Annotated in this window: 89 protein-coding genes, 2 tRNA genes, 1 other RNA gene and 1 pseudogene (2 of these 93 running past the window's edge); 47 read left to right on the top strand and 46 right to left on the bottom strand. The window is 63.3% G+C overall.

The window, feature by feature from the left end:
• From ACT6QG_RS06245 to ACT6QG_RS06230, 4 genes are all read right to left on the bottom strand, one after another.
• Positions 1-160, bottom strand: partial view of a TorF family putative porin gene (locus tag ACT6QG_RS06245; RefSeq protein ID WP_444976894.1) — the beginning only. The gene continues 650 nt to the left of window position 1, outside the view; only the first 160 of its 810 coding nucleotides appear in the window; the start codon lies at positions 158-160; its stop codon lies off the left edge, out of view.
• Between the two features lie 346 nt (positions 161-506).
• The gene (locus ACT6QG_RS06240; protein ID WP_444976707.1) at positions 507-1475 is read right to left on the bottom strand and encodes a 2-hydroxyacid dehydrogenase; all 969 of its coding nucleotides are present in this window, start codon (positions 1473-1475) and stop codon (positions 507-509) included.
• Positions 1476-1643: 168 nt separating this feature from the next.
• Positions 1644-3143, bottom strand: a complete 1500-nt coding sequence (locus tag ACT6QG_RS06235; RefSeq protein ID WP_444976706.1) for a mannose-1-phosphate guanylyltransferase/mannose-6-phosphate isomerase — start codon at positions 3141-3143, stop codon at positions 1644-1646.
• 8 nt (positions 3144-3151) lie between these two features.
• Positions 3152-4399, bottom strand: coding sequence for a glycosyltransferase family 4 protein (locus ACT6QG_RS06230; RefSeq protein WP_444976705.1), 1248 nt, complete (start codon positions 4397-4399; stop codon positions 3152-3154).
• Positions 4400-4813: 414 nt separating this feature from the next.
• On the opposite strand from ACT6QG_RS06230, the gene ACT6QG_RS06225 reads away from it, so the two are divergent.
• The 7 genes from ACT6QG_RS06225 (at position 4814) to ACT6QG_RS06195 (ending at position 14085) form a co-directional block, all read left to right on the top strand.
• Positions 4814-6940 (top strand): DUF4214 domain-containing protein, encoded by a 2127-nt coding sequence (locus tag ACT6QG_RS06225; RefSeq protein ID WP_444976704.1) that lies wholly within the window; start codon positions 4814-4816, stop codon positions 6938-6940.
• 153 nt (positions 6941-7093) lie between these two features.
• Positions 7094-9058 (top strand): type I secretion system permease/ATPase, encoded by a 1965-nt coding sequence (locus ACT6QG_RS06220; protein WP_444976703.1) that lies wholly within the window; start codon positions 7094-7096, stop codon positions 9056-9058.
• Positions 9059-9061: 3 nt separating this feature from the next.
• A complete protein-coding gene (locus ACT6QG_RS06215) occupies positions 9062-10507 on the top strand; it encodes an HlyD family type I secretion periplasmic adaptor subunit (RefSeq protein ID WP_444976702.1) in 1446 nt (481 codons plus the stop codon).
• Between the two features lie 91 nt (positions 10508-10598).
• A complete protein-coding gene (locus ACT6QG_RS06210; RefSeq protein WP_444976701.1) occupies positions 10599-10931 on the top strand; it encodes a helix-turn-helix domain-containing protein in 333 nt (110 codons plus the stop codon).
• Positions 10932-10954: 23 nt separating this feature from the next.
• Positions 10955-12514, top strand: coding sequence for a hypothetical protein (locus ACT6QG_RS06205; RefSeq protein WP_444976700.1), 1560 nt, complete (start codon positions 10955-10957; stop codon positions 12512-12514).
• A gap of 30 nt (positions 12515-12544) precedes the next feature.
• Positions 12545-12907 (top strand): hypothetical protein, encoded by a 363-nt coding sequence (locus tag ACT6QG_RS06200; RefSeq protein WP_444976699.1) that lies wholly within the window; start codon positions 12545-12547, stop codon positions 12905-12907.
• Positions 12908-12915: 8 nt separating this feature from the next.
• The gene (locus ACT6QG_RS06195; RefSeq protein WP_444976698.1) at positions 12916-14085 is read left to right on the top strand and encodes a glycosyltransferase family 4 protein; all 1170 of its coding nucleotides are present in this window, start codon (positions 12916-12918) and stop codon (positions 14083-14085) included.
• A gap of 72 nt (positions 14086-14157) precedes the next feature.
• On the opposite strand, the gene ACT6QG_RS06190 is transcribed toward ACT6QG_RS06195, so the two are convergent.
• Positions 14158-16914: a glycosyltransferase gene (locus ACT6QG_RS06190; protein WP_444976697.1), complete on the bottom strand. Its 2757-nt coding sequence runs from the start codon at positions 16912-16914 to the stop codon at positions 14158-14160.
• Between the two features lie 50 nt (positions 16915-16964).
• The gene (locus ACT6QG_RS06185) at positions 16965-18113 is read right to left on the bottom strand and encodes a class I SAM-dependent methyltransferase (protein WP_444976696.1); all 1149 of its coding nucleotides are present in this window, start codon (positions 18111-18113) and stop codon (positions 16965-16967) included.
• Between the two features lie 367 nt (positions 18114-18480).
• Between ACT6QG_RS06185 and ACT6QG_RS06180 the strand changes: the two genes are divergently transcribed.
• The 10 genes from ACT6QG_RS06180 to ACT6QG_RS06135 all read left to right on the top strand — a co-directional run bounded on the left by ACT6QG_RS06180 (position 18481) and on the right by ACT6QG_RS06135 (position 32533).
• Entirely contained in the window at positions 18481-20091 is a 1611-nt protein-coding gene (locus ACT6QG_RS06180) for a hypothetical protein (protein ID WP_444976695.1), read from the top strand.
• Positions 20084-21157 carry a glycosyltransferase family 4 protein gene (locus ACT6QG_RS06175; RefSeq protein WP_444976694.1) on the top strand — a complete coding sequence of 358 codons (1074 nt, stop codon included), beginning with the start codon at positions 20084-20086 and terminating at the stop codon, positions 21155-21157. Before ACT6QG_RS06180 ends, ACT6QG_RS06175 begins: the two co-directional genes overlap by 8 nt.
• Positions 21158-21168: 11 nt before the next feature.
• Positions 21169-23220, top strand: a complete 2052-nt coding sequence (locus ACT6QG_RS06170; RefSeq protein ID WP_444976693.1) for a glycosyltransferase — start codon at positions 21169-21171, stop codon at positions 23218-23220.
• Between the two features lie 564 nt (positions 23221-23784).
• Entirely contained in the window at positions 23785-25179 is a 1395-nt protein-coding gene (locus ACT6QG_RS06165; protein WP_444976692.1) for a GntP family permease, read from the top strand.
• A gap of 165 nt (positions 25180-25344) precedes the next feature.
• Positions 25345-25974 (top strand): trimeric intracellular cation channel family protein, encoded by a 630-nt coding sequence (locus ACT6QG_RS06160; RefSeq protein WP_444976691.1) that lies wholly within the window; start codon positions 25345-25347, stop codon positions 25972-25974.
• 172 nt (positions 25975-26146) lie between these two features.
• Complete coding sequence (gene scpB, locus ACT6QG_RS06155) at positions 26147-26974, top strand: methylmalonyl-CoA decarboxylase (protein WP_444976690.1); 828 nt, start codon at positions 26147-26149, stop codon at positions 26972-26974.
• Positions 26975-27247: 273 nt separating this feature from the next.
• Positions 27248-28240, top strand: a complete 993-nt coding sequence (locus tag ACT6QG_RS06150; RefSeq protein WP_444976689.1) for an iron ABC transporter substrate-binding protein — start codon at positions 27248-27250, stop codon at positions 28238-28240.
• 189 nt (positions 28241-28429) lie between these two features.
• A complete protein-coding gene (locus tag ACT6QG_RS06145; protein WP_444976688.1) occupies positions 28430-30016 on the top strand; it encodes an ABC transporter permease in 1587 nt (528 codons plus the stop codon).
• 5 nt (positions 30017-30021) lie between these two features.
• Positions 30022-31050: an ABC transporter ATP-binding protein gene (locus ACT6QG_RS06140; protein ID WP_444976687.1), complete on the top strand. Its 1029-nt coding sequence runs from the start codon at positions 30022-30024 to the stop codon at positions 31048-31050.
• Positions 31051-31210: 160 nt separating this feature from the next.
• Positions 31211-32533 carry a UDP-glucose dehydrogenase family protein gene (locus tag ACT6QG_RS06135; protein ID WP_444976686.1) on the top strand — a complete coding sequence of 441 codons (1323 nt, stop codon included), beginning with the start codon at positions 31211-31213 and terminating at the stop codon, positions 32531-32533.
• Between the two features lie 91 nt (positions 32534-32624).
• Here the strand turns inward: ACT6QG_RS06135 and ACT6QG_RS06130 are convergent, their stop codons facing one another.
• Positions 32625-33638, bottom strand: coding sequence for an NAD-dependent epimerase/dehydratase family protein (locus ACT6QG_RS06130; RefSeq protein WP_444976685.1), 1014 nt, complete (start codon positions 33636-33638; stop codon positions 32625-32627).
• Positions 33639-33795: 157 nt separating this feature from the next.
• Positions 33796-34662 (bottom strand): alpha/beta fold hydrolase, encoded by an 867-nt coding sequence (locus ACT6QG_RS06125; RefSeq protein ID WP_444976684.1) that lies wholly within the window; start codon positions 34660-34662, stop codon positions 33796-33798.
• Between the two features lie 342 nt (positions 34663-35004).
• On the opposite strand from ACT6QG_RS06125, the gene ACT6QG_RS06120 reads away from it, so the two are divergent.
• Positions 35005-35292, top strand: a complete 288-nt coding sequence (locus tag ACT6QG_RS06120) for a hypothetical protein (protein WP_444976683.1) — start codon at positions 35005-35007, stop codon at positions 35290-35292.
• A 96-nt stretch (positions 35293-35388) separates the two neighbouring features.
• On the opposite strand, the gene ACT6QG_RS06115 is transcribed toward ACT6QG_RS06120, so the two are convergent.
• Complete coding sequence (locus ACT6QG_RS06115; RefSeq protein ID WP_444976682.1) at positions 35389-36927, bottom strand: ATP-binding protein; 1539 nt, start codon at positions 36925-36927, stop codon at positions 35389-35391.
• 217 nt (positions 36928-37144) lie between these two features.
• Between ACT6QG_RS06115 and ACT6QG_RS06110 the strand changes: the two genes are divergently transcribed.
• The 3 genes from ACT6QG_RS06110 (at position 37145) to ACT6QG_RS06100 (ending at position 41395) form a co-directional block, all read left to right on the top strand.
• A complete protein-coding gene (locus tag ACT6QG_RS06110; protein ID WP_444976681.1) occupies positions 37145-37852 on the top strand; it encodes an SH3 domain-containing protein in 708 nt (235 codons plus the stop codon).
• A gap of 177 nt (positions 37853-38029) precedes the next feature.
• On the top strand, positions 38030-40411 hold the full coding sequence (locus tag ACT6QG_RS06105; protein WP_444976680.1) for a TonB-dependent receptor: 2382 nt from the start codon (positions 38030-38032) through the stop codon (positions 40409-40411).
• A gap of 96 nt (positions 40412-40507) precedes the next feature.
• Positions 40508-41395, top strand: coding sequence for a LysR family transcriptional regulator (locus ACT6QG_RS06100; protein ID WP_444976679.1), 888 nt, complete (start codon positions 40508-40510; stop codon positions 41393-41395).
• A gap of 42 nt (positions 41396-41437) precedes the next feature.
• Here the strand turns inward: ACT6QG_RS06100 and ACT6QG_RS06095 are convergent, their stop codons facing one another.
• Positions 41438-41710, bottom strand: a complete 273-nt coding sequence (locus ACT6QG_RS06095) for an excalibur calcium-binding domain-containing protein (RefSeq protein WP_444976678.1) — start codon at positions 41708-41710, stop codon at positions 41438-41440.
• Between the two features lie 429 nt (positions 41711-42139).
• On the opposite strand from ACT6QG_RS06095, the gene ACT6QG_RS06090 reads away from it, so the two are divergent.
• Positions 42140-43300, top strand: a complete 1161-nt coding sequence (locus ACT6QG_RS06090; RefSeq protein WP_444976677.1) for a hypothetical protein — start codon at positions 42140-42142, stop codon at positions 43298-43300.
• Between the two features lie 74 nt (positions 43301-43374).
• Here ACT6QG_RS06090 and ACT6QG_RS06085 read toward each other — a convergent pair whose 3' ends face one another.
• Genes ACT6QG_RS06085 through ACT6QG_RS06075 form a run of 3 tightly spaced genes read right to left on the bottom strand, consistent with a single transcriptional unit; the run spans position 43375 to position 46284 of the window.
• Complete coding sequence (locus ACT6QG_RS06085; RefSeq protein WP_444976676.1) at positions 43375-44193, bottom strand: ABC transporter permease; 819 nt, start codon at positions 44191-44193, stop codon at positions 43375-43377.
• Positions 44190-45107, bottom strand: coding sequence for an ABC transporter permease (locus ACT6QG_RS06080; protein WP_444976675.1), 918 nt, complete (start codon positions 45105-45107; stop codon positions 44190-44192). Before ACT6QG_RS06080 ends, ACT6QG_RS06085 begins: the two co-directional genes overlap by 4 nt.
• A 10-nt stretch (positions 45108-45117) precedes the next feature.
• A complete protein-coding gene (locus ACT6QG_RS06075; protein WP_444976674.1) occupies positions 45118-46284 on the bottom strand; it encodes an ABC transporter ATP-binding protein in 1167 nt (388 codons plus the stop codon).
• Between the two features lie 249 nt (positions 46285-46533).
• Between ACT6QG_RS06075 and ACT6QG_RS06070 the strand changes: the two genes are divergently transcribed.
• The 5 genes and pseudogenes from ACT6QG_RS06070 to ACT6QG_RS06050 all read left to right on the top strand — a co-directional run bounded on the left by ACT6QG_RS06070 (position 46534) and on the right by ACT6QG_RS06050 (position 49890).
• Positions 46534-46608 (top strand) — tRNA-Thr (locus tag ACT6QG_RS06070).
• Between the two features lie 80 nt (positions 46609-46688).
• Positions 46689-46949: pseudogene (locus tag ACT6QG_RS06065) on the top strand (hypothetical protein); the annotation flags it as partial.
• A gap of 221 nt (positions 46950-47170) precedes the next feature.
• Positions 47171-47935, top strand: coding sequence for a site-specific integrase (locus ACT6QG_RS06060; RefSeq protein ID WP_444976907.1), 765 nt, complete (start codon positions 47171-47173; stop codon positions 47933-47935).
• A 153-nt stretch (positions 47936-48088) separates the two neighbouring features.
• On the top strand, positions 48089-48529 hold the full coding sequence (ssb, locus tag ACT6QG_RS06055) for a single-stranded DNA-binding protein (RefSeq protein WP_444976673.1): 441 nt from the start codon (positions 48089-48091) through the stop codon (positions 48527-48529).
• A gap of 260 nt (positions 48530-48789) precedes the next feature.
• A complete protein-coding gene (locus ACT6QG_RS06050; RefSeq protein WP_444976672.1) occupies positions 48790-49890 on the top strand; it encodes a tyrosine-type recombinase/integrase in 1101 nt (366 codons plus the stop codon).
• A 59-nt stretch (positions 49891-49949) separates the two neighbouring features.
• Here ACT6QG_RS06050 and ACT6QG_RS06045 read toward each other — a convergent pair.
• Together ACT6QG_RS06045 and ACT6QG_RS06040 are read right to left on the bottom strand one after the other, a co-directional pair.
• A tRNA-Gln gene (locus tag ACT6QG_RS06045) sits at positions 49950-50023 on the bottom strand.
• A gap of 384 nt (positions 50024-50407) precedes the next feature.
• Positions 50408-50992 (bottom strand): glycosyltransferase, encoded by a 585-nt coding sequence (locus tag ACT6QG_RS06040; RefSeq protein WP_444976671.1) that lies wholly within the window; start codon positions 50990-50992, stop codon positions 50408-50410.
• Between the two features lie 167 nt (positions 50993-51159).
• Here ACT6QG_RS06040 and ACT6QG_RS06035 point away from each other — a divergent pair, with 167 nt between their 5' ends.
• Both ACT6QG_RS06035 and ACT6QG_RS06030 read left to right on the top strand, forming a co-directional pair.
• Positions 51160-51720 carry an RBBP9/YdeN family alpha/beta hydrolase gene (locus tag ACT6QG_RS06035; RefSeq protein WP_444976670.1) on the top strand — a complete coding sequence of 187 codons (561 nt, stop codon included), beginning with the start codon at positions 51160-51162 and terminating at the stop codon, positions 51718-51720.
• Between the two features lie 143 nt (positions 51721-51863).
• The gene (locus ACT6QG_RS06030; protein WP_444976669.1) at positions 51864-52817 is read left to right on the top strand and encodes a ribose-phosphate pyrophosphokinase; all 954 of its coding nucleotides are present in this window, start codon (positions 51864-51866) and stop codon (positions 52815-52817) included.
• Between the two features lie 83 nt (positions 52818-52900).
• Here ACT6QG_RS06030 and ybaK read toward each other — a convergent pair whose 3' ends face one another.
• Entirely contained in the window at positions 52901-53380 is a 480-nt protein-coding gene (gene ybaK, locus ACT6QG_RS06025; protein WP_444976668.1) for a Cys-tRNA(Pro) deacylase, read from the bottom strand.
• Between the two features lie 70 nt (positions 53381-53450).
• A complete protein-coding gene (locus tag ACT6QG_RS06020; protein WP_444976667.1) occupies positions 53451-54266 on the bottom strand; it encodes a phosphatase PAP2 family protein in 816 nt (271 codons plus the stop codon).
• A 252-nt stretch (positions 54267-54518) separates the two neighbouring features.
• On the opposite strand from ACT6QG_RS06020, the gene ACT6QG_RS06015 reads away from it, so the two are divergent.
• The 4 genes from ACT6QG_RS06015 to ACT6QG_RS06000 all read left to right on the top strand — a co-directional run bounded on the left by ACT6QG_RS06015 (position 54519) and on the right by ACT6QG_RS06000 (position 57728).
• Positions 54519-55319 (top strand): tetratricopeptide repeat protein, encoded by an 801-nt coding sequence (locus tag ACT6QG_RS06015; protein ID WP_444976666.1) that lies wholly within the window; start codon positions 54519-54521, stop codon positions 55317-55319.
• Between the two features lie 11 nt (positions 55320-55330).
• On the top strand, positions 55331-55585 hold the full coding sequence (locus ACT6QG_RS06010) for a hypothetical protein (RefSeq protein ID WP_444976665.1): 255 nt from the start codon (positions 55331-55333) through the stop codon (positions 55583-55585).
• 142 nt (positions 55586-55727) lie between these two features.
• Entirely contained in the window at positions 55728-57107 is a 1380-nt protein-coding gene (der, locus tag ACT6QG_RS06005; protein ID WP_444976664.1) for a ribosome biogenesis GTPase Der, read from the top strand.
• Between the two features lie 231 nt (positions 57108-57338).
• On the top strand, positions 57339-57728 hold the full coding sequence (locus ACT6QG_RS06000; RefSeq protein ID WP_444976663.1) for a VOC family protein: 390 nt from the start codon (positions 57339-57341) through the stop codon (positions 57726-57728).
• A 314-nt stretch (positions 57729-58042) separates the two neighbouring features.
• Here the strand turns inward: ACT6QG_RS06000 and ACT6QG_RS05995 are convergent, their stop codons facing one another.
• From ACT6QG_RS05995 to ftsW, 10 genes are all read right to left on the bottom strand, one after another.
• Positions 58043-59020 carry an ATP-binding cassette domain-containing protein gene (locus tag ACT6QG_RS05995; RefSeq protein ID WP_444976662.1) on the bottom strand — a complete coding sequence of 326 codons (978 nt, stop codon included), beginning with the start codon at positions 59018-59020 and terminating at the stop codon, positions 58043-58045.
• Between the two features lie 11 nt (positions 59021-59031).
• The gene (gene ssuC / locus ACT6QG_RS05990) at positions 59032-59811 is read right to left on the bottom strand and encodes an aliphatic sulfonate ABC transporter permease SsuC (RefSeq protein ID WP_444976661.1); all 780 of its coding nucleotides are present in this window, start codon (positions 59809-59811) and stop codon (positions 59032-59034) included.
• Entirely contained in the window at positions 59808-60971 is a 1164-nt protein-coding gene (gene ssuD, locus ACT6QG_RS05985) for an FMNH2-dependent alkanesulfonate monooxygenase (RefSeq protein ID WP_444976660.1), read from the bottom strand. The genes ssuC and ssuD overlap by 4 nt, the downstream gene beginning before the upstream one ends.
• Before the next feature lie 84 nt (positions 60972-61055).
• On the bottom strand, positions 61056-62015 hold the full coding sequence (locus ACT6QG_RS05980) for a sulfonate ABC transporter substrate-binding protein (RefSeq protein WP_444976659.1): 960 nt from the start codon (positions 62013-62015) through the stop codon (positions 61056-61058).
• A gap of 24 nt (positions 62016-62039) precedes the next feature.
• Positions 62040-63002 carry an aliphatic sulfonate ABC transporter substrate-binding protein gene (locus ACT6QG_RS05975; protein ID WP_444976658.1) on the bottom strand — a complete coding sequence of 321 codons (963 nt, stop codon included), beginning with the start codon at positions 63000-63002 and terminating at the stop codon, positions 62040-62042.
• A 23-nt stretch (positions 63003-63025) separates the two neighbouring features.
• Positions 63026-63646 carry an FMN reductase gene (msuE, locus tag ACT6QG_RS05970; RefSeq protein ID WP_444976657.1) on the bottom strand — a complete coding sequence of 207 codons (621 nt, stop codon included), beginning with the start codon at positions 63644-63646 and terminating at the stop codon, positions 63026-63028.
• A 584-nt stretch (positions 63647-64230) separates the two neighbouring features.
• Positions 64231-64848 carry a glutathione S-transferase family protein gene (locus ACT6QG_RS05965; protein WP_444976656.1) on the bottom strand — a complete coding sequence of 206 codons (618 nt, stop codon included), beginning with the start codon at positions 64846-64848 and terminating at the stop codon, positions 64231-64233.
• Positions 64849-64917: 69 nt separating this feature from the next.
• Positions 64918-66327 (bottom strand): UDP-N-acetylmuramate--L-alanine ligase, encoded by a 1410-nt coding sequence (murC, locus tag ACT6QG_RS05960; protein WP_444976655.1) that lies wholly within the window; start codon positions 66325-66327, stop codon positions 64918-64920.
• Positions 66324-67460 (bottom strand): undecaprenyldiphospho-muramoylpentapeptide beta-N-acetylglucosaminyltransferase, encoded by a 1137-nt coding sequence (murG, locus tag ACT6QG_RS05955; RefSeq protein ID WP_444976654.1) that lies wholly within the window; start codon positions 67458-67460, stop codon positions 66324-66326. Before murG ends, murC begins: the two co-directional genes overlap by 4 nt.
• 89 nt (positions 67461-67549) lie before the next feature.
• Positions 67550-68770 (bottom strand): putative lipid II flippase FtsW, encoded by a 1221-nt coding sequence (gene ftsW, locus ACT6QG_RS05950; protein WP_444976653.1) that lies wholly within the window; start codon positions 68768-68770, stop codon positions 67550-67552.
• Between the two features lie 279 nt (positions 68771-69049).
• Between ftsW and ACT6QG_RS05945 the strand changes: the two genes are divergently transcribed.
• A complete protein-coding gene (locus ACT6QG_RS05945; protein ID WP_444976893.1) occupies positions 69050-71638 on the top strand; it encodes a ligase-associated DNA damage response DEXH box helicase in 2589 nt (862 codons plus the stop codon).
• Positions 71639-72056: 418 nt separating this feature from the next.
• On the opposite strand, the gene ACT6QG_RS05940 is transcribed toward ACT6QG_RS05945, so the two are convergent.
• Positions 72057-75497 carry an Rne/Rng family ribonuclease gene (locus ACT6QG_RS05940; RefSeq protein WP_444976652.1) on the bottom strand — a complete coding sequence of 1147 codons (3441 nt, stop codon included), beginning with the start codon at positions 75495-75497 and terminating at the stop codon, positions 72057-72059.
• Positions 75498-76236: 739 nt separating this feature from the next.
• On the opposite strand from ACT6QG_RS05940, the gene ACT6QG_RS05935 reads away from it, so the two are divergent.
• The 4 genes from ACT6QG_RS05935 (at position 76237) to ACT6QG_RS05920 (ending at position 83573) form a co-directional block, all read left to right on the top strand.
• On the top strand, positions 76237-77652 hold the full coding sequence (locus ACT6QG_RS05935) for an N-acetylmuramoyl-L-alanine amidase (RefSeq protein ID WP_444976651.1): 1416 nt from the start codon (positions 76237-76239) through the stop codon (positions 77650-77652).
• Positions 77653-77962: 310 nt separating this feature from the next.
• Positions 77963-80359, top strand: a complete 2397-nt coding sequence (locus tag ACT6QG_RS05930; protein ID WP_444976650.1) for a penicillin-binding protein 1A — start codon at positions 77963-77965, stop codon at positions 80357-80359.
• Between the two features lie 296 nt (positions 80360-80655).
• The gene (acs, locus tag ACT6QG_RS05925) at positions 80656-82599 is read left to right on the top strand and encodes an acetate--CoA ligase (protein WP_444976649.1); all 1944 of its coding nucleotides are present in this window, start codon (positions 80656-80658) and stop codon (positions 82597-82599) included.
• Positions 82600-82940: 341 nt separating this feature from the next.
• The gene (locus tag ACT6QG_RS05920; RefSeq protein WP_444976648.1) at positions 82941-83573 is read left to right on the top strand and encodes an META domain-containing protein; all 633 of its coding nucleotides are present in this window, start codon (positions 82941-82943) and stop codon (positions 83571-83573) included.
• Between the two features lie 484 nt (positions 83574-84057).
• Here the strand turns inward: ACT6QG_RS05920 and ACT6QG_RS05915 are convergent, their stop codons facing one another.
• Positions 84058-86472 (bottom strand): FAD-dependent oxidoreductase, encoded by a 2415-nt coding sequence (locus tag ACT6QG_RS05915; protein WP_444976647.1) that lies wholly within the window; start codon positions 86470-86472, stop codon positions 84058-84060.
• Between the two features lie 520 nt (positions 86473-86992).
• On the opposite strand from ACT6QG_RS05915, the gene ACT6QG_RS05910 reads away from it, so the two are divergent.
• Positions 86993-91897, top strand: coding sequence for an NAD-glutamate dehydrogenase (locus tag ACT6QG_RS05910; RefSeq protein ID WP_444976646.1), 4905 nt, complete (start codon positions 86993-86995; stop codon positions 91895-91897).
• A gap of 178 nt (positions 91898-92075) precedes the next feature.
• A complete protein-coding gene (locus ACT6QG_RS05905; protein ID WP_444976892.1) occupies positions 92076-92327 on the top strand; it encodes a GlsB/YeaQ/YmgE family stress response membrane protein in 252 nt (83 codons plus the stop codon).
• Positions 92328-92450: 123 nt separating this feature from the next.
• Here ACT6QG_RS05905 and proC read toward each other — a convergent pair whose 3' ends face one another.
• From proC to ffs, 7 genes are all read right to left on the bottom strand, one after another.
• Positions 92451-93278 carry a pyrroline-5-carboxylate reductase gene (gene proC / locus ACT6QG_RS05900; protein WP_444976645.1) on the bottom strand — a complete coding sequence of 276 codons (828 nt, stop codon included), beginning with the start codon at positions 93276-93278 and terminating at the stop codon, positions 92451-92453.
• A 246-nt stretch (positions 93279-93524) separates the two neighbouring features.
• Complete coding sequence (locus ACT6QG_RS05895) at positions 93525-94025, bottom strand: type III secretion system chaperone family protein (RefSeq protein WP_444976644.1); 501 nt, start codon at positions 94023-94025, stop codon at positions 93525-93527.
• 288 nt (positions 94026-94313) lie between these two features.
• Entirely contained in the window at positions 94314-94607 is a 294-nt protein-coding gene (locus tag ACT6QG_RS05890; RefSeq protein WP_444976643.1) for an accessory factor UbiK family protein, read from the bottom strand.
• A 130-nt stretch (positions 94608-94737) separates the two neighbouring features.
• Positions 94738-95061, bottom strand: coding sequence for a YbaB/EbfC family nucleoid-associated protein (locus ACT6QG_RS05885; protein ID WP_444976642.1), 324 nt, complete (start codon positions 95059-95061; stop codon positions 94738-94740).
• A 35-nt stretch (positions 95062-95096) separates the two neighbouring features.
• A complete protein-coding gene (locus ACT6QG_RS05880; RefSeq protein WP_444976641.1) occupies positions 95097-97058 on the bottom strand; it encodes a DNA polymerase III subunit gamma/tau in 1962 nt (653 codons plus the stop codon).
• A gap of 45 nt (positions 97059-97103) precedes the next feature.
• Positions 97104-97322 (bottom strand): hypothetical protein, encoded by a 219-nt coding sequence (locus ACT6QG_RS05875; RefSeq protein WP_444976640.1) that lies wholly within the window; start codon positions 97320-97322, stop codon positions 97104-97106.
• 97 nt (positions 97323-97419) lie between these two features.
• Positions 97420-97518, bottom strand: an RNA gene (gene ffs / locus ACT6QG_RS05870) — signal recognition particle sRNA small type.
• Between the two features lie 150 nt (positions 97519-97668).
• On the opposite strand from ffs, the gene ACT6QG_RS05865 reads away from it, so the two are divergent.
• From ACT6QG_RS05865 to ACT6QG_RS05855, 3 genes are all read left to right on the top strand, one after another.
• On the top strand, positions 97669-100044 hold the full coding sequence (locus ACT6QG_RS05865; protein WP_444976639.1) for a Tex family protein: 2376 nt from the start codon (positions 97669-97671) through the stop codon (positions 100042-100044).
• Positions 100045-100258: 214 nt separating this feature from the next.
• Positions 100259-100579: a quaternary ammonium compound efflux SMR transporter SugE gene (gene sugE / locus ACT6QG_RS05860; RefSeq protein ID WP_444976638.1), complete on the top strand. Its 321-nt coding sequence runs from the start codon at positions 100259-100261 to the stop codon at positions 100577-100579.
• A gap of 51 nt (positions 100580-100630) precedes the next feature.
• Positions 100631-101428 carry a class I SAM-dependent methyltransferase gene (locus tag ACT6QG_RS05855; protein ID WP_444976637.1) on the top strand — a complete coding sequence of 266 codons (798 nt, stop codon included), beginning with the start codon at positions 100631-100633 and terminating at the stop codon, positions 101426-101428.
• Positions 101429-101538: 110 nt separating this feature from the next.
• Here ACT6QG_RS05855 and ACT6QG_RS05850 read toward each other — a convergent pair whose 3' ends face one another.
• The 4 genes from ACT6QG_RS05850 to ACT6QG_RS05835 all read right to left on the bottom strand — a co-directional run bounded on the left by ACT6QG_RS05850 (position 101539) and on the right by ACT6QG_RS05835 (position 105241).
• Positions 101539-102420, bottom strand: a complete 882-nt coding sequence (locus tag ACT6QG_RS05850) for a 3-hydroxybutyryl-CoA dehydrogenase (RefSeq protein WP_444976636.1) — start codon at positions 102418-102420, stop codon at positions 101539-101541.
• Between the two features lie 93 nt (positions 102421-102513).
• Entirely contained in the window at positions 102514-103458 is a 945-nt protein-coding gene (locus tag ACT6QG_RS05845; protein ID WP_444976635.1) for an electron transfer flavoprotein subunit alpha/FixB family protein, read from the bottom strand.
• Complete coding sequence (locus ACT6QG_RS05840; protein WP_444976634.1) at positions 103458-104207, bottom strand: electron transfer flavoprotein subunit beta/FixA family protein; 750 nt, start codon at positions 104205-104207, stop codon at positions 103458-103460. Before ACT6QG_RS05840 ends, ACT6QG_RS05845 begins: the two co-directional genes overlap by 1 nt.
• A 455-nt stretch (positions 104208-104662) precedes the next feature.
• Positions 104663-105241: a cob(I)yrinic acid a,c-diamide adenosyltransferase gene (locus ACT6QG_RS05835; protein ID WP_444976633.1), complete on the bottom strand. Its 579-nt coding sequence runs from the start codon at positions 105239-105241 to the stop codon at positions 104663-104665.
• Between the two features lie 209 nt (positions 105242-105450).
• On the opposite strand from ACT6QG_RS05835, the gene ACT6QG_RS05830 reads away from it, so the two are divergent.
• Positions 105451-105753, top strand: a complete 303-nt coding sequence (locus ACT6QG_RS05830; protein WP_444976632.1) for a hypothetical protein — start codon at positions 105451-105453, stop codon at positions 105751-105753.
• Between the two features lie 161 nt (positions 105754-105914).
• Here ACT6QG_RS05830 and scpC read toward each other — a convergent pair whose 3' ends face one another.
• From scpC to ACT6QG_RS05810, 4 genes are all read right to left on the bottom strand, one after another.
• Positions 105915-107426 (bottom strand): succinyl-CoA:acetate CoA-transferase ScpC, encoded by a 1512-nt coding sequence (scpC, locus tag ACT6QG_RS05825; protein WP_444976631.1) that lies wholly within the window; start codon positions 107424-107426, stop codon positions 105915-105917.
• A 451-nt stretch (positions 107427-107877) separates the two neighbouring features.
• Positions 107878-108897, bottom strand: coding sequence for an extensin-like domain-containing protein (locus ACT6QG_RS05820; protein ID WP_444976630.1), 1020 nt, complete (start codon positions 108895-108897; stop codon positions 107878-107880).
• A gap of 246 nt (positions 108898-109143) precedes the next feature.
• Positions 109144-109383, bottom strand: coding sequence for a hypothetical protein (locus tag ACT6QG_RS05815; protein ID WP_444976629.1), 240 nt, complete (start codon positions 109381-109383; stop codon positions 109144-109146).
• 687 nt (positions 109384-110070) lie between these two features.
• The gene (locus tag ACT6QG_RS05810) at positions 110071-110340 is read right to left on the bottom strand and encodes a YMGG-like glycine zipper-containing protein (RefSeq protein WP_444976628.1); all 270 of its coding nucleotides are present in this window, start codon (positions 110338-110340) and stop codon (positions 110071-110073) included.
• Positions 110341-110776: 436 nt separating this feature from the next.
• Here ACT6QG_RS05810 and ACT6QG_RS05805 point away from each other — a divergent pair, with 436 nt between their 5' ends.
• From ACT6QG_RS05805 to ACT6QG_RS05795, 3 genes are all read left to right on the top strand, one after another.
• A complete protein-coding gene (locus ACT6QG_RS05805; protein WP_444976627.1) occupies positions 110777-111355 on the top strand; it encodes a hypothetical protein in 579 nt (192 codons plus the stop codon).
• Positions 111356-111656: 301 nt separating this feature from the next.
• A complete protein-coding gene (locus ACT6QG_RS05800; protein WP_444976626.1) occupies positions 111657-112496 on the top strand; it encodes a polyphosphate kinase 2 family protein in 840 nt (279 codons plus the stop codon).
• Between the two features lie 143 nt (positions 112497-112639).
• Positions 112640-113875, top strand: a complete 1236-nt coding sequence (locus tag ACT6QG_RS05795; protein ID WP_444976625.1) for an ArsB/NhaD family transporter — start codon at positions 112640-112642, stop codon at positions 113873-113875.
• 99 nt (positions 113876-113974) lie between these two features.
• Here ACT6QG_RS05795 and ACT6QG_RS05790 read toward each other — a convergent pair whose 3' ends face one another.
• Both ACT6QG_RS05790 and atzF read right to left on the bottom strand, forming a co-directional pair.
• Positions 113975-114454, bottom strand: coding sequence for an energy transducer TonB family protein (locus ACT6QG_RS05790; protein ID WP_444976624.1), 480 nt, complete (start codon positions 114452-114454; stop codon positions 113975-113977).
• A 275-nt stretch (positions 114455-114729) separates the two neighbouring features.
• On the bottom strand, positions 114730-115343 hold the end of the coding sequence (atzF, locus tag ACT6QG_RS05785; RefSeq protein ID WP_444976623.1) for an allophanate hydrolase. The gene runs 1213 nt beyond the window's last position; 614 of the gene's 1827 nt are visible here — the last part of the coding sequence; its start codon lies beyond the right edge, outside the window; its stop codon occupies positions 114730-114732.

The raw sequence follows: 115343 nt of genomic DNA, 5'->3' as shown, positions 1-115343 counted from the left end.
GAATGGCAGGATTGCCATTGGTCTGGCTGATACCGCGGAAGACATAGTCAGTTGTTCCGGTCACGCCGAAAGATACATCCCAGAAAGGCGCTGGTTCTGCAGGAGTAACGGCCTTTACCGGCGCGGCGACATCTGCCGCGAAAGCCGCACTGGTGCACATCAGGGACGCAACAGCCGCTACAGCAATTTTCTTCATCTCTACCCCCGGATATTCATCTGGGGCTAGAAAACACTAATTTCCCATAGTTCTGATGACAAAGTTTAGGCATCAATTGCCTGCGGTTTAAGCAATGGACGATGAATACTGGATTTTAATGTATCATAATTGCAACATCGAGAAGACAACACGAGAATGCCGGCCCGAAGCCCACATCTTGCCACTCCATGCAGGCATCCTATATTACCTTCCGGCAATTGCGACAGGCCCGTGCGGCGCCCGTGACAAGGCCGCGATTCAGGCCGCGCCCCCTTCAAGACGCAACGTCACAGCCCTGCGGAGGAGCGGTTCATCCCGCCCGGCGGGCGGCCAGTTGCGCACATTCGGGTACCGGAGTCAGCACCGGATGACCGGCAAACCAGGCATCCAGATTCTCCACCACAAGCCGTCCCATGGCGGCACGGGTGGCAAAGGTTCCAGAGCCGACATGGGGCAGAAGCACCACATTCTCCAGATCGCGCAGCGCCTGCGGCACATTCGGCTCCTGCTCGAAGACATCCAGCCCGGCCGCATGGATCACGCCGGCACGCAATGCCGCGATGAGTGCTGCCTCATCCACCACACTGCCACGGGCCACATTGATGAGTATGCCCTGCCCGCCAAGCGCCTCCAGCACCGGCGCATTCACCAGATGCCGGGTCTGTGCGCCGCCCGGCACGATGCACACCAGAATATCGGCCGCCCGCGCCATCTCCACCAGATCGGGATAATGGCGATAGGCCACATCACTGCGCGCATTTCGGCTGTGATAGAGAACGGGCGTGCCGAATGCCTCAAGCCGGCGGGCGATGGCAAGACCGATACGGCCAAGGCCAATCAGCCCCACCGTGCGCCCGCGCAGGGATGAAGTGAGGGGAAATGGACCCGATGGCCAGCGCCCCTCCCGCACATAGCGGTCTGCCTGCGGCAATTGCCGCACGGTGGCCAGCAGCAGGGCGAGAGTCAGGTCCGCGACCTCCTCATCCAGAACGCCGGGCGTATGGGTCACGATGACATTGCGCGCCACTGCGGCGGGCACATTCACGGAATCATAGCCCACACCGAAATTCGAGATGATTTCCAGTGCGGGAAGGCGCGCCAGAAGGGCCTCATCCACCTTGTGCCCGCCGCCACTGACGATGGCGCGCACATGCGCCGCATTTTCATCCGTGAGGCCATCCGGAAAAATCACCTCGAAGCGCTCGGCCAGTGCAGGGGCGAGGGCCGGGTCACTGATCTTTCCATTCTGCAGCAGCAATGGACGGCCTGCATCACTCATGACCCTACTCTCCCTCTCGCCGGAGCAGATGACGCACTGGCGCCGCCTCTTCCCGCTGGCTCACCTGCGGAAGAGCATACCTCCTGCATGCGATAAGGCCAGCCGGGCAGACTGTTTATCCCCGCCCGGCTGGCCCTGAAGAAAGATGGCCTGAAGAGATGTGGGGCGCTAGCTGTGCTTGCGCTCCCTCACCGGCAAGGCGGGTTCCGGCTCACGCTCGGGCCGGGCATAGATATCCTCCAGCCGCACGATGTCATCCTCCCCCAGATAGGGGCCGGACTGCACCTCGATGATGTTGAGCGAAACCTTGCCCGGATTCTCCAGCCGGTGCACGCACCCCAGCGGCAGGAAGACGGACTCGTTCTCCCGCAGGAGAATCTGCTCGTCATCGCGCGTCACCAGCGCGGTGCCATTCACCACCACCCAGTGTTCGGCGCGATGATAATGCTTCTGCAAGGAGAGCTTCTGCCCCGGCTGCACGGTGATGCGCTTGACCTGGAACCGGTCTCCGGTGTGAATCGACTGGTAGAAACCCCATGGCCGATGCACGCGCACGGTCTGGGTTGCGGCATTGTGGCCATCGCTCTTGAGGCGCTCCACCAGCTTTTTCACATCCTGATCGCGCTCGCGGGTGGTCACCATCACCACATCCGGCGTGGCCACGACCACCAGATCCTTCACCCCGACAGCCGCCACGAGCTGCCCTTCCCCGCGCATGTAACAGCCCGAAACATCCTCGGCCACGACATCCCCCAGCAGGGCATTGCCATCGCCATCCTTTTCGGTCACCTCCCAGAGGGAGGACCAGGAGCCCACATCCGTCCAGCCACAGTCCACGGGCACGACAACGGCGCGGTCCGTATGCTCCATCACCGCATAGTCGATCGAGATGGAGGGCTGGTCGGCGAAGGCATCGGGTGCAAGGCGGAGGAAATCCATATCCCGCGTGGCCTGCCTGATCGCCGCCCGGCAGGCCGAGAGAATCTGCGGCTGAAGGCGCTCCACCTCTTCCAGAAAAGCCCGGGCCGGCAACAGGAAGATGCCGCTGTTCCAGTAATATCCACCCTGTTCCAGATAGCCCTGCGCGGTTGCCTCATCCGGCTTTTCCACAAAGCGGTCCACCGGCAGAACCCCGCTCTCCTCCCCTGCGGCAGCGCGGATGTAGCCATAGCCTGTCGCCGGCCTGGAGGGGGTGATTCCGAACAGCACAAAGCGGCCATTGCGCGCCGCCTGTGCGCCCAGCTCGACAGCCCGGGTGAAGGCCGCGACATCGGAAATGCTGTGGTCTGCCGGCATCAGCAGAAACAGGGCATCCGGGTTGCGCTCGGCCTCCAGAATCGCGGCCACAGTGGCGGCGGCCGTGGTGTTGCGGCCCACCGGCTCCAGAATCAGATCCGCATTCTGGATCTTCATTTCACGCAACTGCTCGGCAATCACGAAGCGATGCTCGCCATTGGCGATGACGACCGGTGAGTCATACAGATCCCGATCCGCACACCGCCGCAGCGTTTCCTGCAACATGGTGAGGTGCGATGTGAGCGGCAGAAGCTGCTTGGGATAGGCCTCGCGCGAGAGCGGCCACAGGCGGGTGCCCGTGCCGCCGGACAGAATCACCGGCACGATCTTCGCAGGGGTCATGGAGGGGGCGCGCTCCTGATATGATGTCATCGGCTTTGTCATTTCAGAATCTGCGGGCGATGTGGCCCGGCCATATGGTCTTGTCCGGCACCCGTTCCGCTGCCGTGACGAGGCGCGGAAGCGCCCTGATCACCACGCAGACGCGCATTCAGCCGCGCCCAGACTCCGGCATTCACATGGGCGGGCAGTTCGCTGGCGCGCAGAAGCGCCATCATCTGCGCGGAGATGGCCTGCGGGCTGAACAGACGCGAGACATCCGCCCTGGCCTGCGCACCCAGCTTTCCGGCATCCTGCGGATGCTCCACGGCGAAGCGCATGGCGGCGCTGGCGTGAAACAGGTCCGGCTCCGCCCAGCTCTGGCCCTGCCAGCCGAAATAATCCCCCGGCCGCAGCTCCACGGGGCTCCAGTTCACCAGCAGGGCATTTCTTGATGTCGTGAAGTCCATATTCCCTGAATAGCCGGTGCAGATGACAGGCAATCCGGCGACCATGGCCTCGGCAATATTCAGCCCGAATCCTTCCGAGCGATGGAGCGACACGAAGCAGTTGGCGGCATCGAACAGGGCCTTCATGTCCGGCTCGGAAAACACGCCGGAGAGAAGGTGGATTCGCGGACAGGCGGCGGCAGCGGCGCGCAGGGTCACCTCATCTTCCAGAAACTGTTCGGCGCCGTGATATTTCATCACCAGCCGGGGGCCGTCCGGCCCATCCCCGAAAGCCTGCCGGAAAGCGGCGATGACGCCGAGCGGGTTCTTGCGCCGCAGGGTGGAGGCGAAATCGAACACGCTGAGAAAGATGAAATCCCCTTCCTCGCCCAGCCCCAGCCGGTGGCGGGCGGCGGAGCGCTCCATCTGCGGCCGGCCTTCCACCACATGGGGCAGAATGCTCACCTTCTTGTGGGTGGCGCCCTGAAAGGCCCGGGCGGCGAAGGACGAGCAGGTCCACACCTCGTCCACCAGATCGAATGCGGGCAGCCAGTCCTGCGGCATATGGGGCAGTTCCCAGGCCCAGTAGCCGATGACGGATGTGTTGCGCATCAGGTCCGTGGGAAAATAATAGTTCCGGTTCAGCAGTTCCGGCGGATTGAGCACCACGATATTGCGTCGCGCGCGCACACGGAACGGGTCTGTCTGGAAATCCACACCATCTCGCCCGGGCAGGGACAGGGCATGACATGTTGCTTCCGGCATGGCCTGCCTGAGCAGGCGGGCATAGCCCCGGGCGGATGAGCCGATACCGATCTGCGAGCGCAGGAACCCCCACAGCGCGATTGATTCTGCACTCACCGGCAACCGGCGCAAAACCTCGAACTGCGGTGGAATGTTCCGGGCGCGAGACTCGCGCCGATACAACCCAAGATGGTTAAAAATTGACATGCCGCCGTCCATCACCCCCGGCGCGCCACCAGAAGCGGCATTCAGGCCCCGGCTTCAACGCGTTACGCCCTTCCTGCGCGGAAAGGAAAAACCCGTGCACATTGTAAAATGAAGGACAGCGACGCACAACCTGTGATAACAAAATATGCGATGATCAATTTTGGGGTGTACAGCCCGGCGGACGTAGTGTAGTTACTGTACCCGTCCCGATGCGGCTCAGATCTCCCAGGCGAGACCGGGTGCGGCGGGGCATGGCTTCCAGCCAGATCCGGCACGCTTTGGGGGGCACCCGAGCGGGCGCATCAGGTTCACAAGAGGTTTACAATGGCACTTACTTCTGCGCAGCAGATTACCCAGCTCTATGTCGGTTACTTCAACCGCGCTCCCGATCCGGAAGGCCTGAACTACTGGATCGGCCGTCTGGACTCTGGCGAAATGAACGTCCAGCAGATTGCCCAGAGCTTCTCTGAGCAGCCTGAGACTCTGGCCACCTACCCCTTCCTGCGTTACCCGAACCTGCTCGAGAATGATGCCGAGGCATTCATCACCGAGATCTACCAGAACGCCTTCAACCGCGCCCCTGACGAGGAAGGTCTGGCCTACTGGACCGAGCAGCTGATCTCCGGCGCCGTTCCGGTCGGTGACTTCATCGCTTCCGTCATCTCCGGCGCGCAGAACACCGCTGCTGGCCAGGACCTGACCACCATCAACAACAAGACCACTGTTGGTCTGGACTATGCAACCCAGGTTGCTGCCGCCAATGTTGATTGGACCCAGGATAGCGCCCACGCTGCTCTGGAAGGCGTGACCGACGCGCAGTCCACGGTTGTGACTGCTCAGGCGAACATCGTGAAGTTCATCGAGACCGGCGCATGGCCGGGCAGCGTCGGTGAAACCTTCACGCTCACCACTGGCGTTGATAACGTGATTGGCACCGCTGCCAATGACACCATCAACGGCGTCGTGTCCAATGACCCTGCGCAGTCCCCCTCCACTCTCAATCCACTCGACAGCATTGATGGTGGCGCTGGCGTCAACACGCTCAATCTCGCCCTGGTTGGCGCGAATGGCACTAATGTCAATCTGCCGAACAAGGCGACTGTTTCCATCCAGAACATCCAGAACGTGAATCTGGTGTCTGCTGATGGTGCTGCTGCCACCAACACCACAACGACCGTTTACAATCTGCCCGACCCTGTGACGCAGAATGCGGCAGCTCCTGCCATCGACGCTCGTTACTTCGGCTCCGCTCTCGAAGTTCTGAACCAGATTGATGCCGCGAATACCGTCATTCATCTGCAGAATGGTCAGACTGCTGCCTTCACCGGCGACATTCTGAGCAGCGCCAACACCACTGCAACGGCCCCCGGCCCGCTTCGTGCTGAGTTTGACGGCACGGAAGCTGATGTCGTCCTGAATGTGGAAACACTCCGCAATGGTCGTGTGGCTCTCGAAGTCAACGGCGGCAAGGTTGAGACCCTGACCGTTTCCGGGAACCTCGGCGATGGCGAAGGTGACCTGTGGCTGAACACGGCAGCTTCTGATGCTCCGGCAGGTGCTCCGGCCACTCCGGTTGACGGCCTCACCACCTCCAAGCTGACGACCGTTAACCTGAACCTTGAGAGCGATGGCGAGATCTTCCTCGGCCGTGGAGCTCTGGGCGTTATTGCTGGCGTTGAGACCATTGATGCCTCCGGCTCCACCGGCGACCTTGAGCTCGACTTCGCAACCATTGCCACCTCCCTCCACGTTCCCGGCGTGACCCCTCTCACCCCTGTGGCTGAGCTGGCTCTCGAGTCCCTCTCTTTCGGCTCGGGCAATGACACAGCCTCTTTCGTGCTGGGCAGCCTGACGGCAGAGAGCGTTTCTGTTGATCTGGGTGCAGGCACCGATGTGTTTGCTGTTGCTCTGGGTTACGATCAGACCTACGGTTCTGCATCTCACCTGAGCATCACCACCGGCATCGGCAAGGATGTTCTCCAGTTTGGCGAACTTGATGTACTCGCTCGTGAAGTTACCGGTGTCAATGCTGTTGTCGGCGCTCGCATTGAGTTCTCTGGCAACGTGCAGCTCAATGCAGCCGGTAATGACTTTGTCGGTAGCGTGACCATCACCGATTTCGACTCGGCGAATGACACGCTGCAGATCGCCGGCTTCAACGGCTTCACTGCCCAGAACCTGGTCGACGCTGCTCTGGCCGCTGCTGACATCAACTCTCTGCTTGATGCTGTGTCGGCTGTGGCTGACGTTGTTGCAAACACTCAGCCGGGCAACAACATCACCCAGTTCGCCCAGTTCGTGTACGAGGGTAACACCTATGTGTACGGCGACGTTGACGCTGGCAATGCCGGCCTGAACGGCGACCTGCTGATCGCCCTGACGGGTGAAATCGACCTGAACGCGAACAACGTCACCGTTTTCGCCTGCTCTCTCCCATCCCTGATGGTTTGAGACCTCCGCCCCGCCGTGTTCGCACGGCGGGGTTTTTCATTCCAGCCCTGAAGACATGCGCTTCCCGGCCATCTGCGCCATTGAAAGTTGCATCTTAAAATAATACAATCGTGAGTGGCGGACACTCATGGTTCGCGATCAGCGCGGTATTTCATGTCCAAACAGCGTGCACAGGGGCAGGCCGGCCCACAAGCCAACGCGCCGACGGCGCTCGACATGGCTCTGAAGCTGACCAAGCCAGCCTTTTTCACGGCTATCGTCTTCTCCTTCTTCATCAACCTGCTGGGCCTCACCGGCCCGCTCTACATGATGCAGGTTTATGATCGGGTGCTTTCGAGCCGGAACATCACGACACTGGTCGTGCTCACCCTCATCATCGCCTTTCTCTATCTGGTCTGGGCCGCGCTCGAATCGCTGCGCTCCAAGGTGCTGGTGCGCGCGGGGGTGCGGTTTGACGAGGTGGCGAGCCCGCCCATGTTCAATGCCGTGCAGCGCATGTCGCTTCTCAATCCCACGGCAGGCAGCGTGCAGGCCTTGCGCGATACCGATACGGTGCGCGAATTCTATACCGGGCAGGGCCTCATCTCGATGTGTGACCTGCCCTGGGTGCCGATCTACATCATCGTTGCCACCATGCTGCATCCCTATTTCGGCATTCTGGCCGTGGTGAGCTGCATCTTTTCCGGCATTCTGGCTGTGGCGAACGACAGGGCCACCCGCGCCTCCCTGAACGAGGCCACCCGCGCCAACATCACCGCCCACAACAAGGCCACCACCACCTTCCGCAATGCGGAAGTGCTGCAGGCCATGGGCATGGTTTCCCGCCTTCAGGAAAAGTGGCGGGAGAGCCATTCCGGCGCGCTGGGCTGGCAGGCCCTGGCATCAGACCGGGCCGGCATTCTCATGGCCGCCACCAAGTTCAACCGCTCCTTCGTGCAGAGCCTCGTGCTGGGGCTGGGCGCGTATCTGGTGATTGTGGGGCAACTCTCCCCGGGCGTGATGATTGCCGCCTCCATCATTGTGGGGCGCTGCATCCAGCCGGTGGAAATGGCCATCGGCAACTGGAAGTCCGTGGTGAACATGCGCTCGGCCTATGACCGGGTGCAGTCTCTGCTCCACTCCCTGCCCCCTCTTGGCGAGCGCGTGCGCCTGCCGGACCCGAAGGGCAATCTGTCCGTCGAGGGTCTGGTGGCCCGGGCTCCGGGCCGCGAACAGCCAGTGCTGCGCGGCGTCTCCTTCCAGGTGCCGGCCGGTCAGGTGCTGGGCGTTATCGGCCCCAGCGCGGCGGGCAAGTCCAGCCTTGCGCGGGTACTGGTTGGGGTGTGGCCCGCCCTTGCCGGTTCGGTCCGGCTGGATGGCTCGGACCTCTCCCACTGGGACCCGGACCAGCTCGGCTCCAATCTTGGCTATCTGCCGCAGGATGTGGAACTGTTTGCCGGCACCATCGCCGAGAACATCGCCCGTTTCCGCACGGGAGATGATGAACTGATCATCCGCGCCGCGCAGATGGCGGGCGTCCATGAAATGATCCAGAACCTGCCGGGCGGCTACAACACGCAGATCGGCGAAGGCGGACAGGCCCTCTCGGGCGGGCAGCGCCAGCGTATCGGCCTTGCGCGGGCACTCTATGGCATGCCGGCCGTGATCGTTCTGGATGAGCCGAATGCCAGCCTGGATGCCGCGGGCGAGCAGGCCCTGATGGATGCCGTGCGGCGCCTGAAGGAAGCGAAGCGCACTGTCATTCTCATCACCCACAAGACCAACAGTCTGGCGCTGTGCGACCTCATTCTGCTGATGAAGGACGGTGCCGTGCAGGCCTTTGGCCCGCGTGATCAGGTGATCCAGCGCCTGATGAAGCCGCATGTGGTGCATTCCGCAGCATCCGGGGAGCAGCCGGGTCAGCAGGCTGCGGCGGCGGCCGTTGCTCCTGCCGCGGCAGCGCCTGTCGCCGCCGGGGGTGGTGGCGGGGCTGTTGCAGCCGCGCAAGCTTCTCCTGCTGCTGCATCCCCTGTTCAGGCGCAGTTTCAACCCAATGCACAATTCACAGCCCGCATGGGCCACGCCGCACCGGCAGCTACAGCTCCGGCCGCCCCGCGCGTGACGTCCAGTGAGGCATGAGTCATGTTTGAGACATTTGGCGAGAAAGCCCGGGGACTGGGCGCAAACCTGCTGAAAATGGGCGCAAGCCTTCTGGAAAAGGGCAAGGCACAGCTCACACGGCTGGATGAAGCCAATGAAAAGGGTGACATCTCGAAGGAGCATGGCGCGCCCCGCCCCAGCAGCGATTTCCGTTCTGTGGCCCTCACCGGCTATGCCGTCATCGCCTTTGCCTTTGTCGGTCTTGGCGGATGGGCAGCTCTGGCCTCTGTCGACAGTGCGGTGATCGCGTCCGGCGTCATCTCCGTGGAAAGCCGGCGGCAGGTGGTGCAGCATCTGGAAGGCGGCATCGTCCAGTCCATCCATGTGCAGGAGGGTGACACTGTGGATGAGGGGCAGGTTCTCTTCCGCCTCGACCCCACCTCCGCCCGCGCGAATTATGATGCGGTGCGCGCACAGCTTGATGCAGCCCTCGCCACAGAGGCCCGGCTCGTGGCTGAACGCAATCTGGCCGACAGCGTGACCTTTCCAGAAAGCCTGACGTCACGCATCAAGGAACACAATGTCAAGGAAGTGATCGAGGACCAGACAGCCCAGTTCCGCGACCGCAAGACCGCTCTTGACGGGCAGATGGAAATTCTGGAAAGCCGCATCGGCCAGTTGCGGACCGAGATCGAGGGCCTTGCGCAGGAAAAGATATCTGCCGAGCAGCAACTCCATTTCATTGATGATGAGCTGGAAGGCGCACGCACGCTGGAGGCCAAGGGGCTGGTGACCAAGGCCCGCGTTTCCGGCCTTGAGCGGGAAAAGGCCCGCCTGTTCGGCATTGTCGGCCGCAATATCGCCGACAGCGCCAAGTCCGAGGGCAGCATCGGCGAAATCCAGATGCAGATCCAGCAATTGCGCCAGCAGCGAGCAGAGGAAGTGGGCGAGCAGCTCGTCACCATTCGCCAGAAGCTGAGCGAACTGCGGGAGCGCATGAATGTGGCCCAGAATGCACTGGACCGCGTGAGCATTCGCGCACCGCGCGCCGGTACCGCGCAGAATATCAATTCGCGCATCTATACGGTCGGCGCCGTGGTGCGGCCCGGGGATACCATGCTGGAAATCGTGCCCAGGGATGAAGATCTGGTGGTGGACGGGCGCGTTGCGGTTCAGGATATTGATCGCCTTTCGGCCGGCGTTCATGTGGAGGTGAAATTTCCCAATTTCCACACCCGCACCACTCCGCTTATTCTGGGGCGCCTGATGTCTGTCTCAAGTGACCGGCTGGTGGATGAGACCACGCATGAGCCCTATTATCTCGCCCGGGTTTCCATTGCGGAGACGGACATTCCCCCGGACATGAAGAGCGCGCTGCGCCCCGGCATGCCCGCGGAAATCGTTTTCAATACGGGTGAACGCACCGTTCTGAATTATATGGTGCGCCCGCTGACCGACGCACTGGGCCGCTCGATGCGCGAGCGCTAGGTCAATTGTGACATATTTTTGGTTGAGACTATGTACAATTCTCTCATAGCGTGCATAGTTGACCGGAAGAAAAAAGAGGATCGAGGGTATCATGCTTGGAACCAGCCAGCGTCGCTTGTCTGATGACGCACTTGAACTGCGCCGGGAAGCTGGTCGCTGGCTGAAGCAGCGGCGGGAGGAGCTTGGCCTCTCCCAGCGCGAACTGGCCACACTGGTCGGGACGGAATATTATACCTTCATTTCCCAGCTTGAAAGCGGCCGCGGCCGTATCCCGCCCGAGCGCTACCGCGTGTGGGCGGATGCCCTGCAGATGGAGGCACGTTCCTTTGTCTGTACCATTTTGCGTTTCTATGACCCCCTGACCTACGAAATCCTGTTTGAGGCCGACCCCGCTGCCGCTCCTGTTGCTGCGGAGCTTGGGTGATCCTTTTCTGAAGGCAGGCTGGCATGGCTGTGAGCAATATCGTTTCCCTGTTTCGGGCGCGACCGGAAAATCGTGACTGGAGCAATCAGGAACTTGCGGAATTCTATCGTGTTGAAAGCGCGCTGATTTCGGTTGGCTTTCATGTGGATACGGAACGCGGCCTTTCCGATGAGGGTGAGCCCTGGTTCGTTTTCATTGACGGCCTGAGTGATGATGTCATCGTGCACTGCGCGCGTATTGACGGCGCCTATGTCATTGCCAGCGCCGCTTTTGACAGTGTTCTGCGCGGCCCGGACTTCCGCTCGCTGGTGGAAACGTTTCTGGAACGTCATCCGCTGGTTCTGCCGCCGGCCGACACTCCCGAAAAGAAGAGCAATATCCGCCTGCACCCGGCTGCCTTCCTTGTGGCGCTGGTCGCGACTGCCTTCTTCAAGCTCTCCACCAATGATGCCTCCGCTTCCGAACTGGATGATGATGGCGGACCGGATGGCACGCGGCTGCCGGAGACCGATACCACCAGCCTTCAGCTGAATTCCGAGCTCGACAAGCGCCAGACCATGGCCGTGCTCGCCGCCATCGCGGTTGTCACAACCCAGCTGCGTGGTGATGTGGACATTGCGGCGAGCGAGCAGCAGGACAGCCGCCTCCTCACCACCGCCGAGATGGACCAGAATGGCCGCGATCATGACAATGCGACCTTCTCCGCCTCCACCGCCGGACATGAGGGCCGCGGCAATGCGCTGACCGGTGAGGTCATTGTCAGCGGATTCCAGGATGGCATGCCCTCCACCTATAACGCGCTGCTGTCGAGCGGCGGCACGGTTTTCCCGGACCTGATGTCCGCACGCCAGACCCTCACGGAAATGGTGGGCGAGAACGAGTCTCTGTCTTCGTTCTTCTTCACCTCTGGCAAGGAGGTCAGCACGCCCGACAACTCGCAGGGCATTTCCCTCCATTTTCATCATGAGGGCATTGGCTCGGGTGACAGCGCGACAGGCGAGATACAGGCCCGGCTCACCCAGATCCATCTGGCTGCCAACCCCGCTGGGGAAGCCGGCGGATCTATGCCGCATGGCCAGAGCTATGGCAGCGAGGCTGGTGGGCGTCATGGCCTTGCCACCATCCCTCTGACGAATAACCACAACTCGTTCGAGGTGGACCCGAATTCGACTATCCGGGACAAGTTGCCGGGATTTCTCTCCCCGAACCAGCCTGCGGCGCCTATGCTGCCCGGGCCGCAGGAAGAGGAAGAACAAGCCGCAACCCCACCGGGTGAGAGCGGGCATGATATTGATGTCGCAAGCATATTGAGTTCCGTTGCGCCCTATCTGAAGGTCAGCACGAAGCGCATTCAGCATAGCGACGAAGCCTATGCCTATGACGACAATGCGCGGCAGACCATCAACAATTTCGTTCGCAACGATACCAACAGCACCACCATCACGCATGGGTCTGATGTCATTCTGATTGACAGCAACCTCGCCCGTTATGGCAACAGCGAAATCAGTTTCGTGACATGGTCGTTTGATGATGGCTCAACCATCAGCCTGATTGGCGTTTTCGACTACGACCATGCGGCATGATCGGCACCGCCGCAGTGACGGGAGAAACATGTGACTTCTGTTTTGCGGCGCTGTTCGAGCTGGCTGTTGCGTCCGGTCTGGCGGCCCATCGAGAAAATGATCGAACGCCGGGTTGCGCCCCTTGAGCTGGAGGCCCGCCAGAGGCTGGCCAAGCTCGATTCACAGGCCGACACAATCGAGCAGATTCTGTATCAGCGCGCCGGAGCCCTTGAAGGACGTGTGGATCAGCTTGAAGCTGCCATATCTCGCCTGGAAAAGGGCTGGCGCCACCACTGCCCGGCCGTGATGAGCGGCTTTTCCGCTCTTGTGCAGCTTGAGCAGGATGTCCGCACCCTCAGACAGGATGTGAAGGACTTGCGCGGTGCAGCCCAGCCGGGCGCGAGCGGGAATTGAGTGCAAGGATGACAGCTTCTTCCGCAGGCGCCGCAACGGATGCACGCAAGGCCATCATCATCGTGCCCTCTGTCACGCGTTATGATGCCATCTCCACCTCTGTTCAGGATACGTATCGCGCCCTCAGCGCTCTGCCCGGCATGCAGGTGAAGGTGCTCTCATGGCGGTGTGATCTGCCGGACATGGCGTGGAAAAGCGCCGGGGACCTTTCCGACCTGCTGCTGGATGATGATTTTCTGGATGCGGATCTGATTGTTTATCATTTCGGCATTCATGTGAATTTGTTTGATGCCATGCTGATTGGCAATGGCCATGGCAAGCAGGTGGTGTGCTTTCACAATGTCACCCCCGCCCGCTTTCTTCCCGAGAAAAGCCATGGCCTGATCGAGAAATCCCTGCGGCAGATCGAGAACTTCCGCCGTGCCGATGAAATCTGGCCTGTAAGCCAGATCAATGCACGGGATCTTCTGGATCGCGGCTTTGATCCTGAACACATTCACATCGTGCCACTGGCGGTGAACACGCCGCAACTGAGCATGATGGCGGAGAAGGCAGGCACAGCGCCGGTTCAACTGCTTTTCATTGGCCGGGTTGTCCCCTCCAAGGGCGTGCTCGATCTGGTCGAGGCCCTGCGCATGGTGGCCGGTTCTTCAGATACGCCTTTTCGTCTGCGGATCATCGGCAATCAGGAATGGTCGGATCCGGACTATATGAAAGATGTAGAGGCAGAGATACAGTCATCCGGCCTTTCTGAGCGTATAGAATTCATTGGTACAGCCAGTGATGAGGAACTGGAGCGCGCCTGCGCTGCAAGTGATATTCTGGCTATTCCCTCCTATCATGAAGGCTTCTGCAAACCTGTCATCGAAGGACTGCGAACGGGCATGGTGCCGGTGGGGTATGACTCTTACAACCTGCCTTTTATTGCCAATGGCTTCGGGCGCATGAGCCCGGCCGGTGACAAGGCCGGGCTTGCCAATGCCCTGCGCGAGATTATCGAGGCCATTCCGGCCGCCCATCAGGATATGTCCGCGCCCCTGCTTCCGCTTGACCGCGGCCCTACAAGCCTTGCCCAATTTGATGAATTGTCAAAGGCTTATGTCGCCGAGTTCAGCAATGCACGCTTTGATACCCTGGTTCAGGCGCGGGTTCAGGCCCTGCTGGGCACGATCAGCTGAGGCGCCGGGGGGCTGAGGCAGTGGGCTGAGGGCGGCCAGTTCTGAAAGGCCGCCCCGTTCGGTTTCATGCTTTCAGGGCAGGACAGCATCCATCTTGCGATCCAGCAATGTGCCGCGCACCAGCCCTTCCAGACGTCGGGTCATGATCGGCCAGATCAACTGCCCGGCCCATTTCACCTGCGCCTGCTGCTGCGCCTTCAAGGCCTCCCGGTCCGCAAGCATCTCCAGCAGGCCACAAGCCAGTGCATCGGGGGAAATGCCCGGAAGGGTGCGCACGATGGGGGCGATATCCTCGAAAATGGGCAAGGGCGTACAGGCCACCGGCGTGCCCGAGGCCAGCCCCAGACGCACCGCTCCGCTCGCTGATTCCTGCGTGTTCTGATAGGGATAGACCACAATATCGGCAGCCGAGAGCCGGGCCATGATCTCCGCATCCTCCAGAAAATCGGGCAAGATGCTCACATGGCTCTCAAGCCCGTGCTCACGCACAAGGGCGCGGCAGATGTCCAGCTCCTCGCGGGAGACATCCGCCGGGTAAAGTGCATTCAGCATCAGCAGATGAAGATCAGGCACCGTGCGCCGCATCTGCGCCACAGCCATGATGATTTCCCGCAGACCCTTGTGCGGCAGCAGAAAACCGAATGTCGCCAGAACCGTGCGCCCGCCCAGGCCCATGGCCTCGCGCACCGCCGCACGGTCTCCGCCATAAGGCTCCGGCAGGCCGTGGGGAAACAGGGCCACATTCTCCACCAGCCCGATCGCCTTCAGCCGGTTGAGGTCTCCGGCGGAATGCACCATCAGGCGGGTCGCCCGGGCGAGGCTTTCGCGCATATCGCCCAGCCGTACCCACCCGCCCATGGGCCGCTCCACATCCATGGTGGAATGGAAGAAGAGGAAAACCGGCACATCCTGCTGCTCTAGCCGCTCCACCAGCCTGCACAGGGCCTCCAGCGGGAAGAAGCTGAGATTGAACTGCACCACCAGAGCCTCGACCCCTTCGGCCCGGATGGCCGCATAAAGCTCTTCAAGGTCGTCCTCCACCCAGCCCAGTGTCCAGCAGCGGCGCACCTGGTCTGTGTCCTCCCCCTCCAGGGAGCTGTTCCTGTTGGCGAAAAGGATGACATTTTCAGCCGGAAAGCCGGAAAGCAGCGCCTGCGAATAGGTGGCGATGCCGCAGCGCGTATTCCATGTGCTGACCCAGCCGACCTTCGGCAGGCGCAGCATGGTGCTGTCCAGCACATCGAGTGCGGCCACCGCCTCGCGGGTTTTGCGCGCAACCACCTCCCAGCGATAGTTCTGATGCAGCAGCGCCTGCCCGGCAGCGATCTTCTGCGCCACCTCCCGCGGGGTTGCCGCGCGCACCGCCTTCATCGCCTCCACCAGAGAGTCCACATCCGGCTCCACCCAGACCGAAGCCGAGATGCCCAGATGCGCACGGGAATAGGCAAAGCTGTAGTCACACAGCCAGGCGGTTTCCGGCGTGCAGAAATCCCGCTGGCCGCTGAAACCTGTTGTCACCACCGGCTTGCCATGGGCAATGGCTTCCGCCATGGGCAGGCCGAAGCCCTCGCCCCGCGCCGGGCACACCACCGCATCCGCCGAGGCATAGAGGGCGTGGATCTGGTCCTCGCTGATGTCATCCTCGATGAGCAGAATGGGCGCATGGCGCGGGGTGGTGACACCCAGCCGCGCGATCTGCGCCGCCACATCATTATGCTCATTGGCAAAGGTCTTGATGACCAGCTCGACCCGATCATCCAGCGTGAAGGCTTTTGCCCATGCCGCCAGCAGCACATCCACCCCCTTGCGGGGAAAGCAGGATGAAACATGCAGATAGCGGAATATGCCGGCGGGCCGGGAAAGCGCCCTCACCTGTGCCGGCGGCTCGAAAATGCCGTTTCCGACCATGGCGATGGGCACCCGCACCCCATTGTCGCGCAGCACCTTCTTCACGAAATGGCTGGTGACGGTGATGAGGTCCAGAGCACTGTTGAAGGCGGCGACATGGGCGGGGGGAAAGCCGCTCTCCTCCCACGCATAGTTGGAAAGAACCCGTGTGAGGCCGCGCATGTCCAGCACATAGGGCGGATACAGGTTGCGCGTCACCACATCCGGCATCGCCATCCGGGCGGCATTGCGCCAGAGCGCGGCGGTGGCCGGTTCCTGCTCCAGAAAAAGCGGGTCCGGGTCCAGCCGGCCGGGGCCGTCCATGCTCACAAGGCCGACATGTTCTCCCTGCCGCTCCAGTTCCAGCCCAAGCGAGCGGTTCACAATGGCCAGGCTGTAGGAGCTGTCGAACGGCCCCTCAATGCGCCAGCCGCCAATCCGCGTTTCACCCTGTTCCGTGGCAGCGCCAAACAGCGCCGCAACCTCATCATGGCTCAGCCTGTCCAGAAAGGCGCGCTGGCGCAGCACCATGTTCCGGCGCAGCCATGGCTCTTCCAGAACCAGATGGATGGCGGCGGCCAGTTCCTCCGGTGAGGTGCCCAGCGTTTCCAGCGCCGGCCCGCGCCCCGGCGCGCCCGCCTGCCGCACCACGGGAACATCCGCCGCCATGGCGAGCACAGACAGGCGCTGCGCCTGTGCGCTGCCATCCGCGATCACCAGCGTGGCGCGCGCCAGAAGGGCCCAGAACTCCTCCTCGCCAGCGGTTCCGGCATGGGCCAGCTCCAGCGGCACGAGGCCGGGGCGCTGGAGAAGGCGGAAGGCCGCCGCCACGCCCTGCCCCTCTCCCACATCCAGAATGGTGAGATGCTCCCGGGAGAGTTCGGTGGTGAAGCGGAAGATTCGGGGGGCGATGAAAAGACGATGGATATCTGCGAACGACACAGTGTTGGTCCTGCCTGCGGCGGATGTCTGGAAAAGCGGAGTGCTGGTCTTCAGGCCCTGTGCGCCAGCAGGGCGTAATCCTGCGGACCGAACAGAAGATGGTTCAGCCGTGGGGTATCCACATCCGAGCCCCGCAACTGCTGATCCTGCGGGAAGGGGTGGAGGGGAAGAATCTGCGTGCGGTGGAAACCGCGCTGGCGGGCCATGAACTGCAAAACCTCCGGGGGAATCGGATTGCGGTGGGTGGGGTCCTTGTAGAAGGTGCAGGCGCCAACGAGAATATTTTCAGGGTTGGGCGTTTCCAGCAGCAGCAGGCCACCGGGCACGAGTGCACGCAGGGCTTCATCCAGAAAGTCCAGCAATACCTCAAGCGGCAGATGCTCCACCACATGAAAGGCCGTGACCGCCCCCAGGGATTGCGCCTCCACCCCGCGCAGGTGCGAGAGCAGATCGGCGCAGCGCGCCTCCAGCCCGTGGGCGCGGGTTTCCTCCACCATGGCGGCATTGAGGTCTATGCCATAGGCGTTGAAGCCTTCGCGCTTCAGCAATTCGAGCCATTCCCCCCGTCCGCAGCCAATATCCAGCACAGGCCCTTCAAGGGCGGCGACACCGGCAGCGGCCAGATGGGGCATATAGGCGGCAAGGCGCGCGCTCACCACATCGCGCGCGCCCCGGAACTCATCCTCGAAAGCGATATAGAAGCTGTCAAACCGGGACTTGTCGTGCGTTTCCACAGGAATGGGCGTGGATGAAAGCCCGGCGGCCGGCCCGGAAGCACGCTGCGCCTGCATCCGCATCTCCCGCTTCAGGGCCGCCAGCTCCTGCTCCAGCGCCCCCATGCGCAACAGCATGTCCCGCAAGGGCGCGTCATCGAGCCGGGCATGCAAGGCGGCCAGCTCATGCTCCAGCAGATGAACAGAAGCGGGAGCGGCGACAGGCTGTTCCGGCTGCGGGGGCAGCGGTGCGGGCGCGGCGGGTGATGAGGGTGCACCACTGCCTGCCCTGCGCTCCTCACGCCTCTTCCGGCGATTCTGGCGGCGCGCCTTGTTCCATGCGCGCAGTTGCCGCCCGCCCGGCAGGCGGGTGAGCAGATCCTTCAGGCGGGGCGCATCCGCACCCACAACAGAACTACAGGTTGCATCACCCGGCACGACATCATCCGCCGGCGTGATGCAGGGCTGAATTGAAACCTGATCCACCTTCTTTTGCCCGGATCGGGCAAGGCGAGAAGACTCCGTATCGAGACGGACAGAAATCAAACCCGCGTCAATCTCATTCTGTTTCATATGACATACTTTTCAGAAACAAACGAATATCTGACTTAATGAAAGAATATATAAAGATACATATTCATTACCATGACGACACAGAATAGACAGGAACTGCTGTACGCCAGATGAGCCGAGCACCTGCTACATACTCGCATGGGTGGCCATCTGTGTCACCACCCATGCTTGCAAATATGAAATACACACGTAAAAGATCTCATCGAGATTATCTGGATGCGGCCAGGCCTTCCGGGCCATCAACCGCTCTCCAATCCGCTGAGAAAGCCCGGGCCCGCGCATGTTGAATCACCCCTCCTGCCGCATCATTCTGACCGGAGACTTTCTGCGCCCCGCCTCTTCCGGCTTTTCGCCCGCTGCTGCGCGAGACACTCTCTGGTTGCACCGTCTGCTGGGAAGGCTGATTGGCCATGTGAGCGGGCAGATGCCGGCCATGGTGGGCTGGGGTATCGAGCCAGCCTTCGGGCAGAATCTCGGCGACGATGAGATTGACGCCATCTATGGCGAGCAAGGCGCGCCCCTTTCGCTGGAAGGCTGGGCGCAGCTGCGCGACAGGACTGACGCCGCCCCGCACCTTGATGCGCTGGCACAGGCCCATTTTGCCGATGCGCTCGTCATCGGTTTCGAGCTGCCCCCCATTGTGGAGCATGCCCTTGCGCGCGCGGGGGCGCGGATGATCGACATCCGCCTGCATCCGGCGGGCTTTCTGGATGATCTGCTGCTGGCCCTGCGCGCTTCCGCCCCGCAAATGCAGGCCAAACTGGCGGCCCGCGCCATGCCATCGCAAACAATCAGCCTCATGGCCGATCTTGCAGGCGCGGCGGCGCTCATGCAGCCTTTCTGTCCACCGCCCGCCAACAGCCTGCTGGTGCTGGGCAAAAGTGAAGACCTGCCCGCGCGGCTGGATGAGGGCCGGGAGCAGATCTGCACGGCCGCCGGCAAGTGCGCGGCCCTTCTCGTACCGGCTTGCGAACCTGATACGCTGGCCCTGCTCTCCTCATGGGATCTGACTCCATCCCCAACCGATGCGCCCCTCTACGGCCTTCTCGCCCACCCGCATGTGAGCGAGGTGATCGCACTGGATGGGGACAGGGCCAGCGAGGTCCGCTTCTTCGGCAGGAACGCGCTCGCCCTGCGGCCGGCCCGGTGCCCTGTGGACGACACAAAAGCCGAGGCGGAGGCAGCCGTCTATCACGGCATTGATGGCCAGATTCTCTCCAGCGCCTTCTGGAGTGACCTGCTGGAGATGGCGCCGCCCGCACCGCTCGCGCTTCCCCCCCGGCCCAACCGCCTGCGCGACAGCCGCAACCTTGCCCCGGCCCCGGACCGGCCCAGCCAGAAGGATGTGACGCGGGAGCATCGGGAACCGGAAGATCCGCTTCTGGATGAGCGCCTTGAAGAGCTGCGCCTGCAACAGATTGCAAACCGCTCGGATATTCAGGTGCGCCTTGCCGGCATGGAACATGAACTGCACCGGGCGCAGGCGGCGCTCAACGCCGCAACACGCTGGCAATCGGATGAAATGATGTATCGCAAGCGTTCTGTTCTCGGCCGCATGGTCTTTCGCCACAATGGACGCCCCACGCGGAGCCTGCGCAGCCTGCTCTTTCATGCCAGCGGCAAGCCACGCGGCCTGTTCCGCTCATGGATCATCAATGCGGCCGGTGAACCGCGCGCCTGGATGCGGCAATGGATGACCAGCCCGGAATATCTGGCGCAGCCCAAAGCGCACCATGCGCCGTCCCTGCGCCCCGTGCTTTCGGCCCCGCGCCCCTTCACCGCCTGGCGCAGCGTGGCGGGCGCCAATGATCTGAGCCCGGAAGAGCTGGATGCGCTGATGTGCGCCATCCGCGAGGAAGTGCAATCCTCCAAGGCGCCCTCCCATGACTGAATCCCTGCGGGCCGGAAGGCCGAGAATAGCCATGGTGGCGGCCGGCTCCGCCCGCGGCGAGCTGGGCGGGGCGGAGCGTTTCTTCACCGGCCTTACCCAGGCCCTGTGCGATGTGGGTTTTGATGCCGAGCTGGTGGCCGTGCCCAGCGATGAAAGCTCGTTCGAGGCGATTCAGCGCTCCTATCTGCGCTTTTATGATCTGGATCTCTCGCGCTTTGACGGCGTCATCAGCTCAAAAGCGCCATCCTATGCGCTGCGCCACCCCAACCATGTCTGCTACCTGCAACACACCATGCGGGTTTTCTATGACATGTTCGATCTGGAATTCCCGCACCCCTCGCAGGATCTGCTGGAACAGCGCCACTTCATCCGGCTTCTGGATACCGCCCTGTTGCGCGCACCGCATACCCGCAAGCTGCTCGCCATCGGGCAGGAGGTGTCAGACCGCCTGAAGCTCTATAACGGGCTGGAAGCGGAAGAGATCATCCACCACCCCACAACGCTGGGGGGGCTGCATGAAGGGGCTTTCGACTATTTCTTCCTGCCCGGCAGGCTGCATCGCTGGAAGCGGGTGGGGCTGGCGATTGCCGCCATGCGGGAAACCACCATGCCCGCCCGCCTGCTCATCTCCGGTGACGGAGAGGATGCGGAGATGTTCCGCACACAGGCCGCCGGCGACGGGCGCATCGTCTTTCTCGGGCGGGTGAGCGACCGGCAGCTGGCGGATCTCTATGCCGATGCCCGTGCGGCCCTGTTCGTACCCATGCGCGAGGATATGGGCCTCATCACCTTCGAGGCGATGAATTCCGGCACGCCGGTCATCACCGTGACCGACAGCGGCGAGCCGGCCAATATCGTGCGCGACGGGGAAACCGGCCTTGTCTGCGCACCGGAACCCGGGGCTCTTGCCGCCGCCATGGAGAGACTATGGGCGCAGCCGGAACTGGCGCAGGCCATGGGGGCCGCGGGGCGCGCCAGCATTGCACATATCACCTGGGAAAATGTCGCCCTCCGGCTGGGCCACGCCCTGGGCTTCGGAAAATTCCTCGCCACGCGCGAGATGTGAGGGGGGCAGACATGTTACGCGTCACCATTCTGGACATGCAGCCCATCGATCCGCCCGTCGGCGGGGGACGCCTGCGGCTTCTGGGCCTGTATCACGGCCTTGGCGCGCATATCGCCGCCACCTATGTGGGCACCTATGACTGGCCCGGCGAAAAGCCGCGCGACCAGAAACTCTCCCCCACCCTGCGCGAAGTGATGGTGCCGCTGGAGCCCCCGCATTTTCAGGCGGCATCCCAACTCTCCCAGTCCGCCGGCGGCAGGACCGTCATCGATTCCGCCTTCCACACCCAGGTCGACCTCTCCCCCGCCTATCTGGAACGCACGCGCGCGGCCGTGCGCGAGGCGGATGTGGTCATCTATTCCCATCCCTGGCTCTATCCGCCGACAGCGGATCTTCTGGATCGCAGCCGCCAGCTGGTGATCTATGACTCCCACAATGTCGAAAGCATCCTGCGCATGAAGCTGCTGGATGATGGCGGCACCGGCACGCAGATCGTGCGCGAGGTGGTGCGCATCGAGCGGATGCTGTGCCACGCGGCGGATCTGGTTCTGGCCTGCTCGCAGGATGATGCCCGCGCCTTCACCCGCCTGTTCGGCATCTCTCCGGCCAAGACCCGTGTCGTGCCCAATGGCGCATTCACCGAGCGCACGCCCCCGGCGGACGAGGCCCGGCGCGCCGCCGCCAAGGCCCGGCTGGGGCTGGGGCCGGAGCCGCTCGCCATTTTCCTCGGCTCCGCCTATGAGCCGAATGTGGAAGCGGCCCGCTTCATCGTGAACCAGCTTGGTCCGGCTCTCCCGCAGGTGCGCTTTGTGGTGGCCGGGGGCGTGGGAGAAGGCATGGCTCAGCCTTCAGCCCCCAATGTCACCATTACCGGGCGGCTCTCGGAAGAAGACAAGGATGTGTGGCTGGCGGCCTCCGACATGGCCGTGAACCCGATGTTCAGCGGTTCCGGCACCAATATCAAGATGCTGGAATTCATGGCCTGCGGCCTGCCCACCATCGCCACGCCCACCGGCGCACGGGGCATTGAAACCTCCGCCGAGGCGTTTCTCGTGGCGCCGCCGGCGGAGTTCGCCAAGGCTGTCGCCCGTGTTGCAGGCCATGGGGATGAGCGGGCGCATCTGCGCACCCATGCGCTGGAGCAGGTGAAGCGCTTCTATTCATGGGAGCGGATTTCCGCCCAGCTTGGCCGCATCATCACCCGCCAATACAAGCGTCTGGGCAAGCGCCCGAAATTCTCTGTCATCGTGCCCACCTATGAGCGCCATGACATGCTGCGCGATGTCATCTCCCGCCTTTCCCGGCAGGATTACCGCGATTTCGAGGTGATCGTGGTAGATCAGAGCCGGCAGCGCTGGGCGGGGGCGGATGAGGATTTCGGCATTGACCTTGCCTATGTCCACACCGATGTGCGCGGCGCGGTGACAGCCCGCAATATGGGCGCGGCGCTGGCCTGCGGTGATATTCTGGCCTTCACCGATGATGATACCCAGCCCCCGGCAAGCTGGCTTTCCGCGGCGGCCATCCGCTTCCGGGATGAGGAGATCGCGGGGCTGGAGGGGCTCATCCTCTCCGACAAGGTGGATGATCCTGCCTATCGGCCTGTCACCAATATCGGGCTGGAGGGCATCGGCTTCATGACCGCCAACCTGTTTGTGCGCTCCGATGTGTTTCAGGCGGTGGGCGGGTTCGATATCGGGTTTGAAAACCCCCATTTCCGCGAGGATACGGACCTTGGCTGGCGAATCCGCAATTTCGGCCCGGTGCCCTTCTCGCGCGAGGCGTGGCTCTATCACCCTCCGCACCTGCGCTCCATAGAGCGGGAAAGCCTGCCGGAACGCTCGCGCTTCTTCATCAAGGATGCCCGCCTGATGAAGAAGCATCCCGCCCTTTATGCGGAACTGTTCGAGCGGGAGCGGCAGTGGCAGTCCAATCCGCACTTTCTGCGCTATCTGGCGGAAGGGCTGGCGCTGGAACAGATGGATGTACCGCCGGAGCTGGCGGCGCAGATCAAGGCTTTTGATCTGGAGCTGCCCGACATTGCGCGCACCGGGGCGGGGTGAAGGTTTTTTCCGCGCCCCCCACGCGCGCACCTAAGGGAAAACCCGCAGACAAGATGCCGCGCCCTTCTCCCGGACAGACCAGGGAAGCCGGCCGCCGGCTGTGAGACACGGGGCGGCATCCGGCCATGATCCCGCCCTGTCCGGGACAGGCGGATGGCGGCGCTTGCCCGCCGGATGGCCGCGCGCCTGTATTGTGCTGGAAATGCAGGAGCCTTGCCGCGCCAATAGAGGCCGGCCCACACGGCCCGGAGCTTCTCTTTATACAGAGAAGTTCAAGCATTACGCATGGTAAGCCACATAAAGGAGAGAATGCTTCCCCCTTTCCCATGACATTGACGGCTTCTGCCCCCTGTGGATACAGAAATTTGGCATTCTGTGCATTTTATGCCATTGCCACATACTGCTTATAAATGAGCAAACTGCTCACATGTGGGGTTATCGCTCCGGATTCGGGAAGTTGCCTGTTTTTTTCTGCACGTTATGCGTCTTCCGGATTCATAGCTTTTGTAAAGATCAGAACAAGACCAACAAAACTCCGCACTCGCCATCCAGCTGGAGGAAAACATGGAATTAGTTGTCGTATTAGCGGCATTGGCATTCCTGATGTTCGCCGCATATCGCGGCTATAGTGTCATCATCATGGCACCTGTGGCTGCACTGGCTGCGGTCCTGTTGATCTCCCCCTCAAGTGTCGCGCCAATGTTCAGCGGCACCTTCATGACCGCCATGGTCGGGTTCGTGAAGAACTACTTCCCGGTCTTCCTGCTGGGTGCGATCTTCGGCAAGCTCATCGAGCTTTCCGGCTTCTCGAAGGCCATTGTCGCCGCTGTCATCCGCTGGATCGGCGCCGATCAGGCCATTCTCGTCATCGTCGTGGTCTGCGCGTTGCTCACCTATGGTGGCGTCTCGCTGTTCGTGGCGGTGTTCGCGGTCTATCCGTTCGCGGCCGAGCTGTTCCGCCAGAACCAGATCCCCAAGCGCCTCATTCCGGGCGTGATCGCCCTCGGCGCGTTCTCCTTCACCATGGATGCGCTGCCGGGCACCCCGCAGATCCAGAACATCATCCCCACCACCTTCTTCGGCACCACCACCTGGGCGGCACCCGCCCTCGGCATCGTGTCGTCGATCTTCATCCTGATCGTGGGCGTGCTCTATCTGAACTGGCGTCGCCGCAGCTGCGTGGCCAGGGGTGAGGGCTATGCCAGCGGTCCGCTCCTGAACGAGCCGGATGCGGTGGACAAGGACCACCTGCCCAACCCCTATCTCGCCATCACCCCGCTTGTGCTCATCGGTGTGGCGAACTTCATCCTCACCCGCATGATCCCGGTCTGGTACGGCGACAGCGCCATCGTGTCCATGCCGGGCATGAAGGAACCCCTCGTCACCAGCATCAACTCTGTCGTCGGCATCTGGGCGGTTCAGGGCGCGCTGCTCATCGGCATCGTGTTCATCCTCATCACCGCCTGGAAGACCGTTTCGCAGAAGATTGCGGAAGGCAGCAAGCAGGCCGTGGCCGGCGCCATGCTGGCGGGTCTGAACACCGCTTCCGAATATGGCTTCGGTGCGGTTATCGCCACCCTGCCGGGCTTCCTCATCGTGAAGGACGCGCTGGTCTCCATCCCCAACCCGCTGGTCAATGCCGCGGTGAGCGTGTCCACGCTGGCCGGCATCACCGGCTCGGCCTCGGGTGGCATGAGCATCGCCCTTGCCGCCCTGGGTGAGCATTTCGTGCAGGCTGCCAATTCCGCCGGCATCCCCATGGAAGTGCTGCACCGTATCGTCTCGATGGCCTCGGGCGGCATGGATACGCTGCCCCAGAACGGCGCCGTCATCACCGTGCTGGCCGTGACCGGGCTGACGCACAAGCAGTCCTACCCGGATATCTTCGCCATCACCCTGATCAAGACCGCAGCGGTGTTCTTCGCGATCGCCCTGTACTACACCACCGGCCTCGTCTGAGGACCGATACTCCGGCGGCAGGCCCTGCCCTGCCGCCGGAACACGCCCCTTCATCCGGCTCTTCGGGGCATGGAAGCGCCACAGCACTCATGCTATGCGCAGCTTTGTCGGGGCCGGCCAGAATCCATTGCCCGCAGCCGTCACGACCGCTTGAGAGGCATGGATATGGAAACCGCCCAACTCCTTTTCATCTGCTACATCATCGCAATCGTCGCCGAGGCGATGACAGCGGCCCTTGCTGCCGGACGGCGGGAGATGGACTGGGTCGGCGTCTATCTTCTGGGATGCATCACCGCGCTTGGCGGCGGCTCCGTGCGCGATGTGCTGCTGGGGCGCTATCCGCTGACATGGGTGGAGCACCCGCATTATCTGCTCATCACCGGCTTTGCCGCCCTCTTCACCATCCTCATTGCCCGCTACATGCACCATTTGCGGCATGTCTTCCTGTTTCTGGATGCTGTCGGCCTTGTGGTGTTCACGGTCATTGGCTGCAATATCGCCATGGGCATGAACATGCCTGTCATCATCATCATCGCCTCCGGCATGATTACCGGCTGCATGGGCGGCGTGCTGCGGGATGTTCTGTGCGCCGATGTGCCACTGCTGTTCCGCGCGGAGCTCTATGCCACGGTCTCCATCGTCACCGGGCTGCTCTATGTCACCGGGGAATGGCTGGGCCTGCCGCATGATGCGGTGATGATTGGCGCCATGATCTTTGGCCTCGCCTTGCGCCTCATGGCCATACGCTTCAGTTGGGGCATGCCGAAATTCGTTTACACGAAAACATTGCATTGATCCGCCGTTCGGCCCACACCCTGTCTCCAGAGCATTTTCCGGCGGGCTGGAAGCCATCCCGCCTGTAGAGAATGCATTCGCGCACCCATGTGGAGTGTTTCACTATTCCAATGAAACATGAAAACGCTCCACATCTCCGCAACTCCCGTGGAAAGCTTCAGGAAAACCGGGCATGACCAGCACCGATACCACCCCAGCCACTGCCGGAAACGCACCCCAGACCCCGATCGTGACGGGCGAGGTGGATGGCATGGTGGGCACCATCACCCTCAACAATCCGGCAAAGCGCAATGCCCTGAGCCGGGAGTTGCTGGATGCCCTGATGGCACAGCTTGAAGCCTTCCGTGGCGCTTCGGTGCGCAGCGTCATCCTGCGGGCTGCTCCGGGCATGAAGGTGTGGTCTGCCGGCCATGACATTCGCGAGCTGCCCAAGGGGGGTGAAGACCCGCTGGGCTATGCAGACCCGCTGGAACGGGCCCTGCGCGCCATCCGCACCTATCCGGGCGCGGTCATCGCCATGGTGCAGGGCACCGTGTGGGGCGGCGCGTTCGATCTCGTGCTCTCCTGCGACATCATCATTGCCGATGACACCTCCAGCTTCGCCATCACGCCCGCCAATCTGGGCCTGCCCTACAACACCACGGGCCTGCTGCACTGCCTGAACCGCCTGCCGCTGAACCTGATCAAGGAAATGTTCTTTTCGGCCGCACCTGTCCATGCGGAAGATGCCCGCCAGTGGGGGATCATCAACCATCTGGTTTCCGCAGAGGAAATAGAGTCATATACGCAGAACCTTGCGGGCCTCATCTCTTCAAAGGCCCCTTTGGCGATTGCGGTTGTGAAGGAGCAGCTTCGGGTTCTGAGCGATTACCAGCCTATCTCCGCGCAGGTCTTTGAAAGATTGCAGGACATGCGCCGCGAAATCTATGACAGCGAGGACTACAAGGAAGGCATCAATGCCTTTCTGGAGAAGCGCAAGCCGGTATTTTACGGCCGCTAGACCCCCACTTCACACCACAAACGCACAGCCGGCATGAGTTGTGCCGGCTGTGCGGGCATCCTTCCAGATCATCAGATTATACCTATTCCAATATACTGCATATTTTCAGGATGAAGTAATAACCTGTTTCTCTCACCCCTCATTTAAGCTATCAATCCATCACTTTTACCCGATCGGGCATGGACCTGCTCCAAGCATATGAAGCACTGCACAGATCCTGCGGAAGGGTCTGCGCAGCCATGGCCTGATCTTGTCGAGCAGATGGAGTGGTTCATGAGAAAAACCCTGCGTGCCTCTTTTCTTGCCCTCTCCAGCCTTGCACTGGCCCTGCCGGCCATGGCGGATGAGCTTGTGATCTATTCCGGCCGCGGCGAAAGCTTCATCGCCCCCATCATCAAGCAGTTCGAGACGCAGACCGGGGTCAAGACCAAGACCCGCTACGGCTCCACCGCCGAACTCTCCGCCCTGCTGCGCGAGGAAGGCGACAAGAGCCCCGCCGATGTGTTCATCGCCCAGGATTCAGGCGCGCTGGGCGCCAATACGGACCTCCTGGCCATTCTGCCCGACGGCCTGTTCGAGGAACAGATCGAGATCTACCGCAACCCTGCAAAGAACTGGATCGGCACATCCGCGCGCGCCCGCACACTGGCCTATTCCACCGAGCGGGTGAAGGCGGATGCCCTGCCCAAGCATGTCACCGATCTGACCAAGCCGGAATGGAAGGGCAAGGTGGGTTTTGCCCCCAAGAATGCCTCCTTCCAGGCCTTCCTCACGGCGCTGCGCGCGCAGGAAGGGGAGGACAAGGCCCGCGCTTTCGTGAAGGGGCTGGTGGATAATGGCGCGCGCACCTATTCCAACAATACCGCGCTGATCCAGGCCATTGCGGATGGCGAGATCGACGCCGCGCTGGTGAACAACTATTATCTGCCGCGCTTCAAGCATCGCGATGCCAAGTTCCCGGTGGAGCAGACCTTCTTCGAGAAGGGCGATGCGGGCAACCTGCTGTTCGTTTCCGGTGCGGGTGTGGTCAAGTCATCGGATGACAAGGACGACGCCACCAAATTCGTCGAATTCCTGCTCTCCCCGGCAGCCCAGCAGTATTTCGTCTCCACGGTGGGCGAATATCCGGTCGTCAAGGGTGTGATCAACAATCCCGCGCTCGGGGCTGTCTCCAACCCTGAAGAGGTGGCGCCGGACGTGAAGCAGGATGCGCTGGCAGACACCGCCGGCACCAAGAAGATGCTGACCGATCTGGGCCTGCTCTGATCCATGGGCTTCGGGCATGGGCGGCGCGGCTGTCCATGCCCTCAGGCCGGCATGACCGGTGCGCTATCCACAAATGCACCCGCACCAGAGCCCGGCCAAACAGCGCCCGGCCTTTTGCGCCTGACAAATGCCTTCCCGGCGCATAAGGATCAGTCTGTCATCCCATCTGCTCGGAAAGCACCTCTGCCCATGGCCCAGGACCAGACCTCCAGCACGGCGCGCGCGCCCCTGCTGCTGGCCATACCGGCTTTTGTGGCAGGCGGGGCCATGCTTGTGCCGCTGGTCTATCTGCTCATGCGCGCCTCCAATGTGGAGTGGGATGAGCTGACCTTCCTGCTGTGGCGTCCGGCCACGGCCATGCTTCTGTTCAACACGCTGGCGCTGGTGGTGTGTGTGGTGGCGCTGTCCACGCTCATCGCCCTGCCGCTGGCGCTGCTGGTCACGCGCTACCGCCTGCCCTTTGCGGGGCTGTTCAGCGTGCTGTTCACCCTGCCGCTGGCCATTCCCGGCTATGTGATGGCTTATGCGCTCATCGGGCTTTCCGGCTATTATGGCCCGCTCAACCAGTTTTTCGGCCTGCGTCTGCCGCGCCTGGAAGGACTGGTCGGGGCAACGCTGGCGCTGGCGCTCTATGTCTTCCCCTATCTGTTCCTCAATCTGCGCGCGGCGCTGTCATCGCTGGACCCGGCGCTGGAGGAAAGCGCACGCAGCCTGGGGCGCACCCCGGCCGCCATTTTCCGCCATGTCATCCTGCCCCATCTCAAGCCCGCCTTCCTCTCCGGCTGGCTGGTGATCGCGCTTTATACGGTGGGGGATTACGGCGCGATCGCGCTGATGCGCTATGATGTGTTCTCCTCCGCCATCTACAACCAGTATGCCGGGGCCTTCGAGGTCTATTATGCGGCCTGGCTTTCGCTGATGCTGATGGCCCTGGCCGGCTCCTTTCTGCTGATGGAGGCCTGGGCCATGCGCAAGGTGCGCCTCTCGCGCTCCGGCACCGGTGCCGCGCGGCCCGTGCCCCGCCGCGCACTGGGCAAATGGGCTGTGCCGGCCGCCCTGTTTGTCGCACTGGTTCTGCTGGCATCCCTTGGTGTGCCGTTCAGCGTCATCCTGTTCTGGCTGATGCGCGCGCCGGATGCGGTGGACTGGCTGGCCATCGGCCATTCCGCCCTGCAAACCCTGATGATCGCCGGGCCTGTGGCACTGATCGCCATGGCGGCGGCGATTCCGGTCGCCCTGATCAGCGCGCGCTATCCGGGACGTCTGGCCTTTCTCAGCGAGCGGATGGTGTATCTGGGCTATGCGGTGCCAGCCCTGCCCTTCGCGCTGGCCATGGCCTTCTTTTCGCTTTCAGCCGTGCCGTTTCTCTATCAGAGCCTTGCCCTGCTCATTACCACGCTGGCCCTGCATTTTCTGGCGCTGGCCATTGGCCCGGCGCGGGCGCGGCTGCTCCAGCTTGGCCCGCGTGTGGAGGAAGCCGCGCGGGCGCTGGGATGCCGCCCCCTTGAGGCTTTTTCCCGCGTGACACTGCCGCAGCTGCTGCGCGCGCTCATCGCCGGCGGCGTGCTGGTGTTCATGGTTGCGGCCAAGGAATTGCCCATCACCCTGCTGCTTTCCCCCACCGGCACCCATACGCTGGCCATGAGCGTTTTCTCGCGCACCATTGAGGGCGCCCTGTTTGATGCCGCGCCCTATGCGGGGCTGATGATCCTGTTCTCCGGCCTGTTCATCGGGCTGGTGCTGTCCCACTCCGGTCGCGGTCGCCAGCAGCAATGAGTGCCATGCCCCTGCTCTCCCTTTCCGCCCTCACCAAGACCTTCGGCACAACACGCGCGGTGGATGCGGTGAGCCTTGATCTGGATGATGGGGAGATTCATGCCCTGATAGGCCCCTCCGGCTGCGGCAAGTCCACCCTGTTGCGGCTGATTTCCGGCTTCGAGACACCGGATTGCGGCACCATCACCATGCGCGGGCAGCCTATCACCACCCTTGCCCCGGAAGCGCGGGACATTGGCATTGTCTTTCAGGATTACGCCCTGTTTCCGCATCTGACGGTTGAAGCCAATATCGGCTTCGGCCTCAACCGCCTGCCCCGGGCCGAGCGGGTGGCGCTGGTGCGCGAGCATATGGCCATGCTGCAATTGGACGGCCTTGAAAAACGCTATCCGGCAGAACTTTCCGGCGGCCAGCAGCAGCGCGTGGCGCTGGCCCGCTCGCTGGCCGCCCGCCCCGGCTTGCTGCTGCTGGATGAGCCTTTCTCCAATCTCGATGCCTCCCTGCGCGAGGCGGCGCGGCGAGACATCCGCACCTTGCTCAAGGGCAGCGGCATAGCCATTCTCTTTGTGACGCATGACCGGGAAGAGGCGCTCTCCTTCGCTGATCGCATCACCGTGCTGAAGGCCGGGCGTCTGGAGCAGTCCGGCCCGCCGGAAGAGGTATATGCCCGGCCACAAAACAGCTTCGTGGCCGGCTTTCTGGGGGCGGCCAATATCCTGCCCGGAACCGCGAGCGGGCAGACAGCCCAAACGGTTCTGGGCGAGGTGATGCTGGCGGCGCAGGCCCATGGCCCCCTCACCCTCTGCCTGCGCCCCGAAACGCTTGAACTGTGCGCGGCAGAAACCGGTCGCCCGGCTTTTCGGGTCGTGGAACGCATCTTTCGCGGCTATGCCGTCTCCTTTCTGGTGCAGGCGGAAGATGGAACCCGTGTGCAGGTTCTGTCCGGCATCTCGGCAGATGCGCGCGCGGAAACGCGGGTGGGCGAACATGTCGGCCTCATGGCCCGTGCGCCCGCGGTGATCCTGCAGGAGTGAGGGAACAGACTCACCACTGTCATGCAAAGGGCGCATATGGCCTGTGATGCGGGGCCGGATGCGCCATGCGCCAGAGCCTGCGCGGGCACTTGGCAGTATCCGGGAAAGCGCCTAGTTTCCGCCCGCCCGTTCTTCCTGTCCTGCTGTCAGAGGTTCCCATATGCGCATCATGATGATCGGCTCCGGCTATGTGGGCCTGGTATCTGGCGTCTGCTTTGCCGACTTCGGACACGACGTGACCTGCATGGACAAGGACGAGGGCAAAATCGCCGCCCTGAAGGCCGGCGAAATCCCGATCTATGAGCCCGGCCTTGCGGCGCTGGTGCAGGATAATGTGAAGGCCGGGCGCCTCTCCTTCACCACGGATCTGAAGGCCGGCGTGGCGGAGGCGGATGTGGTGTTCATCGCGGTCGGCACCCCCTCCCGCCGCGGGGATGGTCATGCGGACCTTTCCTATGTCCATGCCGCCGCCCGCGAGATTGCCCAAGCCGTGACAGGCTTCACGGTGGTGGTCACCAAATCCACCGTTCCCGTCGGCACCGGTGACGAGGTGGAGCGCATCATCCGCGAAACCAACCCGGATGCCGATATCGCCGTGGTCTCAAACCCAGAATTCCTGCGGGAAGGCGCCGCCATCGAGGACTTCAAGCGTCCGGACCGGATTGTTCTGGGCCTTGATGACGAGCGCGCCCGGGAGGTGATGAGCGAGGTCTATCGCCCGCTTTATCTCAATCAGGCCCCGATTCTGTTCACCAGCCGGCGCACCTCCGAGCTCATCAAATATGCGGCCAACGCCTTTCTGGCCATGAAGATCACCTATATCAACGAGATCGCCGACCTCTGCGAGAAGGTGGGCGCCAATGTGCAGGAGGTGGCGCGCGGCATCGGGCTGGACGGGCGCATCGGCTCCAAGTTCCTGCATGCCGGGCCGGGCTATGGCGGCTCCTGCTTTCCCAAGGATACGCTGGCGCTGGTGAAAACCGCGCAGGACCATGACAGCCCCATGCGCCTGATCGAGGCCACGGTCGCAATCAATGACAATCGCAAGCGGGCGATGGCGCGCAAGGTCATCTCGGCGCTGAACGGGGATGTGCGCGACAAGCGCATCGCCATTCTGGGTCTGACCTTCAAGCCCAATACCGATGACATGCGCGACAGCCCGGCCATTTCCATCATCCAGGCGCTTCAGGACCACGGGGCGCGGATTTCGGCCTATGACCCGGAGGGCATGGAGAATGCCCGCAAGGTCATCGACAATGTGACCTATGCGGAAGGCCCCTATGAGGCTGCCGAAGGGGTGGATGCCGTCGTCATCGTCACCGAGTGGAACCAGTTCCGCGCGCTGGATCTGGGCCGGCTGAAAACCCTTGTACGCCGCCCGGTTCTGGTTGATCTGCGCAATATCTACCGCCGCGACGAGGTCACCCGCCACGGCTTCTCCTATACCAATGTCGGCCAGGGCGCTGCGCCTTCAGAGAGCTGAGGCGCATCATTCCGCACAGATGGCGGGATGATGGAAGGAAGCGGTGGAGGCATGTCCCGCGGGGGCATGCCGGGCCTTGCGCCCAAATCCCTCACTTGCCGTAATAGTCCCGGAACCAGCGCACAAAATGGGCGATGCCGGTGCGCACATCCGTCTGCGGGCGGTAGCCGGTCAGGCGCTGGAGCAGTTCGGCATTGGCCCAGGTGGCCGGAACATCCCCCTTCTGCATCTCCATATAATTGCGGATCGCCTTTTTGCCGAGGCACGCCTCGATCGCATCCACGAAGTCCAGCAGCCGCACCTTGTCCGAATTTCCGATATTCACCACACGGAAGGGCGCAACGGGGGAGAGGCTGTCTCCCGCAACAATCTCCTCTTTCGAGGAGGGACGCACGGGAATGGCATCCATCAGCAGGCGAATGCCGCGCACCAGATCGTCGATATAGGTGAAGTCGCGATACATGTCGCCATTATTGTAGATGTCGATGGGCCGGTCATCGAGAACCGCATCCACGAACTTGTAGAGCGCAAGATCCGGCCGGCCCCACGGTCCATAAACGGTGAAGAAGCGGAACATGGTGACGGGCAGGTTCCACAGATGCGCATAGGAATGGGCCATGTTTTCATTGGCCTTCTTCGTTGCCGCATAGATGGTGAGCTGGGTATCCGCCTTTTCCGTCTCGGTGAACGGCATTTCGTCATTGGCGCCATAGACCGATGAGGTGGAGGCCATGAGCAGATGGCGGACACGCAGCCGGCGCGCCACTTCCATCACATTGAATGTGCCGACAATGTTGGAATCGATATAGGCGCGCGGGTTTTCCAGGCTGTAGCGCACCCCGGCCTGAGCGGCGAGATGGACGATCATGTCCGGTGCGAACCGGTCTGAAACCTCATCCAGCAGCGCATGGTCCTCCAGCAGGCCCTCGGTTGCCGAAAACGCCTCATGCTGAAGCAGCAAAGCGTGGCGCTCCTGTTTCAGACGGACATCATAATAGTCCGTCATCCCATCATAGCCGTGAACCCTGAAGCCTTCCGAGAGCAGAAGCCGGGCCAGATGGAAGCCGATGAAACCGGCGGTGCCTGTAATGAGAACCTTGCGCATCTTTCCCTTGCCATTCCAGCCGGCCCGCGGGACAGCGGGGCAAAATCCCTGCCCTTGCGAAACCGACACCCGAACATGGCCGGACAATAGCGCAATTCTCCGCCGCCCACCTCACCTTATGGCAGCGCCACGCGCACGGCGCCCATGCGCCGGCCGGTTACAGGGACGCGACCATGAGATGCGGGCGCTCCTGCTCCCCGTGCCCGCAGCGCTCAAGCCACTGGCCGATGGCTTCCAGAACCTCCGGCTCATCCAGAAAAGGCGTGTGTCCGCGATCGGGAACATCAACCCGGATCATGTCCGGGCGGCGGGCCAGCATCGCATCCGCCACCGCAAGGCTCAGCACATCGGAATTCACCCCGCGCGCCAGCATCAGCGGCAGGCCGGCGCAGGCCTCGAAAAGCGGCCAGGCATCCCCTGCCGGGGCAGCCATGGCCATTTCATAAGCCGTGCGCAGCTCGGGGTCATAGGGCAAGGTCACGCCATGGCTGGTCTGGACATAGCGGCGGATCGTCTCCTGCTCCCAGCGCAGTTCCGGCACATTCTCGAAGCCTGGCATGGCGGCGGGCATGCGATCGGCGATTTCCTCCAGGGTGGGCACCGCCGGCTCGACACCAATATAGGTGCCGATCCGCATCAGGCCCTCACGCGCCATCACCGGCCCCACATCATTGAGACACAGCCCGATTACACGCTCACGCGCCGTAAAAGCCATCATCATGCCGACAAGACCACCGCGCGATGAGCCGATGATGGCCGCACGCGCCACCCCGAGATGATCCAGAAGGGCGATGGCGTCCCGGGTTTCCTGCATCAGATTGTAGGTTCCGGCCCCGGTCCACTGCGACTCGCCACGCCCGCGGCTGTCCAGCCGGATGAGACGGACATCCGGCAAATGGCGGGCCAGATAATCAAAATCGCGGCTGCAGCGGGTGAAACCGGCCAGTGCCAGAAGCGGCAATCCCTCGCCCGCATCGCAATAGGCAAGACGCGCACCGTCTTCGGCCAGAAAGCTCTTCATCATTGCAGGCAGACACAAAAGGCAGCACGCCGGCTGCACATGCTGCAAGACCTGCCTGATGACTGGTCGGGTTTCAGAAACGGAAGCCTCACCTCACCCACCCCGGCAAGAGTTCTGCATCTCTGCACGATCAATGCCAATGCATGCCGTTCCCAGTTACGGCCTTCCGGCCTTCATGACAAAAGCACACGTCGATAGCATGACAGTACAACCTGCCTGTGTCCGCAGCAATCGAGCCGGGCTCTGCTCTCGCATCCTCGCGCGGGGCCCATGGGCCAACCCAAGGCTGTGTGCGGGCGTGGCCGGTTTGTGTGCACTGCGGCGCGGCATCGCTATAAAAGCGTCATGAAACAGTCTGCCCGTATTCTTCTCGCCCTCCTTGTCGCGGTCATCGTGGGAGGAGGCTATATGGCTTTTGATACATGGCGCGGCGCGCAATGGGTGGTGTCACCCCAGCAGATCTCCGAGGCACAGGCCCGGGGTGAAGCAGGCTATGCCTCCCGGCCCGGCACCGTCACCGTCCGCCCCATCCGCAGCGAAACCGCCGATGCCCTGCCCTTCAAATGGGCTGTCACCGGTCTGGTCTGCGGCTTCATCGCCTATCGCGCGCTTGGCCGGCGCAAATCCGCCTGAGCACGGTTTCACCACGCAAAACGCCCGGATGCATCTCCTGCATTCCGGGCGTTGTCATGTTCTCTCACTGCGCCGGCACATGCCGGGCCAGTCCATTCAACCGGCCAGCTTTTCGCCCATAGGCACGGCGCTGGCCGGTGCATTCGGGTCTCCCGGCCCGGTTTCCCAGGCAAGGCCGGGAATCGCCACGATGCGCCAGCCCCGGGCATCTGAGCGACACACGATCACCTGCCGCTCTTCCATATAGGCGAGCAGACGGCGGGCGCGGCCGGGCGAACGGCTGCCATAGGCCCGCGCCACATCGGCATCCGAAGGGCAAGGCTGGCGATCAAAGGCGGCGCGGGCAAGGGTGAGGAAAACGCCCTGCGCATCCTCCGGCAAGGCGCCGGCCATGGTGAGAACCTCATTCCATGGCGAATCTTCCGCCTCGGCCTCGGCCATATCGATTCCGGCATGGGCGACAGCCAGTCGCCGCCGGAATGCGGCAAGGCTCAGCGCCTCCCCGCTCACCCGGCGGATGCGGCAGCGCACCAGAAAATCCTGATAGAGCACAGCAATGGTGCGGAAACCGGCATCGCTCTCGCGCAGAATCTCACGCAGCGCCTCATCTATCGCCGCCTGTTTCTGCTCGGGAGACAGGCTCGGCAATGGCTCGGGCGCAGAGGGGGGAGCGGGCGGCGTGCTGCGGGCAAGCTGCTCCAGCACATCCGCCGTCGAGGCCACGGCCGGGGCAATGCGGCGCGGGGCCAGCGGGCGCACGGCCTCATCCGCACCGGGGGTGAAGATCAGGTCATGGGCATCTTCCGCCGCGGCCGGCGTGGGCAGGGGCAGAAGCTTGGGGCTGGTGGAGCGGGCGGAGGTTTCCACCGGCCCGATCCGCACCGGCAGCGGACGGCGGGCCATGGCCGGGCCAAGGGCCACGAAATTGCCGCTGTCCAGATCGCGGAACATTTCCGCCTGCCGCCGCTCCATGCCCAGCAGGTCGGCTGCACGGGCCATGTCGATATCAAGAAAGGTGCGGCCCATCAGGAAGTTGGAGGCTTCCGCCGCCACATTCTTGGCAAGCTTGGCCAGACGCTGTGTGGCGATGACCCCGGCAAGGCCGCGCTTGCGCCCGCGGCACATCAGGTTCGTCATCGCCCCCAGCGAGAGCTTGCGTGCTTCATCTGAAACCTCGCCGGCGGCGGCGGGGGCAAAGAGCTGTGCCTCATCCACCACCACCAGCAGCGGATACCAGAAATCGCGATCCGCATCGAAGAGGCCACCCAGAAAGGCGGCAGCGGCGCGCATCTGCTGCTCGCTGTCCAGCCCCTCGAGATTCAGCACCACGGACACGCGATGCTGCCGCACGCGGGCGGCAATGCGCTGGAGATCCGCCTCCCCGCGCTGGGCATCCACCACCACATGGCCGTAACGCTCGGACAGGGTGACGAAATCCCCCTCCGGATCGATAACCGCCTGCTGCACCCAGGGCGCGCTCTGCTCCAGCAGGCGGCGCAGCAGGTGGGATTTGCCGGAGCCGGAATTGCCCTGCACCAGAAGGCGGGTGGCCAGCAGTTCCTCAAGGTCCAGCACGGCCGTGCCCCCGCCGGTGCGGGTTCCGAGGTCAATGGAGACCTTGGCGGGCGTCGTCATGGCGACACCCACCCTGCAAAGAAGCGGCGATCAGTCATGGCCGGGACTCATATCGATTCTTGCCGGCGGTTCAACTCCACCCGGGTATGGGAGGCGCAATTCTCCCGTGCTGTGGCAGATATAAGCCGCCTGTTCGCATCCACTTCTGGGTGCGCAGAAAGAATGACTCGACTAAAAGTTGTGAAAACGACACCCTTCCACCAGACGGGAGGGCGCCATGCGGGGCGGAAACGCAAGGACACTGGGCTGGCTTCTGCTATTGGCCATCGTTGCGGGATGGATGATGAGTGGAGGGGAAGAGGCGCTGCCGGAGAGCGGTGCACGCCAGCCTGCATCTCCCGTTTCTTCACAGGCTGTCACCCTGCCCGCCAGCCTCCTGTATCCGGCCGCGATGGAAGAAACGGTTCCCGACACGGAGGAGAGCCTCTCCCACATCCGCGCGGACTGGGCCGAGGCCGCGCAGCCCGCCGCGACACCAGAGCCGCGCATCCTTCATGTCCGTGTCCGCGCGAACATCCGGGCCCGGCCCTCCACTACCGCACCGATTATCGCCCGCGCAGCCCCGGGGACGGAACTGCGCGCCCACCGGCGTTCCGGCAACTGGTGGCTGGTGCAAATGGACCGGAGCGAGGGATGGGTGCGCGAGGATCTCCTGTCTTCCACCCCTGTCCCGGCGGCAATCGGCACCGCCGCTCCGCTGATGGCGACAAGAAGCACACCAGTGGCCGCACGGACGGACAGGCCGCACATTTCGCGGCAGGAAACGCAGGGGCGGCAGGGCACGCAGGGAAAGAGCGGACCGGTCCGCGCCGCCTATAAGGGGCGCTGCGAATGTCCTTATGACATCATGCGCAATGGCCATCGCTGCGGCGGGCGCAGCGCCTATAGCCGCCCCGGCGGGCACAAGCCGAAATGCTATTACTGAACCGCCCCGGCTCACCTCCCTCGCCTGCTCGCCTGTTTCCTCCCGCTTCCGCCACTGTGCTTCTGGCGCAACAGTATATCTGAGTTTCAACAGCTTTGCCTCCGGATGCGGCCGGGTTGGTTGCCTCGCCTCGACTCCCCTCGTAGATGATACTTTATATCATCTGGAGGACAGATCGTGATTCAGCGTCCAGCACTCACGCGGCGGCTCTTTCTGCTCGCGCGGGCCTCATCTCTTGCTCTTGCGGTGGGAACACCCCTGGTTTCGACGGGCGCCCATGCCCAGAGCGCAGAGGGGCAGACACATGCGAATGGAGCGGATGAGAATTTCGATCTGCCCACCATCACCGTGCAGGCCGCCAGCCCCGTTTCCTCATCCAACGCACCCGCGGCTTTTTTTGATCAGGGCAGTTTCTCCTTCATTTCCGGCGCATTCGTGCCCGTGACGCTGATCGGCGAGAAGCAGATCGATCTCAGCCCCGCCGCCACTCTGGCGGATGTGCTTTTCACCCAGCCGGGCATGACCTCCACCACCTTCGCGCCGGGAGCAAGTCGCCCGGTCATTCGCGGGCTCGACAGTTTCCGGGTGCGGATGCAGGAGGATGGCATCGATTCCATGGATGTCTCGACGCTGGGCGAAGACCATGCCGTGCCGATTGATCCGCTCTCCACCCAGCGCATCGAGGTCATTCGCGGCCCGGCCACCCTGCGCTATGGCTCGCAGGCCATTGGCGGCGTGGTGAATGCCGAGAACAACCGCATTCCCACCGAACTCACCACAGACGGCTATCGCATCGACATGAAGGGCGCCGCGGCCTCGGTGGATGCCGGGGTGGATGGCGCCATCACTATCGATGCCCGCAAGGGGAACTTCTCGTTCCACGCGGATGCGTTCGGGCGCACGGCATCGGATTACGCCATTCCCGGCGGCGGGGTTCAGCCCAATTCCTATCTCCGCTCGAACGGACAGGCGCTGGGCCTGACCTATCATTTCGATACGGGCTATATCGGCACGGCTTTCATCCGCTATGCCTCACGCTATGGCATTCCCGGCGTGGAAGAGGCCGAGCTGAAAACCAATATCGACATGGAGCAGCTCAAATGGCTCACAAAGGGTGAGTTCAACCTGAGTGAGGGCCCCATCCAGACCATCCGTTTCTGGACCGGCGCTTCCAGCTATCGCCACAAGGAGCGCGGCCTGCCACACGCGCATGATCATGAACACGACCATGATCATGACGATGACCACGGGCACGATCATGACCACGATCATGACCATGGGCATGATCACGGTGACGACCACGCACATGACCACGATCACGATCACGATCACGATCACGACCATGATCACGATCACGACCATGGCCATGACGACGACCACCATGACCACGCCCATCTCCTTCCGGGCGTGGAATATGTGCATGGCACGTTCAAGGGCCGGGCGCTGGAAGGCCGGCTGGAGCTTCAGCATGTGCCGGTCACAACCGGCCTTGGCCTGCTGAACGGCGCTCTCGGCTTTCAGGTGAACTATGAAAAGCTGAATACAGAGGGTGAGGCGGAGGATTTTCTCGCGCCCTATCACACCACCCGCGCCGCCGCCTATCTGTTTGAGGAGCTGAATCTGACAGACAGCCTCCGCATGCAGGCCGCCGCCCGTATCGAAACCGTGCACATCAAGGGCGCGCGCGCCAATATTCCCGGCAATTACCTGCCCCCGCCGGAAGATCTGCTGACCTTCCCGGCCTCGCGCTCCTTCGTGCCGATGAGCGCTTCTCTCGGCCTGTTGCAGGACCTGCCCTTCGGCATCACCGGCCGCCTCACCGCGCAATATGTGGAACGCGCACCGGCAGCGCTGGAATTGTATTCCAAGGGCTCGCACCACGCGACCGGCACGTTCGATATCGGCAATCCCAATCTCGAGAAGGAGGGCGCGAAGAGCATCGAGCTGGGCTTTGCCCGCGTGCAGGGGCCATGGCGCTTTGATGTCAGCGGCTATTACACCTGGTTTGACGGCTTCATCTACAAGCAGCTCACGGGCATCTCCTGCAACGAATCCTTCGCAAGCTGCGGCGTGGCGCAAGGCGAGTTCGATCAGGTGATCTATGACCAGCGCAATGCCACCTTCTATGGCGTGGAAATCAAGACCCAGCTCGATGTTGGCCGCCTTGCCAATGGCATATGGGGCATTGAGGGCCAGTATGATTTCGTTCACGCCACCTTCTCGGATGGCTCCTATGTGCCGCGCCTGCCCCCGCACCGCCTTGGTGGCGGCCTGTACTGGGGCAATGATGCCTTTGCCGCCCGCATCAATTATCTGCACGCCTTCGCGCAGAATGATGTGGCCGCCCATGAGACCGACACGCCCGGCTACAATCTGCTGAATGCGGAAATCAGTCATACCCGTCAGCTGGGCACCTATGGGGCCAACCCTGTCATGCTCACCGTGGGCCTGACAGGCACCAACCTGCTGGATGAGGACATCTACAACTCCGCATCCTTCAAGAATGAAGTCGCGCTGCCGGGACGCAGTGTCCGCGGCTTCGCCAATATCCGCTTCTGAGGCATGCGGCTGGCCCGGGCAGACAGCCCGGGCCAGTTTGTGCAAATCCATCATGAGCGGTACAGATGCCCGAACAGCAGCATCAGGCAGGGCGCGATGGAGCAGAACAAGCTGATCGAAACCGATGACTTGCAGGCTTTCGAGGCCGTGGCAGCCAAGCGGAATTTCAGTCAGGCCGCCGCATATCTCGGCATAGCGCAATCCACGGTGAGCCAGCGCATTTCACGGCTGGAGAAACGCGCCGGCCGCCCGCTGCTCCAGCGCACCACCCGCAGCGTGGAACTGACCCCGGATGGCCAGTCCATGCTCATCTATGCGCGCTCCATCCTCTCCATTGCCGAGGATGCGCGCCGCCGCCTGCACACGCCGCCCATCGACGGTGTGCTGAAGGTGGGCATAGAGGACGAGTTCGCCACCACCAACCTGCCCCGCCTCCTCGGCATCTTCCGCTCCCAGCATCCCCGTTTCGAGATGCAGTTCCTGACCGGGCGCAACGAATTCATCCATGATTCCCTGCATTCGGGCGAGGCGGACATCATTCTTGGCAAGAGCCATGGCGGGCTTCCCGCCGGCGAGGTGGTCTGGCGCGAGGAGATGGTCTGGGTCGGTGCCCCGCCCATTCTCGGGGAACGGATCGAGGATCCGGTGCCGCTCATCACCTATCTCGGCCCCAGCATCACGCGCGACATGGTGGAAAAGAACCTTCAGGATGCCCGCCGCACATGGATGACGGTGGCCAAGGGCAGCAATCTGCTCGGCCTTCTCTCCGCCGCGGAGGCCGGTGTCGGCGTGATGGTGATCGGGCGCAATTTCATCACCCCCGGCCTGAGTGAAATGCCGGAAAGCGCCGGGCTGCCAAAGCTGGATACGATGGATTATGTGATCCACCAGCGCCCCGGCTCGTCCTCACCGGTCACGGACTCCTTTGCCGAGGTCCTGCGCTGTTTTGTCAGGCAGTTCGCGCAGGAGGCCAGCCCGGCCTGAGCGCGCCCGAAGCCCGGGCGGACTGAGGCGGCGCGCCATGCGTCATTGCTTTGGCTCCCCGCTGTCATCATCCTCCACATCATCGGCGCAGGCGGGGATCTTCTTCATGAGCGCATCCACCTGCCGCTTTGAGGTGCAGACATTCTCGCAGGGAATGCCGTCATCATCCCTGTCCGCCGCGGCATAGCCTTCACACCACATCTCCACCGCTTCCGCACATGTTCTGGCCGCCTTGCAGCTTTGGGCAAGAGCGGTTCCCGGCACAGACACCACCGCCAGAATGATGGCGGTGCGGATGATCTTTTCACAATGCATGCCAAGCCTCCCTCGGGAGGAGTTGCGCATATGCAACCATTGCGGGCAATTGAACCTTGGCAGGGGCTGGAGAAGCGGCCAGGCAGGGCCTGCCGCCAGGAAGGTACGCGCAAGATCCCCGGCAGGCGCTGCCACTCACCTCCTGCCCTATCCTCACCCTGCCCCACCGCTCACCGGTCCCGGCCTTTTCCAGATGGAACCGGGGACAGAACGCGAGGGGCTGCCCGCCTCTTGCCCGCCGGGGATGATGTGGGGCCTGTGCCCCGATAATGCTGCGCAAGAGGAATAAAGGCTGTGTTATAATAAACTTGGCCATGAGTGCTTTGCCATCTCATTGCCTTATGGGGCATTTAGGTTGAGTATAAGGGTACCTGAAATACAATCTGCAGGATTCCTTGTCTTGCAGTGATCGAGCGTAAGATTTTGTATATGTGGTTTGATGATCTGCGCGCCCTCATCCCTGGCCCTCCCGGTGCTGACAGGCATTTGAGCGAGGAAGCCTTCAGGCCGTTCGGTCTTTCCCGCCTGCGGGATGGAGAGGGATTTGTCGAGATCCATGAGGCCATTGCCGCCACCCTGCCCTTCGGGGTGCTGCGCACATTCAGGCGGGCGGAGAATATCCGGGGCCATCGGGTGCCCCGCAAGGCGCTTGTCGTGGCTCCCCTTTCCGGTGCCTATCCCTTCCTGATGCGGGATCTGGTGGTGGCGCTTCTGGGGGTTGCCGATGAGGTGGGAATCACCGACTGGCCGAATGCCCGCCATGTGCCCCAGAAGGCCGGCCCCTTCACCTTTGCCGACAATTGCATTGAAACCGCACAGATGATCCGCGCCATGGCCGGGTGCTTTTCAACCCCGCCCTGCTCCGGCCCGCTGCATGTGGTGGGCATCTGTCAGGGAGCCGTGCCCTCTCTTGCCGCCGCGGCCCTGCTGGCGGAACAGGGCCTCTCCGTCGCCAGCCTGAGCCTGATCGGCGGGCCGATTGACCCTTCCCGCAACCCCACCCGGCTGTGGCGCATGCTGCAAAGGCGGGCCATGGCGGGAGTGGAGGAAAAGGTGCTGGAGACCGTGCCCGCCGCCTTTGCGGGGGCTGGGCGCCGGGTTTTTCCCGGCTGGCGGCAGACCGACACCTTCGCCCTGTACCTGATGCGGCAGGGCATGAGCGGCGGGGCCCTGCCCCTTCAGCTCGCCTTTGATGATGGCGATGACCCCTGGCGTTTCCCCCTCGCCCGCCTGTGCTGGACGCTGATGGATGTTCCCGCGGAGTTCTTCTCCAGCAATGTGGCAACCATCTTCCGTGCCAATGCGCTGGCGCAGGGGCTGCTGGAGATTGACGGGCACCGGGTGCGGCCGCAACTGCTGCGCCGCACGGTACTGCTGACCGTGGAGGGGGAGGATGATGACATCGCCCCGCCAGCCCAGACAGAGGCCGCCCACCATCTGTGCCCGAATATTCCCCGCCGCCTGCATCGCCATGTGCAGGTGCCGCGCGCCGGGCATTTCTCCCTGTTCTATGGGCGCCTGATGCGGCAGTTCGTGCTGCCGCCCATTGCCTCCACCATGGCGCTGGGGGATGCCGAGCACGCGGTCTGAATCTTCAGGCCACCCCTCGCTGCACCCTTCCCGGCACTCAGGCGGTCCTCACAGGCCCGCCCGCCCCCTTGCGGCTATCCATGCATGGCCAGCCGCTCTTCCGCCTCCCGCGCGCTGTTGGCCCGCTTGGTGAGGATGGAGGCGATCAGCACCACCACGGTCACCACACTGATGAGAATGGTGCTCACCGCATTGATTTCCGGTGTCACCCCAAGGCGCACCTGCGAATAGATGCGCATGGGCAGCGTGGTCGCTCCCGGCCCGGTGGTAAAGCTGGCAATCACCAGATCATCCATGGAAAGGGTGAAGGCCAGCATGAAGCCCGCCAGCACCCCCGGCAGGATGAGCGGCAGGGTGATGAGGAAAAAGGTTTTCAAGGGCGGGCAGCCCAGATCCTGCGCCGCCTCTTCCAGCGCCGTGTCAAATGTCACGAGGCGCGATTGCACCACCACCGCCACGAAGCACATGCCAAAGGTGATGTGCGCCAGAAGCACCGTATAGAAGCCGCGATCGAAATTGATCGCCACGAACAGCAGCAGCAGCGACAGGCCGGTGATGACTTCCGGCATCACCAGTGGCGCATAGATCATGCCGGAGAACAGCAGCCGCCCGCGAAAGCGCCCATAGCGCACCAGCGCCAGGGCCGCCATCGTGCCCAGCACCGTGGCCACCAGCGCGGCGAAGAAGGCCACGCGCAGGGAAACCCATGCCGCATCCAGCAACTGCTCGTTCTGCATCAGGGCGGAATACCAGCGCGTGGAGAAGCCGCCCCACACTGTCACCAGCCGCGAGTCGTTGAACGAATAGATCACCAGCAGCAGGATGGGGATATACAGAAAGGCAAAGCCCAGCACGATGGACGTGACATTGAACCAGGAGAGGCCGCGCTTCATTTCCCGGCCTCCAGCTGGCGTTGCTGCATGTTCTGATAGATCACGATGGGGATGACCAGCACCAGCAGAAGCAACACGGCCACCGCCGAGGAAACGGTCCATGAGCGGTTCACGGTGAATTCCGTCCACAGCACCTTGCCGATCATCACCGTATCGGAACCGCCGAGCAGATCGGGAATGACGAACTCACCCACCGCCGGAATGAAGCAGAGCAGCGCGCCTGCCGCCACGCCTGGCAGGGAGAGCGGGAAAGTGATGGTCCAGAAGGCTTTCCATGGCGGGCAGCCCAGATCCTCCGCCGCTTCCAGCAGGGTGTGGTCCAGCTTTTCCAGCGCGCCATAAAGCGGCAGCACCATGAAGGGCAGATAGGAATAGACGATGCCGATATAGACCGCGATATCCGTGTTCAGGATTTCCAGCGGCTCGTCGATCAGCCCCATGCTGCGCAGGGCATGGTTCAGGAACCCCTCGCGCGAGAGGATGCCGATCCACGCATAAACGCGGATGAGGAAGGAGGTCCAGAATGGCAGGATCACCAGCATCACCAGCGTGGGCTGGATGGAGCGCGGCGCGCGCGCCATGGCATAGGCAATGGGGTAGCCCACCAGCAGCAACAGCACGGTGGAGATGAAGGCAATCACCAGGCTGGAGGCATAGGCCTCCATGAATTCATTCCGGTAATCCAGCACATAGGCGTAATTCTCGAACGAGAGTTCGGAAAGAAACACCGTGAAACCCGCCCATCCTTCGGAAAGATCCAGCAATGGCTCGTAGGGCGGCATGGCCAGCACGTCCTGCGAGAGGGAGATCTTGAACACGATGAGGAAAGGGATGAGAAACAGCGCGAGAAGCCATGCATAGGGCAGCGCTATCACCAGATAGCGGCCCGCTCCCTTTTCGCCAGAAAGGGCCATGAGCCTGCCCTCAACGGGTGAGGACGACGCCGGCATGGGGTGCAAATGTCACCCACACCTTGTCATCCCAGCTGATGGGCCGCTCCACGACACGCGACATGTTCGGCTGCGAAACCTTGATGCGCGTGCCGCCGGGCAGCTCCACATGATAGATGGAGAGATCTCCCAGATAACCGATATCCCAGATGGTGCCCTCAAAGCAGTTTTCATCGCTGTGGGCCGGTTCTTCCAGAAAGATGCGCATCTTCTCCGGGCGAATGGCAATGCAGGCGGCATCGCCGGGGCTGGCCTCCACACCCGGAGACACCAGCAGGGGGCGCGTGGTGAGCGGCGAGGAGAATCGGGTCTGCTCCTCGCTGCTGCGCAGGATCTTCCCCTCGAAGATGTTCACATCGCCGATAAAGTCCGCCACATAACGGCTGGCGGGCTGCTCATAGATCTCGGAGGGCGGCGCCACCTGAATCAGCTCGCCATGGTTCATCACGGCAATACGGTCCGCCACCGTCATGGCCTCTTCCTGATCGTGCGTCACGATGAGAAAGGTCATGCCGAGGTCCATCTGCAGGTCCATCAGCTCGAACTGGGTTTCCTCGCGCAGCTTCTTGTCCAGCGCGCCCAGCGGCTCATCCAGCAGCAGCACCTTGGGGCGCTTGGCGAGCGAGCGGGCCAGCGCCACACGCTGGCGTTGCCCGCCGGAGAGCTGATGCGGCTTGCGCTTGGCGAACTGCTCCAGCTTCACCAGCTTGAGCATTTCCTGAACCCGGGCCTCGATCTCGCCCTTGGGCATCTTGTCCTGCTTCAGGCCGAAGGCGATGTTTTCTGTCACATTCATGTGCGGGAAAAGCGCATAGGACTGGAACATCATGTTCACAGGGCGCCGATAGGGCGGCACGCCCACCAGATCCTCATCCCCCAGCAGCACGCGCCCGCTTGTCGGCTCCTCGAAGCCGGCCAGCATGCGCATCAATGTGGTCTTGCCACAGCCGGAAGGACCGAGAAGGGCGAAGAACTCCCGCTCATAGATATCGAGAGTGACATTGTTGAGAGCGGTAAAATCACCAAACCGCTTCACCACATTCTCGAATCGAATAAGCGGTTTCTTCTCCGGGTCGGCCCATGGCATGAAGGTGCGCCGCACGGCACCGATGATTGTCTTGTGACCCTTCTCCCCAGCCATGCCGGTCCCCGCGCATCCATGATTACATAAAGGGTTACAGGCGGATCACGAAAGCCTCAAGACAGTTGCCTGTGCAAAATTAAGGCGATGCGGGGCGAGGATACCAACAGATTTCAACAGATAGATGCACTGATTTCACTCACCACCCTTGCACCCCCCAAAACTCTGTGGCAGATGAAGCCACCTAACGACGACCTGCCTCGTTGCTGACGGCCCCGGCCCCACGGCGATGAACAGAACCGACGTTTTGCTGCGGTAGCTCAGTGGTAGAGCACTCCCTTGGTAAGGGAGAGGTCGAGAGTTCAATCCTCTCTCGCAGCACCAGCTTATTGCCTTGATCGGCAAGACTTCTTTGAGATACAAGGACTTCGAGCAGCTCAACTGGTACACAGAGCTGATCCACAATGGTCCTGCGCATGTCTCGTCCTGTTCGGCTTTCGCACACCTCATATCTCAGCTTCCGCAAACGCATCCCCGCCGATCTGCGAAACCAGGCGCGTGGGCAAGTGGTGCGGATCACCTTTCCGGCGCATGGTGCGGACCCGGAGCACACAGCTACTGCGACGCTGGGCGCTACAGAAGTGAAGTTCTCCCTTCGCACACGGGACCCTGACACGGCCAAGGCCCGCACCGGGATCGCCGAAGGACACCTACAGCGCCTCTTTCAGAAACTGCGGGCAGGGCCGGTTACGCTTACCCATAAGCAGGCGGTGGCACTGGCAGGTGCATGGTATCGGGAGTTCATCGCCCGGCATGTCGCTGAACAATCCTTCTCGCGACCTGATGATCGACCCCGATCGCTATTTCATTCTTCGGAAAGGCCAACCGCAAGATTACAAGCAATCCTGCCCATGGCATCCGTTCAAGCGGCAAGGCACCGCCTCGTATGCGCGACCCCGCGTTCACCCCTGAGGAAGCCGCCACCATCCTGCAAGCCGCCACCAGAGCGCATGACAAGCCGGGCAGGCACTCATCTGAAACCTTGGCTGCTAGACGGTGGGTACCGTGGCTTTGTGCCTATTCTGGTGCCCGTGTAGTCGAAATCACACAGCTTCGGGGGCAGGACTTCGAGCAGGTGAATGGGATATGGGTTGTCCGTATCACACCCGAGGCAGGCAGCGTGAAAGCCGACAAGTCACGTATCGTCCCTGTTCATTCTGACCTGATCCGGCAAGGGCTTCTTGAGTTCGTGAAAAGCCGGGGATATGGGCCGCTCTTCTACAAGGAAGATACAGGCCGCCCGAAAAACCCGGCCAAGGATCACCCTGCGAAAGCCCCGGCAAAGAGATTGTGCAAATGGGTGCGCGATATTGGCGTGAAAGACCCCAAGGTACAGCCTAACCATGGCTGGCGGCACCTGTTCATATCTCTATGCCGGGAGCATGACCTTTCGGAAGAAGCTCGATACTTCATCATTGGGCATACGATGCGGGACATAGGGCAGAGATGCGGCGCGTGGCGCTATCGCGGGAACTGGGGAAGTTGCCCGCGTTCAAAGTGGACGCGCCAGCACAAGCCTTGCCAACAGATGGAACCGCCATCTAAAATTGTTGGAGAAGACCATCCTGTAAGTTGTCCGGGGGAAGCCTTCTCTATAGGCATAGAAAAATCAGGGTCGCGGAGGTTACTCTCTGCGGCCCTTTCTGTTTGAGCATACGCCTCGCAGGTTTACGTCCCACTTAGTGATAGACCGAAGCATCTCACCTCTCCCCAAACCATGAAGCACCTAATCTCATGTCAGCTTTCATCTCGCTTGAAACCAACCGTCTAGCGACCAACACCAACCGACAGGCAGGAGGCTGACATGGTAGGCAGCGTGAACAAGGTCATTCTGGTCGGCAATCTCGGCCGCGACCCGGAGATCAAGACATTCCAGAATGGTGGGCGGCTCTGCAACCTCTCGGTCGCCACCAGCGAAAGCTGGAAGGACAAGAGCACTGATGAATGGCGCGACCGCACTGAATGGCACCGGGTGGTGATCACCAATGACCGGCTGATCGACACGGCACAGCGCCTGCGCAAGGGCATGAAGGTCTATGTGGAAGGCCAGATCGAGACCCGCAAATATCAGGATCGCAGCGGGCGTGATGCCTACACCACCGAGATCGTTCTGCGCCCCTTTCGCGGCGAACTGAAACCCCTCGAAAGTACCTCCGACCGCCCACCCGCTGGCACGCCGGAGGATTATGACCACCAGTCCACCGGGCGCGAGCCGGGAATGGACGATGACGAAATTCCCTTCTGAGGGGGCAAGGATGGACACCAGCAACAGTGCGCCCGAACCGAGATGCATGACTCAAGAGGAGGCGGCGGCATACTGCAGGCTAACCCCCGCAGGATTTATGGCGTGGCAGCGGCAAGGACTTGTCCCCGGACCCATTCCCGGCACACGGAGATGGGACCGTAAGGCGCTTGACGCAGCATTAGATAGGCATAGCGGGTTAAAGGCGGCCACAGAGGCGGCGCCTGAAGACCCGTTCTATAAGTGGAAGAGAGTGCAAGGCTATGCGGGTTAGATCGCACCTCAAAGGCGTCGCGTCGGCCAGTTTCAAGACGGCAGACGGTACGCGCAAAGTGCACTATTATGCATGGCGCGGCGGCCCGGCCATCAAAGATGGAGACGAGTTTCTGCAACCGGGAGATCCCCGATTTGTGGAGGCTTACAACCGTCTCACAAAGATCCGCGCTTCGACAACGCAGCCCATATTCCAAACGCTGATTGATCTTTACTTGGATTCCGAAGAATTTCAGCGTCTGGCGCCCCGCACACAAGCGGACTATCGCCGTATCATATTTGACCGTGAGAATAACATTGCCAAAAAATTTGGGTCTATGCCTCTCTCAGCATTCAGCTTGAAGTACCGACACGAAACACGCGGTATATTCAAGGTTTGGCGTGATGCGCTTGCGAAGTCATCGCGGCGACAAGCCGACTATGCTTGGGTCGTTCTTGCACGCATCATATCTGTGGCGCTTGATCGCGGAAAGGTTGACAGCAATCCCTGCGAACGTGGCGGACGGATATATAGGGCAGATCGTTCCGGCAATGTCTGGACTACAGATGATGAGGCGCGTTTCACAGCCGCAGCGCCTACGCATTTGATCCTGCCGTTTATGATGGCCCTATGGACCGGGCAGCGACAGGGCGACCTATTGGCCCTCACATGGTCTGCCTATGATGGGCAACACATCCGGCTCCGGCAGGGCAAAACAGGGGTGCGAGTCATCATACCCGTTGGCGCACCACTCAAATCGCTCATGGATTCAACCCCTCGCAAAAGCACCTCGATACTTACGACTGCCGCCGGCCGGCCATGGACACCTGACGGCTTCCGCGTTTCGTGGCGCAAGGCATGCGCCAAGGCCGGTATCACCGACCTAACATTCCATGATTTGCGCGGCACAGCAGTAACGCGGCTTGCACTTGCAGGCTGCACCGTACCAGAGATCGCGACCTTATCTGGGCATAGCCTGAAGGATGTAGAGGCAATTCTCGACGCCCATTATCTGAGTCGAGACCAGAGCATGGCCGCCTCGGCAATTCTCAAACTTGAGACAGCAGATAACATCAAAAAGCACAAACCGGGCACAAATTCTGCAAAGTGAATTGCAAAGCGGCCAGTTTGGCTCTCTGCTTAACCTCAAAAATGCTCAGAGAAATCAGATGGCTGGGGGACCTGGATTCGAACCAGGATTAACGGAGTCAGAGTCCGCGGTTCTACCGTTGAACTATCCCCCAGCAACACACAGCGCCAAGAGGCGGTGCGCGATGTTTCGAAGCACGTTCGAAACAGGTGTGTTCCTATAGCCAACACATTTGCGCATGTCCAGAACCACCTGAAAATATCCACAGGCTATGCGCATTCGAAGTGTGCAGGGGTGCCATGCAGAAACAGCTATTTTGCAAGGCAATAAAGTCTCTTATGTTCACCCTCGAAATTCGGGGCGGTTGGAACATGTTTCCTGCTGCCGCGTTTCAGGTTGATCGTCCAGCCCGGTTTTGCGGCCTTGTCCGTACATTCAGGCTGGAGCACCGGTCTTCATTTTGATTTCCTCCCGAGACTTCCCTCCCGCCACCCGCAAGGTCTGGCGGGATTTTCTTTTTCGGGCCTTCTCCAGGCCCTCAGCCGGCAGGCAGAAGCACCTGCGCGCGCAAGGCACGCATATGGCTTCGCCCGATACGGCGCACGAGATGGCGATGCGCCCGCATGCCGGGCGGGTGCCCGCCCAGACGGTCATAGAATCTGCGGGAAATGACAAGACCCTGCCCCGGGCCGGATATGCCCAGAACGGCTAGCCGGGCTGCGGCCATGGCCTCATTCATGCGGGGGCCGAAGCCGTAGCCATCCACCGCCAGACGGAATGTGGCAGCCATGCTCTCCGCATGCCCGCGCCGCTCCACCGTCTCGATGAAGGAGGCCACCTCCCGGGTCCAGCCCTCGGCCAGAAGGGAGCGGGAGGACAGGAACATGAGCCATTGCCCCCGCGCATGCGCGGCGCCCTGTCTCAGCCGCACACCTTCATCGCTGGCGCTGTTGAGAAAGACACATCCGGCTGCATCGGCGATGGTGGCCGTATCATCGGTGGAGCCGCTGTCCGCGAGCACCACATCCTTGAGCAGGCCGCTGGTCACGGCCGGCACCAGTGCGGCCAGCACCGGCACGAGGTGTCGCTCAGCATTCTGGGTCGGTATAATGGCTGAAAGCAAGGGGCGGGCACTCACAACTGTCGTGAACAGCTATAATGTGCTTGCCTTCCAGCGTCGATGCTGCATTGCACTCACAGCGCTCAAAATGTCATCACTCCGGTGTGATCAAGGGGCCGAAACCGGCCCTTCCCGCCCTTTCCCGAGTTCTCATCTGCGATGGCCTGTTCATGAAATCCTCTGAAGCCACCATTCTCATTGCCCCGGGCTGGAATGATTCTGGGCCGGACCACTGGCAATCCCGCTGGCAGGAAAAGCTCTCCACAGCCCGGCGGGTGGAACAGAAAGATTTTTCCAGACCCGATCTCGCGGACTGGACAGACCAGCTTGTAAAGGCGGTGGAGGCCGCGCCAAGGCCGGTTGTTCTTGTTGCCCATTCCCTTGGCACCACCACATTGCTGCATGCCGCGCCGCGCCTGCGCATCGGCAAGGGTGCAGGCCAGCTTGCCGGGGCCTTTCTGGTGGCTCCGCCCGATCTGGATTGCGCGACGACAGATCCGGCGCTTTCCGCCTTTGCCCCTGTTCCCATGCAGAAACTGCCCTGCCCCGCCGTGGTGGTGGCCAGCCGAACCGACCCTTTCTGTTCCTATGAGCGGGCGCAGGCCTTTGCCGCCGCATGGGGCGCTGCCCTGGTGGATGCGGGCGATGCCGGCCATATCAATCCGCCGGCGGGCTTCGGCCCCTGGCCGGAAGGCACCATGCGGTTCATGGGCTTCATCCGCTCGCTCTAGGCCCGCGCGCGGCCCGGCAGAATCCGCCGGGTTGCGCCCCCCGCATGCCGGAAGACACAAGGCCTGCCTTTACAAAGGCGGGATGGCGTGCCTATCAGAACAGCTTGAGCCTTCAGAGCCCGTATGTGCGGGCGGAGCAACACATGTCAGCGGAACACGGTCCCATGAAGCTCGTCGCGGGAAATTCCAATCGCGCACTCGCAGAAGCCATTGCCGCCTATCTCGAAATTCCCATGACCAAGGCTGTGGTGCGCCGCTTCGCCGACATGGAGATCTTTGTCGAGATTCAGGAGAATGTGCGCGGGCAGGATACATTCATCCTCCAGTCCACCTCATTCCCCACCAATGACCATCTCATGGAGCTGCTCATCATCACCGATGCGCTGCGCCGTGCCTCCGCCAAGCGGATTACCGCTGTCATCCCCTATTTCGGCTATGCAAGGCAGGACCGCAAACCCGGCCCGCGCACGCCCATCTCCGCCAAGCTGGTGGCCAATCTCATCACCCATGCGGGCGCGGACCGCGTGATGACGCTGGACCTGCATGCCGGGCAGATCCAGGGTTTCTTCGATATTCCCACCGATAACCTCTATGCCGCCCCGGTGATGGTGCGCGACATCAAGGAACGGTTCGAGCTGTCCAACCTGATGGTGGTGTCGCCGGATGTGGGCGGCGTGGTGCGCGCCCGTGCCCTTGCCAAGCGCATTGATGCCCAGCTTGCCATTGTCGACAAGCGCCGCGAGCGCCCCGGCGAAAGCGAAGTGATGAATGTCATCGGCGATGTGGAAGGCCGCCGCTGCATTCTGGTGGACGACATCATCGATTCCGGCGGCACGCTGGTGAATGCGGCGGAAGCGCTGCTGGCCCGTGGCGCGAGCGAGGTGCACGCCTATATCACCCATGGCGTGCTCTCCGGTGGCGCAGTGGCGCGCATCACCTCTTCCAAGCTGAAGGAACTGGTGATCACCGATTCCATCATGCCGACAGAGGCCGTGCGTGTGGCGCGCAATATTCGCGTGCTCTCCATCGGCAGCCTTATCGGCGAGGCCATCGCCCGCACCGCGCATGAAGAATCGGTGTCGAGCCTGTTCGACTGATTCTCTCCATTTTGCGGAAATGACGGGTCCGGTTTTCCGGGCCCGTTTTTTATGGTGCTGCGGAAGGGCGGCTTCTTTCCCGCTCAGCCTTCCGCGCACAGGGGCTGGGCCTGCGCCTGAAGCACATTGCAGGCATCCTGCGACGAGAGCAGCAGGATCAGCCCGCGCTTGCCCCCATTGATCGCCACCTCGTCAAAGTGCGTCACGATGCTGTCAAACACCACCGGCACGGCGCGGCGCTGGCCGAAGGGGCTGATGCCGCCGGTGTGGTATCCTGTCAGCCTCTCCGCCTTGTCCGGCGGCATCATGGTCGCGCTCTTGCCGCCAAAGGCCGCGGCCACGCGCTTCATCGACAAGGTGCGATCCCCCGGCACCACCACGCAGGCCGGGCGCTGGTCCACTTCCACCATCAGTGTCTTGAACAGCTGCCCGGGTGGTACACCAATGGCCTCCGCGGCCTGAAGCGCCACGCGCTCCTGCCCGGGGGCATACTCATATTCCATCACCCGAAAGGGAACCTTCGCGCGCCGCAGAAACTGCGTAGCCGGGGTGCCGGTGCTCATGGCGTCCTCATCCTGTTTGCCGGTCTGGCTTGTCCGCCCCTTCCCGACAGTACCGGATGTGAACCCAGGATCAACTCATGTCCGCATGTCCGCCCTGCCGGCCGCTCTCCTGCGGGTCTGGCGGGTCCGGTGTCATGGGGGAATCGGTCTCCACCTCTCCCTTGCGCTGGAGCCACACCATCACCAGCCAGCACAGCGAGGCCCAGCAGGCCCCCAGCATCCAGCCACCGAGCACATCCGTGGGCCAGTGTACGCCCAGATAGATGCGGCTGATGCCGATCAGCATGGTGAGCAGGGCCGCCATGGTGAGCAGGAACACCTTCACCCGCACCTGATGCTGGGTGCGCGCCAGCAAGGCGCCAAGGGTGAGATACACCACCGCTGCCAGCATGCTGTGGCCGGAAGGAAAGCTCTGCGTATAAACAATGGAGCCATGCGGCACGAGGTCCGGTCGCGGGCGGTCGAACCCCCATTTCATGATCTGCGAGAGCACCGTTCCCCCTGCAACGGAAGCGGCCACCAGAACAGCCGCATGACGCTTGCCGATGAACATGAGGAAGACCAGCACCATTGCCGTCAGCAAAGTGAGCACCCCGGTGCCGCCCAGCGCCGTGAAATCGCGCATCATTTCCTCGAACCAGGGCGGGCCGAGCGGATCGGCCAGATCCGAGGGATTGCGCAGGGAGAGAAGAATCCGGCGGTCCATATCGCCATGCCCATTGCTCATCACCGCATCGGCAATGGCAATGAAGACATAGAGCGCGAACGCACCGCAGGCGAGAATGGCCAAAGTCGTCCGTTCCATCCGGCTTGCAGAGGCCAGGAGCGGACCCAGATAGGGCAAGGCTTCAAGTCGACGCCAGCCACGGACGATCAGTGATGACATGTCCAAGGCTTGACCCAGCCGGCCCGAGACGTCAACACCTCCTTGTGCCGCATGCAGTCCAGCCGCACAGGTGGCTTTCGGGGCCCTTGCTCCCGTGCGCGACACACAGGCTGGCAGAGGGAAATGCAGGTTTTTCCATCTGCCATTTGCCAGAGCCGTCCTGCATGGATAATTTACGCGCCCTTAAGGGCAGGTCTCCGCACAGGGCGGGGCCATCGCCATTTCAAGTTCCATCCAAGCCACGGGCCGTCGATGACCGATATTTTCCACGAGATTGAGGAAGACCTGCGCCGCGAGCGGCTGCGCGGGTTGTGGGACCGCTTCGGCGCCCTCATCATCGCCCTGGTCATTCTCATCATCGTCGCGGCCGGAGGCTGGAGCGGTTACAGCTACTGGCAGAGCCAGCGGGCCGAAGAGGCCGGCGCCGCCTTCATGCAGGCCTCCTCCCTGATGGAAGAGGGCAAATATGCCGAGGCCGAGGCCGCCTTCAACACGCTGGCTGCCGAAGCGCCGCAGGGCTACCGCGCCATGGCGCTTCTGCGGGCGGCCAGCGCCGCCGCCGCGCGGGACCCGGCCGACGGTGTTGCCGCCTTCGATGCCCTCGCCCGTGATACCCGCCTTGATCCGCTGGTGCGGGACATGGCGGCCCTGCGCGCCGCCCTGCTGCTGGTCGATACAGCCAGCCTTGCCGATATTCGCAGCCGTGTGGATGGCCTCATCAACACTCCATCCGCCCCGGTGCGCAATTCCGCCCGGGAGATTCTGGCCCTCGCCCAGTTGCGCGCCGGCGAGCCGGCCGAAGCCAACAAGACGGCCACGGCCATTACCGAGGACCCCGAATCCACACCCGGCCTGCGGTCCCGTGCCGAGCTGATTCGGCGCATCACGGCATCCGCCGCGGCAGAACCGGCCGCACAGCCGGCGGCAGCGCCGGCGCCTTCTCCTGAAGCTGCTGCGCCTGAAGCCGCCGCGCCCGAAACCTCATCTCCTCAAGCCTCCCCCTCCGATGCTGCGCCCCCGGCCGCACCCGGCTCCGGCGCGGCGGCCCAGTAAGGATGCTCCCGATGTCGCACCGTGGCACTCTCACATGGCTCCCCCGCCTTGGGCTGGCACTTGGCCTTGCCCTGAGCATTTCCGCCTGCAGCTCGACCGATGGATTCAACTTCTTCGGCGAGCGGGAGAAGAAGCTGTCCGGCGAACGCCGGCCCGTATTCCCCAATGGCGTGCCCGGGGTGGACTATTCCGCACCCCGCGCCCAGCCCACCAACACCAATGCCTCGCTGGACAACCTGCCCCCGCCCACGGCGAGCGGCATCTGAACCGGCCGGCAGTCCATCGCGTTTCCTGCACCGCGATGGCGTACAAGATGCTACAAGACCGGATGCACCGAATCCTCCCATGGCGCGGTGCATTCGCCATTTCCTTTCTTACCGGCCCTGAACCGGGCGAAGAGCTGAGCGCATGAGCTTCACCCTGGCCATTGTCGGCCGGCCCAATGTGGGCAAGTCCACCCTGTTCAACCGCCTCGTCGGCAAGAAGCTGGCGCTGGTGGATGATCGCCCCGGCGTGACACGGGACCGGCGCGAGGGTGACGCCACGCTAGGCGACCTCGCTTTCCGCATTGTCGATACAGCCGGCCTTGAGGAGGCGGACCCTTCCAGCCTTGAAGGGCGCATGCGCGCGCAGACGGAAGCCGCCATTGGCGATGCCGATGCCCTGCTGTTTCTCATCGATGCACGCCTGGGCCTGACCCCGGCGGACCATGCCTTCGCCAATATGGTGCGCCGCTCCGGCAAGCCCACCATTCTGGTGGCCAACAAGAGCGAGGGGCGTGGCGGCGAGGCCGGGACGCTGGAGGCTTTCAATCTCGGCCTTGGTGACCCCATCCCCTTCTCCGCCGAGCATGGCGAGGGCCTGTCCGATCTCTATGACGCCATCTGCGAGGCATTGCCCGAGCAGACCGCGCTCAGGGACGAGGAAGAGGAGGACTATGGCCATGACGACGAGGATGAGGACGCCGCTCCGCGCCGCCCCATCAAGGTCGCCGTTCTGGGCCGCCCCAATGCGGGCAAGTCCACTCTCATCAATCGCCTGCTGGGGGAAGAGCGTCTGCTGACCGGGCCGGAAGCCGGCATCACGCGGGATTCCATCTCCGTGCGCATGGAATACAAGGGCACCCGGCTTGAGGTGTTCGACACCGCCGGTCTGCGCAAGCGTGCGCGGATTGATGACAAGCTGGAGAAGCTCTCCGCCGCCGATGGCCTGCGCGCTATGAAATTCGCCGAAGTGGTCGTGGTGCTCATCGATGCCACCCGCCCCTTCGAGGAGCAGGATCTGCGCATTGCCGATCTGGTCGCCCGTGAGGGCCGCGCCATCGTCATCGGCTATAACAAGACCGACCTCATCCCCCGCGGCGGCCTTGCCACCCATCTGCGTGAGGAAGCAGACCGGCTTCTCTCACAGGTGAAGGGCGTTCCGATCGTCCCGCTCTCCGGCCTCACCGGCCATGGGCTGGACCAGCTGGTGAACGCGATCGTGGACGCCTACAAGGTGTGGAACCGTCGCGTGCCCACCAATCCGCTGAACAAGATGCTGTCCGAGGTGGTGGACAATCACCCCCCGCCGGCTGTCTCCGGCCGCCGGGTGAAGCTGCGCTACATCACCCAGCCCAAGGCGCGCCCGCCATCCTTCGTGCTGTTCTGCTCGCGCCCGGATGCGGTGCCGGAGAGCTATATCCGCTATCTCACCAATGCCATCCGCGAGGCTTTCAAGCTGCCGGGGGTTCCCATCCGCATCACCCTGCGCGAGAAGGACAACCCCTATGCCAACAAGTCGAACTGAGCGGAGCTGAAGTGTTTCTTCCGAAGATTGTGCAGCGCACATTCCATCGGGATAAAACACTTCAGTAGAATTGGAGTATTTCCATAAGAAGCCTCACCCGGTTTTCGTCCCGGAAGAGTGTGGTACCTATAACAGTGTCCCCATACGCCATGCGAGGCGGGCGGGGCAAAATGGAAAGGCCGGACTAAAACCGGCCTTCTTGTTATTGGTAGCAGACGGGAAGGACACCGGATGATTGGCTACACCATGGTCGGCACCATGGATCTGGAGCGGGCCCTGCGTTTCTATGATCCGCTGTTTGCGGAAATCGGAATGGACCAGTGCTGGCGGGATGCGCAATCCGCATCCTGGGGTGATTCATCCAATGCTCATGCACCCCGCTTTTTCACCGGCTACCCCTATGACGGGCAGCCCTTCAGCGTTGGCAATGGCACGATGACGGCCTTCCGGGTGAAGGACGCCGCCACCATCAACCGCCTGCATGAGCTGGCCCTGCGCAATGGCGGCACCGATGAGGGCGCGCCCGGCTATCGCCCGCAATATGGCGAAGGCTTCTATGGCGCTTATGTGCGCGATCCGGACGGCAACAAGATCGCCTTTGTCTGCTACCCGGCAGCCTGAACCGCATCTTTTGAGATGCAGTGCTCACGGCTTCGGGGCCTTCCTCCTGAAGCCGTGATGCAGCCCCTGCCCGCCAGCCATTCATGCGCGGCAGGCCGGTTGCCCGATCCAGCTTCAGCATCTTCAGCAGCCGCAAGGATGCGCGATCAGCCCGGCTCCGGCCACACAGCCAGAAGAACCCCGACATACAAGGCGACACCGGCCGCGCGAGGGGGCGAAAGCTCCGGGAAGCGCACTCCTGCTTCGGCCCGGATCGCAGCGCGAGCCGATGTCACGGGCGCAGTTTGCGCGCCGCACCGCCATCTCCAGCCTCATCACAACCGGTCCGCAGGCAGATCTGCCTCATCGGCCGCACCCGTGTTTCCCAGCAGCCGTTCCAGAATAGCCCCCTCGATTTCCGCCAGCTCTGCCGCGCCACGGCGGCGCGGACGGGGCAGCGGCACATCCAGATCCAGAGTGATGCGCCCTTCCTCGATCAGCACCACCCTGTCCGCCAGCGCCACGGCTTCGGAAACATCATGGGTCACGAGAACGGCGGTGAAGCCCTGCTCGCTCCAGATGCGCTCCAGCAGGCGCTGCATTTCGATGCGGGTGAGCGCATCCAGCGCCCCGAGCGGTTCATCAAGAGCAAGAATGCGCGGCTGGCTCGCCAGGGCGCGCGCCAGGGCGACACGCTGGCGCTGCCCGCCGGAGAGTACCGAGGGCCACTCATCGGCACGATCGGCAAGGCCAACCTGAGCCAGATGCAGCATCGCCTTTTCGCGCTTTTCCTTCCGATCCTTCACATGGGACAGGCCGACAGAGACATTGGCCGCAATCCGCGCCCAAGGCAGGAGCCGAGGCTCCTGAAACATCACGCGGGTGATGTCGGAAACCCTGTGCTGGGGTGAAACCGGCTCTCCATCCACCAGCAGCCGGCCGCCGCTCACCGTATCCAGCCCGGTCAGCAGGCGCAGGAATGTGCTCTTGCCGCAACCGCTCTTGCCGATGATGGCGACGAACTGGCCGGCCTTCACATGAATGTCCAGGTCATGCAGAACCTGCTTGTTTCCAAAGCTTTTCCGCACGCCCTCAAAGGTGAAGGAAAGACCACCCGGCCGGCCGCCCCCCGCCTGCACCGGGCGGGAGACAGGGGCAGGCTCGCCCGGCAGTTTCCGGCCGAATTCCTGAACCCGCAGCGCATGTCCATCCTGCGCGGCCTGCGGCAGGTTGGCGGGACGCAGACGCAGGGGCGACTCGAACCGCAAAAACCCGCCCAGCCCGGATCTGATGCCGCGAACGCTCATGTTCATGATGCTTCTCCTCATAGGGGCTGGAAGGCCGGATGCCATTTCAGGAAGGAGCGCTCGAGGGCGCGCGCGGCGCTGTCCGCCAGCTTGCCAAGCAGGGCGTAGATGAGGATGGAGAGCACCACCACATCAATCAGCAGGAACTCTCGCGCCTGCATCGCCATATAGCCGAGGCCGGATGAGGCGGAGATGGTTTCCGCCACGATCAGCGTCAGCCACATGATGCCCAGCGCATAGCGCAGCCCCACGAAGATGGAAGGCAGGGCGCCGGGCAGAATGACCCGCCAGAACAGCTCGAAGTTGGACATGCCGTAGATATGACCCATCTCGATGAGATGCGGGTCCACCGTGCGGATGCCGTGGAGGGTGTTGATATAGATCGGGAAGAAGACCCCGAGGGCAACCAGAAAGAGCTTGGCCTCCTCATCAATGCCAAACCACAGGATGACCAGCGGAATCAGCGCGAGATGGGGAATGTTGCGCACCATTTGCAGCGTGGTGTCGGAGAATTTGCGGCTGAGATCGGAAAGCCCGTTGATGACCCCGAGACCGAAGCCGATGGCCCCGCCAATGGCAAAACCCGTGAGCGCCCGCCAGGCGGAGACATAGACATGCTGGAAGATCTCGCCCGAAACGGTGAGTTTCCAGAGCGCCGCCACCACATCCGAGGGTGCGGGCAGGATGTTGGCGGGAATTTCGCCAAGACGCGCCGCCGCCTCCCAGCCCGCAATGAGGAGGACCGGCACAATCCAGCCGATCCCCTCTCCCGCAATCCGTTTCGTGAAGGCACTCATGAGGCAACTTTCAGTTTTGCGCCGCCATGGCCGCCAACAGCGAACTCATTGGAGGCGCGGTTGCTCAGACCGCTTTCCTGCCCGATACCCAGAACCGGGAAGAGCAGCTCCGCCACACGATAGGCTTCCTCCAGATGCGGATAGCCCGAACCGATCACGGTATCGATGCCAAGAGCCTGATATTCCGCAAGGCGCTCGGCAATCTGCTCCGGCGTGCCGACAAGTGCGGTGCCTGCGCCCGTGCGCACCAGACCGACCCCGGCCCACAGATTGGGCGAGACGACCAGATTGTCACGACGCCCGCCATGCAGGGCCGCCATCCGGCGCTGGCCAACCGAATCCATCTCCTTCAGGAAGCGCTGCTGGGCAAGGGCGATCTGGTCATCGGAAACCCGGCTGATCAGCTTGTCGGCCGCCGCCCATGCCTCTTCCTCGGTTTCGCGCACGATGAAGTGCAGACGAATGCCGAAGCGCACCTGCCGCCCGCGGGCCTCGGCCTTCTTGCGCACCTGGGTGATCTTCTCCCGCACCCCTTCCGGCGGCTCGCCCCAGGTGAGGTACAGGTCGGTCTGGTTCACCGCCAGTTCCTGCCCGGCTTCCGAGGACCCGCCGAAATAGAGCGGCGGGCGCGGGCGCTGCACCGGAGTAAAGTCCAGCCGGCCCCCTTCGATGCGGTAGTATTTGCCGTCGAAATCCACCTTCTCGCCACTGACGAGGCGCTCCCAGATGGTGAGGAACTCGGCCGCCTGCGCATAGCGCTCGTCATGGCTGATGAAGAGACCATCGCCGGCCAGCTCCGTGGGGTTTCCACCCACCACGACATTGAGCAGCAGACGGCCATTGCTGAGCCGGTCGAGCGCGGCGGTCTGCCGGGCGGCGAAGGCCGGGGTGGTCACGCCGGGGCGCAGCGCCACAAGAAACTTCAGGCGCTCGGTCACCGCCGCAAGGCCGGTGGCGGTGATCCAGCTATCCTCGCAGGACTGGCCCGTGGGCAGCAGCACGCCCTGATAGCCCAGCCGGTCCACCGCTTGGGCGATCTGCTTGAAATAGCCGAACTCCGGCGGGCGCTGGCGGGTTTCCGATCCAAGATAGGCCCCATCGCCATGGGTGGGGATGAACCAGAAGAAGTTGATCGGATCGGTTGCGGATGTATGGGACATGGGGAGCTCTCCTTGAGAGGGATGCAAGGACGAAAGGTCTGGATTTGACGAAAGGTCAGGATTTGCAGCAAATCCGCCGGCGGTTCAGTTGCTTGCGGCAGGCGTCCAAACCGCATCGGAAACCACGATGGCGCGCGGGATGAGACCCAGCCGGAAGAAGCGGTCTGCGGTCTGCTGCTGGCCGGCGATGACTTCGGCTGAAAGCGGGATGACCCCGAATTCGGCCCGTTCGGCAGCCTTGGTCTGGGGCTCCTGCGGAACCCCGGTCACTTCCGACAGCACTTTGGCCACGGCCGGGCGGTTCGCATCGGCCCAATCGGCACTTTTCTTCAGCGCATCAATGGCGGTGGTGACGGTTGCCGGATGGGCATTGGCGAAGCTCTTGTTGGCGAGGAAATAGGTGTTCACCGCCAGCTCGTCCTTTGTCGTCGTCAGCACACGCGGGGCATGGCGATGCTCGGCAATGGCGAAGAAGGGATCCCAGATCGCCCAGGCATCCACCTTGCCATTGGCGAAGGCCGCTGCCGCATCCGCCGGGCTGAGATAGACCGGCGTGATATCCGAGAACGGAACGCCCGCCCGCTCCAGCGCGGCAACCAGCAGATTCTGGGCGCTTGAGCCCTTGGTAACGCCCACCTTGTGCCCCTTCAGCTCCGCCACGGATGTGATGGGGCTGTCTTTGGGAACCAGAATGGCCTCGCCCGCGCCATTGGAAGGCAAGGCGGCCACATAGACGATATTGGCCCCTGCCGCCTGGGCGAAGATGGGCGGGGCATCGCCCGTCCAGCCCACATCCACCGCCCCTGCATTCAGCGCCTCAAGCAAGGGCGGGCCGGAGGGAAACTCCACCCAGCGCACATTGACGCCTTCGGGCGCCAGCGCCTTTTCGATGATCTGCTGATGCCGGGTGATGACCGGCAGGCCGGTTTTCTGGAAACCGACCCGGAATTCCTTGGGCGCGGGTTCGGCTGCGGCGGCGGGCCCGATGCCGAACAGTGAGGCTGCAACCGCAACAGCCGCGGCCAGATGAGACAGGCGAAGCATGATAGGAACCTTGCAATGGGGACGTCAGGCGCGCGCCTGTGGCCAGATGATTTCCGAAACGTTGATCTGCCGGGGGATCAGCCCCAGCTCGTGGAAGGTGTCCGCAATATCCTGCTGCTGGAGGGCCACCTTCTCGCTGATGGGATTGAGCTCGATGGCATAGCGATCTGTCGCGATCGTCTGTGCCGCCAGCTCCACGCCGGTGACCTGCGATGTCAGGGCTGCAAGCTTGTCACGGTTCTGCGCGGCCCATGCGGTGATACCCTTGAGTTCATCAAGGGCGGCCTGAAGCACCTGCGGATAACGGGTCGCTGTCGTGCTGTTGGCCAGATAGAAGGTGTGGCTGTCCAGCCCGTCCGCGGTGGTGATGATGGGTCGCGCGCCATGGCGTGTTTCGGCGATGGCGTAATAGGGGTCCCAGATCGACCAGGCATCGACCCGGCCGGAGGCGAAGGCCGCCGCCGCATCCGCCGGCGCGAGATAGACCGGCTCGATATCGGCGAAGGACAGGCCGGCCCGCTTCAGCGCCTGAACCGTGAAATTGTGGGAGGATGACCCCTTGGCAATCGCGACCTTCTTGCCCTTCAGCTCCTCCACGCGGGTGATGGGGGAAGCCTTCGGCACGAGGGTGGCGGACTTTCCGGCCGGGGCGCTGGCGACATAGACGAGCTTTGCGCCGGCCGCCTGGGCGAAGATGGGCGGGGTATCGCCCACTGTTCCCAGATCCACGGCCCCCGCGCCAAGAGCCTCAAGCAAGGGCGGACCGAACTGGAACTCCACCCAGCGCACCTGCTCCACCCCCAGCTCCTTCAGGCGCTTTTCAAGCACCTGATGCTGGCGCGCGGTGACCAGAATGCCGCTGGATTTCTGATAGCCGATGCTGAATGTCTTGGGCACATCCGGCGTTGCGCTGAAGGCCCGGCCGGCAGTCAGGGCAAGGGTGGCCATGCCCAGTGAACCGGCAAGAAACTGACGCTTGCTGATCATGACAGATTTCTCCTGCTGCGGGTTCAGGCCACACGCGTGGTGCGCGGGTGATGGACGGAGGCCGCGGAGGACTGGCCGGAAGCCAGATCCAGCGCCCGGTCCAGCTCATGGGCGGCCCTGATGATGCGGGCGCGCAATTTCTCGTCCGCCGGCACGCCATCGGCAAATTCGCTATCCGCCGCATAGAGGGCGGTGGGAATGGTGAGTGCGGAGAAGAAGCCGAACAGGGGGCGAAGCTGGTGTTCCACCACCAGCGCATGACCATGTCCGCCACCGGTTGCCGCCAGAACGACTGGCTTGCCTGCCAGCGCCGCCGGATCGATGAAATCGATCACATGCTTGAACAGGCCGGTATAGGACCCCTTGTAGACCGGAGAACCAACGACAAGCGCATCCGCCTTCTCGATGGCATTCAGAATATCCTGAAGCTGTTGCGGCAAATCCTGGCGACGGGAGAAGCCGATATTCGTCCCGACATCAACCAGATCAAAGACCGTGGCATCTACCGGACGATCGCCGGATACATGCTGGATGACGGATTCAACCAGCGCTCTTGTGCGGGAGGGGCGATGGGCGCTCCCGGAAAAGCCCACAATATGGGGAACGGGAGAATGGACCGTGGAAACAGGGCTTGAAGCGGACATGGGATCTCGTTCGCCGAACAGGCCGGCGCCTTCTGGATACGGGTGATGAGGGGGACAGGGAGCAGTCGCCGGGCCGCGCTCACATGCGCGCCGCGCTGCTCCTCATACATGGCATCCGGTTTGAACAGATCGTGTTCATTTGAGCCCCTGACATGCTTGGCCGTGCCTGTTCCAAATATGTTTCAGCACGCCGCGCCCGCCTGCCCCATGCCGGGACCATAGCGACCGTCACAATATGATGGCGCTTCAGGCGGAGCTCTGTCAATCTTTAATCTATAATTTTTATCGAATTAATGGATTGCTTGATTTGAAAGGGTTTCTCCCCTTCCGGACTGTGGGCAAGATGGAGCACGCACCGCCTGCACAGGAACCGGGGAAGATATTGGCATGGAGGAATCATGCTCTTGCACGCCGGTCCCGGACGCCTCCCGTGGCGGGAAGGCGCGCGACGCCGCAACCTGGGCAGGCGCAATCAGCCCGCGAAAGGGGCGGCCCGGAGGATCGGTTTTTCAGGAGAGGCCGCACCGTCCGCCTACCCCTGAAATCAGGGCAGGCCAGAGCGGGCGCGGTTCGGAAGGCAGCCGTCAGGTCAGCGGGGTCATCACCGCCTTGCGATAGGCGGCACGCTGCGTGAGCCGCTCATACCAGGCTTTCAGATGCGGGTAAGAGGGGTGCGCCACGGGCAGCCCGTACCAGGCATAGGCAATGCAGCCGAGCGGAATATCGCCCATGCCGAACTGCGGACCGGACAGAAACGGCACATTTTTCAGCGCTTCATCCGCCAGCCCCATGAGTCTGGCGCATTCGGCCGAACCGCTTTCCACTTCGGCCGGATTGCGCTGCTCCGGCGGCAGGCGCACCAGATTGAGGAACACATCCCGAAAGGGCCGCGCGAAGGACAGCGATGTCCAGTCCATCCATTTTTCCGCGCTGGCACGGGCCTGCAGATCTTCCGGGCACAGCCGGCCGGCCCCGTAGCGGGCCGCCAGATACCGCACGATGACATTGGATTCCCACAGGATGAAACCATCATCATCAAGGCAGGGCACAAGGCCGTTCGGGTTGAGGGCCAGATAGGCCGGCTCGTTCACCAGCCCGAATGGGCCGCCGGCATTGATATGCTCATAGCTCAGGCCCAGTTCCTCGGCACACCACAGCACCTTGCGCACATTGGTGGAGTTTCCGCGTCCCCAGATCCTCATGAATACCCCCTGCGCAGGAAACAACAAGGCGGGCACCGCGGCCCGCCTGCTGGAGAATGATGTCTGATCTCAGGCTGTCTTCAGCGCTTCCAGCTCTCCCGGCAGCGCATAGGCCCAGCCGCTGATGGTGCCGGCGCCAAGACATACCACATAATCACCCGGCTTCGCCCGCTCCGCAACAAGCGCCGCCAGAGCCTCCGGTCCTTCCAGCGCCGCCACGCTGCGGTGGCCGTGGGCCACGAGACCGGCCACCAGATCATCCCGCTCCACGCCCGGAATGGGGGCTTCACCGGCCGCATAGACCGGGGCGACGATGACATGGTCCGCATCATTGAAGCAGGTGCAGAATTCATCGAACAGCGATTGCAGGCGCGAATAGCGGTGCGGCTGCACCACCGCGATCACCTGCCCTTCCGTGGCGGCGCGGGCAGCGCGCAGCACGGCGGCAATCTCCACCGGATGATGGCCATAATCATCAAAGATGACCGCGCCATTCCATTCACCCGTGCGGGTGAAGCGGCGCTTCACGCCACCGAAATTGCCAATGGCCTCGATGATGCGCTCATCCGGCACGCCGAGTTCCCGCGCAACCGCAATGGCGGCGGTGGCATTCAGCGCATTATGCTTGCCGGGCATGGGCAGGCGCAGGCCACGCAGCTCATGCACCGTACCCTCAAGCCGGTTGCGGAAAAGCACATCAAACTTGGTGACCCCGCCCTTGAGGTCCAGATTCACCAGACGCACATCGGCCTGCGGGTTTTCACCATAGGTGATGACGCGCCGGTCCTCGATCCGCCCCACCAGCGCCTGCACCACCGGATGATCGATGCACATGACGCCGAAACCGTAGAAGGGGAGATTCTCAAGGAAGGTCTCGAACGCGTCCTGAACCTTCTCGAAGGTCTTGAAGTGGTCGAGATGCTCCGGGTCGATATTGGTCACCACCGCCACTTCGGTCGGCAGCTTCAGGAAGGTGCCGTCGCTCTCGTCGGCCTCCACCACCATCCAGTTGCCGCCGCCAAGGCGGGCATTGGTGCCATAGGCATTGATGATGCCGCCATTCACGACGGTGGGATCAAAACCGCCCGCATCCAGCAGGGTTGCCACCAGAGAGGTGGTCGTGGTCTTGCCATGGGTGCCGGCGATGGAGACGCAGCTGCGCAGGCGCATCAGCTCGGCCAGCATCTCGGCCCGGCGCACCACCGGCAGGCGGCGGCTGCGGGCGGCCACCAGCTCCGGATTGTCGCGCTTGATGGCGGAAGACACCACCAGCACGGCCGCATGCTCCACATGGGCCGCATCATGACCCACAAACACCGTGATGCCGAGATCCCGCAGGCGCTTCACATTGGCGTTTTCCGAAGCATCCGAGCCCTGCACCGTATAGCCAAGATTGTGCAGCACCTCGGCAATGCCGCTCATGCCGATGCCGCCAATGCCGACGAAATGGATGGGGCCGAGGCTGGAGGGCAACTTCATGAGCGTGGTCCTTGAAGGTTCTGAAAACTTTTGGTGCCCTGGCCGGAGGCCAGATGTTCCACCAGATCGGCAAGCCGCTCGGCGGCATCCAGAATGCCGGCTGTGCGGGCGGCCTGCGCCATCTGCGAAAGGGTTTCCGGCGCGGCGGCCAGACGGGTGATCTCGGCGGCGAGCCGCTCCGGCGTGAACTGGGGCTGGGGCAGCACCAGCGCACCGCCTGTCTGCTCCAGCGCGGCGGCATTGGCAGCCTGATCCTGATCCAGAGCCCCGGGCAATGGCACCAGAATCGATGGCCGGCCAATGGCGGCCAGCTCTGCCACGGTGCCGGCGCCCGAACGGGAGACCACAAGCTGCGCCTGTGCCATGCGCATCAGCAGATCATTGAAGAAGGGCGCGATCTCCGCCTGCACGCCCATGGCCTCGCAGGCGGCGCGCACGCGCGCCATGTCTTCCTCGCGGGCCTGCTGGGTCACCCGCAGCCGGGCGCGCAATGCCGGCTCCAGCCTTTCAAGCGCCTGCGGCACCACATCCGACATCACCCGCGCGCCCTGGCTGCCGCCGAAAACGAGCAGGCGCAGCTCACCGCCGGGATGGGGCGGATCATAAGGAACCCGGGTTGCCGCGAGGGCTGCCGGGCGCAGAGGGTTGCCTGTCCACACCTCCTTGGCGGAGAGCGCCGGGTCGTGCCTGAGAAGCCCCTGAAAGCCGGTTGCGATCGCGCTCACCCGGCCGGCGAGCATGCGGTTCGCCCGTCCCATCACGCCATTGGATTCATGCACGATGGTGGGCACACCGGAAAAGCTTGCCGCCATCAGCGGTGGCACGGTGGGGTAACCGCCGAAGCCCACGACCACAGCAGGTTTCACCCGCCGCATCAGCGAAAGGCCGGAGACGAGGCCGGAGGCCAGTGCAAAGGCCGTACGCGCCAGCGCAACCGGAGAGCGCCCGCGCACCGTATCGGCCGGCAGCACATGCAGCTCTCGCGCCGGAAAATGGCCAGCATAGCGCGCCGCCCGCGTATCTGTCGCCAGATCCACATCATAGCCGCGCGCCTTCAGCACGCTGGCCAGCGCCTCTGCCGGAAAGAGATGGCCGCCGGTGCCCCCGGCAGCAAGAAGAACAAGCTTGGTCACAGCACCCTCATCCACCCTGTGTGCGCCCGGAATATGGCAGGGCACAAGCACCCTGCCCCCGGTCTTCGCATCACGGGCATGTTCTGGCCTCAGGCCGGGCTGGGCGCACCTTCATGCGCGCCGCCGGGGACAGGCATGGTGGTGGGGCGCGCCAGCGGTTCACCTGCCGGGCGCTTTGGCTCGCTCAGCGCCGCCAGCGCCACGGCGCCGGGCCGCCTGCGGGAAAAGGCAATGAGCATGCCCATGCCGAAGGCCAGCGAGATGAGCGAGGAGCCACCATAGGAGATGAAAGGCAGCGTCATGCCCTTGGCCGGGGCAATATGCACATTCACCGCCATGTTGATGACCGCCTGCAGGCCAAACAGCATGGAAAGGCCGGTGATGGCAAAGCGCGAGAAGGGGTCCGGCTCATGCACGGCGCGGCTGAGCGCGCGCAGAATGATGAAGGCGAACAGCGCCAGAATGATCAGGCACAAAATGATGCCGAATTCCTCACCCGCCACGGAGAACACGAAGTCCGTATGTCCATCCGGCAGCATTCGCTTCACCGTGCCCTCACCCGGGCCGGTGCCGAACCACCCGCCATTGCGGAACGAGTTCAGCGCCATGTCGATCTGGTAGGTATCGCCCGATTCAGGATTGAGAAAGCGGCCGATACGCTTCTGGACGTGCGAAACGGTGAAATAGGCGATGGTAAGCCCGCCAACGGCCAGCCCGCCAAGCCCCACCAGCCAGATGACCCGCAGGCCCGCCACGAAGAACAGCGCCAGCCACACCGTGCCCACCAGAATGGTCTGGCCGAAATCCGGCTGAAGCACCAGCGGCAGCGCCACGGAGCCCAGCAGGGCGAAAGCCAGAAAGCGCGAGGGCATTTCCGGCCGGTTGGCGCTTTCGGAAAACAGCCAGGCCGCCAGCACCACGAAGGTGGGCTTGATGAACTCGGAAGGCTGCACGGTAATGCCGGCAATGGTGAGCCAGCGCCGCGCGCCCTTCACCTCCGGCCCCACGACGAGGGTCGCCAGCAGCAGCAGAAAGAAGATCGCGAACATCACCACACAGGTGCGCCGGATGGTGCGCGGCGAAAGGAAGGAGGTGATGAGCATCACCACCAGCGCCGGCAGCAGGAACATCACCTGGCGGTTGACGAAGTGGAACGGGTCCGGAATGCCGATACGGGCAGCAACGGCCGGGCTCGCGGCCAGGCACAGAATGATGCCGATGACCATCAGGGCGAACAGACCAGCCAGCAGGGCACGGTCTACCGTCCACCACCATTCGCTCAAGACGGTGCGGTCGGCGCGCGACATCATGGGACGCATACTCCAGGCAGGACAAGTGCAGGCCAAGATGCAGCAGGAGGGTTGACGGGCCATTAATGGCCGCAAGGAACATGGCGTCTGCGCCATTATTGCCCGCGCACGCCAGCCTTTACCCATGGCTGCGGCATTCATTCCCGAATGGCCATCGCAAAAATGCCGGTCCATGCCTATCTTCCGCATGTGGCCAAAGCACCCCGAAAACACCCCGCCCCGCGCGATGCCAGCCCCCAGGCGCCCCTGTGCCGGATGCTCCCCGCCAAGCGCGCGGGCATGCCTGCCGGAAAGGCTTCGCCGCAACTGCCGGCACAGTTCGCGAACTGGTTCGCCGCCCGCGGCTGGCAGGTGCGCCCGCACCAGCTCTCCCTTCTGGCCGCCGCAGAAGCCGGGCGCTCCGTCCTCCTCATCGCTCCCACTGGCGCGGGCAAGACGCTGGCCGGCTTTCTGCCCACCCTCACCGAACTGAAGGATGGCCGCGACACGGCCCGCCCGGACCCGTCGGGGACGGAGAAAGCGCCCGACACGCCGCCAGCCCGGCTCCTTTCCCGGACACAGGCAGAGCGCCCCACCGCCCTGCACACGCTCTATATCTCGCCGCTGAAAGCGCTGGCGGTGGATATTGCCCGCAATCTCGAACGTCCGATCGCCGAGATGGGCCTGCCTGTCCGCGTGGAAACCCGCACCGGGGACACGCCCGCCAATCGCCGCGCCCGCCAGCGGCGTGATCCGCCGGATATTCTTCTCACCACGCCAGAGCAGATCTCCCTGCTTCTGGCCTCCAGAGATGCCGAACATCTCTTCAGCGGCCTGAAGCGGGTGGTGCTGGATGAGCTGCACGCCCTTGTCACCTCCAAGCGTGGAGACCTGCTGGCCCTGGCCCTGGCCCGCCTGCGCCAGCTTTCCCCAGGCCTGCAATGCGTCGGCCTTTCCGCAACGGTTGCCGAACCGGATGCCCTGCGCCGCTATCTGATGCCGCAGGATGAAGCCGCGCCCGGCGCGTCCGGCCTTGCCGATCTGGTGGTGGCGAAAGGTGGGGCAAAGCCGGATGTCTCCATCCTGAAAACCCGCGCGCCCATGCCCTGGGCCAGCCATATGGCCCTGCATGCGGTGCCGGACATCTATGCCCGCCTGAAAGCGCAGCGCCTGAGCCTGGTCTTTGTCAACACAAGGCGACAGGCGGAGGTGCTGTTTCAGGAGCTGTGGCGGATCAATGACGCCAATCTGCCGATCGCCCTCCATCACGGCTCCCTCGCGGTGGAGCAGCGCCGACGGGTGGAGGCGGCCATGGCCAATGGCGCGTTGCGGGCGGTGGTGGCCACGTCATCGCTGGATCTGGGTATCGACTGGGGCGATGTGGAGCTGGTCATCAATGTGGGCGCCCCCAAGGGGGCCTCGCGCCTGATGCAGCGCATTGGCCGGGCCAACCACCGGCTGGATGAGCCCTCCCGCGCCCTGCTGGTGCCGGGAAACCGGTTCGAGGTACTGGAATGCCGCGCGGCGCTGGAGGCCGTGAAGGCCAATGCGCAGGATACGCCACCCGAGAGGACCGGCGCACTGGATGTGCTGGCCCAGCATGTGCTCGGCATGGCCTGCGCCGCTCCTTTTCAAGCCGATGATCTGTTTGCCGAGGTGCGCAGTGCCGCCCCCTATCGCGCCCTGTCCCGTGCCGATTTCGACGCTGTTGTGGATTTTGCCGCCACAGGCGGCTATGCCCTGCGCGCCTATGAGCAATATGCCAAGATCCGCCGCATGAAGGATGGGCGCTGGCGCATCGCCAACCCCATGGTGGCGCAGGCCTACCGGCTGAATATCGGCACCATCGTTGAATCCTCCATGCTGAAAGTCCGCCTCGGCTCCAGCCGCAGCGGCGGACGGGCCCGTTTTGGCGGGCGCTATCTGGGCGAGGTGGAGGAATATTTCGTCGAGACGCTCGCGCCGGGAGACACCTTTGTCTTTGCCGGCGAGGTGCTGCGCTATGAGGCGCTGGTGGAGGAGGAGGTTCATGTCTCCCGCTCCAGTGCAAGCGATGCAAAGGTGCCGGCCTATGCGGGCGGCAAGTTTCCGCTCTCCACCTTTCTGGCGGCCGGGGTGCGCGCCCTTCTGGCGCATCCGAACCGATGGAAGCTGCTGCCCGCCCCCGTGCGCGAATGGCTGGAACTGCAGCGCACCCGCTCGCGCCTGCCCGGCAGCGATGATCTTCTGGTCGAGACCTTTCAGGAGCGCGGGCGGCATTATCTGGTGACCTACCCCTTCGAGGGGCGCCTGGCCCACCAGACACTGGGCATGCTGCTGACCCGCCGGCTGGAACGGGCCGGGCTGAAACCTCTCGGCTTCGTGGCGAATGACTATGCGCTGGCCGTCCATGGCACGCGGGATCTCAGCCTTGCCATCGCACAGGGCCGCCTCAACCTCTCCACCCTGTTCGACGAGGACATGCTGGGGGATGATCTGGAAGCCTGGCTGGCCGAAAGCGCCCTGATGCGCCGCACCTTCCGCCATTGCGCGGTGATTGGCGGGCTGATCGAGCGGCGCTTTCCCGGCCGGGAGAAAACCGCCCGGCAGGTGACCGTTTCAACGGACCTGATCTATGACGTGCTGCGCCGTCATGAGCCAGACCATCTGCTGTTGCGCGCGGCCCGCGCCGATGCCGCCACCGGCCTTCTGGATGTGAAGCGACTGGGCGACATGCTCGCACGCATTCGCGGACAGATCGTGCATCAGCCGCTGGAGCGTGTCTCGCCCCTTTCCGTGCCGATCCTGCTTGAGATTGGACAGGAGCGCGTGGGCGGTGATGCGGATGAGGAGTTGCTGGCGGAAATGGCGGACCGGGAGGAAGGGCTGATCCGCGCCGCCATGAATTGAGTTGAGTTGAACAAACGGCAGGCCGGGAAAGCGGAGCGCCATGGCCCTGATATGGCGCAAGGGGCAAGGCGTCTCGCCCAACCGCGCACCCACCGGGCAGCTTCACAATATGGCTTCACGAGCCGGCCTGTTCCGCGGCCCGGCCTGAAACGACACCGGCACAAGGCAAGAGCAAGAGCAAGCTCCTTGCCGGCTCCCCAAGCCAGGTTGCTGCCGGTTTGGTGGGCATCTCGATACGATCCTATCCACCAAACCGGAGAGCAAAAAGGCAGGACTCAAGCTGCTGCGGGCGTGACAGGCCCGGCATGCTCCTGCCGAACCCCGGACTTCAGACAGAAAAAGGCCCGCCAGTCTTTCCGGCGGGCCTTTTCTTGTCTCTCAGCCATCCCTTCCGGATGGCAGGCAGATCAGACTGCCGTCACTCGCTGGCAGGCTTGCGCTGCCACCAGCCGGAACGACGCGGCTTGGGAGCCTCATCCTCCGCAGGCGCGGGGATGGCCTCGGCAGGCGCTTCCTCGGCGGTCGCGGTCACCGGCGAAGCTTCAGGCTCCGGCGCTTGCGCCTCCGGGGTCTCCTGCACTGCTGTGACCTCGACGGTCTCGACAGTTCCGGTTTCCGCAGGCACGGCGATCTCTGCCACGGGAGCGGATGTGACATCATCCTGCGCCGCCGTTTCGGCAGGCAGTGCCGGGGCCTTCTCACGCACCGTATTGCGACGCCGACGCGCAGGCTTGGCCGGCTCCTCTTCTGCCTCGACAGCCACCGGGGCAACCGGTGCCACGGCCGGCTTGGCCTTCACCTCTTCGCGGGGCGCAGAAGGCTCTTCAGCCGGAGCCAGCTCCGCAATGGCAGGCGCAGCCACCACCGCATCCCCTTTGGAGTCGCCTTCATCAGCCTCAGGGGCGGGAGCATGATCCTCATCGGCCACGGGCTCATCGGCATCTGATACGCCGGCCTCAGCCTCTGGCGCGGATTCGCCGTCCGCATCATCACCGGAGGAATCAGCCGCGGCCTCATCCCCATCGCGCTCACGACGATTGCGACGCCCGCCACGACGGCCGCGACGGCGACGGCGACGATCGCCATTGTCATCGTCCCCGTCCTCTCCATCCGCGCGGGCTTCCTCGCCGGAGTCATCCTCGTCAGTGGAAGAGGATTCATCATCCCCCTCGGATGCGCTCACATCATCATTGCCGGACGCCTCGTCCGACCCATCATCGCGCCGGTCACCACGACGGCGGCGGCGACGGCGGCGGCGGCGGTTGGCCTCATCGCCATTCTCGTCAGACGCATCGGTCTCCTTTTCGGAGGCGCCATTGTCATCGGCCTCGACGTCCTCTTCCTCGATGAACTCCTCATCCAGAAGAATGGAGTCGGGCTGCACCACAGGGGCGGAGCGCGGAGCGGCCGGCGGGGCCGCCGGCTCGCCCTTCTCGATCACGAAGGGGTGGTGTCCGGTCACATCCGCATCGGCAATGATGTTGATGTTCACGCCGAAGCGGTCTTCCAGCTCGCGCAGATGCGGACGCTTCTGGTTCAGCACATAGAGAGCCACTTCCAGACGGGCGCGGGCATTGAGATTGTGGGAGGCGGAGCGCAGGAGCTGCTCCTCCAGCGCGCGGATGAGCTGAAGCGCGACAGACGCCGCCGAACGCACATGGCCGGTGCCGCCGCAATGGGGGCAAACCTCGATGGAGCTTTCCAGAACGCCGGTGCGGATGCGCTGGCGCGACATTTCCAGCAGGCCGAAATGCGAGATGCGGCCGATCTGGATACGCGCGCGGTCGTTCTTGAGGCAATCCTTGAGCTTGCGTTCCACCGCACGGTTGTTGCGCTTCTCCTCCATGTCGATGAAATCGACAACGATGAGGCCGGCAAGGTCCCGCAGGCGCAGCTGGCGGGCGATTTCCTCGGCCGCCTCCATATTGGTCTTGAGCGCCGTGTCCTCGATATGGTGCTCGCGCGTGGAGCGACCCGAGTTCACGTCGATGGAAACCAGCGCTTCCGTCGGATTGATGACGATATAGCCGCCGCTCTTGAGCTGCACTACGGGCGAGAACATCGCATCGAGCTGCTGCTCCACGCCATAGCGGGCATAGATCGGCTGGGGATCGCGATAGGGCTGGACGATCTTGGCATGGCTCGGCATGAGCATGCGCATGAAGTCCTTGGCTTCCTTGTAGCCTTCCTCGCCGGCGACGATGACCTCGTCGATATCCTTGTTGTACAGGTCGCGGATGGCGCGCTTGATGAGCGAGCCCTCCTCATAGACAAGGCTCGGCGCGGCGGAAGAGAGCGTGAGTTCACGCACCGTCTCCCACAGCCGCAGCAGATATTCGAAGTCGCGCTTGATCTCGGTCTTGGTGCGGTTGGCCCCTGCGGTGCGCAGGATGATGCCCATGCCTTCGGGCACCTCCAGCTCCTGCACCACTTCCTTCAGCCGCTTGCGATCCACCGCATTGGTGATCTTGCGGGAGATGCCACCGCCACGGGCGGTGTTCGGCATCAGCACGGAATAGCGGCCAGCAAGCGAGAGATAGGTGGTGAGAGCCGCGCCCTTGTTGCCGCGCTCCTCCTTCACCACCTGCACCAGCATCACCTGACGGCGGCGGATGACTTCCTGGATCTTGTAGGTCTTGGCGCGGCGCTGGTGATGGGAGCGCTCCGGCACCTCTTCCATGGCATCGTCATCGGAGCCGAGATGCTCGATCTCGTCATCCTCGTCGATCTGCTCGATATCGCTGTCGTCCTCGTCATCGTCGTCGGAGGAGTCCGAATTGTCCGAATGGTCGGAACTGTCGGCCTTCGCGGCGGCACGGGGCGCATTGCGGGTTCTGGCGCGGGGCTCCAGCGGGGGCAGCTCGTCCAGAGCGGCCTGCGCCTCGGCCTCGATCTGCTCATCGCTCTCCGGCTCGGTGAGCGCAAGCTGTTCGGCAGCTTCCGAGGCTTCGGCAATCAGCCGGTCCTCGACATCATCGCCCTCGGCCTTGCGGGCCTCGTCCTCATCATCCTGCGCGGGGGCGGGCTCGCTCACCACGGAATCGACACGGGCGGCGAACGGCTCGGCCTTGCGGCCGGCGGTCTCTTCACCGGAGGAGGCAGGTGCCTCCGCATCCCCTGAAGTCTCTTCCCGCTTCTCCTCGACAGCGGGGGCCTCAGAAGCGACAGTCTCGGCGACCGGAGAAATTTCGTCCTCAACCGGGACTGCAACAGGCTCTTCCACCGGAAGAGCGGCTTCCGGTGCGGCAGGGGCGATCTCGACGGGCTCCGCCGCCGCTGCGGGCGCGGCGTCCTCGGGCTCAGCCACGACAGGTGCGGCAGCATCGCCGGCTTCAGGGGCCGGGGCGGGTTCATCCGCAGCCTCAGCAGGAGCGACCGCCGCCTCGACCGAAACGGCCTCGACCGCTACGCTTTCGGCAACGGCATGATCCTCCGCCTCATTTTCGGCAGCATCGGAGACAACCGCATCCTCAACCGCCTCCGGCTCGGCCGGCGCGTGGGACCTGTTGCGGGAGCGGCCACGGTCGCGACGCTTCTCGCGCACCTCAACCTCGTCCTCCGCAAGGCGGGCGGCGCGCTCTTCCTCCTCCAGCAGCGCCAGACGATCGGCGACCGGGATCTGGTAATAATCGGGATGGATCTCGCTGAAGGCGAGGAAGCCATGGCGGTTGCCGCCATATTCCACGAAAGCCGCCTGAAGGGACGGCTCAACGCGCGTCACCTTGGCGAGGTAGATGTTCCCCCGCAACTGCTTGCGGGAGGCAGACTCATAGTCGAATTCCTCGACCCGGTTGCCGCGTACGACCACCACCCGGGTTTCCTCCGGGTGGGTCGCATCGATAAGCATCTTGTTGGCCATGTAGTTCTCTCTTCACGGCGCCGGAGGCTGAGCCTGCACGCAAACGCCGGGTCAGGGGCTTTCCAGAGCCCGCCCGGGTGCTGTCCGGTTGCCGGATATGATGTCGCAAAAAAGCAGAGGAAAGGCTGCGCCGGGACGTGCCTTGCACACCCTCGACGTCGGGGCACACGGGAGCGCGGTCAACGCAGCTGTCGTGTGGAGAAAAATCCATGCCCTCGGCTACCCGTTCCCCGATGATCGGTTTCGACCGGCCCCGGAACATTTCCGGCCCGGCCCGGCACACGCGCGCGCCAGCACTCTGACTTCCATCAAAACCTTCACCGGTGCGGTCTGCACGGGCCACCGCGTTCTCGCGCCACGGCGCGTGCCCCAGACCTGCCGCGAAACGGCACCACCTGAAGCCAGAACGTTTACGGATCATGTTCCGGAGCGTAACCCATGACGCGCTCACCGAACCGCCCGCGGCAGCCGCAGAGCCGGCGGCTGAAAGCCTTTTTCCGGAACGCGAACTGTGTACGCACCTTTATTAGCCGTCCCCCTTCCTGCTTTGCAAGATTAATGCGCGGCCCATCCCCTTATCCATCCATCCGCACATGCCTCGCCGGCACGCCTGCCGCCTGTAAACGCCCGGTTAAGGAAGCTCCCGTATCGATGAAAGACACCCGGTGCATAAGGCCCCCTTATGTGCCGAATGATCAGCCCATGAGGTCAACAGCGCTGCACTGGCGAGCTGGAAGGCATGGACGACACCGCCCCGCAAATTCCCGCCCCCTCCGCCCGCCTTGTGGCGTACGGCCCGATTCGCCGGCTCCTTCACGGGCTCGCGCGGGGCTGCGGGCGCGCCCTTGCGCCCTGCCTCACCCTTGGCCTTCTCGCCCTCCCCGCCAGCGCCGCCACGGAAGAGGCAATGCCTGCGCAGGTCAGCGCGGATGCGCAGGCGGATGGCTCCCATCACATCACCTCCGGCGGGGCGACTGGCCCGGCCATCGCCCATGATGCCCGCCTTGCGGGTGATGGGGTCCGCACGCGGATGATCGTCGATCTCGACCGCACGGTGGAGATCCGCGCCTTCACCCTTTCCAATCCCTATCGCGTGGTGCTGGACCTGAAGGATGTGACCTTCCGCATGGAGCCGGAAGCCGGCCAGCGCAAGCGCGGCCTCGTCTCGGCCTATCGCTATGGCGTGTTCGCCCCCGGCAAGGCCCGCATGGTTCTGGATGTGACCGGGCCCGTGGCCATCGACAAGGCCTTCATTCTCGACGCCATCGAGGACCAGCCGGCCCGCCTCGTGGTCGATCTGGTGCAGACCGATGACGAGAGCTTCACAAAAGCTGTCGCCGATTCCGCCGCCCTGCGGGCCGAAAGCGCGCCGGCGCACCCCCAGCCCGGCCCCGCGGCCGAAGAGGATGGCCGCCCGGTGGTGGTGCTGGACCCCGGCCATGGCGGCATCGATTCCGGAACGACCGGCTACAGCGCCTATACTGAAAAGAGCATCGTGCTTGAAACCGCTCTGGCCCTTCGCGACAAGCTGGAGCGCACCGGCGCCTATCGCGTGGTGCTGACCCGCTCCACGGATACGTTCGTGGCGCTGGGCGAGCGGGTGAACATTGCCCGCAAGAACAAGGCCGACCTGTTCATCTCCATCCATGCCGATGCCCTGGCCCGCAATGATGGTCAGGCGCGCGGGGCCAGCGTCTACACCCTTTCGGAAAAGGCCAGCGACACCGATGCTGCACGCCTTGCCGAGCAGGAAAACAAGGCTGACCTCATCGCCGGCATCAATCTCTCCGATGAAACCGATGCGGTTGCCGATATTCTGGTGGAACTGGCCCACCGCGAAACGCGCAACTTCTCCGCCCGCTTCGCCCATGAGCTGGTGGGCAGCATGAAGAACCGGGTGAACACCCACCGCATCCCGCTGCGCTCCGCCGGCTTCCGCGTTCTGCGCGCCCATGATGTGCCGTCCGTTCTGGTGGAGCTGGGCTACATGTCCAGCCCCGAGGATCTCAAGCAGCTCACTTCCGAGGTCTGGCGTGACCGCATGACCGATGCCCTGCTTGAGGCCACCAACCGCTTCTTCGCCGATCGCATCGCCACCGCGGCGCAGGACAGGACGGACACCACCGGCTCCATAGCCGCCCGCCCCGGCGGCTGAGCGGCCCCCTTGCCGGATTCACCATCTTTCAGAACAGGGCTGGCGTCGCTCATGGTGCCAATTATAGCCTTCGCCCAGCGGATGCCTGTCGCTATCCGGCCACGTTTTGGGCGCATAGCGGGTGAACAGAACAACAACCCATAGCGCGTTCGTGATGCCACAAACGGCATGTTTCGGGGATGGGACGTGAGCTTCCTGTTGCGGGATCGAGCCTCACGTCATAAGTGCTCCGCAGCATGCGCACGGGCGGAGTACGGGCGTGTTGTGAGTCGTGACCGGGATCGATGATGCGGCGGAGGGGCCCAGCGAGATGAGTCTGATGATGCGGTTCCTGGGTTTCGTGTTCGCCCTGACGACGCTTGTGCTGCTCGTTGGCGCGGCGGGGGTGACCTATGTCATCTGGAAATACTCCCAGGATCTGCCCGACTATTCCCAGCTTCAGAACTATGAACCGCCGGTCATGACCCGCGTGCATGCGGCGGATGGCGCGCTGGTGGCCGAATATGCCAATGAGCGCCGCCTCTATGTGCCCATCGAATCGGTGCCCAAGCTGGTGATCGAGGCTTTCCTCTCCGCCGAGGACAAGAATTTCTACGAGCATGGCGGCATCGACCCCTCCGGTATCGCCCGCGCCGCCGTTGCCTTCGCCCAGAATTACGGTTCCAACCGCCGCCCGCAGGGAGCCTCCACCATCACCCAGCAGGTGGCCAAGAACTTCCTGCTCACCAATGAGGTCTCCTTCGACCGCAAGATCAAGGAAGCCCTGCTCGCCCTGCGTATCGAGCACACCTATTCCAAGGATCGCATCCTCGAGCTGTATCTCAACGAGATCTATCTCGGCATGGGCGCCTATGGCATCGGCGCGGCGGCGCTGGTGTATTTCGACAAGTCGGTCGAGGAGCTGAACCTGCAGGAAGTCGCCTATCTGGCCGCCCTGCCCAAGGCCCCCTCCTCCTACAACCCCTTCCGCGACCGCCAGCGCGCCATCGACCGGCGCAACTGGGTGATCGACCGCATGGTCGAGAACGGCTTCGCCACGCCGGAGGAAGGCGCGAAGGCCAAGGCATCGCCGCTGGATGTGACCCCGCGCGCCACCGGCGCGCAGATCTTCGCGGCCGAATATTATGCCGAGGAAGTGCGTCGCCAGATCTATGAGCGCTATGGTCAGGACAAGCTCTACAAGGGCGGCCTTTCCGTGCGGACCCCGCTGGACCCGAAGCTTCAGGTGCTGGCCAAGAAGACCCTTTCCGATGGCCTGATCCGCTATGACCAGCAGCGCGGATGGCGCGGCCCCGTCACCCAGATCGACACGGTGAACGCCGACTGGGGCGAGGAACTGGGCAAGGTGAAGGAGCTCACGGACATTCCATGGCGTCTGGCCGTGGTTCTGGATGTGAACAAGTCCAATGCCCGCATCGGCCTTCAGCCCGTGCTGGACAAGTCCGGCGCCCGCTCCATCGAGCGTGAGGTGGGCCTGTTGCCGTCCGAGGGTGTGAAGTGGACGAACAAGCCCATCACCAGCGTGCTCAAGCCCGGTGATGTGGTTTATGTCGAGGCGCTGGACAAGCAGCCCGGCCAGTATCGCCTGCGCCAGATTCCGAAGGTTTCCGGCGCGCTGGTGGTGATGGAGCCGACAACCGGTCGCGTGCTCGCGCTTTCCGGCGGCTTCTCCTATGACCAGAGCGAGTTCAACCGCGCCACACAGGCCCAGCGCCAGCCCGGCTCCGCCTTCAAGCCCTTCGTCTATGCCACGGCACTCGACAATGGCTACACGCCCTCCACCATTATCGCCGACTCCCCCTTCGAGCTCGATCAGGGCCCCGGCCTTGGCGTGTGGCGTCCGGTGAACTATTCGGGCAAGTTCTATGGGCCGCAGACCCTGCGCTTCGGCCTGGAAAACTCCCGAAACGTGATGACCGTGCGCCTGTCCAATGATGTCGGCATGCCGATCATCGCGGAATATGCCAAGCGCTTCGGCATTTATGACAACATGCCGCCCCTGCTCTCCTACTCGCTGGGCGCGGGTGAGACGACCCTGCTGCGCATGGTCGGCGGCTATGCCATGATCGCCAATGGCGGGCGCAAGGTGACCCCCTCCCTGATCGACCGCATTCAGGATCGCTACGGCCACACCATCTATCGCCATGACGAGCGCGAGTGCCAGAACTGCTCCGCCGAGAAGTGGGAAAATCAGGAAGAACCCACCCTGATCGACCGCCGGCCGGTGGTTCTGGACCCGATGACCGCCTATCAGATCACCTCCATGATGGAAGGCGTGGTGCAGCGCGGCACCGGCACCACCCTCAAGGCGGTCGGCAAGCCGATTGCCGGCAAGACCGGCACCACAAACGAGGCGAAGGACGTCTGGTTCGTCGGCTTCTCCCCGGAAATGGTTGTCGGCATCTATATGGGCTATGACCGCCCGCGCAGCCTTGGACGCGGCGCCACCGGCGGCGGCCTCGCCGCCCCGATCGCCCGCGACTTCTTCAAGGAGGCGCTGGAGGACCGCCCGGCCATTCCCTTCCGCGTTCCCGCCGGCATCAAGCTGGTGCGGATCGACCGCAAGAGCGGCCAGCGCACCGGAAGCGGAGGCATTCTGGAGGCCTTCAAGCCGGGCACCGCACCACCGGACAGCTACTCCATTTCCGGCTTCTCCGGAGGCAGTGGCTCCTCCCCGGAAGCTGCTCCCACAAGCGGACTGTACTGACCATCACAACGCCCGGCCCATTTCCATGGTGCCGGGCGTTTTCTTTCATGATGCCGGTATGCGATTTTCTCAGATCTTGGCCCCGCCCTGAATCCCGGGGCTGCAAAGGGTCCCAGGCAATTATCCCAAGGTAAAGCAGTGCACTTACTCTATTGGGATTCGTCCAAAGTATGCCTGCTATGCGCCTTGTGCAGACCTCTTCCACTCCCCATAATCTGTTTCAACACCATGTGATCAATACTGCGGCGAAAAAGACCGGACTATGATCGCGTGCGAAAGCTTGGGAGGAGCAACATATGTCGGAAAAGATTTACGACGTCCCGTCCGAATGGGCTGGCAAGGCGCTGCTGAACGAAGAACAGTACAAGGCCATGTACGCCGAGTCAGTCAGCGACCCTGATGCGTTCTGGGGCAAGCACGGCAAGCGTATCGACTGGTTCAAGCCCTATACCCGCGTGAAGAACACCACGTTCGACCCCGGCCATGTCTCGATCAAGTGGTTCGAGGACGGCGTCACCAATATCGCCTATAACTGCGTGGACCGGCATCTGGAGAAGCGCGGTGATCAGGTTGCGATCATCTGGGAAGGCGACAGCCCGGAAGAATCCCGGAACATCACCTATCGCGAGCTTTACGAGCAGGTGAACAAGCTCGCCAATGTGCTGCGCAACCGTGAAGTGAAGAAGGGTGACCGCGTCACCATCTATCTGCCGATGATCCCCGAGGCGGCATATGCGATGCTCGCCTGCGCCCGCATCGGCGCCATTCATTCCATCGTGTTTGGCGGCTTCTCCCCCGACAGCCTGGCCGGCCGTGTTTCCGACTGCGGCGCCAAGGTCATCATTACCGCGGACGAGGGTCTGCGCGGCGGCCGCAAGGTGCCGCTGAAGGCCAATGTGGACGCCGCCATCGAGCATGTGGAAGGCGGGGTGGACCATGTCATCGTGGTGCGCCGGACCGGCGGCAAGGTGAATATGGAGCCGGGCCGCGACGTCTATTATGACGAAGCCATCGAGATGGTGACCGATGAGTGCCCGCCGGAGCACATGAACGCGGAAGACCCGCTGTTCATCCTCTATACCTCCGGCTCCACCGGCAAGCCCAAGGGTGTGCTGCACACCACCGGCGGCTATCTCGTCTATGCCTCCATGACCCATGAATATATCTTCGACTACAAGGACGGAGATGTGTACTGGTGCACGGCGGATGTAGGCTGGGTCACCGGGCACTCCTATATCGTCTATGGCCCGCTGGCCAATGGCGCCACCACGCTGATGTTCGAGGGTATCCCGAACTATCCCACCACCGGCCGTTTCTGGGATGTGGTGGACAAGCACAAGGTCAACATCTTCTACACCGCCCCCACCGCCATCCGCGCGCTGATGCAGTTTGGTGATGATCCGGTGAAGCAGACCTCCCGTGCGTCCCTGCGTCTGCTGGGCTCGGTGGGCGAGCCGATCAATCCGGAGGCCTGGGAGTGGTATCACCGGGTCGTGGGTGAAAGCCGCTGCCCCATCGTCGACACATGGTGGCAGACCGAGACCGGCGGCATCCTCATCGCCCCCCTCCCGGGCGCGACAGCTCTCAAGCCCGGTTCCGCCACCCTGCCCTTCTTCGGCATTGTGCCCGAGGTGGTGGATGCCGAAGGCAAGGTGCTGGACGGGGTCTGCGAAGGCAATCTGGTGATCGCCGACAGCTGGCCCGGCCAGATGCGCACCGTCTATGGCGATCATGAGCGCTTCGAGCAGACCTATTTCGCCACCTATCCCGGCAAGTATTTCACCGGCGACGGCTGCCGTCGTGATGCCGATGGCTATTACTGGATCACCGGGCGCGTGGATGATGTGATCAACGTCTCCGGCCACCGCATGGGCACGGCGGAAGTGGAAAGCGCACTGGTGGCGCATCCCAAGGTTTCCGAGGCGGCCGTGGTCGGCTTCCCGCATGACATCAAGGGTCAGGGCATCTATGCCTATGTGACGCTGATGGAAGGCGAGCAGCCCACCGATGAGCTGCGCAAGGAGCTTGTGGCCTGGGTGCGTCAGGAAATCGGCCCCATCGCCGCGCCGGACAAGATCCAGTTCGCGCCGGGCCTGCCCAAGACCCGCTCCGGCAAGATCATGCGCCGCATTCTGCGCAAGATTGCCGAAGACCAGTTCGAGAGCCTCGGCGATACCTCCACCCTGGCGGATCCCGGCGTTGTGGATGATCTCATCGACAACCGCCAGAACAAGCACTGAGGCAGCGTGTTCCGGGCGCGGCTCACATACCGTGCCCGGCCATGCTTCCACACCGGTTTGACCTCCCGACGTTTTGCAGACCCTGTTTTCCTGAGCGGTGCCGGTTTTCCGGCACCGTTTTTTATGTGCATTTCACATGCCCCACCGGATGAAGGGGCGACCACCATCTTTTTGCTGCGATGAGCGCCCATAAAGGGGGCAGATGAGGAGCGGCCTCTTCCGTGCGGCTCCCCTACCCCTCGTCGCCTGCCTTCATCCTCAGCGCAGGCTCAGGGCCGATCAACGGCAACGCCCGGAAACGATGCTCTCTTTCCGGGCCAGACAGCGAGAGAACTCTGTCCATGGTTTCTTCCCATAGCTCCCACTGCGCCATTCAGCTTTCCGCGCAGCCGCTCCGGCCCCGTGGTCTGCGCCCCCTTCTGGCGGCCGGTGTATTGGCGGCGCTCTGGAGTGCATCCGCGCTGACAATGCCCGCCTATGCGGCAGATACCCCCCAGCCACGGCCGGTGCAGAGCGAGGCGGCACCACCCGCTGCTGCCCCTGCGGCACATCCCGCCCCCGCCGCCACCTCCGAGGCCACAGCCCCCAAAAGTGACATGACACAGAACACTGCATCGGCCGCCGCCAATACGCCTGTCGGGAACTGGCTGCTGGAGGATATTCAAGGCCGTGGCGTGATCGACCGTATCCGCACCGACCTCAATATCAGCGCGGATGGGCGCGTTTCCGGGTCGGGCGGATGCAACCGCTTCATGTCGCAGGCCAAGATTGATGGCGAGAAGCTCACCTTCGGCCTGGCCGCCTCCACGAAAATGGCCTGCCCGCCGGCTGCGATGGATCAGGAAGCGCGCTTCCTGAAGCTGCTGGAAGAGGTGAAAAGCTGGCGCGTGGATGCGGCGACCCAGAAGCTGTTCCTGCTGGATGACAAGGGCGCCCCCCTTCTCACCTTCTCGGCCACCACCCCGGACGAGTAAAGGAGGGCGGATCTTTCCTGCCCTCCCCATTCCCGAACAAGGGTCTGGACAACGCCATCGCACCTGCCGGTGCGGTGGCGTTTTGCTGTGAAAGGCCAGCGTTTCTCCCGCCTTGTGGACGGTGAGACATGGGTCCACGAAGCGGAGCGAGACAGGGATTGCGCGGGAAATGAAGCCCGAAAAAGTCCGCAATGCGGACCTGAACGGACCGGATGGCGCCTTGGGGGGAAATACCATCCGGTCCGCCTCCCATGCCGGTCAGGGCTTGGCATGGGTTCTTCAACGGACCTTGAGGGAAGGGAGACGCTCTTCCACCAGGTCCGAAACCTGCGGGCGCTCCCAGTGCGGAAGGGGGGATTACCCGGCCGCATGCATGGGTGGAATACCGTATCTGGCTGCCACCAGAAATAGTACACCTACGCCTGTGGAAAGAGAGGTAGCATCCACCCCGGGCATCAACAAGGTACCTTTGGAAAGGTTCCGATCAACTTCCTGTCATAGGGTGAGGTGCTGCGACATGGGCCTTCTCCTCGGCCGGATGCACCAGGGCGCGACGTGCAACTGCATATCCCTCCTCCTGATTTGCCCGAATTGCGATGTCGGAGAAGTCATAATCCTTGGTGGCATGCTCCCCCGGCAGGCCCTGTCGCACGAAGCGTGTGATGGTGGTGGAGGCACCATCTCCCATGAGCTGGATATAGATGGGCAGGCGCTCGGTCCGGGCCCGTTCGGCAGGGGCCATCCGGCCCATCAGATAGTCGATCATCCGGCGATAGTTCTCCACCTTCTCCCGGTGCAAAAGGTCATTATGCACCCGCTCGGCGAAGACGATCTCGTCGCGTCTGGCCATCACTTCCAGCATGTTTTCCGGCAGTGGCCGGTGGCCGGAAAACAGGTCCACAATGAAGACCCTCTTACCATGGGAGCCGCAGCGCTCCAGCACCATGTCCAGAGGCGAGTTGGAAATGATGCCCCCGTCCCAATAGGCCCGCCCGTTGATTTCCGTCCACGGAAAGCCCGGCGGCAGGCTGCCGCTGGCCAGCAGATGGTCTGCTGTCAGGTCATCCACATAGCTGTCGAACACGCTCAGCGTGGCCTTGGTGACATCGACCGCGCTCACCAGCAGGCGCACCGGGCTGGTCTTGAGCGCCTTGAAATCCACATAGCGCTCCAGCAGCGCCTTCATCGGGGAGGTATCGTAGAAGCTCGTCCAGTTGGCGGGCCACATGGCCGGGCCCAGTTGCGGCAGCAGCCAGCGCGGGGTGAAGAAATTCGGCACACCACAGGTGATGACCCGCATGGCCGCCAGAAAGCGCCGCATATCCGCCAGGGGCAGCAGGGGCGTATTCACGGTGAGATCGGCCCAGAAGCTGGAGAGCGCCTCGGTGGCATGGCGCGGATGGGCGGCGATGATGGCCCCGTTCAGCGCGCCGATGGAAACGCCGGCGACAATATCGGGGAAGATGCCATCTTCCTCCAGCGCCCGCACCACGCCGCACTCGAAAGCTCCCATCGCCCCGCCGCCCTGAAGGATCAGCGCGGTCTGTGTGGGAATCTGCTTCAGCACATAGGCGCTCTCGTGCAGCTTGTCCTTGATGGGGCCCAGCCCCACGCGATGGCGGATGAGTCCCTCCGTCACCCGCGTCTCATCAGGCGGGCGGCCAACCGAGAACAGAGCCCGGGGCACATCGCCCTTGAGGTAGAACATGGCGTAGGAGCCGTCATCCAGCTTCCCGCGAGAGATCCAGTTGTCCGCCCCCTCGGTCAGCCCCAGCACATTGAAGCCGATATCGCCCACCTCGCAGAAGAAGTAGGAGACCTCATCATAGGGCATGCGCCGGCCCAGCATGTTGCGGGCGGCCAGCCGGCCCTGCTTCAGCGCATTGTCCCAGTGCTCGATATGGCGATGATGGGCGAAAACGGGATCATAAAAGGTGGTGACATCGCCTGCGGCGAAGACATCCGGCGCGCTTGTGCGCAGCAGGGCATCCACCACCACATATCCGTTCTCCAGCGCAATGCCGCTATTGTCCAGAAAGGCGGTCGCCGGGGTCACGCCAATGCTGGCCACCATCAGGTCACAGGGAATGCGCGCGCCGGAGGTGGTTTCCACCTCCTCAAGCCGGTCTCCGCCATGCAGCGCCTTCACCGTCTCGTTCAGCAGAACGGTGGCGCCCCGCTCGCGGGCATAACGGCAGAAATATTCCGAAAGGCGCGGCGCTTCCAGATGGCGCAGCAGCAGGTCTCCCTGCTCGATGATGGTGACCTCAAGCCCCACATCCAGCAGGGCCATGGCAATCTCCATGCCCAGAAAGCTGCCGCCCAGCACAGTGGCGCGATGCGCATCGGGAATGGCGGCGCGGATGGCGCGGGCATCCGTCATGTGGCGAAGCGTGAACACGCCCGGCAGATGTGAGCCCGGCACCTTCAGCGGCTTGGGTGTCGCGCCGGTGGCGATCAGGAGCTGGCCATAGGTGATCTGCCCGCCGCCCAGCGTTGTCACCACATGGCGGGCGGAATCCACCGCCACCACCCGCTCGCCCAAAGCCAGATCGATCCTGTTTTCCGCGTAGAAACCGGGGGGATGGATGAAGATGCGGTCCGCCTCCTCCAGCCCCAGCAGCACCTGCTTGGACAAGGCGGGATGATGGTAGGGCGGCAGATGCTCCGAGGAAACCAGCAGAATGGAGCCCTCCGCCCCCTCCTGCCTCAATGTGGCCGCGGCCGCGGCGCTGGCCATTCCCCCGCCAAGCAACAGATAATCGGCATGGCGCACCTGCCCCATCTTCAGCCTGGGCGACATGGACGGCGCCGGAAGGCCCTGCGGCGTGTCCTCGGCAGTGCGGGGGGCAGGCAACGCCTCTGCCCCTTCAGGCGCGTCGGCCGGTTTGTCCGTCATGAGGCTCTCCCTGCTTTCACGCATGATCAGGCCGCCGTGCGGGCGGTCTGCCCTGCTCTACCGATACCCTGCGCAGATGAAGCTTTTTGCGCAAATGCGGCTCCGCTTCAGAGCAGCGTCACTCTACCACCACAGTTTACCATTCTGCATCCTTTGGTGGCAGCGACACAAAAGCACTTTCCGCCCCGCATGGATGCTGCGCCCGGCCCCGGAAAGCCACGCGGGTGCGAAGGGAAGAGGGATTGGCAGGGCGGATTGACCACCGCGAATGGTGCCCAAACAAGCATCCGCGCGCATTTTTGCAGTGCAGCAGGTGCCTTTCTCGCAGGCACCGAAGATTTTGTCGCCCGCCTTCTTTCCCCCTTCAGTCTTGAGATATTCCACATATGTGCACATTCATTTTGTGCACGACTATATTTTTGTCTTTTTCTTGCTTTCCCTTAGAGTTCGATCAGGCTGACATGAGTTGGCTCTGCGTCATCCGGGCGTCGCGCCATGGAGGGAGAGTCGGCCCGCCAGCATGCGTGAACCGGCTGACGACAATGGGGCTGCGCCCGATGCGCAGGGGAGAGACGGGATGGATACGAACGGCTTTCACGAGGCCGAAGTGCGCCTCAATGCGCAAAAGCGCATAGAGCAGACCCAGGAGCGAATCGCGGGCGGCGGCTCTTCCAGCCTGCATGTGCCGGAGACCTTCACCCGCGCCTTCCTGTCCGACATGGCGCCCGAGGATATCCTGCCCCTCACCCCCGCCTTTCTGGCGGACCTCACCCGCCGGGCCTGGGAGCATGTCTCCACACGCCGCGCCGGCACCAGCGATGTGCGCCTCTATAATCCGCCACTCACGCCGGATTCCCCGGATACGCCCATCACCATCATTGAGGCGGTGAATGATGACATGGCGTTCCTGTTCGATTCCGTGGTGGGCGCGGTGGCGGCCCGCGGTCTCGAGCTGAAGCTGGCCACCCACCCCATCCTGCATGTGGAACGGGACCTTCAGGGCCGCGTCAAGGGGCTGGATGCCTCCGGCCGTGACGGGGCGAAAGGACGGCGCGAAAGCCTGATCCACCTGCACATTCCCGCCATCAGCCCGGCCGAGGGGGCGCAGCTGCGTGGCGAGATCGCCGAAACGCTGGCGGATGTGCGCGCCGCCAATGAGGACTTCCAGAGCATGCGCCGCCAGGTGCTGGCCATGGCGGACAGCTACAGGCAGGGGCGCAACGGGGTGAGCGGCGCACAGGCGCAGGAGGCGGCCGACCTGCTCTCATGGCTGGCGGCGGACAATTTCATCTTCCTTGGCCTGCGCCATTACGACCTTTCAGAGGATGGCGGCCTGCATGAGCTGCCCGCCAGCGGCCTTGGCGTGCTGCGGGACCCGGCGGTGCATGAGCTGCGGCTGGGCGACATTCCGGTCATCACCACGCCTGAGATCCGCGCCTTTCTGGCCTCCTCCCAGCCCATCCTCTTCACCAAGGCGAGCCTGCGCGCACGCGTGCACCGGCGCGACACGATGGATTATGTGGGCATCAAGACCCATGATGAGCAGGGCCGCCTGACCGGAGAGGTGCATGTCATCGGCCTGCTCACCTCCAGCGCCTATACCCATTCCGTGCGGCAGATCCCCTATCTGCGGCTGAAGGCGGATGCGGTGATCACCGCCGCCGGGCTGGAGCCGGAAAGCCATTCCGCCCGCGCGCTCTCCACCGTGCTGGAAACCTATCCGCGCGACGATCTCTTCCAGATCGATCCGGACACGCTGCTCGCCCATGCCCGGGACATTCTCTCGCTTTATGATCGCCCCCGCGTGCGCCTGCTGCTGCGCCGCGACCAGTTCGACCGGTTCATCTCCGCCCTTGTCTATGTGCCGCACGACCGGTTCGACAATTCCGTCCGTACCCGTATCGGCGAGCGGCTGGCGGAAGCGTTTGACGGGCGCGTGAACTCGATCACCGAGACCTTTCTCACCGGCGTGCCGCTGGTGCGGGTGCATGTCATCATCGGCCGCCATTCCGGCCACATGCCCACCGTGAGCCGGGCCGCGCTGGAAACGGAAGTGGGTGCGGCCACCCTGTCCTGGCGGGACCAGCTCTACCAGGCCATCGTCACCACAGAAGGCCACAGCCGGGAAGGACACAGCGCTCTCCAGCATCGTTATGCCGATGCCTTCGGGGCCGGATACCGCACCGCCTTCGATGTGGAAACAGCGCTGGATGATATCAGCCGGATGGAACGGCTGAGCCCGGAGCGGCCGGTCGCGCTCGATTTCTACCGGCGCGAGAGTGATGCGGAAAACCGCATTTCCCTGCGCCTGCTGTCCTATGGCGCGCCGCTTCCCCTCTCCTCCCGCGTGCCGATGCTGGAGAATATGGGGCTCAAGGCCATCAATGAGCGTACCTATCGCCTTTCCCCGGCCGATATGGAGCGCTGCTGGCTGCATGACATGACACTGGAGCGGGCGGATGGCGAGCCCATCTCCGTCTCCGGCGCGGCCGAGCGGCTGGAGGACTGCCTGAACGCCGTTCTGCGCGGGGCGGCGGAAGATGACGGCTTCAACGCCCTGGTGCTGGATGCCGGGCTGGACTGGCGCGAAGCCGCGCTCGTGCGCACGCTGGGGCGCTATCTGCAACAGGTCGGCATCCCCTTCTCGCAGGATTATCTGTGGCGGGTGCTGGGCCGGCACGAGCAGCTCACCCGCATCATCGTCTCCCTGTTCAAGGCCCGTTTCGATCCCGCTCTGGACACCGACGAGGCCGCCCGCACCGCCCGGGAGGAGCCGCTTCGCGCCGAGCTGGAACAGGAGCTGGCCGCCGTCTCCAGCCTGGATGACGACCGTATCCTGCGTCATTTCATCAATCTGGTGGATGCGGCCCTGCGCACCAGCTTCTACCAGAAGGAGCAGGATGGGCAGCCACGCGGCTCCATCGCCATCAAGTTTGAAAGCGCGAAGGTGGACGGGCTGCCCCTGCCGCGTCCGCTCTATGAGGTGTTCGTCTATTCTCCCCGCGTGGAGGGCGTGCATCTGCGCTTTGGCAAGGTGGCGCGCGGTGGCCTGCGCTGGTCCGACCGTCCGCAGGACTTCCGCACCGAGGTGCTGGGGCTTGTGAAGGCGCAGCAGGTGAAGAATGCCGTCATCGTGCCCGTGGGCGCGAAGGGCGGCTTCGTTCCCAAGCAACTGCCCGCCGGTGGCCCGCGCGAGGCGGTGCAGGCGGAAGGCCGGGCAGCCTATGAGGTGTTCATTTCCGCCCTGCTGGATCTGGCCGACAATCTGAAGGATGGCGCGGTCATCCACCCGGCCGATACCGTGCGGCTGGATGGAGACGACCCCTATCTGGTGGTGGCCGCCGACAAGGGCACGGCCACCTTCTCCGATACCGCCAATGCCCTTTCCCATCGCCATGGCTTCTGGCTGGATGATGCCTTCGCCTCCGGCGGCTCGGTGGGGTATGACCACAAGGCCATGGGCATCACCGCCCGCGGGGCATGGGAGGCGGTGAAGCGCCACTTCCGTGAAATGGATATCGACATCCAGACCACGCCGGTGACCGTGGCCGGTGTGGGCGACATGTCGGGCGATGTGTTCGGCAATGGCATGATGCTTTCACCGGCGCTGAAGCTGGTGGCGGCGTTCGACCATCGCCATATTTTCCTCGACCCGGAGCCCGAACCCGCCCGCGCCCATGCCGAGCGTGTGCGCCTGTTCAACCTGCCCCGCTCCTCCTGGGCCGATTATGACCCGGCGCTGATCTCGGAAGGGGGCGGCGTTTTCCCGCGCGATGCCAAGAGCATCACCCTCTCGCCGCAGATACAGGCGGCCCTGCGCTTCAACCGCGACAAGACCACGCCGAACGAGCTGATCTCCGCCATCCTGAAAGCGCCGGTGGACCTGCTCTTCTTCGGCGGCATCGGCACCTATATCCGCGGCAGCGCGGAGAGCGATGCGCAGGTGGGGGACCGGGCCAATGACGCCATCCGCATCACCGGTAGCGATCTCAATGCCCGCGTGGTCGGCGAAGGCGCCAATCTGGGCATGACCCAGCGCGGGCGCATCGAGGCTGCCCGTCGCGGCATCCGCCTCAATACCGATGCGATCGACAATTCCGCCGGCGTCAACACCTCCGACGTGGAGGTGAATATCAAGATCGCCCTGGCCCATCCGCTGGAGCAGGGTGAAATCACCCCCACCGAACGCGCCACTCTGCTCCGGCAGATGACGGATGAGGTGGCGGAGCTGGTTCTGCGGAACAACTATCTCCAGACCCTCGCGCTCTCGCTGGCGGACAGGCAGGGGGCGGATGACCTGCCCTTCCAGCAGCGCATGATGCAGGTTCTGGAGGCGGAAGGCGCTCTGAACCGGACCGTGGAGGTTCTGCCCTCGGATATCGAGATTGCCGACCGGCGCGCCCGCAACGAGCATCTCACCCGGCCGGAGCTGGCAGTGCTGCTGGCCTATGCCAAGCTCACCCTGCATGATGCGCTGGTGGCCTCCAGCGTGCCGGATGATCCCTATCTGGCCCATGAGCTGACCACCTATTTCCCGCCGGAACTGCGCGAGCGCTTCCCGCAGGCCATCGCCACCCATCGCCTGAAGCGTGAAATCATCGCGACCGGCCTGTCCAATGCCATCGTCAATCTGTGCGGGCCGGCCAGCTTCGTGCGCATTTCCGACCAGACGGGGGCCGATGCCGCCGCGCTGGCCCGCGCCTTTGCCGCCGTGCGCGACAGCTATGACCTGCCGGCCCTGAAGGCCGCCATCGATGCGCTGGACAACAAGGTGAGCGGCGCGGTGCAGCTCTCGCTCTATGCCACCATTCAGGATGTGGCCGTGGGCCGCATCCTGTGGTTCCTGAGCAATGTCTCCTTTGCCGAGGGCATTGAGGCGGTGGTGAAGCGGTATCGCGCCAGCATCAGCGCCGTGATGACCGCGCTGGATGACAGTCTGCCCGCCCATTGGCAGGCCGAGCGGGAGGCGCGCATTGCCGAACTGGTGGCCGCACAGGTGCCGGAGGATCTTGCCCGCCGCATCGCCTCGGTTCAGGCCCTTTCGGCGGCGGCCGATATTGCCCATCTGGCCCATATCACCGGCCGCCCTCTCCCCGATGTCGCCCGCACATTCTTCGCCGTGGGCCGCTATTTCGGGGCGGATGACATTGTGCGTCAGGTCCGCTCGATTTCCGCGCAGGACTATTATGACCGGCTGGCGCTGGACCGGGCCATGTCCCAGCTTGAAACCGGGCTGCGGCGCATCTGCGGGCAGGTGCTGGCAGATGGCCTGAGCGGCCAGCGCGGGCTGGAAAGCTATGTGGAGGCACACCGCGATGAAGTGGAGCGGATGCATGGCACCATCCGCAATATCGTCGCCTCCGGCCTTTCCCTGTCCAAGGTGACGCTGGCGGCCAGCCTGCTGGGAGATCTGGTGCACCAGTAGAACTCCGCCACAGCAGCGCGCCGAGACACAGCAGGCCGGGGCATGGCATGCCCCGGCCATTTTGCTGCCTGCCCTCTGATGGACAGGCTCTCTTCCTCAACAGATACGGGAACCGGAACGCGGTTCAGGCGTTGTTTCAATATCCTGCACTTCAGTGCGGCACATGAAGAGGGGTATGATGGAAGACGCTCAGATTGGCTGGATCGCGGCCATCATCATCGGCGGCCTCGCAGGCTGGATCGCATCCGGCTTCATGAAGAGCAATACCGGCATCTTCGCAAACATCATTCTGGGCATTATTGGCGCAGCCATCGCCAATTTCCTGTTCGGCATGCTGGGTGTGAGTTTTGCGGGCTGGGTCGGCTACCTGATCGCGGGCATTGTCGGCGCATGTATCCTGATTGGCGGTGCAAGAGCCGTCAGAGGATAGCGCCCGGGCGGCCAAGGCGGGGCAGCACAGCATCCCGAATGCCGCCGGACGGTATGGAAATCAGGTGAACAATCAGGCGCGGCCCGGACAAACCGGCCGCGCCTGCGCCTTTTTTCAGCTTTTTCAGCCCGCCAGCTCCCGGCTGCGCCGGGCCGCGGCCTCTATCGCCTCTTCCAGCAATGGGCCAAAGCCCTTTTCTTCATCCATCAGCACCGCAAGGGCCGCAGCCGTGGTGCCGCCGGGAGATGTCACATTCTGGCGCAAGGTTGCGGCATCCAGATCCGATTGGGCCAGCAATGCGCCGGAACCGGAAACGGTTGCACGGGCAATGCGCGCGGCAAGATCTGCCGGAAGCCCCGCCTTCACGCCGGCCTGCGCCATGGCCTCGGCCAGCAGGAAGACATAGGCCGGGCCGGAGCCGGAAACGGCTGTCACGGCATCAATCAGGGCCTCATCATCCACCCATTCGGCACTGCCAACGGCACCCAGCAGGGCCGTGGCCAGTTCCCGCACCGGCGCCGTGGCGGCCTGATTGCCCACCGCAACGCTGACCCCCTGCCCGATAGCCGCCGGCGTATTGGGCATCACGCGCACAATGGCGGTGCCCGGAGCGAAGTGGGATTCCAGAAAGGCCAGCGGCCGGCCGGCCATGATGGAAACCACAAGCGTGCCCGGCCCCACATTCTGGCGAATGGCCGGCAAGGCCTCGGCCGCGACCTGCGGCTTGACCGCCAGCACGATGACGGATGGGGTCTCAAGAGCGGAAAAATCCGGGTTCACCCGCACACCACGCTGCCTCAGGGCTTCTGCGCCCTCGGCAGAAAGATGGGGGTCCAGCACAACAGCCTTCTGCGCAGGCAGGCCCAGATCCAGCCAGCCAGCCAGCATGGCTCCGCCCATCTTGCCTGCACCCATCAGCACCACAGGCCCGGAAAGCTCGTTCAGCGCCATCTTCATCCCTCATGCTTGCCATGCCGGGCACCTGCCGCCCACCGCATGCTCGTAGCGCATTATGTATGGGAAAGTCAGGAATCAGGCGCGGAAAAGGGGAAAACAACGCAAAAATCGCCCGGCGCAAAACTGGACCGGGCGGGGCGGAGAACATCCCGTCGAAAAGACGAACCCTGCGCCGGAGCACGTCGGCCCCGCATGCGCATCCTGTTCCATCATCCGCGCCGAGGGCGGATCAAGTCCGCCTCAGGCTTCGCCGATTGTATCGAACGATGCCGCATCCATGGCTTCGCGCGCGCTCTTTCCGGCCCACACCACGAACTGGAAGGCGGGATAATAGCGCTCCACCGCATCCATGGCGGCATCGAGAATCGCATCGCACTGCCGGTCGGAAGCGGTGGCGCCGCCCGCCAGCACAAGGGCATGGCGGAACATGATGACACCTTCCTGCGACCACATGTCGAAATGCCCCAGCCACATCTGCTCATTGATGAGCGCCAGCAGGCTCAGCACTTCGGTGCGGCGGTTGTCCGGCACCTTGAAATCGAAGGCGCAGGCCAGATGCAGGGCTTCCAGCTCGTCCATCCACTGGAACGAGACATGGCAATCGGTCCAGCGGCACGCCAGAGAGAGGGTGATCTCATCTTCGCCGGACCGCTCGAACGACCAGTCCCGCACGGCGGCGAGCTGTTCGAGAAGATCCACGGGGTTCGCCGGTGCTTCGGCTTCGATGTCGATGAGAGACATGGCCTCGACCTCACGGTTTGAGGAACGCGACAGAGAAGGTCGCACTTGGCCCGAAAACGGGAAATGGAGCACGGGCGAAACGCCCCGTACATAACGACCCGCTCAGGCGAGGCTTCACCCCGTCGCGCCCGTGACACGACGAACCGGTTCCGAATCGCCACATACACAGTATAGCGGGGAAATGGGAAAGCACAGGTGACGTTTCCGTCACTCCTGCGCCAGCATGCACAGCACTGCGCGCGGCAGAGCCATACGGCGGCGCCTTTTCCCTTCCGCCGGAACCAGCCGTCAGGACCGGGAGGCGCCGTCATCCTGAGCCGGGGCGGCGGGGGCAGCGCCCAGCCTTGCCTCAAGCTCGGCCAGACGGGCGGCCAGACGCTCGTTTTCCTCACGCGCGGCTGCGGCCATATCCTTCACGGCGTCAAACTCTTCACGTTTCACAAGGTCCATATCCCGCAGGAAACGCTCCACCTGGGTGCGCATGACGGTTTCAGCCTCACGGCGAACCCCCTGGGCGACACCCGCGGCATCGTTCATGAGACGAGCCATCTCGTCAAAAATGCGGCCCGTGGTCTGGGTCATGGCAATCTCCACCCGGCGACATGCGCCATATGCTGCGGGAAAATGGCCTTACACTGCGACAGATGCAAGGGAGATGCGGCACTGTGGCCCTCTTCTCCCCTGTTCCACGGCCTGTCTTCCCGCAAAAAAATCAGAACAGCTTGCCAAGTCCCGGCGGCAGGGAGAGCCCACCGGTGACCGCCTGCATCTTTTCCTGCATCACCCGCTCGGACTTGGCACGGGCATCGGCAAGGGCGGCGACGAGAAGATCCTCGAGAATCTCCACCTCTTCCGGCTTCACGAGGGAGGGGTCGATACGCACGGACCTGCACTCGCCCTTCGCGGTCAGGCGCACCTGCACCAGCCCCGCACCGGAAGATCCCTCCACCTCGGTATTCTCCAGTTCCGCCTGCATCTGCTGCATGCGCTCCTGAAGCTCCTTCGCCTGCTTCATCATGCCCATCAGATCGCGCATGGTCTCAATGCTCCTTCGTGGCGGGGTGTATCGGGTCAGAAATCGGGATCATCGTCCGCATTGCCGTCCATATAGGCATCATCCTCGGCCGGTGCGAGGGCTTCATGCGCCATATCTTCATTCACGCGCACATCCACCACCTGAGCCCCGGGAAAACGCGCCAGCACGGCGGCCACCAGCGGGTGCGCCTTGATGCCCTCTTCCCGCTCGGCCTGAAGGGCGGCCTTCTTCTCGGCAATGGTCTGCCCGCCCTCCTTCGAGGACAGCGAGACCAGCCAGCGCTGTCCGGTCCATTCGGTGAGCTTGCGCGAGAGATCCTGAAGCGACTGGGCGCTGGAGCCCTGCACCAGGGAAACCTCGATCCGTCCCTGCTCGAAGCTGACCGGGCGCATGGCGAATTCCAGCGCATGCTTCAGGGACAGATCCCGTTTGGCGGAAGCCAGGGCCACCACATCGGCAAGGCAGGTGAGCCGGGGGGCATCAGCCGGCAGCCCGGCGGGCGCCGGATGGGACATGACAGGCGCGCTCTGGGCAGGCCGGGCGCTGGACGGCTGGGCTGAAACCGCATGCACCGCCCCGCCCGAGCCGGAAGCCAGCGCCAGCCGCGCGCCACCCCCGCCGGCCGGGCCGGAGGATGGTGCGGGCGCTGATCCGCCAGCGGGCATATCCCGCATCTGCCGCAGGGCCTCATCCGGGGTCGGCAGGTCCGCCGCATAGGCAAGGCGCACCAGCACCATTTCCGCCGCCTGGGCGGGCTTGGGCGCCTGCTGCACCTCACTGATGCCCTTCACCAGCATCTGCCATGCGCGGGAGAGCACCCGCATGGAAAGCCCCTGCGCCATGGCCAGCCCACGCGTGCGCTCCACCTCGACAAGGGCTGCATCCTGCGCCGTTTCGGGCACGATCTTGAGGCGGGTGGCCAGATGGGTGAAATCGGCAAGGTCTGTCAGGATGACGGCCGGATCGGCGCCCGCGTCATACTGGTCGCGAAACTCCGCCAAGGCGCGGGGCATGTCGCCCCTCATCAGCGCCTCGAACAGGTCGATCACACGGCCCTTGTCAGCAAGGCCCAGCAGGCGGCGCACCTCTTCCGCGCTGACCGTGCCGCCGCCATGGGCGATGGCCTGATCCAGCAGGGAGAGGGAATCACGCACGGAGCCCTCGGCCGCGCGGGCGATGACGGAGAGCGCCTCATCCTCCACGCTGACATGTTCCTGCCGGCAGATATTGGCCAGATGCGTGGCCAGCTCCCCCGCCTCCACGCGCCGCAGATCGAACCGCTGGCAACGGGAGAGCACGGTGACCGGCACCTTGCGGATCTCGGTCGTGGCGAAAATGAATTTCACATGCTCCGGCGGCTCTTCCAGAGTCTTCAGCAGCCCGTTGAAGGCCGCCGTGGAGAGCATGTGCACCTCGTCGATGATATAGACCTTGTAGCGCGCCAGCACCGGGCGATAGCGCGCACTCTCGATGATCTCGCGAATATCGTTGATGGAGGTGTTGGACGCGGCGTCCATCTCCATCACGTCCACATGGCGGGATTCGATGATGTCGCGGCAATGCTTGCCGGGCACGGAAAGATCGAGGCTCGGCCCGCCGGGGGAACCGTCCATCGGCTCATAGTTCAGCGCGCGGGCGAGAATGCGGGCGGTGGTCGTCTTGCCCACGCCGCGAACGCCGGTGAGGATATAGGCCTGTGCAATACGCCCCGTGGCAAAGGCGTTGGACAGGGTGCGCACCATCGCCTCCTGCCCGATGAGATCATCGAAATTCTGCGGGCGATATTTGCGCGCCAGAACGCGATAGGCCCCGGGCGTTCCGCCCTGCCCCGCCGGTGCGGCAGGGGGCGTCGCATCCGCCAGCGGAGCGGGCGGCGGGGATTGCTGTGCCGGGGCCGCGGGCGGCAGGCCCAGATCCAGCCCCGCCTCACCCGGTTCCAGCCCGTCCTGTTCCGGGGCGGGGCTGGCCTGATCTGTCTCGCGCGTGTTGTCACTCATGCGCTTTACATAGCATCCATGTCGCCCACGTCGAGGTGCCGCGCCTCATTTCCCCTTCAGCACGTCGGCATCGCCCACGCGCACGCACACATACTGGCGCAAGCCCTGCTCGAACTCCTGACGGGGACGCGCCTCCAGCTTGGCGGGCACATTGCGGGCGATGGCGGCCTTGCAGGCTGCCTCATCCTTGTAGGTGGCATCCCGCATCACATGCACTTCGGGGCCGGCAAGGGCGCTGACCAGAATGATGACGACAACCCACATGGCGGTTCTCTCCAGGCGGCCGAACAGCCGCAGACACGGCGCGCAGGCGGCTGCATCACCGTGGAGAACTCATGCCAAAGCTGCAAGGGAAGAGCAAGGTGGGAGGCTGGACAGAGACCCGAGATCGGTCTCGTTGGGGCTGCTTCCTTCCGGACCTGACCCGGTTGGCGAGTGACTCGTCCACCGCCAACCTCCCACGCGCTATATGGCAGCGCCATGCCGCCTTTGCAAGAGGCCCGCCCGCACCTTCCGCGCCATCCACATGCGCGCCGTCCGCCATGCCGGCGCCGTGACAGCGCCGCAAGCCTGGGTTATGGGCATGCCTTCCACACGAGAAGGAACCGCCATGGCCGCCCCTGCGAAAGGTGATATGGAAACGATCGCCCGTCTCATCGCCAGCGAGATCAATGCCCGCCCGGCACAGGTGAATGCCGCCGTGGGGCTGCTGGATGAAGGCGCCACTGTTCCCTTCATCGCCCGCTACCGCAAGGAAGTGACCGGCGGGCTGGACGACACCCAGTTGCGCACGCTGGAAGAGCGCCTGTCCTATCTGCGGGAGCTGGAAGCGCGCCGCGCCGCCGTGCTCTCCTCCATCGAGGGACAGGGCAAGCTCACCGATGAGCTGCGGGGCAGGATTTCCACCGTCACCACCAAGGCGGAGCTGGAAGACCTTTACCTGCCCTACAAGCCCAAGCGCCGCACCAAGGCGCAGATTGCGCGTGAGCGTGGCCTTGCCCCGCTGGCCGAAACCATATTGGCAGACCGCTCCGTGGTGCCCGCAGAGCTTGCCGCGCAATATCTCAATGACGAAGTGGCGGACACAAAGACCGCGCTGGATGGCGCGCGCGATATTCTGGCCGAAACCTTCTCCGAAAATGCCGATCTGCTCGCCCGCCTGCGCACCTATATGAAGGGCAATGCGGTGCTCCATGCCCGCGTGGTGGAGGGCAAGGAGGAAGCCGGCGAGAAGTTCCGGGACTATTTCGACCATGCCGAACCCTGGGCCAAGGCCCCGAGCCACCGCGTGCTGGCCATGCTGCGCGGCCGGAACGAGGACATTCTCACCCTTGATCTGGAACTGGACACGGATGCCACCACTCCGCTGAAGCCTGCCGAGCGCATGGTGGCGGAGGCTTATGAGGTCGCCCTCACCCACCCCCGCCCGGCCGATGCCTTCCTTCTTGATGTGGCGCGCTGGGCATGGCGGGTGAAGCTCTCGCTGCATCTTTCCGTGGAGCTGATGGGCGAGGTGCGCGAGCGGGCCGAGGAAGAGGCCATCCATGTCTTCGCCCGCAACCTGAAGGACCTGCTGCTGGCCGCTCCCGCCGGCGCACGCGCCACCATGGGGCTGGACCCGGGCATCCGCACCGGCGTGAAGGTGGCGATTGTGGATGGCACCGGCAAGCTGCTGGAAACCGCCACCGTCTATCCCTTCCAGCCGCGCAATGATGTGGCGGGCACCAATGCCGTTCTGGCAAGCCTCATCCGCAAGCACAATGTGGAGCTGATCGCCATCGGCAATGGCACCGCCAGCCGCGAGACCGACAGGCTGACCGCCGAACTGCTCGCCGTGCTGCCGCCGCTGCCCTCCGGCAGGAAGCCGATCAAGGTGGTGGTGAGCGAGGCCGGTGCATCCGTCTATTCCGCCTCGGCCGTGGCGGCAGCGGAGATGCCGGATATCGACGTCTCCCTGCGCGGGGCCGTCTCCATCGCCCGCCGCCTGCAGGACCCGCTGGCCGAACTGGTGAAGATCGAGCCGAAATCCATCGGCGTCGGCCAGTATCAGCATGATGTGGATCAGTCCCGCCTCGCCAAGGCGCTGGATGCGGTGGTGGAAGATGCGGTGAATGCGGTGGGCGTGGACCTGAACACCGCTTCCGCTTCCCTGCTCGCACGGGTTTCCGGGCTTGGGGCATCGCTTGCGGAAGCGATTGTGGCGCATCGCAACACCGTGGGGGCGTTCAAGACCCGCAAGGAGCTTCTGAAGGTCGCCCGCCTTGGCCCGCGCACCTTCGAGCTGGCCGCCGGCTTCCTGCGCATTCCCGATGGCAAGGAGCCGCTGGATGCCTCCGCCGTGCACCCGGAAGCCTATGACCTTGCCAAGAAGATCGTTTCCGCCTGCGGGCGCGATGTGCGCTCTCTCATGGGTGACACCGTGGCGCTGAAGGCGCTGGACCCGCGCGCCTTTGTGGACGAACGCTTCGGCCTGCCCACCGTGCGCGACATTCTCTCCGAGCTGGAAAAGCCCGGCCGCGACCCGCGCCCGGAATTCAAGACCGCCAGCTTCGCCGAGGGCGTGAACGAGATTTCCGATCTCAAGCCCGGCATGGTGCTGGAGGGCACGGTGACGAACGTGGCCGCCTTCGGCGCCTTCGTGGATATTGGCGTGCATCAGGACGGGCTGGTGCACGTCTCCGCATTGGCGGACCGCTTCGTGAAGGACCCGCACGAGGTGGTGAAGGCTGGAGACGTTGTGAAGGTGCGCGTGGTGGATGTGGATGCCAAGCGCAAGCGCATTGCCCTTTCCATGCGCAAGGATGATGGCGATGGCCGCAGCGCCGCCCGCTCTTCCGCCAGCCCCTCCGGGCAGGATGCGCGCCGCAGCCCGCCGCCCGGCAAGGGTGGAAACAGGGGCGGCCCGCAGGGCGGGCGCGGCAATGAGGGCGGCCAGGGTGCCTTCGGTGCCGCCCTTCTGGATGCCATGCGCCGCAAGGACAAATAGCGACAAACCGTGCCATGCCCGGCCACCTGCCGGGCATGGCCTGCCCCTTCAGGCTGCCTCCCCGCACCGGCCATGCGCGCCGGCGCCAGATTCTCTCGCGACGGGTGCTTGACCGGAAATATACGGCTGATTATTTTCCAGCCAGAGGACGGCCTCCCCCTGTCGGGGTTTCAATTGCCCGGGACGACCCGGCAGCTTGCAACAGGAGGCTGCCATGGCGTGGCTTGTTCTTGTTATTGCCGGTATCTTTGAAGTTATCTGGGCCTTCACGATGAAGCAGTCGGAGGGTTTCACCCGGCTGTGGCCCACCCTCATCACTCTTGCCGCCATGCTGGTGAGCTTTGGCCTGCTCTCATGGTCCATGCGCACCCTGCCGCTGGGCACCGCCTATACGGTGTGGACCGGCATTGGCGCGGTGGGGGCATTCATTGTCGGCATCGCCTTTCTGGGGGAGACCATGAGTCTCTCCCGCATTATTGCCGCCGCCCTCATCGTGAGCGGGCTGGTGATGATGAAGCTTTCCAGCACCAGTTGATCATCTGCCGGCATGGGCCACCTCCCATGCCGGCATTTCGGGACCGGAAACATGACAGACAGCACGGACCAGCAGGTCGCCACCCGGTGGGACCTGAATGCGGACCAGTGGACCCATGATGTCCGCGCCGGCTATGATGTGTATCGTGATACCTTCACCTTCCCGGCCTTTCTGGCGTTCCTGCCGGAGATCCGGGGCCTTGAGCTGATCGATTTCGGCTGCGGGGAAGGCACGAACACGCGCGCCCTTGCCCGTCTGGGCGCGCGGATGAGCGGCCTTGATGTTTCCGAAAGAATGATCGCCCATGCCCGCCGCATGGAAGAGGAGGAGCCCCTCGGCATCACATATTTCGCGCAATCCTACAGCGATCGCAGCGCGCTGCCGGATGCCTGCCTTGATGGGGTCGTCTCCACCATGGCGCTGATGGATGGGCCGGACTTCAATGGCGCGATGCGGGAGGCCTTTCGCCTTGTGCGGCCGGGCGGCTTTGTGTGTTTCAGCGTGCTGCATCCCTGCTTCATCACCCCCTCCATAAGCTGGCGGAAGGATGAGGCCGGGCAGACCACCGGGCTGTGCGTCTCGCGCTATTTCGATCCCGCCCATTTTACCGAGCACTGGCGGTTCGGGGACCGGCCGCGGGAACCGGGCATCACGCCATTTGCCGTGCCCCGCTTTCCACGCACCATGAGCGATTATCTCAATGGCATCATCGCTGCGGGATTTCGGATCACCGCCCTGGAGGAGCCGCGCCCTTCAGAGGAAGCCTGCGCGCAGACCCCGCGCTTTCGGCGCTGGCGCGACCTTGCCGCCTTCCTGTTGCTGGTCAGGGCTGAACGCCCCAAAACCTGAGGGCAAGATATGCTGAGGGCGATACAAACAGAAAAGGCGGAGCCAGCCCCGGCCCCGCCATGAACCAACGGATGCAGGCGACCCCGCAAGGCCGCCTCCGGCGCATGACCTCAGCGGGTCGGCACCGGCTTTTCACCGCGATAATCATAGAAACCGCGCTTCGTCTTGCGACCCAGCCAGCCGGCCTCGACATATTTCACCAGAAGCGGGCATGGGCGATACTTGGAATCCGCCAGCCCTTCATGCAGCACCTGCATGATGGCAAGGCAGGTATCAAGGCCGATAAAGTCCGCAAGCTGGAGCGGCCCCATCGGATGATTGGCGCCCAGACGCATGGCCTTGTCGATGGATTCAACCGAGCCAACGCCTTCATACAGCGTATAGATCGCCTCATTCACCATCGGCAGCAGGATGCGGTTGACGATGAAGGCCGGGAAATCTTCCGCCACCGCATAGGTCTTGCCCAGACGGGAGACGAAGGTCTTTGCAGCCTCGAATGTATCATCATCGGTTGCAATGCCGCGCACCAGCTCCACCAGTTCCATGATCGGAACGGGGTTCATGAAATGCACGCCGATGAAGCGTTCCGGCCGGTCGGTGCCGGCGGCGAGGCGGGTGATGGAAATGGAGGAGGTGTTGGATGCCAGCAGGGTCTCGGGCCGCAGGACCGGGCAAAGGCTGGTGAAAATCTTGCGCTTCAGCTCTTCGCGCTCGGTGGCGGACTCGATCACCAGATCGCAGCTTTCCAGAGCCTCAAGCGTATCTGCCGGGGCAATACGGTCGATTGCGACCTGACGGGCCTCATCGGTGACGAGACCCTTGGCGACCTGGCGCGACATATTGCCATTGATCGTGGCGATGCCGGCGCGGATGCGATCGGGATCGATATCGTTAAGGGCTACATCATAACCGGCAAGTGCGCACACATGGGCAATGCCATTGCCCATCTGCCCCGCGCCGATGACTCCGACCTTCTTGATCTCGAGCGGCATGTTTCTCTCATTTTCCCTGGGGCCGGAAGCGGCGCCCGGATGCGGACAAGGCCGGGAAGAGGCAGCACGCCTGCTCCCCGGCCGGGAGCGTTATCAGCCCTTGAGCTTGGCGATTTCCGCCTTCAGCTCCGGTACGACAGTATTGATGTCACCGACCAGACCATAATCGGCAACCTGGAAGATCGGCGCTTCCTCGTCCTTGTTCACGGCCACGATGACCTTCGAGTCCTTCATGCCGGCCAGATGCTGGATGGCGCCGGAAATACCGAGCGCGATATACAGCTCCGGCGCCACGACCTTGCCTGTCTGGCCAACCTGCCAGTCATTGGGGGCGTAGCCGGCATCCACCGCCGCGCGCGAGGCGCCCACGGCAGCGCCGAGTTCATCGGCCAGCGGCTCGATCAGCTCGGCGAACTTCTCGCGCGAACCAACCGCGCGACCACCGGAAACGATGATCCGCGCCGCGGTCAGCTCCGGACGGTCGGAAGCCGCGATATCCTCCCCCACAAAGCTGGACAGGGCCGGATCGCCCGCCCCGTCCACGGTCTCGACCGCGGCCGAACCACCCTCGCCCGCAGCCGCGAACGAGGCGGTGCGCACGGTGATGATCTTCTTCGCATCCGTGGACTTCACGGTCTGCACCGCATTGCCCGCATAGATGGGACGCTCGAACGTATCCGGGCCTTCCACCTTGATGATATCGGAAATCTGCATCACGTCGAGCAAAGCTGCGACCCGCGGCAGCACATTCTTGCTCACCGAGGTCGAGGGCGCGATGATGGCATCATAACCGGGCGCGAGCTTCACCAGCAGATCCGCCAGCGGCTCGGCGAGCTGGTGCGCATAGAGGGCGTTATCGGCCAGCAGCACCTTCTCGACACCGGCAAGCCGGGCGGCGGCGTCTGCGACGGAGCGGGCATTTTCACCCGCCACCAGCACATGCACGGGCGCACCCAGGGCAACAGCTGCCGTCAGCGCCTTTGCAGTCACGCCATTGAGTGCAGAATTGTCGTGTTCAGCAAGCAGCAACGTGGCCATCAGAGCACTCCCGCCTCATCCTTGAGCTTCGACACCAGCTCGGCAACCGAGCCCACCTTCACGCCAGCCTTGCGGCCAGCCGGTTCGGCGGTCTTCAGCACCTGAAGACGCGGCGCGACATCAACCCCGTAATCCGCGGGAGCCTTCTCCGCGAGGGGCTTCTTCTTCGCCTTCATGATATTGGGCAGCGAAGCATAGCGCGGCTCATTGAGACGCAGATCGGTGGTGACGATGGCGGGCGTCTTCAGCTTCACGGTCTGAAGGCCGCCGTCGATCTCGCGGGTCACCTGCACGGCGCCGTCCTCGATCTCGACCTTGGAGGCGAAGGTGCCCTGCGCCCAGCCGAGCAGTGCGGCGAGCATCTGGCCTGTCTGGTTGCAGTCGTCGTCGATGGCCTGCTTGCCCAGAATGACAAGACCCGGCTCTTCCTCGCCAACGACGCCCTTGAGAATCTTGGCGACCGCGAGCGGCTCCACCACGTCATCCGTCTTCACGAGAATGGCGCGGTCGGCACCCATGGCCAGCGCGGTCCGCAGCGTTTCAGCGGCCTGGGCCGGGCCGATGGAGACGGCCACAACCTCGGTCGCCTTGCCGGCTTCCTTCAGGCGCAGCGCCTCTTCCACCGCGATCTCATCGAACGGGTTCATCGACATCTTGATATTGGCCAGTTCGACGCCGGTCCCATCCGATTTCACACGGACCTTGACGTTGTAGTCTACCACCCGTTTCACGGGCACCAAAATCTTCATAAGCGCCTGCTCCCCGTCTTGCGACCGCCCTCAGGCATCAGTGCCTGCCATCGAATCGCGAAAAACCCGTTCGTTCCCACCATTGCGGCTTATCTGGCAGCGGCACCGTAGAAGTGGCTCCAAACCGTGTCAACGCCACCTTTTGCAGTGCAACCCGCTGCAGTCGCCACTTGATGGTGGCCTTGTTCAGGACCATTGGACTTGATCAAAAATACCAACAGCATCCTGCCGTCATGTCACCTCTCAACCCTTGCGAGATGTTCATAACGTAATGGGAAGCTATATTCCTCGCGCAGAACCGTCAATTCCGCACGGGCATATCCCCACAATACGGAAGACTTGAAAAGAAGCCCGTTCATGGACCGGACAGGGTTGCTGAGGCAAAAATGTCGCACGCGCGCGGGAGCGGAAGGTTGCACCTGCGCGCGCCACAACCCTGCCATATTGCCCCGCCCTCAGCGGTTCGCGCCGGGAACCCAGAGAATATCGGCCCGGCCATGGTCGTTGGCGATGCGCGCAGCCACGAACAGCAGGTCTGAAAGACGATTCATATATTGCACGGCCGGCGCGCCCACCGCGCCCTCTTCCAGATGGGACAGTTCCACAATCTCACGCTCCGCCCGGCGACAGATGGTGCGGGCGAGGTGAAGATGGGCCGCCGCCGCAGAGCCGGCCGGCAGGATGAAGGAGGTGAGCGGGGCCAGATCGGCATTCAGCGCATCAATATCGCGCTCCAGCTGCTGCACCTGCGCAGCCACGATCCGCAGCGCGCTGCCGGGAGCCTCATCCGGCTTGGGGGGCGTGCACAGATCTGCCCCGAGATCGAAAAGATCATTCTGCACCCGCATCAGAATAACATCGAGCGCGGAACGGTTTTCCAGATGGAGACGGGCAACGCCAAGCGCCGCATTTGTTTCATCCACCGTGCCATAGGCCGCGACGCGCAGATCATATTTCTTCACCCGCGCACCGGTTCCAAGCCCCGTGGTGCCATTATCGCCCGTGCGGGTATAGATCTTGTTGAGCTTCACCATGGGAGCCTCATTGAATCACTGCGCCGATGCTGGCGGCCTGTCGGCTTATCGCACTCTTTGGCGGGCCACTCCAGATGACATGCTGCACATCCCCCTCTCCACTTGCGTCCGGCGCGGGTGAGTGCCATCTTGTTCTCCTGAATACAGGCGGCCTGGTGAGTCCGTCGGCGCCCCGCTTTCCGGCCGGGCGGAAAAGAGGAGATAGGGCCATGCCTGCTCTCGTCCGTTTTCTGGTGACCCATGCCCTGATCGGCATCGCCCTTGCCGCGGCTTTTGTCGGCGTGCTGGTGGCGCTGGATGTGGCGCGCCTTGGCACGCTTGTCAGCACCTCACCTGATGGCATTCTGGCGGTGGCACTGCTGACAGCGGGCCTTGCCGTGACCTTTGGCAGCGTGCAGATGGGCTTTGCCGTGATGCTGATGAACGGTCGCGACGACACGACCGGCGGCTCTCGCGTGCGCATTCGCCGCCTGATACTGCTGCCCGTGAAGGCTTCCGCCGGGCGGCGCTGAGCTTTTCCCCGCAAAGTGCACCAGCCGGCCCATCGGGCCGGCTTTTTTATTGGGCGCGCGCCCGCCGGAAAGACACGGTACACACCGGGACGGCACACACCGGGAATGCAAAAGGGGCCAGCCCGCAGGCTGGCCCCTTGCCTTCTTTCCAACCTGCTCGATCAGGCGATCTTGCGCATCTCTTCCTTGTGCATCGAACCGGTTTCACGCGCGCGGGTGTGCCAGGAGAAAGCTTCTTCCAGCACATGCGGCGTGTGTCCGCCGCGCGCAAGCGCGCGGTCGAAATAGTCCTGCATCTCGTCACGGAAGGTGGGGTGCACGCAATTGGCGATGATGACTTTCGCCCGCTCGCGGGGAGCAAGGGTGCGCAGGTCCGCAAGGCCCACCTCGGTCACCAGAATGTCCACATCATGCTCGGTATGGTCCACATGGCTCACCATGGGCACGACCGAGGAAATGGCCCCGCCCTTCGCCACGGACTTGGTGACGAAAACCGACAGATAGGCGTTGCGGGCAAAATCACCCGAGCCGCCAATGCCGTTCATCATGTGCGTGCCGCTGACATGGGTGGAGTTCACATTGCCATAGATATCGAACTCAAGCGCCGTATTGATGCCGATAAGACCGAGGCGGCGGATGATTTCCGGGTGGTTGGAAATCTCCTGCGGGCGCAGCACCAGACGCGACTTGTAGGTGTTGATGTTCGGCACCACCTGCTCATACTTCGCCTTGGACAAGGTGATGGAGGAGCCGGAGGCGAAATTCATCTTTCCGGCATCGAACAGGTCGAAGGTGGAATCCTGCAACACCTCCGAATACATGGTCAGGTCATGGAATGGGCTTTCGATGAAGCCGTGCATCACCGCATTGGCAATGGTGCCGATACCGGCCTGAAGCGGCTGGAGCCGTTCTGTCAGCCGGCCATGCTTCACCTCATGCTTGAGAAACTCCATGAGATTGGAGGCAATGGCCGCCGTTTCCGCATCGGGCGGCAGCACATTGGAGGCGGAATCCAGCTTCTCCGTCACCACGATGGCGGCGATCTTCTCGGCCGGAACCGGAATGAAGGGCAGACCCACGCGGCTTTCCGGCGTCACCACCGGAATGGGCTCGCGGAAGGGGCGACGGGTGGGAATATAGATATCGTGCAGCCCCTCCAGCGCCATGGGCTGGTTGAGGTTGATCTCGACAATCACCTTCTCGGCCAGAATGGCGAAGGTGGCCGAATTGCCAACGGAGGTGGTGGGCACGATGCCGCCTGACGCGGTGATGCCCACGGCCTCGATCACCGCCACATCCACCGGGCCGAGCTGATGGGTGCGCAGATGCTCCACCGTCTCGGACAGGTGCTGGTCAACGAACATCACCTCGCCGGTGTTGATGGCCTTGCGCAGGGCCGGATCGGCCTGGAAGGGAATGCGGCGGGAGAGCAGATGGGCCTCGGCCATCTGCTTGTCCAGATCATTGCCCAGCGATGCGCCGGTGATGAGGGTGATCTTGAGCGGTTCATTCTTCGCGCGGGCGGCCAGCGCCATCGGCACGGCCTTCGCCTCGCCGGCACGGGTGAAGCCACTCATGCCCACAATCATGCCATCCCTGATATGGCTGGCGGCCTCCTCGGCGGAGACAATCTTGTCCCGCAGGGAAGCGAGACGGATACGGTCCTGTGGCATGGTTGCTCCCGGTATGTCCTCAAACAACATGCGCTTGCCCCATAGAGAGAGCAACCGGACCCCGGAATTCGACTTAAGACAATGTACGTATATTTCCGTTCCGGCCATAGTGGCGGGCCGGATGGCGCAATGGGACCGGCCGGATCAGATAAGCCTCTGTGAAGACGGGCTGTTTAGGATGCCCCATCACCACGGAACCGCTGCTGCAACAGCCACAGCCCCGCGCTGGGCGCAGGGGGGTCTTGCGCTGCACTCGCAGCATGGAGCCCCTGTCGGGGAGAGGTCAGCGCCTCCGCCGCGCATTATGCTGCCCTGCGGCAAGAATCTGCTGCGGCACACAATGACAAGCAATTGTCATGACAGCCCATCCTGCCCGCAAAACAGCACGTGACATGTAGCCCCGGGCAGACAGCAAAAGGCCCGCCGGAGCGGGCCTTCTGGTCTTGCAGGATCAGTCCTCGCCCGGCTCGGCGCGCGGCAGAGGAATGGTTGAGGGCTGGGGTGTCGGGGTGATGTAATATTCCCGACGGGGCTTGATGGAGCCAGTTTCAAACGGCCCGTAGCCGCGCTGCCCCTGCGGCGCATAGGACATGGGACCGCTAACCGGATACCCCTCCGGCCCCATCATCCAGCCGGGCGGCAGACCATCCGCGGGCGGGCTCTGCATGGGCGGGGCGGGCGGCTGCGCATAGGGCTCATCATAAACCGGCGGGGCGTATGGCGGCATTACGGGCGGAGGATCAGCCTTCACCGGCACCGGGGCCGGCATTGCGGGAGGCGGAGGCGCCATGGGCGCCGCAACGCGCTGGGGCTTCGGATTGCAATAGCTGCGCCCCTTGGCATGCCGCTTCAGGTCGAAATGGATATGATCATAGTGATAGATGTTCGAGCCGGGCGAAAGCACGGTTGTGAACATGTCACAGGCCCCGGCATGCACCTGCCGCAGGAAGCCCTGCTCTTCCGGCTTGCCTTTCCAGCCGTTCTTCACCGTGATCCAGCGTCCGTCCGCCGTGCGGAATGCGCCGATATCCAGGGCATTGCCAAAGGCATGCTCGGAAATATTGGCGCCCTTCTGCCCGTTCATGGTGCGACAGGAATAGGATGACATCTGCTTGACGGCGGTGATGGGCTGGCCGAGCCATGCCTCCGCCGCCGGCTGCACCACTTCCGCCATCCAGCGATCCGTCTCGCGAATGGCCGGGCAGGCCATGCGGGCAGCAGGCTCCACCGCCACATTGCCGCCCATCAGCGCATGAACCCGGAAGGGACGCACCATGCCGCATGCCCCCTTGCCATCAATACGTGGCAGAGGCTCCATGAAGGCAGAGGGAACGACGCCCTTTTCCGCAAGGCACTGCTCCTCGGCCTCGGTGCGCCAGGCCGCGCGGCCATTGTCGCCGAACCGACAGCCGGACAAGAGGCCCACAGCAAGAATGGGCGCGATGATATACCAGGATATGCCACGCATCATGCCCCCACTGTGCGGGCGCTCCCGTTGCGAAGCCGTTAAAGCATGGTGGCGAAATCTGGGCGTACGGACATTCCGGGCGCAAGGCCGCGAACAAGGCCTGCGCGCAGGGGGCACCCGCCTCGCGGGCGGGCGCACGATGTTCAGTGGTGATCATGATCGGAAGAAGATATCCGGTGGGCCGGTGGTGCCCCTATAGGCTCGCCGGGCGGCAAGCCCCCCTCCCCTGAAAGGTTCGGGCCACACCTCTTACTCCGGCTTGGAAGGCGCCCCTGCCCCTGAGGATATGGCGGCCTGCGGGGTCTTCTCAGGGCGCTTGAAAGCCCCTTCCAGTTGCTCGGCCAGACGCAGAAGATCCTCGGGAACCTCCTCCTGGCTGTATCCATCGAAAAGCTGACGCAGTTCACGCCCCAGCAGGTCCTGACGGGCGGAAATATCGCGTCGGTGCGGAGGTTTCATGGCGGCAGGGGAAGGGTTGGGTCTGTTCATGTTCAGCGTTGCTCACGCCGGGGGGCGCCGGCCAAATGCTCTGGAAAGGGAGATGGGGGCCGATGTCGCACCCTCCAGCCCATGATGCAAGACCCGGAAGGACGACACGTCGCCTCAAGCGCATCATGCCTGCCGGATGGAAAAGGTGAGCTGGTCATATGGGCCCGTCGGGCTGCTCGGCCGCCGGGCATGCGGGCGTTGAGGCCGCCGTGTCACAGCCTCCGGCAGGTACGCCCGCGGGGGTTCCGGCGGGAACCGCGAAGGTGCGATCCAGCGTGGACAGAAATTCCGGGCCATATTCCCAGGGCGAGGTTTCGATGTGATCCAGCCCGCAGGGCGAGGATGCCAGAGGGCGCGCCCATGGAGAAGGCTGTACCGTTTGCAGACGGGTGCCGGAATTTGCCTTGTCCTGCATTGCATTCTCCACAGCTTGCGGATGGACCGCCAGCCCCATCCGGGGAGCCTCGTCCAGGGCCGCTCCGGCCTGATGATCTTCTCTTCTGGTGGTGCAACGCACGGACCCTGCAAAGGGTTCCCGCATTCCTGCGGGGCGGGCGGCAGGGCCGGCCATAAAAAATGGCGGGGCAGCATGGCTGCCCCGCCTGGAAGTCAACTTGGAGTCAGGCGATTTGGTCTGAGTCGGGTAACCATAACGTTACCCTAAACAATTTTTCGCCAGAACCCGTATCAGGGGCAGGCGACGCGATAGGCGTTGCCGTAGCGGTCACGCGCCCAGCAGTTCTTCGGAGTGGTCTCGGCGCCGATGATGGCACCGGTGCCGGCGCCGATCAGGCCGCCAACGAGAGCGCCCGTGCCGCTGCCCGCTGCCAGACCGCCAATGGCCGCACCGGTACCGGCGCCGATGAGACCGCCGCCAACCGCGCGGTCCCTGCGAGAATTCTCACTGCACCCGGCCAGGGCGAGCGCGAGCGCTCCCACGATGATAGCCGCTTTCATCCATCTTCTCCCTTGCCCGAAACCCCATGGCCGGGGCGATCCAACAGAAGACACGAATCTCCCCGGTGCGAGACCCGGCGGAAACCCGCGACATGACACGATAACCAGATGCAGGGCGCATCTGGTGACACGCCTCTATAACATGGGATTAACCATTTCGCCCACAGCCTACAGGCGCATCTCCCACAGGGCATATGCACTGTGTCCCCAAGGCCGTGGATGTATCGGAAAAGGCGGCAGAATAGACTGGCGTCGGCGCGCAGGACGACTATTCTACCAGCTGGGCGTGACTCATGTCACAACCTCAAATAGTGTGGAATGGTCAGTCTGGCATGTCACGGCCAGCCTGGAAGGCCCATCATCACTGGTCCTCAATTTGGTTCCTTTCCAGCCCTTGCTCATGCAACAGCGCGAAAGGCAGCAGGGAGACTTCAGCATGACTTTCAAAAAGATCGCTACACGCCTGACCATGATTACCGGCGCTGCTATGCTCAGCACTGTTTCCGCCTTCGCCCAGCCGGTTGCGGCAGATGCCGAAGTGGCGGTGAGCCAGGTCAAGGCGTCCGTGATCGCGGTTGACGCCGAAACCCATCAGGTTGTCCTGAAGGGCCCGGAAGGCGCAATCTTCACCGTACATGCTGGCCCGGTCATCAAGAAGTTCGACGAGATCAAGGTGGGCGACAACATCGTCCTCACCCAGACCGATGCTGTCGTGGTTGACATTGCCAAGCCGGAAGAAGGCCAGGGCATCGGCATCGAGATCGCACAGGCCGTTGGCACGGCTCCCGAGAATGCGCCTCCCGCCGGCGAGGTCATCGACACCATCCGTCTCACCGGCGAGATCGTTCGCCTTGACGTTGCCGATGGCGAGCTGACCCTGCGTGGTCCTGAAGGCCGCGTCTACAATGTCCAGACCAAGAATGACGAGCAGAAGGCCAAGCTGAAGGAGCTCAAGATCGGCGAGCTGCTTCAGGTCACCTTCCAGCAGTCCATCGCGGTGGCTGTCACCCGCTGATACCCCGGACGCCGGGCCGGAACCCCGCCCCGGCGTCCCCATGTTCGTCCCACAGGAACAGACCTTCTGGAAGACTGTCGCCCCTTCGGCCTGACAGCTCCTCTTCGGCCAGAACCTGCGCACACAGCACGCTTGGTCCCGCACAATTCGGAAGGCGCATCAGGGCAGCGCCGGAAGATCCGGGAAGAAGCTGTCGAAGCGGGATCTGCATCCCGTCATTATCCATTCAATGCCCGCCCGTATCATGCCTGATGAACAGGCATGATTGTCATGAAACCCGTTCGAATGATGGAGAACGAGGATGGGCCTCCGCCAGAAACTGATCGTCAAGCCAGGCAGCCGTATCCGCCTGAAAGACATCGACGCCAGCTTCCATGGTGACTACAAGTCCGAAGACCACGCGAAGGAAGATCTCGCCGCCAATTCCAAGCGGCTGACCGAACTCCAGCGCGACATGTATGGCGAGAAGAAGCACTCCCTGCTGATCGTGCTCCAGGGCATCGATGCCGCCGGCAAGGATGGCACCTGCTGGCATGTGCTCTCCGCCATGAACCCGCAGGGCACCGCCGTCACCGGCTTCAAGCAGCCGACACCGGAAGAGTCCGCGCACGACTTCCTCTGGCGCGTGCATCCCCATGTGCCGGGGCTGGGTCAGGTCGCGGTCTTCAACCGCTCGCACTATGAAGACGTGCTGGTGGTGCGTGTTCATGATCTGGTGCCGAAGTCGGTCTGGTCCGGCCGCTATGAGCTGATCAACGATTTCGAGAAGATGCTCACCGCGCACAATGTGACCATCCTCAAGTTCTTCCTCTACATCTCCCCGGAAGAGCAGCTTGAGCGGTTCCGCCAGCGTCTGGATGACCCGACCCGCCAGTGGAAGATCAGCGATGCCGATTACAAGGAACGCTCCTTCTGGGACAAGTACAGCGATGCCTATGAGGACATGCTGGAAAAGTGCTCCACCAAGGATGCGCCCTGGTATGTCATCCCCTCCAACCACAAGTGGTTCCGCAACCTTGCGGTTTCCCATATCGTGCGCAAGTCCCTCGAGGACCTGAACATGAAGCTGCCCCAGCCGACCGTGGATCTGGACCAGATCCGCAAGGAATATCATTCCGCTGAGGCGAACAAGATCAAGTAAGCTCAAGATCAAGTAACATGCATCTTGGCGCGGGCTGTCAGGGCAGCCCGCGCCCTGTCGCATCCTGAAACAAGCAGGCAAGGCCCTCGGCCTTCGCCCACCGGCCTGCCCATGTGCAGGCCGCCAGCACTTCGGCCGGGTTCATGGACGCCACACTTACCATTTTTCTTCTGGTTTACATCGCCATGGGCTTCGGCAAGCTGCCGGGCTTCAAGGTAGACCGCACCGGTGCGGCCGTTGTCGGCGCATTGGCCATGATGGCCTTTGGCTCCATCTCCTCGAAGGCGGCATGGGATGCCATCGATTATCGCAGCGTTGGCATGCTGTTCGGGCTCATGGTGGTTTCGGCGGCCTTTGTCGTGTCCGGCTTCTATGCCTGGACAGCGCAGCGCGTGGCTACCCTTCCGCTCAATTCCCCGGCCCTTCTGGCGGTTCTCATCGTCGTCAGCGGCGTGCTGTCCTCATTGCTGACCAATGATGTGGTGGTGGTGGCGATGACCCCGCTGCTGGTATCGCTCACTTTGGCGCGCGGGCTCAATCCCGTTCCCTTTCTTCTGGCCTTCTGCTTTGCCGCCAATTCCGGCTCCTCCGGCGTGCTCATCGGCAGCCCGCAGAACATGATTGCCGCGCAGGCGCTGGACATGTCCTTTGTCGGCTTCCTGAAGGTGGCCGGCCTGCCGGCGCTGCTCTCCCTGTTCGTCGTGTGGGCCGTGGTCGCCTTCATGTATCGTGGCAAGTGGGAACTGCCGCAATCGGCCGGGGCCAATGCCCCAAGCCCGGCCTATGCCCCGGTGCTGGACATCAAGGAAACCATCAAGGCGGGGGTGGTGACCGCCATCGTCATCATTGCCTTCGTCATCAGCCCGTGGCCGCGGGAGTTGATCGCCCTCACCGCCGCCGGCGTCCTGCTCATAAACCGCCAGATTTCCTCCTCCGACATGCTCAAGCATGTGGATGGCAACCTGCTGCTGCTCATCATGGGCCTGTTCGTGGTGAATGCCGCCATGGCCGCCACGGGCCTGCCGCAGATCCTGCTGAACGATCTGCGCGAAACCGGGATCAATCTGAATGATCCGATCTCGCTGTTCATCGTCAGCGGAGCGCTCAGCAATATTGTCGGCAACAATCCGGCGGTGATGCTTCTGGTGCCCTATCTCACCCCCGGCGCGGAGGCGAACGCGCTGGGCGCGGCCATTGCGCTGGGCACGGGCTTTTCCAGCAACCTCATCGTGTTTGGCAGCCTTGCCGGCATCATCGTGGTGGAACAGGCCGCCGCCTGCGGCATCCGCATCTCCTTTGGCGAGTTTGCCAAAGCGGGCGTTCCGGTCACCATCGCCTGCATGCTGATGGCGGCGGTGTGGATCCTGATCGGCGCTTGAGGGCTGGCGCTTTTCCATATCAGAAGGCGGCGCTGTCACCGGCGCCGCCTTTTTTGTTCCGCGCAGCATTGTCACCGCCCGGGGCGATGCATCGAGCCCCTATTGCCTCGGCGATGGCGCGCCGGTACCGGCCTGCGCATCAGGCTTTTCCAGTTCGGGCACGACAAACACCATGGGCAGGCGGAACTGCTGGGCCTGCTGCTTCATGTCCGCGGTGAAGGCCGGCAGCGGGGCAATGCTCAGAACCGTTCTCTGCGCCGCCTCATCCAGCGCCGGCTGGCCGGAGCTTTCACGAATGGCAACGCCGGAAACCTGCCCCACGGGGTCAACCTCGAACCCCAGCACCACCTTGTAGGGGCCGGGCTTGAGCACGCCGATCAGCTCGGGCGGCAGGCGCTTCATGCGGTTGAGCTGGCCCTGCAAATGGGCGAGCCACTCCTGCTGGTTCTTCACCTGCGGCCCCTCCGGCTCCCACACCGGCGGCTGGGCCAGAGCCGGAGACATGCCGGGGGCGGCAAGGCCAGCCACGGGCATGGCGACCAGAGCGGCAGCGATGAATTTGAGGGCACAAGGTTTCATGCGTCCAGTCTTCCTGCTGGCAAGAGGGTGAGCGCGCAAGATGCAGGCATCTGCTTCACATCTTCAGACCGCAGGCCATAGAGCATTTTTGCCTGTACCGGGTATAGGCCAGCACAAAGAAACTGCGCACCGGCATTACTTTGGACCCATTCCGAAACCGCACGTCCCTGCCCGGAAGTGCTGAAACGCGCCCACACCCTCTGCATGCGCCCTCAGCATGCGCAAGGCCGGGCAGCATCCTTCCCGCTGCCCGGCCTGGTGCCTGATGGTGACGCTCAGACCCGCGCGCCGACCTTGCCGGAGAGAAGCGCGGCGCGCCAGCCACCGGTCTGCGTCACATCCACGGCGCCCTCTATGCCATGGGGTTCGCAGATGAACCCCTTCACCAGCGCGCCATCCTCCAGCAGCAGCGAGCCAATGCCGAGAGGTGCCGGGATGCCAGCCATGAATGTGCCAAAAGCGGCACGGGGCAGCGCCCAGACCTCCAGCGCAATCGCTTCCCCCCTGCCCTTTCCGGTGCGGATGAGACCGGGGCGCTCCGGCGGGCCGCCGGGCAATGCATAAAGGCTGTAGAGCGGCGCGGTGCGGCTGGCGCGCAGAAAGCGCGCGCCCAGAGCCGTCAGCTCTCCATTCAGCGGCAGGCCGGACATGTGCGCACCGCATACGGCAAGGGCGATTTCATCGGCTCCTGCACCTTCGGCATAGCTCGCCTGCCCCGCATCCCCCCCATGCTCCACAGCCAGCGCCAGCGCCGCCACCTTCGCATCCTCCCCCTTGCGGGCCAGAATGGTGAGGCTGCCCGGGCGGCCATCGGCACGCGGCCCGGTGGGTACGGCCAGACCGCACATGTCCAGCAGGTTCACGAAATTGGTATAAGTGCCAAGCTGGG

This window comes from Haloleucobacter ellipsoideus (assembly GCF_052491725.1).
Note: the sequence above shows the minus strand (reverse complement) of the source record. Positions and strands in the feature narration are given on the sequence as shown.

Excerpts from the sequence above, each read along its gene's own strand:
- ACT6QG_RS06240 (WP_444976707.1), bottom strand. The coding sequence starts at position 1,475 with ATGAGTGATGCAGGCCGTCCATTGCTGCTGCAGAATGGAAAGATCAGT.
- ACT6QG_RS06235 (WP_444976706.1), bottom strand. The coding sequence starts at position 3,143 with ATGACATCATATCAGGAGCGCGCCCCCTCCATGACCCCTGCGAAGATC.
- ACT6QG_RS06225 (WP_444976704.1), top strand. The coding sequence starts at position 4,814 with ATGGCACTTACTTCTGCGCAGCAGATTACCCAGCTCTATGTCGGTTAC.
- ACT6QG_RS06220 (WP_444976703.1), top strand. The coding sequence starts at position 7,094 with ATGTCCAAACAGCGTGCACAGGGGCAGGCCGGCCCACAAGCCAACGCG.
- ACT6QG_RS06215 (WP_444976702.1), top strand. The coding sequence starts at position 9,062 with ATGTTTGAGACATTTGGCGAGAAAGCCCGGGGACTGGGCGCAAACCTG.
- ACT6QG_RS06210 (WP_444976701.1), top strand. The coding sequence starts at position 10,599 with ATGCTTGGAACCAGCCAGCGTCGCTTGTCTGATGACGCACTTGAACTG.
- ACT6QG_RS06205 (WP_444976700.1), top strand. The coding sequence starts at position 10,955 with ATGGCTGTGAGCAATATCGTTTCCCTGTTTCGGGCGCGACCGGAAAAT.
- ACT6QG_RS06195 (WP_444976698.1), top strand. The coding sequence starts at position 12,916 with ATGACAGCTTCTTCCGCAGGCGCCGCAACGGATGCACGCAAGGCCATC.
- ACT6QG_RS06180 (WP_444976695.1), top strand. The coding sequence starts at position 18,481 with ATGTTGAATCACCCCTCCTGCCGCATCATTCTGACCGGAGACTTTCTG.
- ACT6QG_RS06175 (WP_444976694.1), top strand. The coding sequence starts at position 20,084 with ATGACTGAATCCCTGCGGGCCGGAAGGCCGAGAATAGCCATGGTGGCG.
- ACT6QG_RS06170 (WP_444976693.1), top strand. The coding sequence starts at position 21,169 with ATGTTACGCGTCACCATTCTGGACATGCAGCCCATCGATCCGCCCGTC.
- ACT6QG_RS06165 (WP_444976692.1), top strand. The coding sequence starts at position 23,785 with ATGGAATTAGTTGTCGTATTAGCGGCATTGGCATTCCTGATGTTCGCC.
- ACT6QG_RS06160 (WP_444976691.1), top strand. The coding sequence starts at position 25,345 with ATGGAAACCGCCCAACTCCTTTTCATCTGCTACATCATCGCAATCGTC.
- scpB (WP_444976690.1), top strand. The coding sequence starts at position 26,147 with ATGACCAGCACCGATACCACCCCAGCCACTGCCGGAAACGCACCCCAG.
- ACT6QG_RS06150 (WP_444976689.1), top strand. The coding sequence starts at position 27,248 with ATGAGAAAAACCCTGCGTGCCTCTTTTCTTGCCCTCTCCAGCCTTGCA.
- ACT6QG_RS06145 (WP_444976688.1), top strand. The coding sequence starts at position 28,430 with ATGGCCCAGGACCAGACCTCCAGCACGGCGCGCGCGCCCCTGCTGCTG.
- ACT6QG_RS06140 (WP_444976687.1), top strand. The coding sequence starts at position 30,022 with ATGCCCCTGCTCTCCCTTTCCGCCCTCACCAAGACCTTCGGCACAACA.
- ACT6QG_RS06135 (WP_444976686.1), top strand. The coding sequence starts at position 31,211 with ATGCGCATCATGATGATCGGCTCCGGCTATGTGGGCCTGGTATCTGGC.
- ACT6QG_RS06130 (WP_444976685.1), bottom strand. The coding sequence starts at position 33,638 with ATGCGCAAGGTTCTCATTACAGGCACCGCCGGTTTCATCGGCTTCCAT.
- ACT6QG_RS06125 (WP_444976684.1), bottom strand. The coding sequence starts at position 34,662 with ATGATGAAGAGCTTTCTGGCCGAAGACGGTGCGCGTCTTGCCTATTGC.
- ACT6QG_RS06120 (WP_444976683.1), top strand. The coding sequence starts at position 35,005 with ATGAAACAGTCTGCCCGTATTCTTCTCGCCCTCCTTGTCGCGGTCATC.
- ACT6QG_RS06115 (WP_444976682.1), bottom strand. The coding sequence starts at position 36,927 with ATGACGACGCCCGCCAAGGTCTCCATTGACCTCGGAACCCGCACCGGC.
- ACT6QG_RS06110 (WP_444976681.1), top strand. The coding sequence starts at position 37,145 with ATGCGGGGCGGAAACGCAAGGACACTGGGCTGGCTTCTGCTATTGGCC.
- ACT6QG_RS06100 (WP_444976679.1), top strand. The coding sequence starts at position 40,508 with ATGGAGCAGAACAAGCTGATCGAAACCGATGACTTGCAGGCTTTCGAG.
- ACT6QG_RS06095 (WP_444976678.1), bottom strand. The coding sequence starts at position 41,710 with ATGCATTGTGAAAAGATCATCCGCACCGCCATCATTCTGGCGGTGGTG.
- ACT6QG_RS06090 (WP_444976677.1), top strand. The coding sequence starts at position 42,140 with ATGTGGTTTGATGATCTGCGCGCCCTCATCCCTGGCCCTCCCGGTGCT.
- ACT6QG_RS06085 (WP_444976676.1), bottom strand. The coding sequence starts at position 44,193 with ATGAAGCGCGGCCTCTCCTGGTTCAATGTCACGTCCATCGTGCTGGGC.
- ACT6QG_RS06080 (WP_444976675.1), bottom strand. The coding sequence starts at position 45,107 with ATGGCCCTTTCTGGCGAAAAGGGAGCGGGCCGCTATCTGGTGATAGCG.
- ACT6QG_RS06075 (WP_444976674.1), bottom strand. The coding sequence starts at position 46,284 with ATGGCTGGGGAGAAGGGTCACAAGACAATCATCGGTGCCGTGCGGCGC.
- ACT6QG_RS06060 (WP_444976907.1), top strand. The coding sequence starts at position 47,171 with ATGCGCGACCCCGCGTTCACCCCTGAGGAAGCCGCCACCATCCTGCAA.
- ssb (WP_444976673.1), top strand. The coding sequence starts at position 48,089 with ATGGTAGGCAGCGTGAACAAGGTCATTCTGGTCGGCAATCTCGGCCGC.
- ACT6QG_RS06050 (WP_444976672.1), top strand. The coding sequence starts at position 48,790 with ATGCGGGTTAGATCGCACCTCAAAGGCGTCGCGTCGGCCAGTTTCAAG.
- ACT6QG_RS06035 (WP_444976670.1), top strand. The coding sequence starts at position 51,160 with ATGAAATCCTCTGAAGCCACCATTCTCATTGCCCCGGGCTGGAATGAT.
- ACT6QG_RS06030 (WP_444976669.1), top strand. The coding sequence starts at position 51,864 with ATGTCAGCGGAACACGGTCCCATGAAGCTCGTCGCGGGAAATTCCAAT.
- ybaK (WP_444976668.1), bottom strand. The coding sequence starts at position 53,380 with ATGAGCACCGGCACCCCGGCTACGCAGTTTCTGCGGCGCGCGAAGGTT.
- ACT6QG_RS06020 (WP_444976667.1), bottom strand. The coding sequence starts at position 54,266 with ATGTCATCACTGATCGTCCGTGGCTGGCGTCGACTTGAAGCCTTGCCC.
- ACT6QG_RS06015 (WP_444976666.1), top strand. The coding sequence starts at position 54,519 with ATGACCGATATTTTCCACGAGATTGAGGAAGACCTGCGCCGCGAGCGG.
- ACT6QG_RS06010 (WP_444976665.1), top strand. The coding sequence starts at position 55,331 with ATGTCGCACCGTGGCACTCTCACATGGCTCCCCCGCCTTGGGCTGGCA.
- der (WP_444976664.1), top strand. The coding sequence starts at position 55,728 with ATGAGCTTCACCCTGGCCATTGTCGGCCGGCCCAATGTGGGCAAGTCC.
- ACT6QG_RS06000 (WP_444976663.1), top strand. The coding sequence starts at position 57,339 with ATGATTGGCTACACCATGGTCGGCACCATGGATCTGGAGCGGGCCCTG.
- ACT6QG_RS05995 (WP_444976662.1), bottom strand. The coding sequence starts at position 59,020 with ATGAACATGAGCGTTCGCGGCATCAGATCCGGGCTGGGCGGGTTTTTG.
- ssuC (WP_444976661.1), bottom strand. The coding sequence starts at position 59,811 with ATGAGTGCCTTCACGAAACGGATTGCGGGAGAGGGGATCGGCTGGATT.
- ssuD (WP_444976660.1), bottom strand. The coding sequence starts at position 60,971 with ATGTCCCATACATCCGCAACCGATCCGATCAACTTCTTCTGGTTCATC.
- ACT6QG_RS05980 (WP_444976659.1), bottom strand. The coding sequence starts at position 62,015 with ATGCTTCGCCTGTCTCATCTGGCCGCGGCTGTTGCGGTTGCAGCCTCA.
- ACT6QG_RS05975 (WP_444976658.1), bottom strand. The coding sequence starts at position 63,002 with ATGATCAGCAAGCGTCAGTTTCTTGCCGGTTCACTGGGCATGGCCACC.
- msuE (WP_444976657.1), bottom strand. The coding sequence starts at position 63,646 with ATGTCCGCTTCAAGCCCTGTTTCCACGGTCCATTCTCCCGTTCCCCAT.
- ACT6QG_RS05965 (WP_444976656.1), bottom strand. The coding sequence starts at position 64,848 with ATGAGGATCTGGGGACGCGGAAACTCCACCAATGTGCGCAAGGTGCTG.
- murC (WP_444976655.1), bottom strand. The coding sequence starts at position 66,327 with ATGAAGTTGCCCTCCAGCCTCGGCCCCATCCATTTCGTCGGCATTGGC.
- ftsW (WP_444976653.1), bottom strand. The coding sequence starts at position 68,770 with ATGATGTCGCGCGCCGACCGCACCGTCTTGAGCGAATGGTGGTGGACG.
- ACT6QG_RS05945 (WP_444976893.1), top strand. The coding sequence starts at position 69,050 with ATGCCTGCCGGAAAGGCTTCGCCGCAACTGCCGGCACAGTTCGCGAAC.
- ACT6QG_RS05940 (WP_444976652.1), bottom strand. The coding sequence starts at position 75,497 with ATGGCCAACAAGATGCTTATCGATGCGACCCACCCGGAGGAAACCCGG.
- ACT6QG_RS05935 (WP_444976651.1), top strand. The coding sequence starts at position 76,237 with ATGGACGACACCGCCCCGCAAATTCCCGCCCCCTCCGCCCGCCTTGTG.
- ACT6QG_RS05930 (WP_444976650.1), top strand. The coding sequence starts at position 77,963 with ATGAGTCTGATGATGCGGTTCCTGGGTTTCGTGTTCGCCCTGACGACG.
- acs (WP_444976649.1), top strand. The coding sequence starts at position 80,656 with ATGTCGGAAAAGATTTACGACGTCCCGTCCGAATGGGCTGGCAAGGCG.
- ACT6QG_RS05920 (WP_444976648.1), top strand. The coding sequence starts at position 82,941 with ATGGTTTCTTCCCATAGCTCCCACTGCGCCATTCAGCTTTCCGCGCAG.
- ACT6QG_RS05915 (WP_444976647.1), bottom strand. The coding sequence starts at position 86,472 with ATGACGGACAAACCGGCCGACGCGCCTGAAGGGGCAGAGGCGTTGCCT.
- ACT6QG_RS05910 (WP_444976646.1), top strand. The coding sequence starts at position 86,993 with ATGCGTGAACCGGCTGACGACAATGGGGCTGCGCCCGATGCGCAGGGG.
- ACT6QG_RS05905 (WP_444976892.1), top strand. The coding sequence starts at position 92,076 with ATGGAAGACGCTCAGATTGGCTGGATCGCGGCCATCATCATCGGCGGC.
- proC (WP_444976645.1), bottom strand. The coding sequence starts at position 93,278 with ATGGCGCTGAACGAGCTTTCCGGGCCTGTGGTGCTGATGGGTGCAGGC.
- ACT6QG_RS05895 (WP_444976644.1), bottom strand. The coding sequence starts at position 94,025 with ATGTCTCTCATCGACATCGAAGCCGAAGCACCGGCGAACCCCGTGGAT.
- ACT6QG_RS05890 (WP_444976643.1), bottom strand. The coding sequence starts at position 94,607 with ATGACCCAGACCACGGGCCGCATTTTTGACGAGATGGCTCGTCTCATG.
- ACT6QG_RS05885 (WP_444976642.1), bottom strand. The coding sequence starts at position 95,061 with ATGCGCGATCTGATGGGCATGATGAAGCAGGCGAAGGAGCTTCAGGAG.
- ACT6QG_RS05880 (WP_444976641.1), bottom strand. The coding sequence starts at position 97,058 with ATGAGTGACAACACGCGCGAGACAGATCAGGCCAGCCCCGCCCCGGAA.
- ACT6QG_RS05875 (WP_444976640.1), bottom strand. The coding sequence starts at position 97,322 with ATGTGGGTTGTCGTCATCATTCTGGTCAGCGCCCTTGCCGGCCCCGAA.
- ACT6QG_RS05865 (WP_444976639.1), top strand. The coding sequence starts at position 97,669 with ATGGCCGCCCCTGCGAAAGGTGATATGGAAACGATCGCCCGTCTCATC.
- sugE (WP_444976638.1), top strand. The coding sequence starts at position 100,259 with ATGGCGTGGCTTGTTCTTGTTATTGCCGGTATCTTTGAAGTTATCTGG.
- ACT6QG_RS05855 (WP_444976637.1), top strand. The coding sequence starts at position 100,631 with ATGACAGACAGCACGGACCAGCAGGTCGCCACCCGGTGGGACCTGAAT.
- ACT6QG_RS05850 (WP_444976636.1), bottom strand. The coding sequence starts at position 102,420 with ATGCCGCTCGAGATCAAGAAGGTCGGAGTCATCGGCGCGGGGCAGATG.
- ACT6QG_RS05845 (WP_444976635.1), bottom strand. The coding sequence starts at position 103,458 with ATGGCCACGTTGCTGCTTGCTGAACACGACAATTCTGCACTCAATGGC.
- ACT6QG_RS05840 (WP_444976634.1), bottom strand. The coding sequence starts at position 104,207 with ATGAAGATTTTGGTGCCCGTGAAACGGGTGGTAGACTACAACGTCAAG.
- ACT6QG_RS05835 (WP_444976633.1), bottom strand. The coding sequence starts at position 105,241 with ATGGTGAAGCTCAACAAGATCTATACCCGCACGGGCGATAATGGCACC.
- ACT6QG_RS05830 (WP_444976632.1), top strand. The coding sequence starts at position 105,451 with ATGCCTGCTCTCGTCCGTTTTCTGGTGACCCATGCCCTGATCGGCATC.
- scpC (WP_444976631.1), bottom strand. The coding sequence starts at position 107,426 with ATGCCACAGGACCGTATCCGTCTCGCTTCCCTGCGGGACAAGATTGTC.
- ACT6QG_RS05820 (WP_444976630.1), bottom strand. The coding sequence starts at position 108,897 with ATGATGCGTGGCATATCCTGGTATATCATCGCGCCCATTCTTGCTGTG.
- ACT6QG_RS05815 (WP_444976629.1), bottom strand. The coding sequence starts at position 109,383 with ATGAACAGACCCAACCCTTCCCCTGCCGCCATGAAACCTCCGCACCGA.
- ACT6QG_RS05810 (WP_444976628.1), bottom strand. The coding sequence starts at position 110,340 with ATGAAAGCGGCTATCATCGTGGGAGCGCTCGCGCTCGCCCTGGCCGGG.
- ACT6QG_RS05805 (WP_444976627.1), top strand. The coding sequence starts at position 110,777 with ATGACTTTCAAAAAGATCGCTACACGCCTGACCATGATTACCGGCGCT.
- ACT6QG_RS05800 (WP_444976626.1), top strand. The coding sequence starts at position 111,657 with ATGGGCCTCCGCCAGAAACTGATCGTCAAGCCAGGCAGCCGTATCCGC.
- ACT6QG_RS05795 (WP_444976625.1), top strand. The coding sequence starts at position 112,640 with ATGGACGCCACACTTACCATTTTTCTTCTGGTTTACATCGCCATGGGC.
- ACT6QG_RS05790 (WP_444976624.1), bottom strand. The coding sequence starts at position 114,454 with ATGAAACCTTGTGCCCTCAAATTCATCGCTGCCGCTCTGGTCGCCATG.